This window comes from Streptococcus sp. AS20, from assembly GCF_000524255.1.
Classification (GTDB): domain Bacteria; phylum Bacillota; class Bacilli; order Lactobacillales; family Streptococcaceae; genus Streptococcus; species Streptococcus constellatus.
This window is the reverse complement of record NZ_JANS01000005.1, coordinates 57672-173014: the sequence shown is the minus strand read 5'-3', so window position 1 is coordinate 173014 and position 115343 is coordinate 57672. Positions and strand designations below refer to the sequence as shown.

Annotated in this window: 112 protein-coding genes, 2 pseudogenes and 1 other annotated feature (1 of these 115 only partly in view); of the genes and pseudogenes, 17 read left to right on the top strand and 97 right to left on the bottom strand. The window is 38.3% G+C overall.

Annotated elements, in window-relative coordinates:
• Positions 1-43 precede the first annotated feature (43 nt).
• Together ppdK and HMPREF1514_RS01815 are read left to right on the top strand one after the other, a co-directional pair.
• Positions 44-2653, top strand: a complete 2610-nt coding sequence (ppdK, locus tag HMPREF1514_RS01820) for a pyruvate, phosphate dikinase (RefSeq protein ID WP_037596885.1) — start codon at positions 44-46, stop codon at positions 2651-2653.
• A 201-nt stretch (positions 2654-2854) separates the two neighbouring features.
• Complete coding sequence (locus HMPREF1514_RS01815; RefSeq protein WP_037596884.1) at positions 2855-3277, top strand: DUF6556 family protein; 423 nt, start codon at positions 2855-2857, stop codon at positions 3275-3277.
• Between the two features lie 396 nt (positions 3278-3673).
• Here the strand turns inward: HMPREF1514_RS01815 and HMPREF1514_RS01810 are convergent, their stop codons facing one another.
• The 7 genes from HMPREF1514_RS01810 to lepA form a co-directional block, all read right to left on the bottom strand.
• Entirely contained in the window at positions 3674-4744 is a 1071-nt protein-coding gene (locus HMPREF1514_RS01810) for an ABC transporter substrate-binding protein (RefSeq protein WP_037596883.1), read from the bottom strand.
• The gene (locus HMPREF1514_RS01805) at positions 4741-5514 is read right to left on the bottom strand and encodes an ABC transporter permease (protein WP_003068790.1); all 774 of its coding nucleotides are present in this window, start codon (positions 5512-5514) and stop codon (positions 4741-4743) included. The genes HMPREF1514_RS01810 and HMPREF1514_RS01805 overlap by 4 nt, the downstream gene beginning before the upstream one ends.
• Positions 5511-6317, bottom strand: coding sequence for an ABC transporter permease (locus tag HMPREF1514_RS01800; protein WP_037596882.1), 807 nt, complete (start codon positions 6315-6317; stop codon positions 5511-5513). The genes HMPREF1514_RS01805 and HMPREF1514_RS01800 overlap by 4 nt, the downstream gene beginning before the upstream one ends.
• A complete protein-coding gene (locus HMPREF1514_RS01795) occupies positions 6298-7455 on the bottom strand; it encodes an ABC transporter ATP-binding protein (protein ID WP_003068788.1) in 1158 nt (385 codons plus the stop codon). Before HMPREF1514_RS01795 ends, HMPREF1514_RS01800 begins: the two co-directional genes overlap by 20 nt.
• Before the next feature lie 98 nt (positions 7456-7553).
• Positions 7554-8456, bottom strand: coding sequence for a UDP-N-acetylmuramate dehydrogenase (murB, locus tag HMPREF1514_RS01790; protein WP_037596881.1), 903 nt, complete (start codon positions 8454-8456; stop codon positions 7554-7556).
• Between the two features lie 247 nt (positions 8457-8703).
• Complete coding sequence (locus HMPREF1514_RS01785; RefSeq protein ID WP_003068786.1) at positions 8704-9333, bottom strand: hypothetical protein; 630 nt, start codon at positions 9331-9333, stop codon at positions 8704-8706.
• A 222-nt stretch (positions 9334-9555) separates the two neighbouring features.
• Positions 9556-11379 (bottom strand): translation elongation factor 4, encoded by a 1824-nt coding sequence (lepA, locus tag HMPREF1514_RS01780; protein ID WP_037596879.1) that lies wholly within the window; start codon positions 11377-11379, stop codon positions 9556-9558.
• 136 nt (positions 11380-11515) lie between these two features.
• Here lepA and HMPREF1514_RS01775 point away from each other — a divergent pair, with 136 nt between their 5' ends.
• Both HMPREF1514_RS01775 and pepT read left to right on the top strand, forming a co-directional pair.
• Entirely contained in the window at positions 11516-12331 is an 816-nt protein-coding gene (locus HMPREF1514_RS01775; protein ID WP_037596878.1) for a Cof-type HAD-IIB family hydrolase, read from the top strand.
• Positions 12332-12467: 136 nt separating this feature from the next.
• Positions 12468-13691, top strand: a complete 1224-nt coding sequence (gene pepT / locus HMPREF1514_RS01770; protein ID WP_037596876.1) for a peptidase T — start codon at positions 12468-12470, stop codon at positions 13689-13691.
• A 53-nt stretch (positions 13692-13744) separates the two neighbouring features.
• Here the strand turns inward: pepT and HMPREF1514_RS01765 are convergent, their stop codons facing one another.
• Both HMPREF1514_RS01765 and udk read right to left on the bottom strand, forming a co-directional pair.
• On the bottom strand, positions 13745-14425 hold the full coding sequence (locus tag HMPREF1514_RS01765; protein ID WP_225908990.1) for a YoaK family protein: 681 nt from the start codon (positions 14423-14425) through the stop codon (positions 13745-13747).
• 39 nt (positions 14426-14464) lie between these two features.
• On the bottom strand, positions 14465-15100 hold the full coding sequence (gene udk, locus HMPREF1514_RS01760) for a uridine kinase (RefSeq protein WP_003068781.1): 636 nt from the start codon (positions 15098-15100) through the stop codon (positions 14465-14467).
• 104 nt (positions 15101-15204) lie between these two features.
• On the opposite strand from udk, the gene HMPREF1514_RS01755 reads away from it, so the two are divergent.
• Entirely contained in the window at positions 15205-16194 is a 990-nt protein-coding gene (locus HMPREF1514_RS01755) for a Gfo/Idh/MocA family protein (protein WP_037596874.1), read from the top strand.
• Positions 16181-17266, top strand: coding sequence for a DEAD/DEAH box helicase (locus tag HMPREF1514_RS01750; protein WP_037596872.1), 1086 nt, complete (start codon positions 16181-16183; stop codon positions 17264-17266). Before HMPREF1514_RS01755 ends, HMPREF1514_RS01750 begins: the two co-directional genes overlap by 14 nt.
• Positions 17267-17742: 476 nt before the next feature.
• Here the strand turns inward: HMPREF1514_RS01750 and rplT are convergent, their stop codons facing one another.
• The 5 genes from rplT to HMPREF1514_RS01725 form a co-directional block, all read right to left on the bottom strand.
• Entirely contained in the window at positions 17743-18102 is a 360-nt protein-coding gene (gene rplT / locus HMPREF1514_RS01745; RefSeq protein WP_037596870.1) for a 50S ribosomal protein L20, read from the bottom strand.
• Positions 18103-18148: 46 nt separating this feature from the next.
• Positions 18149-18349, bottom strand: a complete 201-nt coding sequence (gene rpmI, locus HMPREF1514_RS01740) for a 50S ribosomal protein L35 (RefSeq protein ID WP_003025048.1) — start codon at positions 18347-18349, stop codon at positions 18149-18151.
• Positions 18350-18382: 33 nt separating this feature from the next.
• The gene (gene infC / locus HMPREF1514_RS01735; protein ID WP_003025051.1) at positions 18383-18913 is read right to left on the bottom strand and encodes a translation initiation factor IF-3; all 531 of its coding nucleotides are present in this window, start codon (positions 18911-18913) and stop codon (positions 18383-18385) included.
• 15 nt (positions 18914-18928) lie between these two features.
• Positions 18929-19058: a sequence feature (ribosomal protein L20 leader region), on the bottom strand.
• Between the two features lie 26 nt (positions 19059-19084).
• Positions 19085-19762 carry a (d)CMP kinase gene (gene cmk / locus HMPREF1514_RS01730; protein WP_006270676.1) on the bottom strand — a complete coding sequence of 226 codons (678 nt, stop codon included), beginning with the start codon at positions 19760-19762 and terminating at the stop codon, positions 19085-19087.
• A gap of 9 nt (positions 19763-19771) precedes the next feature.
• A complete protein-coding gene (locus HMPREF1514_RS01725) occupies positions 19772-20224 on the bottom strand; it encodes an SAG1386/EF1546 family surface-associated protein (RefSeq protein ID WP_037596867.1) in 453 nt (150 codons plus the stop codon).
• Between the two features lie 45 nt (positions 20225-20269).
• Here HMPREF1514_RS01725 and HMPREF1514_RS01720 point away from each other — a divergent pair, with 45 nt between their 5' ends.
• Positions 20270-20467 (top strand): ferredoxin, encoded by a 198-nt coding sequence (locus HMPREF1514_RS01720; RefSeq protein ID WP_006270679.1) that lies wholly within the window; start codon positions 20270-20272, stop codon positions 20465-20467.
• Here HMPREF1514_RS01720 and HMPREF1514_RS01715 read toward each other — a convergent pair.
• The 6 genes from HMPREF1514_RS01715 to cdaA all read right to left on the bottom strand — a co-directional run bounded on the left by HMPREF1514_RS01715 (position 20454) and on the right by cdaA (position 25958).
• The gene (locus HMPREF1514_RS01715) at positions 20454-20948 is read right to left on the bottom strand and encodes an EbsA family protein (protein ID WP_006270717.1); all 495 of its coding nucleotides are present in this window, start codon (positions 20946-20948) and stop codon (positions 20454-20456) included. The two genes, HMPREF1514_RS01720 and HMPREF1514_RS01715, sit on opposite strands and share 14 nt — an antisense overlap.
• A 187-nt stretch (positions 20949-21135) precedes the next feature.
• Positions 21136-22248 carry a glycerate kinase gene (locus tag HMPREF1514_RS01705; protein WP_037596862.1) on the bottom strand — a complete coding sequence of 371 codons (1113 nt, stop codon included), beginning with the start codon at positions 22246-22248 and terminating at the stop codon, positions 21136-21138.
• Positions 22249-22251: 3 nt separating this feature from the next.
• Positions 22252-22902 carry a phosphoserine phosphatase SerB gene (serB, locus tag HMPREF1514_RS01700; RefSeq protein WP_037596860.1) on the bottom strand — a complete coding sequence of 217 codons (651 nt, stop codon included), beginning with the start codon at positions 22900-22902 and terminating at the stop codon, positions 22252-22254.
• A gap of 106 nt (positions 22903-23008) precedes the next feature.
• Complete coding sequence (gene glmM / locus HMPREF1514_RS01695) at positions 23009-24361, bottom strand: phosphoglucosamine mutase (protein ID WP_037596857.1); 1353 nt, start codon at positions 24359-24361, stop codon at positions 23009-23011.
• 24 nt (positions 24362-24385) lie between these two features.
• Entirely contained in the window at positions 24386-25114 is a 729-nt protein-coding gene (locus HMPREF1514_RS01690; RefSeq protein WP_006267682.1) for a CdaR family protein, read from the bottom strand.
• Complete coding sequence (cdaA, locus tag HMPREF1514_RS01685) at positions 25101-25958, bottom strand: diadenylate cyclase CdaA (RefSeq protein WP_003068760.1); 858 nt, start codon at positions 25956-25958, stop codon at positions 25101-25103. The genes HMPREF1514_RS01690 and cdaA overlap by 14 nt, the downstream gene beginning before the upstream one ends.
• A 106-nt stretch (positions 25959-26064) precedes the next feature.
• Between cdaA and murT the strand changes: the two genes are divergently transcribed.
• From murT to HMPREF1514_RS01670, 3 genes are read left to right on the top strand one after another with little or no spacing between them, the layout of a single operon-like run.
• Positions 26065-27408 (top strand): lipid II isoglutaminyl synthase subunit MurT, encoded by a 1344-nt coding sequence (gene murT, locus HMPREF1514_RS01680; protein WP_037596856.1) that lies wholly within the window; start codon positions 26065-26067, stop codon positions 27406-27408.
• Positions 27408-28193: a lipid II isoglutaminyl synthase subunit GatD gene (gene gatD / locus HMPREF1514_RS01675; RefSeq protein ID WP_037596855.1), complete on the top strand. Its 786-nt coding sequence runs from the start codon at positions 27408-27410 to the stop codon at positions 28191-28193. Before murT ends, gatD begins: the two co-directional genes overlap by 1 nt.
• Positions 28194-28211: 18 nt before the next feature.
• A complete protein-coding gene (locus tag HMPREF1514_RS01670) occupies positions 28212-28469 on the top strand; it encodes a LapA family protein (RefSeq protein ID WP_006267878.1) in 258 nt (85 codons plus the stop codon).
• A 17-nt stretch (positions 28470-28486) separates the two neighbouring features.
• On the opposite strand, the pseudogene HMPREF1514_RS09615 reads toward HMPREF1514_RS01670, so the two are convergent.
• From HMPREF1514_RS09615 to HMPREF1514_RS01635, 8 genes and pseudogenes are all read right to left on the bottom strand, one after another.
• Positions 28487-28657 (bottom strand): annotated as a pseudogene (locus tag HMPREF1514_RS09615) (MFS transporter); the annotation flags it as partial.
• A gap of 499 nt (positions 28658-29156) precedes the next feature.
• The gene (locus HMPREF1514_RS01665; protein ID WP_037596854.1) at positions 29157-31052 is read right to left on the bottom strand and encodes an ABC-F family ATP-binding cassette domain-containing protein; all 1896 of its coding nucleotides are present in this window, start codon (positions 31050-31052) and stop codon (positions 29157-29159) included.
• Positions 31053-31125: 73 nt separating this feature from the next.
• Positions 31126-31491: a hypothetical protein gene (locus HMPREF1514_RS01660; RefSeq protein ID WP_037596853.1), complete on the bottom strand. Its 366-nt coding sequence runs from the start codon at positions 31489-31491 to the stop codon at positions 31126-31128.
• Position 31492: 1 nt separating this feature from the next.
• Complete coding sequence (locus tag HMPREF1514_RS01655; protein WP_037596852.1) at positions 31493-32197, bottom strand: matrixin family metalloprotease; 705 nt, start codon at positions 32195-32197, stop codon at positions 31493-31495.
• Between the two features lie 144 nt (positions 32198-32341).
• Complete coding sequence (locus tag HMPREF1514_RS01650) at positions 32342-33133, bottom strand: alpha/beta hydrolase (RefSeq protein WP_037596851.1); 792 nt, start codon at positions 33131-33133, stop codon at positions 32342-32344.
• A gap of 95 nt (positions 33134-33228) precedes the next feature.
• On the bottom strand, positions 33229-34890 hold the full coding sequence (locus HMPREF1514_RS01645; RefSeq protein WP_006270681.1) for a ribonuclease J: 1662 nt from the start codon (positions 34888-34890) through the stop codon (positions 33229-33231).
• A 697-nt stretch (positions 34891-35587) separates the two neighbouring features.
• The gene (locus tag HMPREF1514_RS01640) at positions 35588-36874 is read right to left on the bottom strand and encodes a peptidase U32 family protein (protein ID WP_037596849.1); all 1287 of its coding nucleotides are present in this window, start codon (positions 36872-36874) and stop codon (positions 35588-35590) included.
• Between the two features lie 128 nt (positions 36875-37002).
• Entirely contained in the window at positions 37003-37932 is a 930-nt protein-coding gene (locus HMPREF1514_RS01635) for a peptidase U32 family protein (protein WP_037597241.1), read from the bottom strand.
• 138 nt (positions 37933-38070) lie between these two features.
• On the opposite strand from HMPREF1514_RS01635, the gene HMPREF1514_RS01630 reads away from it, so the two are divergent.
• A complete protein-coding gene (locus HMPREF1514_RS01630; protein ID WP_037596847.1) occupies positions 38071-38358 on the top strand; it encodes a DUF3270 domain-containing protein in 288 nt (95 codons plus the stop codon).
• Between the two features lie 89 nt (positions 38359-38447).
• Here HMPREF1514_RS01630 and HMPREF1514_RS01625 read toward each other — a convergent pair whose 3' ends face one another.
• From HMPREF1514_RS01625 to HMPREF1514_RS01590, 8 genes are all read right to left on the bottom strand, one after another.
• Complete coding sequence (locus HMPREF1514_RS01625) at positions 38448-38921, bottom strand: YtxH domain-containing protein (protein WP_037596845.1); 474 nt, start codon at positions 38919-38921, stop codon at positions 38448-38450.
• Between the two features lie 15 nt (positions 38922-38936).
• The gene (locus tag HMPREF1514_RS01620) at positions 38937-39320 is read right to left on the bottom strand and encodes a DUF948 domain-containing protein (RefSeq protein WP_003072347.1); all 384 of its coding nucleotides are present in this window, start codon (positions 39318-39320) and stop codon (positions 38937-38939) included.
• Between the two features lie 17 nt (positions 39321-39337).
• Positions 39338-40111, bottom strand: coding sequence for a prolipoprotein diacylglyceryl transferase (lgt, locus tag HMPREF1514_RS01615; protein WP_006270687.1), 774 nt, complete (start codon positions 40109-40111; stop codon positions 39338-39340).
• Entirely contained in the window at positions 40104-41036 is a 933-nt protein-coding gene (gene hprK, locus HMPREF1514_RS01610) for an HPr(Ser) kinase/phosphatase (protein WP_003068730.1), read from the bottom strand. The genes lgt and hprK overlap by 8 nt, the downstream gene beginning before the upstream one ends.
• A 110-nt stretch (positions 41037-41146) precedes the next feature.
• Positions 41147-41668, bottom strand: a complete 522-nt coding sequence (locus HMPREF1514_RS01605; protein ID WP_037596843.1) for an NUDIX hydrolase — start codon at positions 41666-41668, stop codon at positions 41147-41149.
• Between the two features lie 49 nt (positions 41669-41717).
• A complete protein-coding gene (locus HMPREF1514_RS01600) occupies positions 41718-41990 on the bottom strand; it encodes a PspC domain-containing protein (protein WP_037591159.1) in 273 nt (90 codons plus the stop codon).
• A 104-nt stretch (positions 41991-42094) separates the two neighbouring features.
• Positions 42095-42544, bottom strand: a complete 450-nt coding sequence (locus HMPREF1514_RS01595) for a SprT family protein (protein ID WP_037596841.1) — start codon at positions 42542-42544, stop codon at positions 42095-42097.
• A complete protein-coding gene (locus HMPREF1514_RS01590; protein ID WP_037596839.1) occupies positions 42531-44660 on the bottom strand; it encodes a Tex family protein in 2130 nt (709 codons plus the stop codon). Before HMPREF1514_RS01590 ends, HMPREF1514_RS01595 begins: the two co-directional genes overlap by 14 nt.
• 119 nt (positions 44661-44779) lie before the next feature.
• Between HMPREF1514_RS01590 and HMPREF1514_RS09405 the strand changes: the two genes are divergently transcribed.
• From HMPREF1514_RS09405 to zwf, 5 genes are all read left to right on the top strand, one after another.
• Positions 44780-44920, top strand: a complete 141-nt coding sequence (locus HMPREF1514_RS09405; protein WP_102989260.1) for an SPJ_0845 family protein — start codon at positions 44780-44782, stop codon at positions 44918-44920.
• Complete coding sequence (locus HMPREF1514_RS01585) at positions 44917-45822, top strand: permease (protein ID WP_037596837.1); 906 nt, start codon at positions 44917-44919, stop codon at positions 45820-45822. Before HMPREF1514_RS09405 ends, HMPREF1514_RS01585 begins: the two co-directional genes overlap by 4 nt.
• Positions 45819-46634 carry a TIGR03943 family putative permease subunit gene (locus tag HMPREF1514_RS01580; protein ID WP_037596835.1) on the top strand — a complete coding sequence of 272 codons (816 nt, stop codon included), beginning with the start codon at positions 45819-45821 and terminating at the stop codon, positions 46632-46634. Before HMPREF1514_RS01585 ends, HMPREF1514_RS01580 begins: the two co-directional genes overlap by 4 nt.
• 114 nt (positions 46635-46748) lie before the next feature.
• Positions 46749-48113: an MFS transporter gene (locus HMPREF1514_RS01575; RefSeq protein ID WP_003068705.1), complete on the top strand. Its 1365-nt coding sequence runs from the start codon at positions 46749-46751 to the stop codon at positions 48111-48113.
• Positions 48114-48160: 47 nt separating this feature from the next.
• A complete protein-coding gene (gene zwf, locus HMPREF1514_RS01570; protein WP_037596833.1) occupies positions 48161-49648 on the top strand; it encodes a glucose-6-phosphate dehydrogenase in 1488 nt (495 codons plus the stop codon).
• A gap of 52 nt (positions 49649-49700) precedes the next feature.
• On the opposite strand, the gene ftsY is transcribed toward zwf, so the two are convergent.
• From ftsY to ccpA, 13 genes and pseudogenes are all read right to left on the bottom strand, one after another.
• Positions 49701-51200 (bottom strand): signal recognition particle-docking protein FtsY, encoded by a 1500-nt coding sequence (gene ftsY, locus HMPREF1514_RS01565; RefSeq protein WP_037596831.1) that lies wholly within the window; start codon positions 51198-51200, stop codon positions 49701-49703.
• Positions 51201-51212: 12 nt separating this feature from the next.
• Entirely contained in the window at positions 51213-52025 is an 813-nt protein-coding gene (locus HMPREF1514_RS01560) for a Cof-type HAD-IIB family hydrolase (protein WP_037596829.1), read from the bottom strand.
• Positions 52025-52819, bottom strand: coding sequence for a Cof-type HAD-IIB family hydrolase (locus HMPREF1514_RS01555; protein WP_003025135.1), 795 nt, complete (start codon positions 52817-52819; stop codon positions 52025-52027). Before HMPREF1514_RS01555 ends, HMPREF1514_RS01560 begins: the two co-directional genes overlap by 1 nt.
• 1 nt (position 52820) lies before the next feature.
• Positions 52821-56354: a chromosome segregation protein SMC gene (gene smc, locus HMPREF1514_RS01550; protein WP_037596827.1), complete on the bottom strand. Its 3534-nt coding sequence runs from the start codon at positions 56352-56354 to the stop codon at positions 52821-52823.
• Complete coding sequence (rnc, locus tag HMPREF1514_RS01545; RefSeq protein WP_003068697.1) at positions 56345-57043, bottom strand: ribonuclease III; 699 nt, start codon at positions 57041-57043, stop codon at positions 56345-56347. Before rnc ends, smc begins: the two co-directional genes overlap by 10 nt.
• Positions 57044-57178: 135 nt before the next feature.
• Positions 57179-57492: pseudogene (locus HMPREF1514_RS09090) on the bottom strand (YbaN family protein).
• Positions 57493-57525: 33 nt separating this feature from the next.
• Positions 57526-58329, bottom strand: a complete 804-nt coding sequence (locus HMPREF1514_RS01540) for an MBL fold metallo-hydrolase (protein WP_003068695.1) — start codon at positions 58327-58329, stop codon at positions 57526-57528.
• Position 58330: 1 nt separating this feature from the next.
• Positions 58331-59683, bottom strand: a complete 1353-nt coding sequence (vicK, locus tag HMPREF1514_RS01535; protein WP_037596825.1) for a cell wall metabolism sensor histidine kinase VicK — start codon at positions 59681-59683, stop codon at positions 58331-58333.
• Positions 59676-60377 carry a response regulator YycF gene (gene yycF, locus HMPREF1514_RS01530; RefSeq protein ID WP_003035055.1) on the bottom strand — a complete coding sequence of 234 codons (702 nt, stop codon included), beginning with the start codon at positions 60375-60377 and terminating at the stop codon, positions 59676-59678. Before yycF ends, vicK begins: the two co-directional genes overlap by 8 nt.
• Positions 60378-60677: 300 nt before the next feature.
• Positions 60678-61010 carry a hypothetical protein gene (locus HMPREF1514_RS01525; protein ID WP_037596822.1) on the bottom strand — a complete coding sequence of 111 codons (333 nt, stop codon included), beginning with the start codon at positions 61008-61010 and terminating at the stop codon, positions 60678-60680.
• A 26-nt stretch (positions 61011-61036) separates the two neighbouring features.
• A complete protein-coding gene (locus HMPREF1514_RS01520) occupies positions 61037-62350 on the bottom strand; it encodes a glycosyltransferase family 4 protein (RefSeq protein ID WP_006268747.1) in 1314 nt (437 codons plus the stop codon).
• A gap of 1 nt (position 62351) precedes the next feature.
• On the bottom strand, positions 62352-63350 hold the full coding sequence (locus HMPREF1514_RS01515; protein ID WP_003068685.1) for a glycosyltransferase family 4 protein: 999 nt from the start codon (positions 63348-63350) through the stop codon (positions 62352-62354).
• 91 nt (positions 63351-63441) lie between these two features.
• Complete coding sequence (gene ccpA, locus HMPREF1514_RS01510; protein ID WP_037596820.1) at positions 63442-64446, bottom strand: catabolite control protein A; 1005 nt, start codon at positions 64444-64446, stop codon at positions 63442-63444.
• Between the two features lie 264 nt (positions 64447-64710).
• Between ccpA and HMPREF1514_RS01505 the strand changes: the two genes are divergently transcribed.
• Positions 64711-65793, top strand: coding sequence for a M24 family metallopeptidase (locus HMPREF1514_RS01505; RefSeq protein ID WP_003068682.1), 1083 nt, complete (start codon positions 64711-64713; stop codon positions 65791-65793).
• 522 nt (positions 65794-66315) lie between these two features.
• On the opposite strand, the gene HMPREF1514_RS01500 is transcribed toward HMPREF1514_RS01505, so the two are convergent.
• The 48 genes from HMPREF1514_RS01500 to HMPREF1514_RS01260 all read right to left on the bottom strand — a co-directional run.
• The gene (locus HMPREF1514_RS01500; RefSeq protein ID WP_037596817.1) at positions 66316-66897 is read right to left on the bottom strand and encodes a class I SAM-dependent methyltransferase; all 582 of its coding nucleotides are present in this window, start codon (positions 66895-66897) and stop codon (positions 66316-66318) included.
• A gap of 259 nt (positions 66898-67156) precedes the next feature.
• The gene (gene galE / locus HMPREF1514_RS01495; protein WP_006270663.1) at positions 67157-68176 is read right to left on the bottom strand and encodes a UDP-glucose 4-epimerase GalE; all 1020 of its coding nucleotides are present in this window, start codon (positions 68174-68176) and stop codon (positions 67157-67159) included.
• A 34-nt stretch (positions 68177-68210) separates the two neighbouring features.
• A complete protein-coding gene (gene rfbB, locus HMPREF1514_RS01490) occupies positions 68211-69257 on the bottom strand; it encodes a dTDP-glucose 4,6-dehydratase (RefSeq protein ID WP_037596815.1) in 1047 nt (348 codons plus the stop codon).
• A gap of 31 nt (positions 69258-69288) precedes the next feature.
• Positions 69289-69882 (bottom strand): dTDP-4-dehydrorhamnose 3,5-epimerase family protein, encoded by a 594-nt coding sequence (locus HMPREF1514_RS01485; RefSeq protein WP_037596813.1) that lies wholly within the window; start codon positions 69880-69882, stop codon positions 69289-69291.
• A 3-nt stretch (positions 69883-69885) separates the two neighbouring features.
• On the bottom strand, positions 69886-70755 hold the full coding sequence (rfbA, locus tag HMPREF1514_RS01480; RefSeq protein WP_006268635.1) for a glucose-1-phosphate thymidylyltransferase RfbA: 870 nt from the start codon (positions 70753-70755) through the stop codon (positions 69886-69888).
• Between the two features lie 142 nt (positions 70756-70897).
• The gene (locus HMPREF1514_RS01475) at positions 70898-71368 is read right to left on the bottom strand and encodes an 8-oxo-dGTP diphosphatase (RefSeq protein WP_037596811.1); all 471 of its coding nucleotides are present in this window, start codon (positions 71366-71368) and stop codon (positions 70898-70900) included.
• Positions 71369-72466 (bottom strand): NAD(P)/FAD-dependent oxidoreductase, encoded by a 1098-nt coding sequence (locus HMPREF1514_RS01470; RefSeq protein WP_037596809.1) that lies wholly within the window; start codon positions 72464-72466, stop codon positions 71369-71371.
• Between the two features lie 12 nt (positions 72467-72478).
• Positions 72479-73276, bottom strand: a complete 798-nt coding sequence (locus HMPREF1514_RS01465; protein WP_037596807.1) for a Nif3-like dinuclear metal center hexameric protein — start codon at positions 73274-73276, stop codon at positions 72479-72481.
• Positions 73263-73952 carry a tRNA (adenine(22)-N(1))-methyltransferase gene (locus HMPREF1514_RS01460; RefSeq protein WP_037596805.1) on the bottom strand — a complete coding sequence of 230 codons (690 nt, stop codon included), beginning with the start codon at positions 73950-73952 and terminating at the stop codon, positions 73263-73265. Before HMPREF1514_RS01460 ends, HMPREF1514_RS01465 begins: the two co-directional genes overlap by 14 nt.
• Positions 73953-74294: 342 nt before the next feature.
• A complete protein-coding gene (locus HMPREF1514_RS01455; RefSeq protein ID WP_037596803.1) occupies positions 74295-76760 on the bottom strand; it encodes an LTA synthase family protein in 2466 nt (821 codons plus the stop codon).
• Positions 76760-78427 carry a rhamnan synthesis F family protein gene (locus tag HMPREF1514_RS01450; RefSeq protein WP_037596801.1) on the bottom strand — a complete coding sequence of 556 codons (1668 nt, stop codon included), beginning with the start codon at positions 78425-78427 and terminating at the stop codon, positions 76760-76762. Before HMPREF1514_RS01450 ends, HMPREF1514_RS01455 begins: the two co-directional genes overlap by 1 nt.
• A gap of 14 nt (positions 78428-78441) precedes the next feature.
• Positions 78442-79644 carry an ABC transporter ATP-binding protein gene (locus HMPREF1514_RS01445; protein ID WP_037596799.1) on the bottom strand — a complete coding sequence of 401 codons (1203 nt, stop codon included), beginning with the start codon at positions 79642-79644 and terminating at the stop codon, positions 78442-78444.
• On the bottom strand, positions 79644-80450 hold the full coding sequence (locus tag HMPREF1514_RS01440; RefSeq protein ID WP_037596797.1) for an ABC transporter permease: 807 nt from the start codon (positions 80448-80450) through the stop codon (positions 79644-79646). The genes HMPREF1514_RS01445 and HMPREF1514_RS01440 overlap by 1 nt, the downstream gene beginning before the upstream one ends.
• Before the next feature lie 2 nt (positions 80451-80452).
• Positions 80453-81388, bottom strand: coding sequence for a glycosyltransferase family 2 protein (locus HMPREF1514_RS01435; RefSeq protein ID WP_037596796.1), 936 nt, complete (start codon positions 81386-81388; stop codon positions 80453-80455).
• A complete protein-coding gene (gene cps2T, locus HMPREF1514_RS01430; protein ID WP_037596794.1) occupies positions 81385-82533 on the bottom strand; it encodes a beta 1-4 rhamnosyltransferase Cps2T in 1149 nt (382 codons plus the stop codon). Before cps2T ends, HMPREF1514_RS01435 begins: the two co-directional genes overlap by 4 nt.
• A 185-nt stretch (positions 82534-82718) precedes the next feature.
• The gene (locus HMPREF1514_RS01425; RefSeq protein ID WP_037596792.1) at positions 82719-83966 is read right to left on the bottom strand and encodes a glycosyltransferase family 4 protein; all 1248 of its coding nucleotides are present in this window, start codon (positions 83964-83966) and stop codon (positions 82719-82721) included.
• A gap of 3 nt (positions 83967-83969) precedes the next feature.
• A complete protein-coding gene (locus HMPREF1514_RS01420; RefSeq protein WP_037596790.1) occupies positions 83970-85277 on the bottom strand; it encodes a DUF2142 domain-containing protein in 1308 nt (435 codons plus the stop codon).
• On the bottom strand, positions 85249-88236 hold the full coding sequence (locus tag HMPREF1514_RS01415; protein ID WP_037596788.1) for a rhamnan synthesis F family protein: 2988 nt from the start codon (positions 88234-88236) through the stop codon (positions 85249-85251). The genes HMPREF1514_RS01420 and HMPREF1514_RS01415 overlap by 29 nt, the downstream gene beginning before the upstream one ends.
• 23 nt (positions 88237-88259) lie before the next feature.
• Positions 88260-89042 carry a glycosyltransferase family 2 protein gene (locus tag HMPREF1514_RS01410; protein WP_003068644.1) on the bottom strand — a complete coding sequence of 261 codons (783 nt, stop codon included), beginning with the start codon at positions 89040-89042 and terminating at the stop codon, positions 88260-88262.
• The gene (locus HMPREF1514_RS01405) at positions 89032-89391 is read right to left on the bottom strand and encodes a DUF2304 domain-containing protein (RefSeq protein ID WP_003027703.1); all 360 of its coding nucleotides are present in this window, start codon (positions 89389-89391) and stop codon (positions 89032-89034) included. Before HMPREF1514_RS01405 ends, HMPREF1514_RS01410 begins: the two co-directional genes overlap by 11 nt.
• Entirely contained in the window at positions 89391-90107 is a 717-nt protein-coding gene (locus HMPREF1514_RS01400; RefSeq protein ID WP_037596785.1) for a glycosyltransferase family 2 protein, read from the bottom strand. Before HMPREF1514_RS01400 ends, HMPREF1514_RS01405 begins: the two co-directional genes overlap by 1 nt.
• Positions 90108-91079 carry a glycosyltransferase family 2 protein gene (locus HMPREF1514_RS01395; protein ID WP_003068638.1) on the bottom strand — a complete coding sequence of 324 codons (972 nt, stop codon included), beginning with the start codon at positions 91077-91079 and terminating at the stop codon, positions 90108-90110. It abuts the gene before it with no gap.
• Positions 91080-91108: 29 nt separating this feature from the next.
• A complete protein-coding gene (locus tag HMPREF1514_RS01390; RefSeq protein WP_037591155.1) occupies positions 91109-92089 on the bottom strand; it encodes a glycosyltransferase family 2 protein in 981 nt (326 codons plus the stop codon).
• Positions 92089-93345, bottom strand: a complete 1257-nt coding sequence (locus HMPREF1514_RS01385) for an oligosaccharide flippase family protein (RefSeq protein WP_037596784.1) — start codon at positions 93343-93345, stop codon at positions 92089-92091. The genes HMPREF1514_RS01390 and HMPREF1514_RS01385 overlap by 1 nt, the downstream gene beginning before the upstream one ends.
• 621 nt (positions 93346-93966) lie before the next feature.
• Positions 93967-94818 carry a dTDP-4-dehydrorhamnose reductase gene (gene rfbD / locus HMPREF1514_RS01380; protein ID WP_003068630.1) on the bottom strand — a complete coding sequence of 284 codons (852 nt, stop codon included), beginning with the start codon at positions 94816-94818 and terminating at the stop codon, positions 93967-93969.
• Positions 94819-94892: 74 nt separating this feature from the next.
• Positions 94893-95819, bottom strand: coding sequence for a glycosyltransferase family 2 protein (locus tag HMPREF1514_RS01375; RefSeq protein ID WP_037596781.1), 927 nt, complete (start codon positions 95817-95819; stop codon positions 94893-94895).
• 346 nt (positions 95820-96165) lie between these two features.
• The gene (locus tag HMPREF1514_RS01370; RefSeq protein ID WP_037596779.1) at positions 96166-96651 is read right to left on the bottom strand and encodes an acyl-CoA thioesterase; all 486 of its coding nucleotides are present in this window, start codon (positions 96649-96651) and stop codon (positions 96166-96168) included.
• A 455-nt stretch (positions 96652-97106) separates the two neighbouring features.
• Complete coding sequence (locus HMPREF1514_RS01365) at positions 97107-97613, bottom strand: hypothetical protein (protein WP_037596776.1); 507 nt, start codon at positions 97611-97613, stop codon at positions 97107-97109.
• Between the two features lie 316 nt (positions 97614-97929).
• Positions 97930-98328 (bottom strand): hypothetical protein, encoded by a 399-nt coding sequence (locus HMPREF1514_RS01360; protein WP_051426765.1) that lies wholly within the window; start codon positions 98326-98328, stop codon positions 97930-97932.
• A gap of 12 nt (positions 98329-98340) precedes the next feature.
• Complete coding sequence (locus HMPREF1514_RS01355; protein ID WP_037596774.1) at positions 98341-99306, bottom strand: DUF4365 domain-containing protein; 966 nt, start codon at positions 99304-99306, stop codon at positions 98341-98343.
• 59 nt (positions 99307-99365) lie between these two features.
• Entirely contained in the window at positions 99366-99701 is a 336-nt protein-coding gene (locus HMPREF1514_RS01350; protein WP_156921857.1) for a hypothetical protein, read from the bottom strand.
• A gap of 12 nt (positions 99702-99713) precedes the next feature.
• On the bottom strand, positions 99714-100376 hold the full coding sequence (locus HMPREF1514_RS01345) for a DUF4417 domain-containing protein (protein ID WP_037596770.1): 663 nt from the start codon (positions 100374-100376) through the stop codon (positions 99714-99716).
• A 115-nt stretch (positions 100377-100491) separates the two neighbouring features.
• Entirely contained in the window at positions 100492-101022 is a 531-nt protein-coding gene (locus HMPREF1514_RS01340) for an ImmA/IrrE family metallo-endopeptidase (RefSeq protein WP_037596767.1), read from the bottom strand.
• On the bottom strand, positions 101012-101386 hold the full coding sequence (locus HMPREF1514_RS01335) for a helix-turn-helix domain-containing protein (RefSeq protein ID WP_037596765.1): 375 nt from the start codon (positions 101384-101386) through the stop codon (positions 101012-101014). Before HMPREF1514_RS01335 ends, HMPREF1514_RS01340 begins: the two co-directional genes overlap by 11 nt.
• A gap of 193 nt (positions 101387-101579) precedes the next feature.
• Positions 101580-102923 carry a recombinase family protein gene (locus HMPREF1514_RS01330; RefSeq protein WP_443030963.1) on the bottom strand — a complete coding sequence of 448 codons (1344 nt, stop codon included), beginning with the start codon at positions 102921-102923 and terminating at the stop codon, positions 101580-101582.
• Positions 102835-104058 carry a recombinase family protein gene (locus tag HMPREF1514_RS01325; protein WP_037596763.1) on the bottom strand — a complete coding sequence of 408 codons (1224 nt, stop codon included), beginning with the start codon at positions 104056-104058 and terminating at the stop codon, positions 102835-102837. Before HMPREF1514_RS01325 ends, HMPREF1514_RS01330 begins: the two co-directional genes overlap by 89 nt.
• 145 nt (positions 104059-104203) lie before the next feature.
• Positions 104204-105151 carry a LysM peptidoglycan-binding domain-containing protein gene (locus HMPREF1514_RS01320; RefSeq protein ID WP_037596760.1) on the bottom strand — a complete coding sequence of 316 codons (948 nt, stop codon included), beginning with the start codon at positions 105149-105151 and terminating at the stop codon, positions 104204-104206.
• A gap of 1 nt (position 105152) precedes the next feature.
• A complete protein-coding gene (locus HMPREF1514_RS01315) occupies positions 105153-105554 on the bottom strand; it encodes a phage holin family protein (protein ID WP_037596757.1) in 402 nt (133 codons plus the stop codon).
• Positions 105551-105892, bottom strand: a complete 342-nt coding sequence (locus HMPREF1514_RS01310) for a hypothetical protein (protein WP_037596755.1) — start codon at positions 105890-105892, stop codon at positions 105551-105553. The genes HMPREF1514_RS01315 and HMPREF1514_RS01310 overlap by 4 nt, the downstream gene beginning before the upstream one ends.
• Complete coding sequence (locus tag HMPREF1514_RS01305; RefSeq protein ID WP_037596754.1) at positions 105882-106103, bottom strand: hypothetical protein; 222 nt, start codon at positions 106101-106103, stop codon at positions 105882-105884. Before HMPREF1514_RS01305 ends, HMPREF1514_RS01310 begins: the two co-directional genes overlap by 11 nt.
• A 12-nt stretch (positions 106104-106115) precedes the next feature.
• The gene (locus tag HMPREF1514_RS01300; RefSeq protein ID WP_037596752.1) at positions 106116-109409 is read right to left on the bottom strand and encodes a phage tail spike protein; all 3294 of its coding nucleotides are present in this window, start codon (positions 109407-109409) and stop codon (positions 106116-106118) included.
• The gene (locus HMPREF1514_RS01295) at positions 109409-110137 is read right to left on the bottom strand and encodes a phage tail protein (protein ID WP_037596749.1); all 729 of its coding nucleotides are present in this window, start codon (positions 110135-110137) and stop codon (positions 109409-109411) included. Before HMPREF1514_RS01295 ends, HMPREF1514_RS01300 begins: the two co-directional genes overlap by 1 nt.
• The gene (locus HMPREF1514_RS01290) at positions 110134-113250 is read right to left on the bottom strand and encodes a phage tail tape measure protein (protein WP_037596747.1); all 3117 of its coding nucleotides are present in this window, start codon (positions 113248-113250) and stop codon (positions 110134-110136) included. Before HMPREF1514_RS01290 ends, HMPREF1514_RS01295 begins: the two co-directional genes overlap by 4 nt.
• Before the next feature lie 186 nt (positions 113251-113436).
• Complete coding sequence (locus HMPREF1514_RS01280) at positions 113437-113856, bottom strand: hypothetical protein (RefSeq protein WP_037596742.1); 420 nt, start codon at positions 113854-113856, stop codon at positions 113437-113439.
• A 2-nt stretch (positions 113857-113858) separates the two neighbouring features.
• Positions 113859-114437, bottom strand: a complete 579-nt coding sequence (locus HMPREF1514_RS01275) for a major tail protein (RefSeq protein WP_037596740.1) — start codon at positions 114435-114437, stop codon at positions 113859-113861.
• Between the two features lie 14 nt (positions 114438-114451).
• A complete protein-coding gene (locus HMPREF1514_RS01270; protein ID WP_037596739.1) occupies positions 114452-114769 on the bottom strand; it encodes a hypothetical protein in 318 nt (105 codons plus the stop codon).
• Entirely contained in the window at positions 114766-115134 is a 369-nt protein-coding gene (locus HMPREF1514_RS01265) for an HK97 gp10 family phage protein (RefSeq protein WP_037596736.1), read from the bottom strand. The genes HMPREF1514_RS01270 and HMPREF1514_RS01265 overlap by 4 nt, the downstream gene beginning before the upstream one ends.
• Positions 115121-115343, bottom strand: the 3' portion of a protein-coding gene (locus HMPREF1514_RS01260) for a head-tail adaptor protein (protein WP_037596734.1). Its footprint extends 122 nt past the window's final position; 223 of the gene's 345 nt are visible here — the last part of the coding sequence; its start codon lies beyond the right edge, outside the window; its stop codon occupies positions 115121-115123. Before HMPREF1514_RS01260 ends, HMPREF1514_RS01265 begins: the two co-directional genes overlap by 14 nt.

The window sequence follows — 115343 nt, the reverse complement described above, 5'->3', positions numbered from 1 at the left end:
CTGTCGTTTAATATGACGCATATTTAATCAATCGGAGGCAAAAATGGATAAATGGATTTATTTTTTTGATGAAGGACGTGCTAGTGATAAAGCCTTATTAGGTGGTAAAGGGGCTAATTTGGCAGAAATGACTCATTTAGGGCTCCCAGTGCCAGAAGGCTTTACCATTACAACTCAAAGTTGTCTACGTTATTTAGAAACTCCTTCTTTTTTTGAATCTATTTTAAAAGAGGAAGTTTTGAAAGCGATTACGAACTTAGAAAGCAAGACAAATAAATTTTTTATGGGCAATGAGTCCTCGCTACTACTAGTTTCCGTTCGTAGCGGTGCAAAAATTTCTATGCCTGGTATGATGGACACCATTCTCAATCTTGGTTTAAATGACTTACGTGTTCAGACTTTAGCGGACGTAACAAATGCTAATTTCGCTTATAATTGCTATCGCCGTTTGTTGCAGATGTTTGCAGATGTCGTCTACGGCATTCCCAAAGAGGAATTTGATCGATGCTTAGAAAAAACCGAAAAGCAATTGAATAAAACAATCAATGATTTTTCAAAAGAAGAGCACCAATCACTTATCCAACAATATAAAGAGATTTATCAAGAGCACTACCAAAATTTCCCACAGAGTCCCAAAGAGCAACTCTACGCTGCTATCAAGGCTGTGTTCAAATCATGGAACAATCCACGCGCTAAAGTTTACCGCGAATTGAATCAAATTCCTCACGATTTAGGAACGGCTGTCAATGTTCAAAGCATGGTGTTTGGAAATAGCGACCAAAAAAGCGGCACAGGCGTTGTTTTCACAAGAAATCCTGCCACTGGTGAACATCATCTGTTTGGGGAATTTCTACTCAATGCTCAAGGGGAAGATGTCGTAGCTGGTATTCGAACTCCAGAACCGATTGACTCTCTTAAACGAATCTTACCACAGGCCTATGAGGACTTTTGTAACTATGCCAAGATTCTTGAAAAACATTACAAAGATATGCAGGATATTGAATTTACCATTGAAAAGGAGAAATTGTACATCCTGCAAACTCGAAATGGGAAGCGTACTGCTAAAGCAAGCTTAAAAATCGCTTTGAATCTAGTCGATGAAAAAATGATTTCAAAAGAAGAAGCTCTCCTACGAGTCAGTCCTTCTGCTATTAACCAACTGATTCACCCTATTTTTGAAGAATCTGCTTTGAAATCAGCTCATTATTTGACTCAAGGACTTCCTGCTAGTCCAGGCGCAGCAACAGGAGAAATTGTCTTTACCGCCGAGCGGGCTAAAGAACTTCATGCACTAGGAAAAAACGTTATTTTGGTTCGCCAAGAAACTTCTCCCGAGGATATTGAAGGAATGGTGGTCAGTCAAGCAATTGTGACTAGTCATGGCGGAATGACTTCTCATGCTGCCGTTGTAGCACGTGGCATGGGCACTTGTTGTGTCGCAGGATGTGGCGAATTGTCTATCAATGAATACGATAAAACAATTGTATGCGACAAAGTGACTCTAAGAGAGGGAGACATCCTTTCTGTAGATGGCACTTCCGGCAAGCTCTACACGGGCAATATTCCAACTACTATGATTGACAATAACGACGAATTACAGTTGTTCCTTTCTTGGGCAGACGAAGTGGCTCAACTGAGCGTTCGTGCAAATGCAGAAACGATTCAAGACTTAAAAACAGCTATGCAATTTGGTGCCAAAGGAATTGGCCTTGCTCGTACAGAGCACATGTTCTTTGGTGAAAAACGAATTTTAGAAATGCGCAGATTGATTTTATCAAACAACGAAGTAGAAACAAATTCCGCTTTAAAGAAACTCTTGGCTTTCCAAGAAGAGGATTTCTATCAAATGTTTCAAACAATTCAGGATAAACCGATGATTGTCCGTTTATTGGATCCGCCTATGCATGAATTTTTACCAAAAAATAAACCAGAAATTGAGCAATTGGCTGAAAAACTACAAATCTCTGCTGAGACATTAACACAGAAAATTGCCTCCCTGCAAGAAACAAATCCAATGTTAGGACATCGTGGTTGTCGTTTAGGAATTACACAGCCTCAAATTTATAAAATGCAGGTAGAAGCTATTTTTAACAGTGCCATTAGACTGGCAAAAGAAGGCATGGTCATTAAGCCAGAAATCATGATTCCGCTGATTGCTGAAAAATCAGAACTCGTTTATCTCAAAAAGCTACTGGTTGAGTACATTGGAACTATCTTCAACAAGCATCATATTGAACCTTTCCCTTATGAAATTGGCACCATGATTGAACTGCCGCGCGCCTGCTTTATTGCAGACCAACTGGCTGAAGAAGCAGATTTCTTTAGTTTCGGTACCAATGACTTAACGCAAATGACCTATGGCTTTTCTCGTGATGATATTGGAAAATTTATCCAGCATTACAAAGACAAAGAAATTATGTCGTTTGACCCTTTCCAAACTATTGACCAGACTGGAGTTGGGGAACTCATGAAAATAGCCATTTCAAAGGCTCTCCAAGTGAATCCCAATCTTCCAATTGGAGTTTGTGGTGAAGTCGGAGGAGATCCTACTTCTATTCCTTTCTTCCAAGACATTGGCATTACTTATGTTTCTTGCTCCCCTTATCGTGTCCCTGCTGCACGATTAGCTGTTGCACAAGCAAATCTTTCCTAGTCCTTCCTTATAATCACACCGGCTCTTTTCATCTGTCAACAAGGGCAGACAAGAATTGAGCTGATTTTTTAGTCCTTATAGTAGAAAACCACATTCTCTTTCGATTAATTTACATGAAATTTTCAATGTTTTAAATTTTTTTAAGACAATTTTAAACAAAGAGGGTATAATGAAGATGAGAAAGGAGATTATCAACTGACAATGGAAAATTATTCTCGAAAAAATAAAACTTCAACTACTAAAGAAGAAAAAACACCTACTCGTCATCATATCAAAAAAGGTCTCTCAGCTTTTCAGAAGACCCTTGCTACGATCGGGAGTATCCTTGGGATTATCACTGCAACGATTACCATCATGACTTTCATGAATAACAATAAATCTGATAACAAAACAAAAACTAGTCAGACGACACAAACAACCATTATCAAAGAAATTCAGAAAGAAACAACAACTGAGACCCCTAGCTCTAACAACACAACTGCTACTAGTCAAGGCGAAACAGAAACAAGTAGCGCTAGCTCTAACACTACGCAGTCTAGCAATACATCAAGCGATACTAGCTCTAGCCAAACAAGCAGCGACAGTGCTGATAAGGATACAACATCATCAAGCTCTAGCAATTAAAAAATAACGGAAGCAAGATTACTCATCAGACCAATGTCCGAGAGTTGTTCAACTTCCGTTTTTTATATTTAATTTTACACTCAATGAAAATCACAAAACAAACTAAGACAAGTCGTAGATAAATCGAAAGTTCCCGTGGAGCTTTTGAGATTGGAGATGAAACGTCCATGAGGATGTGTCAACAGTACGGCTTTGAGTAGCGGATAGAACTTGCGAAGTAAGTATCAAGACGATTCGCTTGTCTATCTTGAAAGAGTACTTCTGACGAAAACTTCGTTTTTTATCGCCACCTTTCACAATCCTCTAGATTGTTACGCTGCATTCACTTTATCTGCAACCTTTCATAGTTCTCGGGCTGTCAAAGCTAACGAAGTTTGAAAAGATTTTTGCAGAGTATCATTTCCGATACATTTTCACCTGAAGATATAAATCATTGTAAATTCCCAACCATTTCGCCCCTAATTGCCGATAGACTTCCAAATGCTTCATCGTTTCTTCATCTGGATAAAAGGCTCTATCTTCCTGCACTTCTTTAGGAAGCATTGCTTTGGCTAGTACATTCGGGGTAGAATAACCAACATACAAAGCATTTTTATAGGCATTTTCAGGTTTTAACATAAAGTTAATGAATTGATAGGCAGCCTTTTTATTTTTGACCGTCTTAGGAATGACAATATTATCAAACCAAAGATTGCTAGCTTCTGGCGGTACGACATAACGCAATTTCGGATTTTTATCCAGCATCTGCCGCGCCTCTCCAGAGAAACTAACACCAATAGCAGCATTATTTTGAATCATATAGCCTTTCATCTCATCAGCAACAATAGCTTTGATATTCGGTGTTAACGTATAGAGCTTATCAACCGCCTCTTGCAATTGCTTGGTATTCTTTGAATTTAAGCTATATCCTAATGCATTCAATCCAACGCCCATTACTTCACGCGCTCCATCAATCATCATGATAGAGTTTTTATACTCAGATCGCCACAAGTCACTCCAATGCTTAGGTGCTGTTTTGACCAATTCCGTGTTGTAAACAATGCCTAGCGTTCCCCAAAAGTATGGAATAGAGTATTGATTGCGGGGATCAAATGATTGATTTAAAAATCGTTTTCCAATATTTTCTAAGCCTTTAATCTGAGAATGATCCAACTTTTCTAGTAAGTGTTCCGACATCATTTTTGAAATCATGTATTCACTGGGAATGGCAATATCATAGGTTGTCCCGCCCTGCTTAATCTTCGTGTACATGGATTCGTTAGAATCAAAGGTTTCATATTGAACTTGGATACCGGTTTCTTTTGTAAATTTCGTCAATAATTCTGGATCAATGTAATCTCCCCAATTGTAGATGACTAATTTGTCACCAGAACCGATTTTTGTCCGACTTTCAATGTGATGGCTCAAGCCCCAGAGGATAAGGATAATAGCAACAATGCCCATTAAAAATGAATAAAGCTTTTTCATGCCGCATCCTCCTTCTCACGAGAAATAAAATAATAACCAATCACCAAAAGAATACTGAAAAGAAATACCAAAGCAGAGAGAGCATTGATTTCTAGAGAAATTCCTTGACGAGCACGCGAGTAAATCTCAACCGACAAGGTTGAAAAACCATTTCCTGTCACAAAGAACGTCACAGCAAAGTCATCTAGAGAGTAGGTGAAAGCCATAAAGTAACCGGCAATGATAGCTGGCGTCAGATAAGGCAGCATGATTTCCTTGAGCATCTGAACTTGGCTTGCTCCTAAATCATAGGCTGCCTTAATCATGTCATCATTCATCTCTTTTAACCGTGGCAATATCATCAAGACTACGATAGGAATTGAAAAAGCAATATGACTGGCTAAGACTGATAGAAAACCTAATTGAAATTTGACGGTTGTAAATAAAATCAAGAAACTCGCACCAATCATAACATCTGGTGCTACCATTAAAATATTATTGACCGACAAAAAGGCTTCTTGATATTTTTTTCTTGCCTGATAAATATAAATAGCACCAAACGTTCCGATTGCTGTGGCAATCAAAGAAGACAAAAAAGCCAGAAAAAAGGTTTGTGCCAAAATTAGCATCAAGCGAGTATCACTAAACATATTTTGAAAATGCGCTAGACTAAAACCTGTGAACTTGTTCATATCGTCACCAGCATTAAAGGCATAGCCAATCAAATAAAAAATCGGCAAATAAAGAATTAAGAAGACGACTGTTAAATAAATACTAGCAGTTTTTTTCATCGTTCTCTCCTTTCTTTTGTTGCCCACATAATGATAAGCATGGCTACAATCAAAACAACACCAATGGTTGAGCCCATGCCCCAATTTTGTGTAGTCAAAAAATGCTGCTCAATAGCTGTACCTAGCGTAATAACGCGATTACCACCAATCAAACGCGTCAGCATAAAAAGACTGAGGCTGGGAATAAAGACAGACTGCACACCACTTCTCACACCATTCATAGATAAAGGAAAAACGACACGACAAAAGGTTTCCCAACGGTTGGCACCAAGATCATAGCTGGCATTGATCAGATTTTGATCCATATCCTCTAAAACATTAAAAATCGGCAATATCATAAAGGGTAGCTCAATATAACTAGCAACAAAAATAAAAGAAAAGTCTGTGAACAAAATTTGCTGAGAACCAATCCCGATAAAACTTAAAAACTGATTGACTGAACCATTTTGTCCAAAAATCCCGATAAAAGCGTAAGCTTTGAGAAGTAGATTGACCCATGTCGGCAAAATAATGAGCATCAACCAAAGCTGTTTATGCTTTAATTGTGTCAACAAAAACGCAGTAGGGTAACTAATTACCAAGGTAACAACTGTGATAATTCCTGCATACAAGACCGAATTCAAACTCATTTTAAGATAGGTTAGATTTTGCGAAGCGAAGTAGGTCTTATAATTTTCAAGAGTAAAGTGACCTTCAATATTGAAAAACGACTGCCAAACAATCATGGCAACAGGCGCTAATACAAACAATAGAATCCAAAGAATATAAGGAGCAACAAAAAGATCAGAGGTTGTTTTCTTCATCGCGCTCCTCCTCAATAGCATTGATTAAGCCTGCTTCCTGCTCTTCCATCTCGACATATTCTTCAATCCGAGCATCAAACTCTTCTTCTGTTTCATTGAGCCGCATAATATGAATATCTTCCGGTTCAAAATCTAGCCCGATTTCCTCTCCGACAATGGCCTTGCGAGTCGAATGAATCATCCACTCATTACCCAAGTCATCATAAGCGATGATTTCATAATGCACTCCACGGAAGAGCTGGGTGTCAACCTTAACTTGAAGTTTTCCTTCTTCCGGGAGCGTAATTTGTAAATCTTCTGGACGAATAACCACTTCCACCTGCTCATTAGGACGCATCCCTCCATCCACTGCTTCGAATTGCTTGCCATTGAACTCAACCAGATAGTCTTCAATCATCTTTCCTGGAAGAATATTAGATTCGCCGATAAAGGTCGCTACAAAATGATTGATAGGTTCGTCATATATATCAACAGGTGTTCCCGACTGGACAATCTCTCCCTCATTCATAACAAAAATCCAGTCACTCATGGCCAGAGCTTCTTCTTGGTCGTGGGTGACAAAAACAAAAGTAATCCCTAGACGCTGCTGCAATTCACGTAATTCATACTGCATGTCTGTTCGCAACTTCAAATCCAGTGCAGATAAAGGCTCGTCCAGCAAAACAACTCGCGGTTCATTGACAATAGCACGCGCAATAGCCACTCGTTGGCGTTGTCCACCGGACAATTTGCGAATAGAGCGTTTCTCAAAACCATCCAAACGCACCATTTTCAGGACTTCTGCAACCCGTCGCTCTATTTCTTGTTTTTCAACTTTACGCAAACGCAACGGAAATGCCACATTTTCAAAAACAGTCATGTGCGGAAAAAGGGCATAGGACTGAAACACCGTATGCACATCACGTTTGTTGGTCGGAATATCGTTGATTCGGACGCCGTCAAGAAAAACATCACCGCTGGACGCATCCAACAAGCCAGCGATGATATTTAGAATGGTTGATTTTCCTGATCCAGAAGCACCTAAAAGAGTGTAAAACTTCCCTTCTTCTAATTCAAAATTGATATCTTTTAAGACGACTGTATTATTATCTTCAAAAACTTTTGATACGTTTTTAAATTCAATGATTGGTTTGTTCAATTGCCATAAATTCCTTCTTTTTCATAGATTGACAAATTTAAGTCTTGTCCTGACTGATTTTCTTGGAAAATGTTATTAAATTGTACTAAACTATACGTTTATTTCTCACCGATTATTCGAACTTCTCTCTCCAAAGTCACACCTGAATGAGCTTTCACTGTTTCAATCACATGTGTAATCAAATTTTCATAATCAGCAGCAGTTCCGTTATCAACATTAACCATAAAGCCAGCATGCTTTGTCGAAACTTCCACCCCACCAATGCGATAACCTTTTAAATTTGCCTCGCTAATCAATTGCCCTGCAAAATGTCCCACCGGACGTTTAAAAACAGAGCCACAAGAAGGGTACTCTAAAGGCTGCTTTAATTGACGAAGATGTGTCAAACGTTCCATTTCTTGACGAATCACACGGTGCATACCTGGTGCTAAGGCAAACTTGGCAGAAATCACCACATCACCTGTCTGTTGAACATATGAACGGCGATAACCAAATTTCATATCTTGTGCACTGATATTTTTGATTTCTCCATCACGTGTCAGCACCTTACAAGAAAGTAAAATATGGGCAATTTCGCCTCCATAGGCTCCGGCATTCATAAAGACAGCACCGCCAATACTCCCCGGAATCCCACAGGCAAACTCAAAACCTGTCAGACTGTGATAAAGCGCAACATGGGTCGTCTCAATCAGATTGGCACCTGCTTCTGCTTCAATGGTGTAGCCATCCACTGCAACACCATTTAATTTATCAAACATAATCACAAAACCACGAATACCACCATCACGAACGATGATATTACTAGCATTTCCTAGTACCATCCAAGGAATCTGCTCCCGATTAGCAAATTTTACCACTCGTGCCAATTCATAACGATTTCGCGGAAAAACCAGATAATCGGCAGCTCCACCTACTTTTGTGTAAGTATATTGTTTTAAAGGTTCATCAAAACGGATATCAATTCCGTTCAATTCAGATTTTAACGTTTCTAAAGTTGACATTTTCATTTCTCTCTTAAACAAAATTCAATCTATTATATCAAATTTAGGACATATTTACGATAGAATAAAGAAAAATATTTCCCTTACAAATCCGAAAAATGCTTGTACGATCTTATTCGTGATTTATATGAGCTATGAAAAAAGAGCGGGGAAGCTGTCATTGCATAGAAACCAACTTCTTCTCACTCTTTTCAATTTAAGTTTAAATATCACATTCTCTCAGGTCTTAAAGTTCTCTTTAAACTTTCTATTTACGTAAACTCCATGTCTTTTCAATATAAGGAGGAAGCTTTATTAGAGTTTCTCGATTGCCTTCAAGTGCAATAAGATAAACTTTCTCGTCCTTTTTGAAAATCCAACTAACCAGATACTGCCCTGATTTCATGATGACATTTACTTGATAGGCTTCGTTACCTGCAACCGCTCCTTTTGAGCCCCAAACTCTATTTACATTTTTATTGTTTTGCCAATTATAATAAATACGATTGGCAATTGTCTGAGCTGTAAACTCTTCTCTTTCTTGAATCTTAGCTTTTTCTTTCGTGTAAGCATTCATAGTTACAATATTGTAGCCAGAACCATCCGTATATTGAATACTGTCGCCACCATCGACATCCCTAAATTTCAACCAATTTTTTGGAATGTCAATATAGCCATAATCATCCGAGCCTACACGTTGTGTTTCTTCCGTCTTCACATCGTTTTTCTTAGTAGCTGACGAACTCAAACTACCATTTGCTTTTTCCGATACTTTGCTTGAAGACGAAATTTGGCTTGATGATTTTGATTTGCTGTTTCCACTTGAATTACATGCTCCAAGACCAACACTAACTAAAATGACTAAAAATAAAAGAAGATATTTCTTTTTATGATTCATAACGACATCTCCTCCTTGCTTTATTTTAGCATATTTTTTAGTAGCAGGAAAGCGTTATTTGTATTATTTAAAATGGAGTGAAGCAGAATTAAAGATTTACAAATCTTTAATTCTGCTTCACTCCTGAAAGACTCAAACTACCACTGTTCTTTTCATTTCTTACACAGCCAACTTTAAATCCGAAAACTTTTGTATCAGCTTCTTACGCACTTTGTTAGAAAATTATTCATCATCCATGCTGAGAACGCTGAGGAAGGCTTCTTGTGGAACTTCGACAGATCCGATAGCTTTCATCCGTTTTTTACCGGCTTTTTGTTTTTCTAGGAGTTTGCGCTTCCGGGAAACGTCACCACCATAACACTTGGCCAAGACATTTTTACGCAGAGCCTTGATGTCTGTCCGAGCCACGATTTTCTGTCCGATAGCGGCTTGAATTGGCACTTCAAATTGCTGGCGTGGGATAATTTTCTTTAATTTTTCGACAATCAATTTCCCGCGTTCATAAGCAAATTCCTTGTGAACAATAAAGCTGAGAGCATCAACCTTGTCACCATTGAGGAGAATATCCATCTTGACAAGATTAGACTTACGATATTCTGAAATTTCATAGTCAAAACTAGCATAGCCACGAGTAGAGGACTTGAGCTTGTCAAAGAAGTCAAAGACGATTTCCGCCAGTGGGATTTGATAGATGACATTGACCCGATTTTCATCAATATAGTCCATAGTAACAAAATCACCACGCTTGCGCTGAGCCAACTCCATCACCGCTCCAACAAACTCCTGCGGCACCATAATCTGCGCCTTGACATAAGGCTCTTCAATGGAATCAATCTTAGTCGGGTCCGGAAACTCGCTCGGATTGGACACATCAAGCGAGGCACCATCTGTCATATTGACCTTATAGATAACAGACGGCGCTGTCATAATCAGATCAATATTAAACTCGCGCTCCAAGCGCTCCTGAATGACATCCATGTGTAGCAAGCCTAAGAATCCACAACGGAAACCAAAACCTAGTGCTTGAGATGTCTCTGGTTCAAATTGTAGACTAGCATCATTTAGCTGGAGTTTTTCCAAAGCCTCACGCAGGTCATTGTACTTATTGGACTCAATTGGGTAGAGGCCAGCAAAAACCATCGGGTTCATCTGCTTGTAGCCATGCAGAGGTTCTGCGGCTGGATTGTCCGCTAAGGTCACCGTGTCTCCGACCCGAGTATCTTGAACAGTCTTAATCGAAGCTGCAATATAACCAACATCCCCTGTCGCTAGGAAATCACGGCCAATAGCCTTAGGCGTAAAGATGCCGACCTCAGTCACGTCAAAGGTCTTGCCATTGCTCATAAGCTGAATGGTATCTCCTGGCTTGACCACACCGTCCATAACCCGCACTTGCAGGATTACTCCACGATAGGCATCGTAAACCGAATCAAAAATGAGAGCCTTGAGCGGCGCTGCCACATTGCCTGTCGGTGCAGGAACTTTCTCCACGATTTGCTCCAAGATTTCTTCAATCCCGATACCAGCTTTAGCCGAAGCCAACACAGCTTCGCTTGCATCCAAACCAATGACATCTTCAATCTCTGTTCGAACTCGCTCTGGATCAGCAGCTGGAAGGTCAATTTTATTGATAACTGGTAAGATTTCCAAATCATTATCTAAGGCAAGATAAACATTGGCTAAAGTTTGTGCTTCAATACCTTGTGCTGCATCGACCACCAGAATAGCCCCTTCACAGGCTGCCAACGATCGCGATACTTCATAAGTAAAGTCCACATGCCCTGGTGTATCAATCAAATGAAAAATATAAGTTTCACCGTTCTTAGCTCTATAATTGAGTTCAATCGCATTGAGCTTAATAGTAATGCCCCGCTCCCTTTCCAAATCCATACTATCTAAAAGTTGAGCTTGCATTTCCCGGCTGGATACAGTATCCGTCGCTTCCAAAATTCGATCTGCCAAGGTTGACTTACCGTGGTCAATGTGAGCAATGATGGAGAAATTCCGAATTCGCTCCTGCCGCTTTTTTAATTCATCTACATTCATTTTTCTCTTCCTTTTCGGGTAGTCTATTTATTATAACATAAGAAAGGTGACTTTTACCAGTCTTGAAAAGGCATGCCATATTCCATTTCATTTGTGCTATAATAAAAATAAATACATTTACAGAAACGAGAATGCTATGATTAAACTAATCGCATTAGACATGGACGGTACGCTTTTAAATAGTCAAAAAGAAATTCCCCAAGCACATATTCAAGCCATTCATCAAGCTGTCGAACATGGAGTAAAGCTGGTTCTTTGTACAGGCCGCCCTCTAGTCGGAGTGAAACCTTATTATGAACAATTAGGACTGAGTGGAGATAATGAATATGTCATTATCAATAACGGCTGCTCCACTCATCAAACAAAGGATTGGAAGCTTGTTGATTGGAAAGAGCTAAGTTCGGAGGATATGCTTTATCTGGATAGAATCGCCAAGCAAACTCCTGCCCAACTAACTCTTTTTGATGAAGAACGCTATTTAGTAGTTGACGAAGAGCCAACCGACCTAGTCACCTATGACGCTAGCCTTGTCTTTACAACCCCAACAGAAATCAGTCTCGAAGAAGCTATCAGCGGTAAAAATATTATATTTCAAGCTATGTTTTTAGCCCAGCCTGATGAGTTAGATACCTTTGAAAAACAATTTGGTTCGCAGATTTCTCAACGTTTCAGCGGTGTTCGCTCACAACCGGTCATTTACGAAGCCATGCCAAAGGGCACTACTAAAGCAACAGCTCTTAAGCAATTAGCTCAACATTTAGAGATTAAACCTCAAGAAATTATGGCACTTGGTGATGCTAACAACGACATTGAAATGATCCAATTTGCAGGTCTTGGCGTGGCTATGGGCAATTCTAGCGACTATGTTAAAAAACTAGCCAATTATGTGACAGATACCAATGATGAGAACGGTGTCGCCACAGCTATTGAAAAGTTTATTTTTAATAACTGATAGAATGAATCATGAGCTTCCTTTCAAGTTCATGATTTTTATTAAAATATATTGTCATCCGACTTTCATTATTCGTACATAGCCTTCCCTCCCAAAATATGATACACTAGTTACATCTATGCAAAAAGGAGAACTTATGAAATACCCTAATCTTTTAAACCGTTTTCTGACTTATGTTAAAGTCAATACACGCTCAGACGAGACCTCCACTACTACTCCCAGCACCAAAAGTCAGGTGGACTTTGCGACTAATATCCTCATCCCTGAGATGAAGCGGGTCGGCTTGGAAAATGTTTACTACTTACCTAACGGCTACGCCATCGGTACTCTTCCTGCAAATGACCCAAGTTTCACGCGCAAAATCGGTCTTATTTCTCACATGGACACCGCAGATTTCAACGCAGAAGGTGTCAATCCACAAATTATTGAAAATTATGATGGTGAAGTGATTCCGCTTGGGCAGTCTGGTTTTAATCTTGACCCTGCTGATTTTGCTAGTTTGAAAAAATACAAAGGACAAACCTTGATTACAACCGATGGAACGACTCTTCTTGGATCTGATGATAAATCAGGTATTGCTGAAATTATGACAGCAATTGAATATCTAGCAGGTCACCCAGAAATCAAACACGGCGAAATTCGAGTTGGTTTTGGTCCAGATGAAGAAATTGGTGTCGGAGCTGACAAGTTTGATGCGATAGATTTCGATGTAGATTTCGCTTATACGGTTGACGGTGGACCTCTCGGAGAACTTCAATTTGAAACTTTCTCTGCAGCTAGTGCAGAAATCACTTTCCAAGGACGCAATGTCCATCCAGGGACAGCAAAAGGACAAATGATCAATGCTCTGCAATTAGCTATTGACTTTCATAATCAATTACCAAATGGTGACCGCCCTGAGCTAACAGATGGCTACGAGGGCTTCTACCATCTTATGAATGTAGAAGGAACTGTTGAGAATGCAAAAGCAAGTTATATCATTCGTGACTTTGATGCAGTAACCTTTGAAAAACGCAAAGAATTCATGCGCTCCATTACTAATAAGATGAATGAAAAACATGGTGAACGGGTTCATTTAGAACTGAAAGATCAATACTACAATATGCGCCAAGTCATTGAAAAAGACATGACACCTATCAATATTGCAAAGGCTGTTATGGAAAAACTTGACATCAAACCGATTATCGAGCCTATTCGTGGCGGAACAGACGGCTCAAAGATTTCCTTTATGGGTATTCCGACACCAAATATCTTTGCCGGCGGCGAAAACATGCATGGACGCTTTGAATACGTCAGTCTGCAAACAATGGAACGTGCCGTTGATACTATTATTGGTATTGTTTCCTACAGAGACGAGTAGCTCCCAGTCAAATAGAAAAAACTTTAGCTCTCATTATGTAGAGCTAAAGTTTTTTATCTTCTGCGAATGTATTGCACCATTCTAAAGTTCAAAAATGCTAGCAAAATAATAGCCACGAACCAGATTGTTTTCAACAAATAAAATTGTATCAAATAAGTAGAAATAATCGCTCCTATCACAAAACTTCCTAATAAAGCCACGAAGAAAATGCCTTCCGTTAAGCAAGTTTTTTCTTTTGTACGCACATAAGTACCAAAAGCTACCATTGTTTTTTTGATATTGCCCGTCATAAAGGAATTATTGTAGACAATGCCATCCACTTCACCAAAAGCCGTTGCCACCAACCCCATACAAAAACCAATCGGCGGAACAATGAAAAGATTAGACACGGTTGCTGGTAGAAATCCTGTAAGCCCACAAAACAAAATCAGTGGGAGAATGCTGGACAAGCGCCATAAAGAATTTTCAAAGCTATTTTTGAAAATGGTTAACACAAAAATGCCTAACATAAAAGCCAGCATCGTTGCCAACTTCACTTCTATTTCTCCTGTCTCATGATGAATCAATTCAACTGACAAGAACACAACGTTTCCTGTTTGACCCGCAACCAATGTCCCGCCTCTTTCAATAAATGTATAAGCGTCAATAAATCCCGCACAAAAAGTCAGCAGACAGGCAAAAAATTTCGAGCGCGAATGAAACTTCCTTTTCCTTTTTATACTTTTTATCATCATTACCTAAAAAGTCTAGCACTTCCTCACTAGACTTCCTTTCTATGACTCTCTTGCTTCCTGCAAGATTTTTTCAATTTTCGTTGTAATCAGATCAATCGCCACTGTGTTAGAAGCTCCTTCTGGAATAATTACATCCGCATAGCGCTTGGTAGGCTCGATAAATTGATGATACATAGGCTTTACCACACCTAAATATTGCTCAATGACACTATCTAAACTACGACCACGTTCATCCATATCTCGCTTAATCCTGCGAATGATCCGAACATCATCATCTGTATCCACAAAAATCTTAATGTCCATTAAATCACGTAAGCGTTTGTCCTCTAAAACCAGAATCCCTTCTACAATGAAGACATCTTGCGGATCTTGACGATACGTTCTATCACTACGCGTATGAGCTGTATAATCATAAGTCGGAATATCTACTGGACGCCCTGCCAACAACTCCTTGATTTGCGCAATCATCAAATCTGTATCAAAAGCAAAAGGATGGTCATAGTTGGTCTTGATTCGTTCTTCAAATGTCAAATGAGATTGGTCCTTATAATAAGAATCATGCTCAATCATAGCAATCTTTTCATTTGGAAAATTTGATAGAATAGCTCTCGAAACACTCGTCTTACCACCACCAGATCCACCAGTCACGCCAATAATAATCGGTCTATTTTGCATTATTCACTCCATTTTTTATCATCTTATCTATTTTACAACAAATCATGATATAATGAAAGAGGTAAATCAAAATAAATGACAAAATAAAAAATAAGGAGAAAACGATGTTAAAACTCGGAACGATTGGAACTGGAGACATTGTTCACCAATTTGTCAAGGCCGCTCATTCGACAAAAGACTATCAACTGACTGCGGTATATTCACGGACGATACATGCTGCTCAAGCATTTGCCAGTTATTACGAAAATGTAGATTGCTACACAGATATGGCTAATTTTTTAACTAATGATATAGACATTGTCTATATTGCAAGCCCTAATTCTCTGCATTTCCCACAAGCAAAAGCTGCTATTTTAGCAAGCAAACATGTAATTGTAGAAAAACCTGCTGTTTCACGCCCAGAAGAATGGGCTGAATTGGTAACATTAGCTCAAGAACAGCATGTATACATTTTTGAAGCAGCTCGTAACTATCATGAGCAATCATTTGATGTCATTTCAGATTTTCTCAAAAACAAAACGATTCTTGGGGCACATTTCACCTATGCGAAGTATTCTTCCAAAATGCCAGCTCTGTTAGCTGGACAAGAGCCAAACGTCTTTTCTGCTAAGTTTTCAGGCGGTGCTCTAATGGACTTAGGCATTTATCCTGTCTATGCAGCCATACGACTTTTTGGAGTACCAGAAAATGCCTGTTACACCGCTCAGCAATTACCAAATACTGTCGATCTAAATGGAGTAGGAAGCTTAATCTATCCAGAATTTCAAGTGACTATCCAAACCGGAAAAAATATCAATAGTTTTTTCCCTGCTGAAATTTATACAACAGACGGTACACTGACCTTAAATTCGATTGAATTCATTACTTCGGCTGTTTTTCAAGATTTAAATAAAGAGAAAAAGACTCTTGAAATTGTGCGCTCTTCTCACACCATGGCAGAAGAAGCCAAACGATTCGCTCAAGTATTGAGCGGTGAGATAAAACAAGAAATTTACCAAAACTGGCTAGACGTTGCTGCTGCCGTGCATAAAACTCTGTTTAGCATGCGACAAGATGCCGGTATTAGATTTGAGGCTGATCATGACAACAACTAATTTCCCTCAAAGTTGGCAAGACCAACTTACCAAACTTGGCTTTGAGTATTTAACTCCCATTCAAGAACAACTCTTTCAACCTATTACAGACGGTGAAAATGTCCTTGGGATAAGCCCTACCGGAACTGGAAAAACACTTGCCTATCTTTTTCCTAGTCTTCTAAAACTAAAGCCTAAGAAATTCCAGCAATTACTTATCTTGGCTCCCAATACTGAGCTAGCTGGACAAATTTTCGACGTCACCAAAACATGGGCTGAACTACTTGGCTTAACAGCTCAGCTCTTTCTATCTGGCTCCAGCCAAAAACGACAAATTGAACGGTTAAAAAAAGGCCCCGAAATTCTCATCGGGACGCCAGGACGCATTTTTGAATTGATTAAACTAAAAAAAATCAAAATGATGACTGTCGATACGATCATTCTGGATGAATTTGATCAATTGCTTAGTGATTCACAATATCACTTTGTTGACAAAATTATTCACTATGTACCTCGTGAACATCAATTGATTTATATGAGTGCTACTGCTAAATTTGAGCAGGATAAAATTGCTAAAAATACAATCCAAATCAAAACAGAAAATCAACAACTTGATAATATTCGTCATTTTTATATGCAAGTTAAACAGCGCGACAAAGTTGAATGCTTGCGAAAGCTAGCTCAAGTTTCAGAATTTCGTGCGCTTATCTTTTTCAATGCCCTCTCGGACTTAGGAAGTGCTGAGGAAAAGTTGCAATACTGTCATATTCAGGCTGTGTCCTTGGCTAGTGATGTCAACATAAAATTCCGCAAGATTTTCTTGGAGCAATTTAAAAACGACGAGCTTACACTCTTACTCGCCACTGACTTGGTAGCTAGAGGAATTGACATTGATTCTCTTGAGTGCGTCATCAACTATGATCTACCTCGCGACCTTGAAATCTATACACACCGTGCTGGACGGACTGGCCGTATGGGCAAAGAAGGCTATGTTATTACATTCATCACTCATCCAGAAGAATTAAAAACACTAAAAAAATATGCTCACGTTCAAGAAATTATCTTAAAAGATCGTGAACTTTATGTAAAATAGAAAACTGGTTTAAAACTAAAAAATATTAAATCTTTTAGTTCATTTGAACTGCACCCCAAAAGTTAATTTTTTATGTCTAACTTTTGGGGTGCAGTGTTCATTATCCCAGTTTTTTTATTATTTATAACATTAAAATATTTGAAAATTTTTAAATCAATCTACAATACTTATCAATGTTTTTAATAAATCACATCCTGTTTTTCCATTATCTAAACTCTCCTGCCAATCTCTTATCTGTTTTCGTTATCAGAATAGGTGACTAATACTTTTGACAATGTTACCCCTTGACGGCACCTAAACGAATCTACTGTTTATTAATTTCTTCATTCGTCTTTCCTTTCATAAGACCATCATGATTTTTTATTGCTCAATCTTTGGTTGATTCCATATATTATTTTTTCTCCATTATCAAATCTAATTTCCACACCACAACACTATATTAAAAAGCTGGGATAAATATCTCAGCTTTTTAATTATTATTTACCTAACTTTGCTTTAGCTGCATCTGCAAGCGCTGTGAAAGCTGCTACATCGTTAACTGCTAAATCAGCCAACATTTTACGGTTTACTTCGATTTCAGCTAATTTCAAACCATGCATCAATTGTGAATATGAAAGTCCGTTGAGACGAGCTGCCGCATTGATACGTGTAATCCACAATTTACGGAAATCGCGTTTCTTTTGACGACGGTCACGGTATGCATAGTAGTAAGAGTTCATTACTTGTTCTTTTGCTGTGCGGAACAAGATATGTTTTGCACCATAGTAACCTTTAGCTAATTTTAAAATACGTTTACGACGTTTGCGTGATACAACGCCACCTTTAACACGTGCCATTTATATTTCCTCCAATATTTCCTAGAATAATCTACTGCAAAATCTCTTATTTAAGACCTGTCAGCATTGCTTTGATACGTTTGAAATCTCCTGAATGCACCATTGCTGCTTTACGAAGATGACGACGTTGTTTTTTAGTTTTTCCGTGGAAACGGTGAGAAGTGTAAGCACGGAAACGTTTCAAGCCACCAGAACCTGTACGTTTGAAACGTTTAGCTGATGCGCGGTGTGTTTTTTGTTTTGGCATGATATTTTTCTCCTTTTTTTAACTTCTAACAGATTACTTTTTGTCAGGGATTGGCGCTAACTGCATGAACATTTGACGTCCATCCATCTTAGCTCTTTGTTCAATAATCGCAATATCCTGCGTTGCTTGAGCAAAGTCGGCTAATACTTTCGCTCCGATTTCTTTGTGAGTAATCATCCGCCCTTTAAAGCGAATAGAAACCTTCACTTTATTTCCTTTTTCAAGGAACTTGCGTGCATTACGAAGTTTTGTATCAAAGTCACCTTTGTCAATAGTTGGACTAAGACGAACTTCTTTCACAGTAACAACACTTTGTTTTTTGCGTTGCTCTTTTTGTTTTTTCTGATACTCAAACTTGAACTTTCCATAGTCCATAATTTTTGCAACAGGCGGTTTAGCTTGTGGTTGAATCAGAACAAGATCCACATTTGCATCGTCAGCAATCGCTTGCGCTTCGCTAAGTGGTTTAATGCCCAATTGCTCACCATCAAGACCGATCAAACGAACTTCACGTACACGAATTTCATCATTGATGAATAAGTCTTGTTTTGCTATGGTTTTCACCTCTTTTTTATTTTTAGAGAAAAACAAGAGCGGACTTGCTAACGCAAGTCCGCACTACATGATAGTATTTCATTCCTGAAACTTAATCCGTAGAGCCAGACAACGTTAGTCGCAAGGCGAGAAGTTCTCACTTCTGCTTTTCTCAACTTTTACATAATAACAAGTTTTGGTTTATTTGTCAAGGATTTTTTTAGCTTTTTCTTCGATAAAATTCACAACTTCCACAATTCCGACACCCGTCGTATCAAAATGAATAGCATCATCTGCCGGTTTTAAAGGAGAAACTGAACGGTGACTGTCCTTATAATCACGATCTGAAATTTCTTTTTGGAGGGTTTCCAAATCAGTTGGAATACCTTTTTCAAGATTTTCTTTATAGCGGCGTTGAGCTCTTTCCTCAACTGAGGCTACAAGAAAAATTTTTAACTCTGCATGAGGCAAAACAACTGTTCCAATGTCACGCCCATCCATAACAATACCACCTTGAGTGGCAATTTCTCGTTGTAAATCAACCAACTTTTCTCGTACTTCTGGAATTGCAGACACCCAAGAAACATTGTTAGTGACTTCATTTTCTCGAATCGGATGCGTCACATCTACATCTCCAACAAAAACGAGTTGCTCTCCATCTTTACCACGTCCAAAACTAACAGGATAAGTATCTAATAGCGCAACAATTTCAGACCACTTTTCCGCCGATAAATCATTTTGTAAAGCTAAGTAAGTCGCTGCACGATACATCGCACCTGTATCCAAGTAAGTGTAATCGAAATCTTTTGCAATAATTTTTGCAACTGTTGACTTTCCACTTGAAGCTGGACCATCAATAGCAATTTGAATCTGTTTCATTCGGCACTCCTATCGAATTTTTACTACATCACCTGGATTAGCGTACCACGCACCTGTTGTCATGTGAGATGGATTTAAACGCTCTAATTCCGCAATTGAAATCCCCGCACGCGCGGCAATGGCAGCTTCTCCTTCTCCAGCCTGAACGGTAATCGTTCCTTCAGATGATTGCGGCTGACTGCTATCACTTGCTGCTTTAGAAGAAGTGGGAGCACTAGAACTTTCACTTGATTTACTAGTAGTTTTTGCAGCATTATAAAAGCCCTCCGTTGCTGCCTTTTTACTACTTCCACCAGTAGATAAATAAATCATCATTCCTACCATTACAATCACTATAACGAAAAAAATAACAGCTAAAATCGTCAACACACGATTAGCTACTACACCGTTCGTTTTTTTGCTTCTCGCCAATTCTTTTTCTCCCTTGTCATAAATATCTTCTTCCCATGGTTCCTTTGCCATGACTTCCTCCTTGTATTTTTTCCAAATTCCGATTACAATATGAGTATGAAAGTTACACTCATTCCTGAACGATGCATTGCTTGTGGTCTTTGTCAAACCTATTCTGACCTATTTGATTACCATGATAATGGTATTGTCAAATTTTATCAAGATGATGAGCTTCTGGAAAAGGAAGTTCCCGAAACACCTGATATTATTGAAGCGATCAAAAACTGTCCTACAAAAGCTCTTATGAAAGAGTAGTCTTTTTAGGCTGAGCATAATATAGTTCAAAATAGTCTACATGGGTTAAATTATCCACTAATTCAACTTCCCCTTTAAAATGGTCATTCAAAGCCAAAGCATTTACAAAATACTTCTTAGGCCACTTGCGCATACAAAACGTACGGCCTTTTTCTTTGCCATCAAAGAAGAGAGTAATAGAGGTCTTTGTTACCTCTATCTTACGAATCGTTGAAATTTCTATCTTTGAAGGTGTAAATGGATTTGCTGTAGTAATCCTTAAAATCCCATCGTCATATATCGTAAAATATCGATGTATGCCAATTCCCAACAATACCATGAATAAAAAGAAAGAGAAAAGGACTAAAAACGGAACTTCTGAACTTTCAAACAAAAATGCAAAACCTATAAAAATCGGAATGACCGATAAAGACCAATAGATGATTAGAAGAGAAAGATCTGGTTGCCAATGATAACGCAACTGACCAAAAATCTTTATCATGCTTGCACCTCCTCTTCTACTAGTTTATCATAAAAAAAAGAAAAATGGGAGTGAGATTGGATAACAAAGAAAAAAATTAGGAAATCAAGATATCGTTCTATACAAACCTCTACTTTTGCAATAACTTTTATACTTTTCAAGCAAGTCATCTGCATCATCTTTCCGATTTTTAGAAAAAAATTAAATATCATATTTTCATTCTCAATAAATTTCCGATATTTTGTGCTGTTCGGACGAGGTTTTCTTCTGCCCTATCTAAAGTAATAACTAAAGGTTCGACTTGAGAAATGATTGGAAAAGCAGCCTGAATATTCTCTACTGGGAAATCCGGTAAATCATTCCTTAGACTACCACAAATAGCAATTACAGGAATATTGATTGGCGTTCTCTTTGCTACTCCAATAGGGGCTTTACCTGACAGACTTTGCTGATCCATTCGACCTTCACCCACAATCACTAAATCAGCCTTTTTGACACGATTATCAAAATCGAGCAAGTTGAGACAAGTATCAATCCCTGATACAATTTTTCCATGCGCAAATGTCACCAGCCCTGCTGCCATACCTCCTCCAGCACCGGCACCAGCCAATGAAAAGATTGTTGGATTCGCCTGTTTATAAAACGTTGCCATAGCTTGATCTACTTGAGAAAATAGCAAATCAGGCAAGCCTTTTTGACCCCCAAAAACGTATGTAGCTCCGTTTTCACCACAGAGAGGATTCATAACATCTGTCAGAATCTGAATATCCAAATTTCCTAAAATTGCAGGAACTTTATCTGCTGAAATGCGAGCCACACGGTCTAAAGACGAACCCTTTGCTTGGAGCAAGTGATTATCCTTATCAAAAAATTCATAGCCCAATCCAGCTGCCATTCCAATTCCACCATCATTGGTAGCCGAACCACCTACGCCAATATAAATTTGCCTCACACCTTCTTTGGCGAGATACAAAATTAACTCTCCTAACCCTCTGGTATCAAGAGTCAAAGGGTTTCTTTTTTCTAACGGGATATTCGCCAACCCAACCAAATCAGCCATTTCAAAGAGAGCCATATCGCCTTTTCGAGCATATTTCATCGTAACCGGCTCGCCGAATGGTCCGGTTACTGTCCTTTCATATTCGGATAATTTCATTGAGGCGGCTAAAGCAGCAACTGTTCCTTCACCACCATCTCCAATGGGTAGCAAGTCAAATGTTGCTTCCGGGAGCGCCTTGGAAAAACCTGCTTTTATAGCCTCTGCAACGCTTTGAGCTGATAAACTTTCTTTAAAAGAGTCCGGTGCAATTAAAATATGCATGACCTAGTCCTCACTTTCTATCTTTTCTAAAAGGCTTACAACTTGATATAAGTCAGCTTGATCGATTTGATAAGGTACTTGCTCTCTCACAATAGGCTTGGCATTAAAAGCAATCCCAATTCCTGCTGTTAATATCATTGGAAGGTCATTAGCACCATCTCCTACAGCAATGGTTTGAGCAAGAGTCAAGTTGTTTTCCTCTGCCCATTGCTTTAGCATTGCTTTTTTGACTTCTTTTGTGACAACTGTTCCTAAAACCCTACCTGTCAGCTGGCCATCTTTTACTTCCAAGTGATTAGCTTTTACATAATCTATGTCCAACTTCGATGCTAATTCATCTACTATTTCATGAAATCCACCTGATACAATACCAACCTTATAACCACGCTGATGCATTTCTTCTATCAACTGTCGAGCCCCTTTGGTAAAATGAATTTTCTTAGAAACTTGTTTAAAAATGGCCTCAGGGAGTCCTTTAAGCAGGATCACACGCTCTAGCAGAGCCGCTTCGAAATCATATTCTCCTTGCATGGCACATTTTGTAATAGCTGCAACCCGATCACCAACTCCTACTTCAGCCCCTAGTAAATCAATTACTTCTTCTTTCACCAAAGTACTATCCACATCCATTACCAATAATCCTGTGGCTCTCATATTATTCCCTCATACATTTTTGAATATATAAAAATTTGCTTGACAAAACAAACTACAATATAAAGTAAAAAATCTCTGCCTATATAATAAACAGAGATTTTTTACTTTATTCAATACCAATTTCAGCGCGTACAATATCTGCAATTGTATTAACGTAATAATCGACTTCCTTATGACTTGGTGCTTCCGCCATGACTCGTAAAAGAGGCTCTGTTCCGCTTGGACGAACAAGAATACGACCATTTCCAGCCATTTCTTCTTCCATTTTTTCAATCACAGCTTTAATAGCAGGAACTTCCACGGCCTTGTCCTTCATAGTATTTTCAACACGGATATTAACCAATTTTTGCGGATAAATAGTCACTTCTGAAGCTAATTCAGATAAAGTTTTACCTGTTTCTCTCATTACTTTTGTCAATTGAACGGCTGTCAGCTGACCGTCACCCGTCGTATTATAATCCATGATAATGACATGCCCTGACTGCTCACCACCAAGATTGTAACCCGATTTGCGCATTTCTTCTACGACATAACGGTCACCAACAGCTGTAATCACTTTATTAATACCTTCACGATCCAAAGCTTTATGGAAACCTAGGTTTGACATAACAGTTGTTACGATTGTATTTTGGGCTAGTAAACCTTTTCCAGAGAGATATTTCCCAATGATGTACATGATTTTATCACCATCAACAATCTCACCATTTTCATCTACCGCAATCAAGCGATCACTATCTCCATCAAATGCCAAACCAAGTGCTGAGCCTGATTCACGAACTGTTTCTTGCAATTTTTCAGGATGTGTAGAACCTACATTTAAATTGATATTCAACCCATCTGGATTTTCTCCGATGACTGTCAATCTAGCTCCCAAATCGGCAAACACCTGGCGAGCACTTGTTGAAGCGGCACCGTTCGCTGTATCCAGGGCAACTTTCATTCCGTCTAAATCAAGGCCAGTCGATACGAGATACTGCTGATATTTGCGTAGCCCTTCTGGATAATCCATCAGGGTCCCTAATCCTTCCGCACTTGGACGTGGTAAATTGTCTTCTTTAGCATCAAGAAGTGCTTCAATTTCTAACTCGCGATCATCATCTAGCTTATAACCATCTCCGCCGAAAAATTTAATACCGTTGTCAAGTGCAGGATTATGGCTAGCTGAAATCATGACCCCAGCACTTGCTTTTTCTGACTTCACTAGATAAGCCACACCTGGTGTTGCGATAACCCCAAGCTTGTAAACACGGATTCCAACCGATAAAAGTCCTGCTATTAATGCACTTTCCAGCATTTCTCCTGAAATACGTGTGTCACGTCCTACAAAGACGCGCGGCACATCTTTCTCATGTTGGCTCAATACATAGCCACCAAATCGCCCTAATTTAAACGCCAATTCTGGCGTTAATTCCACATTTGCTTCTCCACGAACTCCGTCCGTTCCGAAATATTTTCCCATTTTTTTAAAATCCTTTCAATACTTTTATTTGGATGAGCTCGTCGAACTTGAAGACGAGCTTGATGATTTTACTGTAATTTTTATCGTTGTCTCATAAGGGGTAATCACACTCGGCAATACTGTTCCGCTAGCATCAACCGCTTGCAAAGGCACAGTTCCGGTATAATTGTTCGAAATTTTTTCACTTGTGGGAAGAGCTGCTTCTACATGATCAACTTTTTCTAAAGTATCTTCATCACTTGTGACTGTTACTTTATTATCAGCAATACTTACCCGATCAACCGTTAAACCATCTGCCAACTGAGCAGAACTAATCGTTGTTTTAACTTCAAATGTTTTACTTGCCTTCTTACCGATCTTCACCGTAATCTTAGCCGGTGTAACAGTCGCAGTCAACCCACTTGGTAAATTTTTAATAGCTAAAGGTACCTCTCTTGTTCCTTCCGTAGCTTTTGTTAAATCCGCTACAACTTTAAACTTTCGAGTACTTTCTTGCATCTCACTAGCAAGTGTCACACGATTGGAACCCGTTAACACTACTGATACTTCGGACGCAAAACCACTAATAAAATACTTTTCACTATTGTATTTAATATCAATTGGGACACTAGGCAAGGCATTCGTGTACGTTTCAGACGTAGTTTGTCTAGCACTTGAGTTATTTTGGTAATTTGTCGTTGTTGCATAAATAAATAAAACAGCAGCAAAAAAGATGGAAGAAACGATATACCAAATCTGCTTACGATTTTTCATGTTTCCAACCTCCTAGCACACGATTTTTAAATGGTGATTTTGGTTGTTCATCTGAAATCAGCACTTTCCGCAATTCTGCTTCAAATTCTTCTAAGGTCAGATCGTGTTTAAAAACTCCGTTATGTGTGATTGAAATACCTCCCGTTTCCTCCGAAACTACAAAAGTAAGGGCATCTGACACTTCTGAAAGACCGATTGCAGCACGGTGGCGCGTTCCAAATTCCTTAGAAATTCCTGTGTTTTCTGTAAGCGGAAGATAAGCACAAGAAACGGCTATTTTATTATCTCTTACAATAACAGCTCCGTCATGCAACGGTGTATTCGGAATGAAAATATTGATTAACAACTCACCTGACACATCAGCATCCAAAGGAATCCCTGTTGCGATATATTCTTGCAAGGTTCTGCTTCCTTGGATAGCAACGAGAGCCCCAATTTTCCGAGGACTCATATAATTCACTGCTTTTACGAATGCTTGTACCATTTTTTCCTCTGAGCTAATCGGTGCTGTCGAAAACAAATCTGTTGCACGCCCCAGCCTTTCCAAACCTGTACGAATCTCAGGTGTAAAAATCACAACAGCCGCAATAACTCCATAGGTAATGACTTGATTGATTAACCAAGAAACCGTTGTTAAACCAATTGCATTGGCAAGAATCTGAGCCAGTACAAAAATCAAAACCCCTCGAACGAGAATCATAATCTTAGTGCCAGCGATTGCTTTTGTAAAATAAAATAAAATCCAAGCAACTAGTGCAATATCGATGATATTGATGACAATACTCCAAGGACTAGAAAATAAACTAGACCAATATTGGAGATTGGACAATTGCTGAAAATTCATTTCCAGTGTCCTCTCTTTCTCAACCTAAAAACATTCTTAATTATTATATCACTTTTCAAGATATTTTTCTGTAACCTTCTTTACTTTTTATGATAAAATATTTCTTATGAAGATAAATACATTATTTGGCAAACTTGCAGGGAAATCCTCCCACTTTGTTTTAAGTAAATTGGGGCGCGGATCGACCTTACCCGGAAAGCTTGCTCTAAAATTTGACAACGACATTTTAAATACACTAGCTCGTGATTACGAAGTGGTGGTGATTACAGGGACAAACGGTAAAACTCTGACCACTGCTCTTACAGTTGGAATCCTCAAAGAGGCTTTTGGCGAGGTTGTGACCAATCCCAGCGGAGCCAATATGATTAGTGGAATTGCGACAACTTTCTTGACTGCAAAAAAAAGGAAATCTGGCAAAAATATCGCTGTGCTGGAAATTGATGAAGCTAGCCTCTCCCACATCTGTGATTATATCAGACCGAGCCTTTTCGTCTTTACCAATATTTTCCGTGACCAGATGGACCGCTATGGTGAGATCTACACGACCTACCAGATGATTCTGGATGCAGCGGCCAAGATACCTGAAGCTACTGTACTGATGAATGGTGATAGCCCACTCTTTAACTCGGTCAGCTTGAAAAATCCTGTCCGCTACTATGGATTTGATACCAAAAAAGGGCAAGCTGAGTTAGCGCATTATAATACCGAGGGCATCCTCTGTCCCACGTGTCAGCATATTTTAAAATACAAGCTCAATACTTATGCCAATCTAGGCGATTATATTTGCGAGCACTGCGATTTTAAACGTCCTGAATTAGACTACAAACTGACCCAATTGACTAGCCTCCAACACAACAGTTCAGAATTTGTCATTGACGATCAAAGTTACCACATCAACATTGGTGGTCTTTACAATATCTACAACGCTTTAGCTGCAGTTTCTGTTGCTCAGTTCTTTGGAGTCGAATCGGCTACTATCAAGGCTGGTTTTGACAAAAGTAGAGCCGTTTTCGGACGTCAGGAAACTTTCAAGATTGGCGACAAAGAATGCACGCTAGTTCTGATTAAAAATCCCGTTGGAGCTACGCAAGCTCTAGAAATGATCAAGCTTGCTCCTTATTCATTCAGTCTGTCAGTTCTCCTCAACGCCAACTACGCAGACGGCATTGATACTAGCTGGATTTGGGACGCTGATTTTGAGAAAATTTTAGACATGGATATCTCGCATATCATTGCTGGTGGCGTTCGTCATTCTGAAATTGCTCGTCGCTTGCGAGTTACTGGTTATGATGCCAAGCGAATCAATGAAGTAGCTAATTTAAGTCAAGTCTTTGAAGAAATTAAACATCAGAAAACCAGACATGCCTATATCTTAGCAACCTACACCGCCATGTTAGAATTTCGTGAATTACTTGCTTCTCATCAGGTTGTCAGAAAGGAGATGAACTAATGGTTTATACATCCCTCACTTCTCCTGAAAATCGGGATTATACTTATTATTTAAAAATTGCCCATCTCTATGGCAATCTCATGAATACCTATGGTGATAATGGTAATATTCTCATGCTCAAATATGTAGCTGAAAAGCTAGGCGCTCGCGTTCAGATTGATATTGTATCACTTGAAGATGAGTTTGATAATGATTACTATGATTTGGCATTTTTCGGCGGAGGGCAAGATTACGAGCAGACCATTGTGGCACGAGACCTGCCAACAAAAAAAGAGAGTTTGGAAGAATTTATCAATCATGACGGCGTGGTGTTAGCTATCTGTGGTGGCTTTCAACTTCTAGGGCAATATTACATCGAAGCTTCTGGTCGGCGGATTGAAGGACTTGGAATTATGGGCCATTATACTCTCAATCAAAAAAATAACCGCTACATCGGCGACATTAAGATTCATAACGAAGAATTCAATGAGACCTACTACGGCTTTGAAAATCACCAAGGACGGACCTTCCTCTCCGATGATGAAAAACCACTGGGCAAAGTCGTCTATGGAAATGGCAACAATCAAGAAGACGGCAATGAGGGCGTGCACTACAAGAATGTCTTTGGCTCTTACTTCCACGGTCCTATCCTATCCCGCAATGCGAACTTAGCCTACCGTCTGGTGACCACCGCTCTGAAAAATAAGTATGGCTCAGATGTTGAACTAGCTGCTTATGAAGATATCCTATCCCAAGAAATCCCAGAAGAATACGAAGATATCAAGAGCAAGGCTGAGTTTGAATAGATAAACGGGAGAATTACTATGAAAGAAAAATTACACTATATCCTGCTTTTAATTACCATTCTATTGGTGGCCAGTATTTCCTTGGCCAATATGCAGAGTGTCAATGTTAGCTTTATCCTATTTAGCTTCAAACTGCCCTTAATCATATTGATTTTGGTCTCAGTGCTCCTAGGCTCTGTCACGACCTTTCTCATCAGCATGCTGAAAAATTTCTCACTGAAAAAAGAGCTTAAGAAAACCAAAGAAGCACTTAAAAATTCCCATACAGAAAACTAGGCTGGAATCACTCTAGCCTAGTTTTTTTCTATTTTCTTTTGATAAAGGTAGGAAAGCAAAGCCAATCCCATCACTCCAAAACCAATCAGGAGAAAGGAAAGGGTACGGACACTCGGCAGCAGCGTCATCAGAAAAGTCGCAGGAGGCATGAAAAGAATTGCTAGTGTGTAGATGGTTGAGAAAACTCGGCTAGTCGTTCTTTCAAAACCGCCTTCACCGCCCCTTGTTCGGATTTTATTTTCAGACGAGGCTCATTTCGTCAAAATCTTATAGGCCGAAAATCGGAAAAGGCAGATTCTGCTAAAAGAACTCGTCCGAAAATAGAAAGTTCGGGATTTGCTCTCAGACTAACCGTCCGAAAATCTGACAGAGTCATTTTGCCCCAAAATAGCTTTTCAGAAAATCTGACGGGCTGACTTTTCTTTAAAAGAACTTAGATTACATGAAGAATGCTTTCTTTTCCTCGAAAAAATCTCAAAACACATGTAAAAGTTCGTCTTTTGCTCTCAGGGAAACAATTCTTCATGAAGGATTTATCTTTTTGTCACAGAATCAGAGATTTCACATGTAAAAATTCGGTTTTTGCTCTTTTGGGACTGATTTCACATGTGAAATTAAGTATTTTGAGCTCTAAGAAGCTCATTTCCAACGAAAACTAGGCATTCTTACACAGGTTCTTTTTCCTTCTCACACCTTCTCCGCCAGTTCTTCCCACTCTAGCAGGACTTCTTCTTGGGCGGCGGTCAGCTGGTCAATTTGCTGCTGGCTCTCCATGAGTTCGCAGGCGTCGTTGGTGGCCTGCATAGCTTCCTGAAGCTGACTGATCTGGCTGTCCAAGTCTTCGATTTGCGCTTCCAATTGCTCTAAGCGGCGGGCCAGCCGGCGCTGTTCTTTCTGGTTTTCCTTTTGAAGCTGATAGTCATTGGCAGGGGCAGGTTTGTCAGGACTGACCTGCTCCGACTCCTCACGCAAGGCTTCCTGCTCTGCCTTTTTCTCCAGATAGTAGTCATAATCACCCAGATAAAGGGTGGAACCTGTCTCAGAGAGCTCAACAATCTGTGTGGCCACGCGATTGATAAAGTAACGGTCATGGCTGACAAAGAGCAGGGTTCCGTCAAAGTCAATTAGGGCATTTTCCAGCACTTCCTTGCTGTCAATGTCCAGGTGGTTAGTCGGCTCGTCTAGGATAAGAAAGTTGTTGTTTTCCATCGACAGCTTGGCTAGGAGCAGACGCGCCCGCTCTCCACCTGATAGCATGCCGACAGACTTCTTGACATCGTCTCCCGAAAAGAGGAAAGCGCCTAAGCGATTGCGAATTTCGACCTCTGGCGTCAGCTTGAAGTCATTCCATAGCTCGTCAAGAACCGTATTGCTGGGAGTCAGTTTGCTCTGGGTCTGGTCATAGTAGCCCACTTCCACATTAGCCCCCAGCTGCTCTTTGCCTCTGATGAAGGGCACTTGCCCGATTAGTGATTTAATCAGAGTCGTCTTTCCAATCCCATTTGGCCCGACAATAGCTACCGCATTAAACTTGCGAATGTCAAGGTTAATCGGCTCTGACAAGACTTCCTCGCCGTAGCCAATAGCTGCGTCTTCCAAGGTCAGCACAACATTTCCAGAAACCTTATCGGATTTGAAGGTCATATTAGCCGAGCGGCCACCGGTTTCCGGCCTGTCCAACCGCTCCATCTTTTCCAGCTGCTTGCGGCGGGACTGAGCCCGCTTGGTAGTGGAGCCTCGAACTAGATTGCGATTGACAAAGTCCTCCAGTGCAGCGATTTCTTTCTGTTGCTTTTCGTAGTTCTTGGCTTCAGTAGCCAGCTTCTGCTCTTTTTGGATCACGAAACTGGAGTAATTGCCCACATAGCGATCCAAGGAATGCTTGGTCAAGTCCAGCGTGATGATCGCAACCTTGTCTAGGAAATAGCGATCGTGGCTGACGATGATTAAGGCACCTTTATAATTTACCAAATAATTTTCTAGCCAGGCAATGGTCTCGATATCCAAGTGGTTGGTTGGTTCGTCCAGCACTAGCAGTTCTGGCTTCTCCAACAGCATCTTGGCCAGAGCCAGACGGGTGTTCTGCCCGCCTGACAGCTCAGAAATCTTCATCTGCCACATGGACTGGTCAAACTTGAAGCCATTCAAAATAGCTCGAATATCAGCTTCATAGGTAAAACCACCCTTTTGTCGAAATTCCTCTGACAGCTGGTCATACTGGGTCATGAGAGCCGTCAGCTCTTCCTCTGACAATTCTCCCATTTGCAGCTCCATCTGCCGCAACCTCTTCTCTTGCTGACGCAGACTATCAAAGACCAGCAGCATCTCGTCGTAGATAGTATTCTCCGACTCAAAGCGGCTGTCCTGAGCTAGATAGGACAGGGAAAGATCTCGTTTTTTATTAATCTGACCAGAAGTAGGCTCTTCCTCGCCCACCAAAATCTTGAGCAGGGTTGACTTCCCAGCTCCATTTTTACCGACGAGGGCAATCCTATCGCCCTCATCCACCTGCAGGTTAATATTGTCAAAAAGAAGCTCCCCTGCAAAAGAGCGCTCAATCTTGCTTGCTTGTAAAATAATCATAAACCTATTATAGCAAATTCATAGCTCAACTACCATTCTAGAAAGTAAAAATGCGGTCAAGATAAGCCGCATTTCATCTAAAAGTATGTAAAATTTCTTGATTTTGCATCACAAGGTAAACACCTAATAGAACAATCAAAACAAAAAGTACTAATTTGATGATTCCTTTTACAAAACGGATTATCCAAAGGATCATCATAGAACCAATCAACCACATAACGGCTGAATAATTGAAAAAGCCTTGAACTGCCTGACTGTTTTCGCCAAAAAAACTTTGGATAGGAGCTGGAATATGTTCTCGCCATGCAGCTGTCACTCCAATACGATTTGCAATATCAGAGCCACTTTTCCATAACCATGCAAAAATACTAGAATTAAAGAGAAACAAAAAAACTTGCTCTGGGAAATATCTAATGACTTTAAATATATTTTTTAACATTTTATGATTGATACAACTCCTTTACTGTTTGAACGTCCACTGCTTGAATACTATAAAATGAACCAGAGGATTGCATGACAGATTTTTCTTCATTGTGTTCCAATCCAATCGCATGTCCCAATTCATGTTCTGCTGTGTTTACGATTCGTTCATAAGAGTAGCCGTATTGACTGTTTAATAGATAATAACGATTTAGTCGAACAGTTACATTTGTAAAACGCTTGGTCAGCAAATTGGTTTTGGATTCTGCTTCGCCTGCCGCACTGACAGTGCTATTATTCATCTCTGTAGCTACAATATTGGCTTGATTTTTATCAGTTACAATCCGGAAAGTAAAGGCACCCGTTTGATTCCAAGCACGAATAGCTTCCTGATAAGCTGAGCGAAATGTTTCGTCTTGTGTCTCTATATAAACCGTAGCGCTTGCTTTATCCCACCGAACACCAGAGGCTTGATGAACATGATCGTCCGATAACCGCTTGGTTAGGTCTTTCACATTTTGCCTGACACCTAGCTGACTATCTTGTCCACTTACGTATCGATAAATTTGGTTCACATCTTGCTGAAGCCCTGTCGCAAAATTGCTTTTAGAAGGACTCACGATATACAATATTCCCACAAAAATAAGTGCTGTCGATGCAACTGTGTAAACCAATCGCCAGAGCAATCGGAATAACCTTGAAATCAATCGAAACAAAAATCTCATACTCTCCTCCTAATCTAAAAGATAAAAAGTAAGTATAATGAGATTCACTTAAAAAATTCTTAAAATAAACGGTTGTAAAAGAAATAACAAATCTCTAAAAATCATTCCCTGTCAGATATAAGAACCAAAGATACCACCACACACTTAGGATAGGCGTTCCTCTACTTCAAAACTAATTGGCAACCATTTAAGAAATTCTTCTAACTGCTTTTCCCAATAATACCACTCGTGCTTCCCTGGAGCATGACGATACGTAATATCTAACTCGCACTCGCGTAATTTTTTGACGGCTATTTCATTTGCTTGATAGAGAAAATCTTGCTCTCCACACCAAGTATAGAATTTAGTTCTTTTATCTGACTTCTTTGCCATCGTTGTTAAGAAATGCTGCTCAACACCAGCTGCTTTCAAATCACCAAACACACCTTGCCAATAGCTGAGGTTCCCACCAGGTAATTCTTCCATATCTATATCATCAAGACCTATCCCGATTGCCCCAGAAAATGATCCCGCATAAGAGAATCGATCCGTCATCAAAGCAATTTTATAAGCCCCGTAACCTCCCATAGATAAGCCAGCAATAAATGTTTTTTCACGTTTCCGGCTCATATTTGGAAAGAACCGTTGCATAATTTCAGGTAATTCTTTTGCTAATGCATCGTAATAGTTCAAACCATAAGCAGTATTAGTGTACCAGGCAAGATCTGTTGACGGCATAATGACAATTAAATTTGTATGGCGCAATAAACGCTCAATATTGGTCCGCTTTCGCCACGAATTTTCATTGCCGCCCATTCCATGCAAAAGGTAAAGAACGGGAATATCAGTGTCTGTCACCTGATTAGGAGCTACTGCATCTGCATCAGGATAGATGACATTAACACGACGCTCCATTTCTAGTACTGTTGAGTGATACTCTATTTCCAAAAATGCCATTTTATCTCCTTTTCCTATAAATGTAAGAAAGGGGCTGGAACATGTGTCCTGACCCCATTATTTTTTGCTATATAAAATGTACTAATTTAGCCAGCTTAACGTACTTCCATTACAACGGGTAAAATGGCTGGACGACGTTTGGTTTGCTCAAAGAGGTATTTCGCAAGACTGTCACGTACAGCCCCCTTCAATTCACCCCAGTCAAAATTATCTTTCGCAAGGTAATCTTCAACTGTATTATTGATTAAATCAGCACTTTCACGTAAAATATCACGACTTTTCTTGACATAAACAAATCCACGCGTGTGAACTTTTGCTTTTGAAATAATCTTCTTGTCACGACGGTTCACTGTAATAGCTACAATAAAGATACCATCTTCAGACAGAACTTTGCGGTCACGAAGAACGATATTCCCTACATCACCAATCGCATTTCCGTCAATCATGACATCGCCAGCAGGGACTGCACCAGCAAGTAAGAAATCTCCTTTTTCATATTCCATAATGCTACCGCGTTTTGGAATAAAAATGTTTTCTGGCAACATTCCAACAGCCATTGCAGCTTTAGCATGCGCTGCTAATTCACGATATTCTCCTTGAATTGGGAACAAGAATTTTGGTTGCAAGAGATTTAACATCAGTTGCAAATCGCGCTCATTTCCATGACCAGACACCCGCAAATCTTGCGTAATCAATTTAACAACACCACCAGCTTGATAAATCATATTTTCTACGCGCGCTACCAAGGCCTCTTTTGCGATAGACGGTGTTGTAACAATGTAAATCAAATCACCTTCTTTGATTTCTACATAGCGGTGACGACCAATAGACATTTTGCGCAAGCCATTGATAGGCTCACCCATTCGACCAGTTTCCAAAATGATCAATTCATGATCTTCAAATTTAGACATTTCTTTAGGTTTAATCAGCAAACGCTCATCTACAAGCGATAATTTCTTCAAGCGAATAGCCGTCCGAACGATATTTTCAATGTCAAACCCAGTCAGCACAACACGACGACCTGTCTTAGCAGCGGCTTCAAAAACCTGTTGAATACGCGAGAGATTACTTGCAACTGCTGCAACTATGACGCGTCCATTCCAATCACCAATCGTATCGGTGATTTCTTTGCCGACTTCACTTTCACTTGCCACTTGAATACTACTATCTGCATTTGCAGAATCACTAAGAAGAGCTAGAACGCCTTCTCGACCAATTTCTGCTAAACGCGCAAAATCTGTTGCATAAGACTGACTAGCCGTTTGGTCAAACTTAAAATCACCCGTATAAACAATATTTCCTTCAGACGTTTTTAAGACAATCCCTAGACTCTCTGGAATGGAGTGCGTTGTTTTAAAGAAAGATACAATGGTACCTCCAAAGTCAATCTCTGTATCTTCATCAATCACATGAAAATCATTGAATTTCTTAACCGTATCATTTCCTTTGACAAATAGCTTAGCCAGTTCAATCGTTAATTCCGATCCAAACACAGGTACCTTTGTTTCCGCCAACAAATAAGGCAGGGCACCAATCGCATCTGCATGTCCGTGTGTCAAAAAGACCCCTGCAATGCGGTCCTTATTTTCAAATAAATAGTCCATATTTGGAATGACAAAATCCACACCAAGCTGTTCATTTTCCGGATACTTTAGTCCGACATCAAGGATAAAAATAGATTCATCCACTTCAGCGATGTAAAGATTTTTTCCATTTTCACGTACACCGCCTAAAGCAATCAATTTAATATTGCTCATTGATTCTCCTTTTCATATTTTTCTTACTAACGGCCCTTGGCTTCCCAAGTCGAATTACAGTTTTGCAAGTATTTTGCATATTTTATTTATTATACTACTTTTCATGATTTTTTTCAAAGAGGAGAGCATACAAAAAAGCTCCTAGTTACTGTATTTCTACAGAAAGCTAGGAGCCGTCTCTATTTGCTAATAAGTGATAGATAGACTTTCAGAAAATAACTTTCTGAAAAGAGATTCTTATGATGATTCCATCGTTATTTTATTAAAGAATGATTTTCTTGTCCACAATATATCAAAAACAAGTTTATTCATCTAAAACAATAGTGGTTTTTTACCAAAGCGTGAAAATCATTAAAAAGCTTTTATCGACTACATCAAATAATATTCTTCTTTATTCTTTCACTGCGTTCTCGATACGCGATGCAGTTCTACAAACCACTACATGCTATCTTCAGAAATATTATCAAATACCTCCAATTAAGAAAAACAATTAGCAAATAGAAACTAATACATCATAAACGATTTAAAATGTGAACGTTCTGATACCCATTGGAATCAGTCCTTTCTTATCTTTCTTTAATTATATTGTACACCTTCTTTTTTAAAAAAGCAAGCGTTTACATTAAGATTTTTAAAATATTTTTCACAAATGAAAAGAGGTAGAAATATAATTCCAACCTCTTTTTCAAAGTGAATTTTATGCCCGAACCGTGACACTTGTTCCGTCCTCTTTGTAAAGATTTATCAGCCCCTCCTTACGACTACGTACCATGTCTCCTGGATAAACTGGATGTGGCAAGGAAATGGTCAACAATTCCATCGGATTAGGAGCTCGATCAATTTTATTTCCATCTGAATCGTGTAAATCTGTAATTACTGCATCAAAATGCCGGAAACCAGGACCATAAAATTCGACTAGGTCACCCTCATTGATGACATTTCGTTGTCGAATAGTCGCTGTTTGTGTGGCAGAGTCATAAGCCACCACTTCTGCTACAAATTTATATTGTGGAATTTTTCGTCGTGCTCCAAAAAGCTGTTCATTTTCAGTCGGTGTGTGATAATAAAATCCTGTCGCTAACTCACGCTGCGCTACTTTCCACATTTCATCTACTAAATCTTGCTTGATCGCTTCAAACTTTTCTGGACTTTCAAGATAAGCATCAACTGCAGCTTTATAACAATTTGAAACAGTGGATACATAGTGAATAGACTTCATACGCCCTTCAATTTTCAGGCTATCCACACCATTTTTAATCATATCAGGAATATGGTCAATCATAGACATATCGACAGCCGACATGGAAAATTCTTCTGGAATTTCCCCTTTTAAGCTTTTGCGCTCTTGTCCAAACGGCATATCATACAAATCATATTTCCAACGGCAAGACTGAGAACAGCCCCCACGATTGGCATCGCGCATGCTCATGTGATTTGACAAGGTACAACGTCCTGAGTAAGAAATGCACATAGCTCCATGAACAAAAGCTTCAATCTCAACATCAGTATGCTTGCGGATTTCTGCTAATTCTTCCATGGAAACTTCACGTGCCAAGACCACACGCGTTAAACCTAAATCTTTCCAAAATTCTAGCGTTTCATAGTTTGTCGCGCTAGCTTGTGTTGACAAGTGCACTTCCAAACCTGGCGCTTCTGTGCAAGCAATGGCAATCAAAGCTGGGTCTGACACGATAACGGCAGAAATTCCAATATCACGTAAAGTGCGGAACCATTCTCCAGCTCCTTCTTCATTTCCTTCATGTGTTACCATGTTCGCAGCTACATAGACTTTAGCGCCATGCTCGCGAGCAAATTGAACGCCCTCTTCCATTTCTTCAAATGTAAAGTTTCCTGCACGGCTACGCAAACCATAGGCTTGTCCGCCAATATAAACAGCATCCGCTCCATAACGAATGGCAACTTTCAGTTTTTCCAACGTTCCAGCAGGCGCCAGAACTTCTGGTCTTTTCAAAGTTTTTGTCATATTCTCTCTTTTCTAAATTCTAGTACTTAGCTTTTTCATTTTATAGTAAAAAGGGCTTGAAATCAAGCTAAAGATGATAGATTGTGAAAGATAAACAAGCAATCACAACTCGCAACCACCTGTCTTCTTTATTTCACCTGATCTGGATCATACTCATAAAATCCTGTATCTAGAAAACGATTCTTGGGATGCAATTGATGAACTTGCTCATCTAATAGGAAAGCCTGATCATGTGTCAATCGATTGGTTTCAATCAATTCACGCGCTTGCACGAAAAGTTTGGCAATTTCAACAAAATTGTGTCCCGGTGTATAAATCCCTTCAAGCTTCCAATGTGTGAAGCCATATTCTACCAATTCTCCAAGTTTCGTCATCATATCCAAATCATTATTCGCAAAAATATGCGTCCCATGATTGTCCTCAAAAATAGAATAATGGCTATCTGGGTCACTCGGCTCTGCAAGGAATAAATCACGCTCACGACTCTTTTCGTCATCAATATGAGTGAAATTGTAATAATTCTGCAAAAGCGGTCGCTTAGAATGATGAATGACGCTAGCACCATAGACTAGTATCTCAACAGGAATTTCTAACACTTCCTGCATTTTAAACAATTCTGCCGATGGAATTTCCCGTGCTAAAACCGCCTCAGAAGCGCCTGCTTTCTGTCCCCAGAAGTTCACCTGACGACTGCTGGCAACCATAGTCGAGGCATCATAAATCGTCTTAAACGGATAACCGTCACGTTTTAACACATAAAAAACACCAGCATCTCCCACAGTAATATAATCTGCCTGAATATCCACTAAAAAATCAAGAAAAGGCTTGATATGATTCATCATTTCCTGATGCATTAACGCATTGACAGCTACTGTCAGCTTTTTACCAGCTTTATGAACCAAATCTGCAATCCGGCGTAATTCCTCATAAGAAAAAGCATGGGGTAGACGAAGTCCATACTCTTTTTCACCAACATATATGCGATCTATACCTACTTCTAAAAGCTCTTTTACTTGTTCAATACTCTCAGCAGTTGCTGTAATGTTTATCTTTTCCATGTTAAAATTATACCACATTTTTGATTTCACTTCTATTTTTTAAATTGAAAAGCATTTTTAGCCGTTTTGTAATCGTTATGTAATATTTATCTAATTGAAATCATGGTAAAATAAGAGAGTACTGTAAGGAGAGAGAACATGACCGCAAGAAAATATCAGTCCTATCAAGAGGACTACACTTATCTAGAACAAGAACAATATCCCCTTTATCAAGATTATATTCCTGAAGCAAAAACGAATCCAAACCTGAAAGAATTGTTGTTTTTCGTGAATATTGCGACATTCTGTATCTTGACAGCTTTGTTTAGTTTTTTGTTTTTGTCAATTAAAGTAAATACATTTCTAGCCTTTACTTTGGCAATCGCTGTTAGCTTAGTGTGTATCAAAGTGCAGCAAACATTTATTCGTCGAAAAAGAAATAAATAGTTTTGGGATTGAAGTGCCTGCTTTTTCAAAGGCACTGTTTTTATTGTGATGCAAATCGATTCAGTTAAACAGATAAAAAAATTGAGGTATTAATCCTCAATTTTTTTATCTTCGTTTTCCATTTCTGTTTCCTCAGTTTCTGTCAAATCAATGACAATGTCCTCAGGAGAATCTTCTTTTTCTGCTGATTCTGGAGCAGTTTTTTTTAATTCTTCTGGTGAAATCCCTTCTGGCGCCATTTTTTCTCGCCATTCTTGAAATTTCTCTTGTGAAAATTCAACTACTTGTGTCGTCGCTTCTTTAACAGAGCCAAGAATTGTTTCACCTGTAATTTCTCCACTCTCGACCTTTTCTTTAGCTTGATTGACTGCTTCTACAGCCTGATTAGAGAAATGATTGACTTTTTGCACTACCTGATCTTTAAAATCGTCTGGATTTTCTTTAACTTCATTCATGAAATCTGAAACCTTAGCCGTCACTTCTTTTCCTTTTTTACTTGTGAGGAATACAGCTGCAGCTGCTCCAGAGAGTGTTCCTAAAAGGATTGATGAAAATTTACCCATAATAAACCTTCTTTCTTATTTTTTAAATAGTTTTGTAATCATCCGTAAGGCCGATAAAGTTGCACCAGCTTTCACTCCATTTTTACCTGCTGTAGCAGCTTTTTTACTCAAATGACGAGCAGAATCATTTAAATCTGAAACTGACTCTGACAAATCTGCAACTGCAGTGAAAAGTGGATCAATTGTTGTCATTTTCCCGTTAATATCATCTGCTAAAACATTCACTTTGGTTAACAATTCATTTGTCTGATAGAGTGTCACATTGACATCCGTTGTCAATACCTGAATTGTTTTTTCTGTTTCATCAACAACAGTTGAGATTTTCCTGACTAAGAAAATCGTGTAAACAATCAAAGTAATCAAAGCAAGGGCCACTAAACTATAAGCAATTTCAAGCATCTTTTTCTCCTAACTTTTTAATAATAAGGGGTATCTACTTTTTTTCTTTGGTAAATGATAAGAATAATTCCTGCAACCACTAGAACAGCAGACAACCATTGTGACACACGCAAGCCCGCAAACATGAGACTATCTGTTCGCATACCTTCAATCACCATGCGACCTATTCCGTACCAAATAAGATAAAATCCAGTCATTTCTCCACGTTTGAGGAAATTTTTCTTTCTTCTCGCAACCATCACTAAAGCAAATCCTAACAAATTCCAAACCGACTCATAAAGGAAAGTTGGTTGTCGATAATGCCCATCAATATACATTTGGTTGCGCATAAAACTTGGCAAGTAATCCAAACGTTTAACAATCGCTCCGTAAGCCTCTTGGTTGAAGAAATTGCCCCATCGCCCAAGACTTTGAGCAATCATTACACCTGGAACAGCAATATCTAAAAAGTCTAGTGTGTTAATGAATTTTTGTTGGGAGAAGAAATATAAGACAATCGCTCCAGTAATTAAACCACCATAAATAGCAATTCCCCCGTGCCAAATAGCAAAAATCTCAGCAGGATTTTTAGCATAATAGTTCCAGTCAAAAATGACATAGTAAATGCGAGCCCCAACGATCGACAGAGGAAATGCAACAAGAATAAAATCAAGAATGTCATCTGGAATAATCTTTTTCCTTGGTGCTTCTTTCATAGCTAGATAAACAGCTAAAATCAAACCTGTCACAATACAAATCGCATACCAACGAATACTAAAAGGCCCTATCTTAAATGCAATTGGATTAATCATGAGCCACCTCATTTTTACTAATAAGATTGGTTAAGCGTTCCTCAAATGTCTTCGTTGCATCAAAGCCCATTTCTTTTGCGCGGTAATTCATCGCTGCCGATTCAATCACTACCGAAATATTGCGACCCGTTTTCACAGGAATGCGGATTCTTGGAATAGCCACACCTGATACTTCAAACTCCTCACCATTGTTTCCCAAGCGGTCAAATGTTTTATTGACATCATAATTTTCCAGATAAACAGCCAACTGAACCTGTGATGAATCTTTTACAGCACTTGCCCCATAAAGGCTCATAACATCAATAATCCCAACGCCACGAATCTCAAGTAAATGGCGCAAAATTTCAGCTGGCTCACCCCAGAGAGTCATTTCATCTTTCGCGTAGATATCCACACGGTCATCTGCGACTAAACGATGCCCGCGTTTAACTAGCTCCAGTCCAGTTTCGCTTTTTCCAATTCCGCTATCACCTTGTATCAGAACACCCATGCCATAAATATCCATTAGAACGCCATGAATACTGGTTCGTTCAGCCAAACGTGAATCTAGATAGCTAGAAATTTCACCTGATAAACGACTCGTCGGTGTGCGGCTGCTGAGAACAACAATTTTATTTTCCTTTGCAGCCTTCAACATCTCATCAGGTACTTTCAGATCACGCGCCACAATCATAACAGTGTCTCGTTCAAACATTTTCCGTAAAACCTGATAGCGATTGTGAGAGGTCATCTTCATCAAGTAAGACCATTCTTTCATTCCCATTAGCTGGATACGTTCTGGTGTGTAATAGTCAAAATAGCCTGTCATTTCAAGTCCAGGACGAGAAATATCAGATGTTGTAATCTCTTTTTCCAACATTTTCTCATCACCATAAACCACATTTAATCTGACTTTTTTTAATAGATCTTTGATCCTTACAGCCATATTTTTCCCCTTTGATAATTTCTTTATCTATTATAGCAAATTTTCAGACTAAAAGAGAGTTTCATCTTTGATTTTGCAAAGAAAATGGATTCAAACATCTGTAGTACCCATCAATCCTCTGACTGAATCATTTGTTCTACAATTTGTTTTTGATTTTGAAATACAGGATACCGATCCATAAAATATCGAAGCTCACTAGACTTCAACCAGATGTGACCATCCGTTTCACTCTCTTGATACCTCACCGTTTTCTCTGCCACGATGGCCTCATAAAAATCAAAATGACAGCGATCGTTAGATGACGTCACTTTCTCAATCAGTTGTAGTTCTCTAGGAATTAGACCAGTTTCTTCCCGTAATTCACGATAGGCTGCGGTCATGCTATCTTCACCAGCCAGCACACTTCCTCCTGCACCAAACTCATAATAATTAGGATGAATCTCTTTTTTAGGACTGCGGTGCATCAGGAGAAATTCCCCATCTATATGACGAACAAAGACATTGACACAAAGATGGTACTTCCCTTCTGGAATCTCTTCTCCTCTGAGCAATTTATATCCAACTTTTTCCCGATACTCATCGTAAGCATCCCAATATTCCATCTCTTCTCCTTCAAAAATAAGAGAGTCCATTGCATGAACTCCTTTTTGCATCTATAAACAAGCTCTTATTCTATTATAATCACCAAAACCAACCATCTTCTTCTTTGATAGCTTCTGCTTCTTTGCGCTTACGAGGTCCTGTTCCATACATTTCTTCTTCCACATCTTCCTTGTAAGGCATCACAGCAGCTAAGATAATATAGATGATAATCCCTAAGCCAAAGTTAAAGATAGTAAATAAAACGAATAAAAAGCGAACAAGCCCAACGTCCAAACCAAATTTGTCAGACAAACCAGCCAAGACTCCTGATACAGCGCTATTTCGGCGTAATTTATAAAATTTTGTTTTCATCATCATTTAGCCTCTTTCATTGATACTAAATCTAGTGTAGCACATTTTAGTCATCACGCCATCCGTCCCTAGGCGGATTTCTGATTATTTCTCCAAAATAGTCATTAAGACTGCAACTGTCTGACAAAAATGAGTTTTCCTTGGCAACGGCCACAGCAATACTGCTCAGTATTGATCCGTCTTTTTCTATGGTACTGTGCATAACAATGCAGGCATTGGTAAATAAGAATTTTTGCAGTTGGTTGTCTTGATAAAGTTGGTGCGTAGCGCAAACCGTTCACAGCTTTCAATAATTGCTTAAAATCTCGATCCTTATGTCGATAGCCTTTCTTTTCAAAATAAAGATGATAGTGACAAAGTTCATGACGAACAATTTTTCGGAAGGTTTCTAGGCCAAACTGTTCATAGATTTTAGGGTTAAAATCGAGATGACCGTCTTTTGGAAAAAAGCGTCCGCCCGTTGAACGGAGACGCTTGTTCCAATCAGCTTCATGATGAAATTCCTTGCCAAAATCTTCCAAAGAAACTTGTCTAACATAGTTAGTTAGGTTCACGCGGTGCCACCAAGGAAAGATTGACCTTTTCTCTTTCTATATCCAATTTATCTACCCAAACGGTTACCAAGTCACCAACAGAAACAACTTGACTTGGATGTTTGACATAGCTGTTGCTGAGCTTCGAAATATGAATCAATCCATCTTCATGAATACCAATATCCACAAAAGCACCAAAATCAACGACATTACGTACAACTCCTTCTAATTTTTGTCCAATTTGTAAATCTCTTATATCAAGAACATCTTGACGAAGAACTGGTGCATCAAACGAATCGCGTAAATCTCGACCTGGCTTGAGCAAGTCTGCAATGATGTCTTTAAGTGTTGCTTCCCCTATTCCCAAGTCAGTAACTACCTTGGCTACATCCAATGACTGTAATTTTTCCTGACCATCTTGATTCAAGTCTTTAATTGCTAGCATTTGGAATAATTTCTCAACAGCTGGATAACTCTCTGGGTGAACACCTGTATTGTCTAAAATATTGTCACTTTCGGGAATCCGTAAGAAACCTGCTGCCTGTTCAAATGCTTTAGCACCCAAGCGAGGCACTTTTTTAATATCTTCACGCGAATGAATCATACCTTCTTCTTCACGATATTTGACAATATTTTCAGAAATCGTTTTGTTCAATCCTGCTACATGAGAGAGAAGAGAGGGACTTGCAGTATTGATATTAACGCCAACTTGATTGACAACGGTATCTACAACAAAATCCAAGCTTTCAGATAATTTCTTCTGACTAACATCATGCTGGTATTGCCCAACACCGATTGATTTTGGATCAATTTTAACCAACTCTGCAAGCGGATCCTGCAAACGCCGGGCAATCGAGATAGCCGAACGTTTCTCAACAGTCAAATCAGGAAATTCATGCCGCGCTAATTCGCTAGCTGAATAAACAGATGCACCACTTTCATTTACAATAACATAGCTGACATTGGGATGAGTTTTCAGCACTTCAGCAACAAATGCTTCACTTTCTCGACTGGCTGTTCCATTTCCAATAGCGATAATTTCAACGCCAAATTGTTCAATCAAGTCTGACAGTTCTCGCTTAGAAGCTTCAATTTGTGCTGCTTTTGCTGGTGGAACAGGATAGATAACCTGAGTTGTCAGCATTTTTCCAGTTGCATCTACGACTGCTAGCTTAGCTCCTGTCCGGAAAGCTGGGTCAAAACCGAGTACTACGCGCCCTTTGAGTGGCGCAATCAAGAGCAGATGACGAAGATTGTCTGAAAATAGCTGAATAGCACCGTCTTCCGCTGTTTCAGTTAATTCTGTTCGAATTCGACGTTCCATAGCTGGAATGATTTTCTTTTTCACTGCTTGCTGGATTGCTTCATGAATGTAGTTATTTTTAATCTTAAACCGCAATTCAAAAAAGCGGATGATTTTTTCTACATTATGTTCATAACTAACTTTAAGAACACCTAGCTTTTCACCCCGATTTAAAGCTAAGGTCCGATAACCTTGCATATCCGCAATTTTTTCAGAAAAATCATAATAAATTTGAAATACTTGCTTTTCGTCCAAATTTGCATCTTTCAAAGTTGAAACAATGCTTGAATTTTTCAGTATTTCATGATAAGTCCATGCACGCAGTTGGACATCTTCTGAAATGGCTTCCACCAAAATATCTACAGCCCCAGATAGAGCCGCTTCTGCCGTTGGAAATGCTTCACTAGTTAAACCAATGGCTTCTTCTTGAAGATTGCTAATATTTTGTAATATAAGCCGTGCCAAGGGGAAAAGTCCTGCTGCACGCGCAATCGTAGCCTTTGTCCGACGTTTTTCTTTGTAAGGAAGATAAAGTTCTTCCACATCAGCCAACTTTTCAGCTGCTTCAATAGCTGCACGTAATTTATCTGTCAGCTTTCCTTGCTCCTCGATCTTAGCTAACACTGTTTCTTTACGTTCTTTGAGATTTGTCAGGCTTTTATCCAAATCAAGAATTGCCTTGATCTCCACCTCATCCAAATTCCCCGTCATCTCTTTCCGATAACGAGCAATAAAAGGAATGGTATTGCCTTCAGCTGTCAATTCAAGAACTTTTTCAACTTGTTTTTGACTAACATTTAAACTTTGTGCGATTTCAATAATATTTGTTTCCATGAAAAATATTATATCATATTTCAAACTTTATTACATAGGGGAAAATAATTCACACAACTTTATTTCACCATAATCTTCAAAATGATAGTATAATAGTAAAAAAGAAAAAGGAGGCTGCTATGGCTATTAAATTTACGCGTTCAGATGATTTAGACAAAATGTTTGAAGAATTTGCAACGTTACCTAAAATTGAAAAAGTAGAATTTCCTGATGAAAAAGAAAAAAAGATGAAAAAAGAGCAAAAGGCTAAAAAGTCATGAACTTTTTCCATCAACTGCCGCCTAGTGTGCTGCAAGCCGGTGCGATTTTCCTCTCCATTATTATTGAAGCACTGCCTTTTGTGCTGATTGGGAGCATTATTTCAGGTTTTATAGAGGTTTATATCACACCAGACAAAGTTTATCGCTATCTGCCTAAAAATAAATGGGGTCGGATTTTCTTTGGTACATTTATTGGCTTTATTTTCCCTTCCTGCGAATGTGGAATTGTCCCCATTATCAATCGCTTTTTGGAAAAGAAAGTGCCAAGTTATACAGCCGTACCTTTTATGGTGACGGCGCCAGTTATCAATCCTATCGTTCTCTTTGCAACTTACTCTGCTTTTGGAAATTCCTTTAAAATGGCGTTACTCAGAGCTTTTGGATCTGTTGTTGTAGCAATTGTTCTAGGAATCTTCTTTGGCTTTCTCAATACTGCAAATATTCAAAAAGAAAATCGAATCATTCCGCATGAACATGATTTTTCTCATTTAAGTCAAAGCCAGAAAGTATTCCAAGTGTTTGTGCAATCTATTGACGAATTTTTCGATACAGGTCGTTACTTAGTCTTTGGCTGTCTCTTTGCCAGCATTGTCCAAGTCTATGTACCTACACGCATTCTGACTTCCATTAGTGCAACACCACTTATGGCTATTTTACTATTGATGGTGCTTGCATTTCTTCTCTCACTTTGCAGTGAAGCAGATGCCTTTATCGGAAGCTCACTCATTTCTAGTTTTGGCTTAGCACCAGTTCTCGCTTTCCTCGTCATTGGACCAATGCTAGATGTGAAAAATATCCTCATGATGAAAAATTACCTCAAAGGACGATTCATCTGGCAATTTATTGGAATTGTTAGTTTAGTTGTCGTCATTTATTCTTGGCTTGTGGGGGTAGTGCTATGATTCGTTTTCTAATTTTAGCTGGTTATTTTGAAATTACCATGTATTTGCAACTTTCTGGCAAGCTCAATCAATACATCAATATGCATTTTTCTTATTTGGCATATATTTCAATGGTTCTTTCTTTCGTGCTAGCCATTGTCCAGCTCATTGTCTGGATGAAAAAAATGAAAATACACAGCCATCTGACGAGTCGTTCAGCAAAATTTGCTAGTATTGCTTTTCTCATCGTACCGTTGCTGGTTGCTCTCTTCTTTCCAACAGTCAGTTTAGACTCTACGACCGTTTCTGCTAAAGGTTACCATTTCCCATTAGCTGACGGCAGTTCAAAAAACATTCAAGCTGATGAAGGCACTACCAATCAGTACCTAAAACCTGATACCAGCACTTATTTCACTAAAAGTGCTTATGAGAAAGAAATGCGAGCAGCCGCCAAAAAATATCTGAAAAAAGATACCATCTCTGTTACGAATGAAAATTACATGGAGGTCATGGAAGTTCTTTATGATTATCCAGATGAATTTGCTGGAAAACGACTAGAATTTACCGGTTTCGTCTATAATGATCCAAGCGATGCTAAAAGTCAATTTTTGTTCCGCTTTGGCATTATTCATTGTATCGCCGATTCAGGGGTTTATGGACTTCTGACAACTGGAAATACTGAGCATTTCGAAAATAACACCTGGATAAGAGCGAGCGGGAAAATTACGATTCGCTACCACAAACAGCTAGGCCAAAGTTTACCAATGCTTGAAATAGATAGTTTCAAGAAAGTTGAAAAGCCTAGCAATCCTTATGTCTATCGTGTCTTTTAACCCACATTGAATAAACAAAAGAAGACCTGAGAACTATTTCTCTAGGTCTCCTATTATGCTCTTTTGTGAGTAATTATGATAAAATAAGAGAGATTTATAATTTTAGGAGATACTATGTCAGAACACAACCAACCTGTTTCAAGAAAAACCTTGCTATCCATTTTTGCCACAGCACTAATTGCTTTTGCTGGAATTCTTTCTGAAACCAGTATGAATGTCACTTTTCCGCATCTTATGAAAGTGTTTCATACAGACCTTGGTACATTGCAATGGATTACGACAGGCTACTTGCTTGCTGTTTCCATTACGATTACACTCGGAGCCACACTAGCACACAACTGGTCTGAACGAAAAATTCTCTTCACCAGCCTAGTTACTTTTACGTTCGGAAATGGTGTGGCGATGCTTGCTCCTAATTTTGCCCTACTAATGCTAGGGCGGATTCTACAAGGCGCTGCCACTGGAATAGCCATACCGTTAATGTTTAACTTGATTGTAGAACGGATTCCACGCAGTCAAATTGGCTTTTATATGGGACTGACTGGGCTAGTGATCAGCCTAGCACCTGCAATTGGTCCAACTTACGGCGGCTTTATGATTGGCTTGTTTGATTGGCACATGATTTACACATTCATCATGCCAGTTTCGATCATCTCGTTCATTCTAGGATTTTTCTTTTTAGAAAATACCCCCAATAAACAAAAACGTCCTTTTGAGTGGATTTCTTTCTTGCTTCTTACACTTTCACTGACTTTTTCTATCATGATGATTTCTAGCTTAGAAGAAGGTAGTTTTAATTGGAGCTTCGTCATCATCTTTTTATTATCACTTCTACTTTTCATTTGGAGAAGTTTAACAGTGGAACATCCTTTTTTAGATATTCGTATTTTGAAAAATCCAGCTATTTTACTTGGAATTATTCCGTTCTTCCTTTACCAATTTTCAAATTTATCAGCCAATTTTCTGATTCCTAATTTCTTAGTTTTAGTAAAACACGAAGCTACCTCTGCTGCTGGTTTTGCACTGCTGCCCGGAACAATGTTGGGAGCTTTCTCAGCACCTTTTTTAGGAAAATTGTATGATAACAAAGGAGCAAAACTTTCCCTATATGGTGGGAATCTTCTCTTTTTCTTAGCTATTTCCGTTTTTGCATTCTTTACGGAATCCTTAACGCTACCACTGATTATTCTTACTTATATTTTCTTTACAATCGGGCGTAATATGGCATTCAATAACACTATGGCTCTATCTGTCTCACAGATTAGCCGTGAGAAATCACCAGATGCTACAGCACTCTTTCAAACGGCTCAAACATTTGCCGGTGCTTTGGGAACAGCTATCGCTGCTATAATCGTTAATCAATCTCCTAATACAACGACCGGTGTGCATCTTGTCTTTCTACTCCTTTTCTTCCTTGTTATCCTTATTTTTTATCTCTTTTACTCTTTATTTCGAGCTATCAAAACTCGGAAATTTTAATCAATTTATGATAAAATAAATAAAATATTAGAAAACAGGTGTTCAAAATGTCTTCAAAAGTGATTATTACAATTTTTGGTGCCAGTGGAGATTTAGCAAAAAGAAAACTTTATCCTTCTCTTTTTAGATTGTATAGATCTGGTAATTTGTCTAAACATTTTGCAGTTATCGGAACTGCTCGCAGACCTTGGAGCAAGGAATATTTTGAATCTGTCGTGGTTGAGTCTATTACAGACCTCGCAGACAGCCCTGAGCAAGCGCAAGACTTTGCTAGCCATTTCTATTACCAAAGTCACGATGTCCAAGATACCGAGCATTATATTGAATTAAGAAAACTACAAAATCATCTCAATGAGCACTATCAAGCAGAACACAATAAACTTTTCTTCCTATCTATGGCTCCTCAGTTTTTTGGGACGATTGCCAAACATCTCAAATCCGAGCAAATTGTAGATGGGAAAGGATTTGAACGCTTAATTGTAGAAAAACCCTTCGGCACAGATCTTGCCTCTGCTAGCAAACTAAACGATGATTTGTTAGCAACATTTGACGAAGAGCAGATTTTCCGTATTGACCATTATCTCGGCAAGGAAATGATTCAAAGTATTTTTGCCATTCGCTTTGCTAATCTTCTTTTTGAAAATGTCTGGAATCGTGATTATATTGACAATGTACAGATTACCTTTGCGGAAAAGTTAGGCGTGGAAGAGCGCGGTGGCTATTACGATCATTCAGGTGCCTTGCGTGATATGGTGCAAAATCATACGCTTCAACTCCTATCTTTACTTGCTATGGATAAGCCCAAAGCATTTACTAAAGATGACATTCGGGCTGAAAAAATTAAGGTTTTCAAGCACTTGCACAAATCTACCGATAATGACCTGAAAAAACTTTTCATTCGTGGTCAGTACACTTCTGGAAAAGTGGACGGAAAAAAATATATTTCCTATCGCAGTGAACCAAATGTTAAGCCAGAGTCTACCACTGAAACCTTTGTTTCTGGTGCGTTCTTTGTGGACAGCGATCGTTTCCGTGGTGTGCCATTCTTCTTTCGTACTGGAAAACGTCTCACTGCCAAAGGAACCCATGTCAACATTGTTTTCAAACAAATAGAATCTATTTTCGGCTCCTCGCTTCAACCAAATGTACTGACGATTTACATTCAGCCGACTGAAGGATTTTCACTTAGCATGAATGGCAAAGAAGTAGGCGAGCAATTTAACTTAGCTCCGCTGACACTTGATTATCGTACAGATGCAACCGCTTCTGGCGCATCACCAGAACCTTATGAGAAGCTCATCTACGATGTGCTAAACAATGACTCAACCAATTTCAGCCATTGGGACGAAGTACGTTCTAGCTGGGAATTGATTGATCGTATTGAATCCCTGTGGGCAAACAACGAAGTCCCTCTTCATCAGTACAAATCAGGTACTATGGGACCCAAAGCTAGCTTTGATCTCCTTAACCAATTTGAAGCTCATTGGAATTGGCAACCAGACGAAACCTATCGCAAAGAAGGACGATTGGGTTAACGTAAATATACGCAAAAGACTTGCAAAATGAATGAGTTGCAAGTCTTTTTTCTTATACCAATCCTTCCAAGAGCCCTTTCATAAAGTTTTCAGAGTTAAATACTCCAATATCGTCAATTTTTTCTCCGAATCCAATTAGTTTAACTGGAATATCAAGTTCTTGGCGGATTGCAAGAACGACACCACCACGCGCAGTTCCATCAATTTTTGTCAAAACAATCCCCGTTACTGGCGTAATCTTTGAAAATTCCTTCGCCTGAACAAGGGCATTTTGTCCCGTCGAAGCGTCCAGAGCTAAGAAAGTTTCATGCGGCGCAACAGGATCTACCCGTTTAATAATTCGTCCAATTTTTTCCAACTCTGCCATGAGATTATCTTTGTTTTGCAAACGTCCAGCTGTATCAATCATGAGAATATCTACATTTTCAGCCTTTGCTTGCTCCATGCCATCATAAACAACGCTGGCTGGATCACTCTTTTCTGGACCTGTCACAACAGGAACATCTACTCGACGTCCCCATTCCACCAGTTGAGCAACAGCTCCTGCACGGAAAGTGTCTGCTGCAACTAACATAACTTTCTTACCAGCTTGTTTATATTTATAAGCCAATTTCCCGATGGAGGTGGTCTTTCCAACTCCATTCACGCCTACAAAAAGCATAACTGTCAGACCGTCTTGTAAATTAATTTTTTCGTTAAATTGACCGTCTTTTTCATAGATGTCTACTAACTTTTCGATGATGACCCGACGAAGGGTATCTGGTTTTTTAGCATTTTCAAGGCGAGCTTCTTGGCGTAATTCCTCAGTCAGATTGGAGGCAACTTGCACCCCAACATCACTCGTAATCAAGAGTTCTTCTAACTCTTCAAAAAATTCCTCATCTACAGAACGGAAAGCTGCAAAAAAAGCATTAAGGCGGGCTCCAAATCCTGTCCGTGTCTTTTTGAGACTGCGGTCATACTTTTCCTGAACCGTTTCTTCCTGAATAGATGAATTTGCATCAACTGCTTCATTAGTTGATGCTAGGCTAGAAAAGTTTTCCGAGCTTGTTTCTGCACTTGCTGCATTCGCTTCGTCCAGTTGCCTCATCTTTTCTTGTTCTGCTTGTAGTCGTCTAGCTTCCACTAAACGAGCCTGTAAATCAGCAGCACCTGCTTGCTGGGTTGGAGTCTGAGAAAAAGATTTTTCTTTGTTTACGGGTTGTGAATCTGCCATTTCACTTTGCAAGGTATGGCTTTCTGGAACTTGTGAATCTCTTTCATCTGACTCTATCCTTGCTTCTGTCTCGGTCATTTCCGAATCTATTTCTTCTACTTTTTCTTGAATGGTTTCAAGACGCGTTTTATCCTCAGCAAGCCGTTCTTTTAGTTCTGTCTGGAGCTTTTGTTCATCTAGATTCTCAGATTGCGCATTCTCTACAGAATCCCTTTCTGCTATTTCTAGATTCTTTCCTTGATTATCCTCTGGTACTATTTCTACAGCTTCTTCAAGAATATTTTCAACTGGTTTATCTTCTTTTTGGCGACCAAAAAGGCGATTAAATAACCCCATCAGATTCCTCCTTTATTTCAGTACATATTTTTCTATAGCCCAAGCAACAGCATCTTCATCATTCGTCATCGGCGTCACCACATTGGCAACTTCTTTGACTGCTGCTACTGCATTTTGCATAGCTACACCAAGCCCTGCCCATTTTATCATAGATAAATCGTTAGCTTCATCTCCGCAAGTCATGACTTCACTTTGTTCAATTCCTAAATGACTAATCAATTTTTCTAAGCCATTTGCCTTATGAACATTCTTTGGAGACCATTCTAACAGCATATCGCGTGACTTAAAAATTTCATATTTGTCAAATAAGTCAGACGAAAATTGAGCAATACCACGATCAAGTAAATCTGGTGCATAAGCTGTCACACATTTATTATAAGTTTGTTGGCTAGATAAATCTACAAATGAAACAGACTCAAATGTTAAAGCAGGGTTACAAGTTTGATAAAGCGACTCATGATCTGACTGGATTTGGTAAACAGTCCCTTCACAAATCGCATCTAACGGCAAGCCCAACTTTTCTGTTTCCTCAAAAATACGGGTCACATCATCATAAGCAAAAACTGTTTTATCAAGAATTTCACCTGTGTTGCGTTGCACCAAACCACCATTAAAAGTAATGGTGTATTCATCCTCTTGATTAGCAACACCCAATTCGTTTAAGAAAAGTTCCATTGCTTTAAGAGGTCGACCAGTCGTTAAAACAACCTTGATTCCTTGTTCTTGTGCCAGTTTAAGAGTTGCTAAATTTCGAGCAGAAATTTTTTTGTCAGAATTTAGCAATGTTCCATCTAAGTCTAGAGCAATCAATTTTATATCTACCATTATAAGCCCTCCATATAAGTCATGACTGAATGCGCTGCATGGTGTCCGATGACCTCTTTGGCTACTTCCAAAATCTCTGGACGAGCATTTTCAGGGGCAATGGGATAACCAGAAACTTGCATCATGTGTAGGTCATTCAGATTATCTCCAAATGTCATGACCTGATCCATCTCAAGATTTAGCTTTTTCGCTAATTCAACAATAGCAACTCCTTTATCCACATAGTCTAGAACAATATCAATTGACTTATAGCCTGTTGTCATGGCTTTGACACCAGGAACGTGTTGATTAACCCAAGCTTCACCAGCAGCAACTGTTTCTTCAGAAAAGTTGGTGGTAAATTTGAAAATTTCATCTGTAATATCCTCCAAGCGAGCAACTTTTTGGATATTTTCATTATAATGAGTGCTGAAAGCTAAATAAGCTGGATCAACTGTCTCCAAGACATAACAACCTTTTTTCCCTGTCAGAAGCAATTCATTGATATTGATATATGGAGATGTTTTTAATTTCTCAAAAGCTGATAGATAAAAATCCTTAGACATTGTTGCTTCATAAAGATCTTTTCCACGAAATTCTACCAAACTACCATTCTCAGCAATGAAGATAATCTCATCTTGCACGTCCTCAAATAGCTTTTCTAATGACAGCAAACCGCGTCCACTGGCTACTGCAAAATAGATACTTTTTTCTTTAAAACGAAGCAATAAGTTCTTAAGTCGAACCATGTCAAACTGACCTTTGTCATCTAAAAAGGTGCCGTCCATATCTGTTGCAACTAATTTTATATTCATTTTACATACTTTCTAAATCTTTTAATTTAACGGAAACAATCTTTGACACACCAGATTCTTGCATGGTCACTCCATAGATAGAATCCGCTGCAGACATTGTTCCCTTACGATGGGTCACCACAATAAACTGGCTGTCTTTATCAAAACGATTGAGATAGTCTCCGAAACGTTTAACATTGGCTTCGTCAAGTGCAGCTTCCACCTCATCCAAAATGACAAATGGAATCGTTTTGACACGGATAATGGAGAAGAGTAATGCCAAAGCTGACAGAGCTTTTTCTCCTCCGCTCATCAGATTGAGCGACTGAATTTTCTTACCAGGTGGTTGTACTGAGATTTCTACCCCAGCGGTCAGAAGATCGCCTTCGGTCAAAATCAAATCAGCTGAACCACCGCCAAACATCTGTCTGAAAGTCACCTTGAAACTCTCACGAATTGCTTCAAAAGTTGTTTTGAAGCGTTCTTTTACTTCATCATTCATTTCTTCGATGGTATCCAAAAGCAGATTTTTCGCAGAGAGTACGTCATCTCTCTGAGTATTGAGGAAATGGAGGCGTTGACTGACTTCTTCAAATTGCTCTACCGCATCAAGATTGACTGGGCCCAGTGCCCGAATAGCTTTTTCTAAGTCCTTGACCTTGGTTTCAGAAACAGCTAGATTTTCTAGTGGGTGAGCCTGTTTGCTAGCTTCATCAAAAGACATTTGATAATCATCTGTCAAATTCGTCAGAAGACGACGAAGGACGTCTGCAACCTTATCTTTTTCAGCTTCTGTTTTGGCTTGTTTGCGAATTAAATCTTCATTTTGGTGGCGCACTTGTTCCAAATGACTCGTATTGTCTTCGGTTTGACCTTCCAAATCGTCCAACTCAAACTGATGACGAATGCTTGCTTGACTCAAAGCTGTCTTTTCTTGCATTGCCTTTGCTAACTGCTCTTCTAAGATAGCAATATCTACTTTTGCAACTGTCTCTTCCTTTTGCTCCATCAAGAATTGTAAAGTTGAAATCTCTTTATCCAATTCAGCTTGTTCATTAGATAAACGGGTGAGATCTGCCTGAACATAACGCTGATGACCTGTCACTTCCGTACGAGCCAAACGAAGCTCAGATAAGCATGCTGTTAATTTATCTAGACGCGCTTGAACAGCGTCTTTATCTGACTTAATCTGTTCAATTTCTGTTTCTGTTTCTGTTTTTTCCTGCTCAATCTCTGCAAGACGCCTGATTAGTGTTTCTTTTTGTTCTGCCATGTCAGGAAGCACCTCGCGAGATAGCTCGCGTTCTTGCAAAGTCAGAAGCTCAGATAAGTCTTCAACTTGTTTGTGTGTTTGCTCATAGGCAAATTGAGCCTTTTGTTCGGCTAACCGTGCTTCCTCGCCATCTGTTTTTATTTCTTCCAAAAGATTCGTGGATTGAATTGACAGCGTGTGCAAATCTTCCACTCTCTTCTCTTGTTCTGCTAAGATCACATTCTTCTCAGAAAGTTCCTTTTGCAAAGCTTCCAATTCTGGCTTGATGAAAATCGTATTGTTATTCCGATGAGCACCACCCGCATAAGAACCACCTGTCCGCAACTCTGTTCCATCCAGCGTGACAATTCGTACTTGATAACGAACTTTGCGAGCAGCTGCTCTGGCATTTTCTACCGTATCAAAAATCGCTGTCGTTCCCAGCAAGTTTTGGAAAATATGCTCTAAACTCATATCATAACGCACCAAAGATGAAGCTAGACCAAGAAAACCAGTGCTCTTTTCAATGATCGCTCGATAATGATCTGGCAAATGGCGTGCTTTAATCGTTGTTAATGGCAAAAAAGTCGCCCGTCCTGTTCGATTGCGCTTCAAGAATTCTATTGCCTGTGTCGCTGCCGGCTCATCTTCAACGATGATATGCTGGCTACTTGCTCCAAGCGCAATTTCAAGTGCCGTTTGATAATGTGGGTCAAAGCTCAATTTCTCGCTGACAGCCCCAATAATTCCACCTAATCGATCTGCTTCTTGCAGCACACTTTTTACCCCAGCATAGAAATGACTGTGATTTTTTAAAATAGCTTCTAAACTACCAATGCGTGCCTTTTTATTCTTTACATCATCCATCATATCAAACATTGCTGCTTGATTTTGCTGATAATCTTCTTTCACACTTTGAACTCGCTTAAGCTGTTCCTGGTAATCTACCAACAACTGTTGAACCGACTGTCGAGCTGTTTCCAAATCTTCTAGCTGGTTCTGTTCGTTTGCTTGTGTGTTTTTTAAATTTTCTTGTAACTTGGCAAACTCTGCTTGCTTGCTTTCAGATAATTGCAATTCATTGGCTAAACGGCTTTCCAAAGCAGTTAAGTCATTTGACAAGTCTGCTTCTTCTTGCATCAATTGGACAAATTTACCACGTAATTTTTCAATCATCTGGTCAGGATCATCCGAAAATGTCTCAATTTCAGATTCTAATTTATGAATAGCCTGTTGATTTTGCTCTAATTCTTTCGAAAAATCGATCAGTTGCTCATTTTTTTCCTGCCATTCTTTTTGAGCCACAGCTCGTTTTTCTTCTAGTCCCTGTAAACGTTCTTCATTTTCTTTCCGACTGCTGGCAGCTTGACTAGACTCCAATTTTGAAACTTCAATTTGACGTTCTAAATCACTGATTAAACGTGTTAATTCCAATAGACTTGCTTGATCATCTGCCATTTGTTTTTGCAAAGCATGTCGTTTTTCTTTTAGAAGAGCATTTTCTTGCTCCAGCTGATCTCGCTTATTGTAATAAGCAGATAAATCCTGCTGAATGCTTGCTAGCTGTCCCTCCGTTGTATTCAGCCGCATTTTATTTTCGACAATCTGGGCAATCAATACATCCAAATAAAGAGTCCGCCGTTCTTCGTCTAATTTCAAAAATTGCTTAGCTACCGTAGCTTGCTTTTCAAGCGGCTTTACTTGACTATCTAGCTCAAAAATAATGTCTTCCAAACGATTCAAATTATCCTGTGTTTGAGTTAGCTTGCTTTCAGTTTCCTTACGGCGGGTCTTATATTTCAACACTCCAGCTGCTTCTTCAAAAATAGCACGGCGCTCTTCTGGCTTACTGTTGAAAATCTCTTCTACCTTTCCTTGAGAGATAATAGAAAAACTATCTCGTCCAAGTCCAGTATCCATAAACAAGTCATGAATATCTCGCAAGCGCACTTTTTTGCCATCAATTTTATATTCACTGTCTCCACTGCGATAAATATGGCGTTCTACACGAATCTCATCTGCAGCCTGCTGGATGAAACGATCTTTATTATCCAATACGACCACAACTGAAGCATAATTTAACGGCTTTCTGCTCTCCGTACCCGCAAAAATAACATCTGGCATTTTGCCACCACGAAGGCTTTTAACACTAGATTCTCCCAGCGCCCAACGCAGGCTTTCTGTGATATTAGACTTTCCTGATCCATTTGGCCCAACGACAGCAGTCACTCCTGGGTCAAAAACGACTTTAGTCTTATCTGCAAAAGATTTGAAACCTTGAATTTCAATTTCTTTTAAATACATGAATAATTTTCCTTTTCAAACGCATTTTTTGCAGCTTCCTGCTCTGCTAATTTCTTAGAGCGACCTTGCCCTTGCCCAACCACTCTGCCATCTACTGACACAGATACATCAAATTCTTTAGCATGAGCTGGACCAGACTCAGAGATAACTTGATAGACAATATCAACATCACCATTGACTTGGAGCAGTTCTTGTAGCTTGGTCTTGTAATCAATCACCTGCTCAAAGTCTCCTGCTTCCACCTTTGGAATCATGATTTGATAAAGGAATTTCTTAACGGCTTCCACATCCTTATCTAACAGAAGGGCACCTAAAAAGGCCTCAAATAAATCGCCGAGAATGGTATCACGATTGCGACCACCTGATTTTTCTTCGCCACGACCCAATTTGATAAATTGATCAAACTGACAATCTCGACTAAAGCCAGCTAAACTTTCTTCACGCACAATCGTCGAGCGGAGTTTTGATAAGTCTCCTTCTGGTTTCTTCGGATATTTTTTATACAGATATTCTGAAATCAATAATTGCAGAACAGCGTCTCCTAAAAATTCCAAGCGCTCATTATGTGAAATGTTTAAGAGGCGGTGCTCGTTAGCATAGCTAGTATGAGTAAAAGCTGTTTCCAACAACCTCTCATTTTGGAAGACAATTCCAAATTGCTTACTCAAAACTTTATGTAAATCTCTCATTTTTTCTCCTTTCAAGAAGAACTTTTTTCTTTTAAAACGAAAACAAATTCTCTATTATTATATCAAAAAAATCCTTGATACTCCAACGATACCAAGAATTTGATAGCAAAAGTTCACTAGAGATGAAATGAATTTTCATTCCTTATCTGGAATAACTTTGAATAAATAGTAAGTTATAAAAAGAGTGAGTCCCACCAAAGCAAGTTTGACTCAAATAATTAGTGCAAAGAAGATTGAAATTCCCATTAGAATATAAATAAAAATGAGAATTCTTTTTTCTGCGCATAAGCAATAACTCCTGTTTCACGAAAGTCTGCTACATAGATTTGATACAACTTAGTGTGGTACAACCATTGTTCAAACCGCTTAGAACTGCGTGAAAAACAAACAACAGACAGCAGTAAAAGGAGAGCTTCAACAAGAGCAGCCCCCAAAGCAGTGAAAGCAATGAAATGATTAAATAAAAATTCACATTGACTCTCCTAAATATCAGTCAATGGAGTTGCCGTATCTGGTGAGGTATCATAAATGTGAAAATCATGCTCAACTGCCAAATCAGCCTGTGCCAATTGATTGACCATTGTAATATGAGCCAATTCTTTAGTATTATTTTCCTTGCTGAGATGTCCTAGATAGATTTTCTTTGTCCGTATCCCTAGAGTGCGAATCATAGTTTCAGCACCATCATCATTCGACAAATGCCCTTGATCAGACAAAATTCGCTGCTTTAAACTCCAAGGATAAGTACCACTGCGCAGGGTTTCAATATCATGATTGGATTCAATCAAATAGCCATCTGCATTTTCAATGATTCCTGCCATCCGATCGCTGACATAACCAGTATCCGTCAGCAAAACAAAACTTTTGTCATCTTTCATCAATCGATAGAATTGTGGTGCAACCGCATCATGACTGACTCCAAAACTTTCAATATCAATATCACCAAATGTTTTCGTTTTTCCCATTTCAAAAATATGCTTCTGACTGACATCAATCTTTCCAAGTGCTGTTTCCATAGCATTCCAAGTATCTTGATTAGCATAAATATCTAAATGATATTTCCGTGCTAAAACACCCACACCATGAATATGGTCTTTATGTTCATGCGTCACCAAAATAGCATCCAAATCCTCTGGCTTACGATCAATTTCACTCAGCAAACTGGTAATTTTCTTTCCAGATAAGCCGGCGTCAATCAGCAACTTCTTCTTTGGGGTTTCTAAATAGAAACAATTGCCAGTAGAACCTGACGCTAAAATACTGTACTTAAATCCCTTCTCGTTCATGCTACCCTTCTAATTCATCTTCTTCCCAATCATCATCTTTGACAGCTTCCTTATCATAAGGCAGGACAATAGTAAAGGTTGAGCCTTTGCCATACTCGCTCTTTGCCCAGATAAATCCGTGATGTTGCTTAATAATTTCCTTAGCAATAGCTAAACCTAATCCGGATCCACCTTGTGCACGACTTCTTGCTTTGTCTACACGATAGAAGCGGTCAAAAATTTTCGGTAAATCTTTTTTGGGAATTCCTAAGCCCTCATCTGATATAGACAAAATCATTTGGGTCTCGGTTGTTTTCATACTCACTGTGATCTTACCGCCGTCAGGAGAATATTTAATAGCATTATTGATGATATTATCAATAACCTGTGTCATCTTATCCGTATCAATTTCAACCCAGATGGAGTTAATGGGGTAATCACGAATGATTTCATATTTTTTATCATCATTCTGACTTCTGATTTTGTCAAAACGATTTAAAATAAACGTGATAAAAGCTGTAAAATTCGTCAGCTCAATATCCAAATGACTGGTAGCATTGTCAATACGTGACAAACTCAGCAAGTCTGAAACCATTCGCATCATCCGATTGGTTTCATCTAACGAAACCTTAATAAAATCTGGTGCGACTGGTTCTGACAAGGCACCTTCATCTAATGCTTCCAGATAAGACTTGACACTAGTCAAGGGAGTACGCAATTCATGACTAACATTGGAAACAAATAGTCTCCGCTCACGCTCCTCTTTCTCCTGCTCCGTTGTATCGTGCAGCACAGCAACCAGCCCTGAAATAAAGCCTGATTCTCGACGAATCAAGGCAAATCGGACACGTAAACTTAAAAACTCTCCATTTTCATCCTGCGAATCAATGGTCAACACTGGAACTTTCGTAATCAAGTCTCGTAAATCATATTCGTCTTCAACATCCAACAATTTTAAGATATTCATCTTTCGTGCTTCAGACTCTTTGACTCCCAATTGCTTGGTCGCCATATCATTAATCATAATAATCTGCCCACGACGATTGGTCGCAAGAACACCATCTGTCATATAGGACAAAATACTAGACAAGCGTTTGGTTTCTTGCTCTAAATTTTCATGCGTTAGGCGAATTACCTCAGATAAGTCATTGATACTATTTGTAATATCAGTAATTTCCGGACCACCTTGCATATCTAAAACTTCTGAATAATCTCCCGCGATTAAATCCTTCACTTTTTGATTCAATCGGCGAATACGAATATTATCACGTCTGTTTTCCAAGGAGAGCAGCGTAATGACCAAAATAAATCCTAAAATAAGTAAGACAAAAACAAAATCCCTTGATACAACAAATTGTCTAATATTATCAATCATTGTTTCTCATATAATATCCAACACCGCGCCGTGTTAAAATATACTCTGGTCGGCTAGGAATATCCTCAATCTTCTCTCTCAAACGGCGAATTGTCACATCAACAGTCCGAACATCTCCAAAATAATCATATCCCCACACCGTTTCTAGTAGATGTTCACGCGTCATTACTTGCCCGATATGCGTGGCCAAATGGTGTAGCAATTCAAACTCACGGTGTGTTAAATCCAATTCTTCACCATGCTTTTTCACGACAAAAGCATCGGTCAAAATCTGCAAATCTCCAATCACAATTTCTGTCGGAGCAGCTTCTGCTTCTTGATTTTCAATTGTCAAATCTGTGCGACGCAAAATAGCTTTGACACGCGCCTGTAACTCACGATTAGAAAACGGCTTTGTCATATAGTCATCTGCTCCGATTTCAAGACCAATGACTTTATCAAATTCACTGTCTTTGGCAGAAAGAACGATGATGGGAACATTGCTCGTTTTCCGAATCGTTCGCGCCACCTCTAAGCCGTCCAATTCAGGCAACATCAAGTCCAAAATCAAAATATCTGGACGTTCTGCTTCAAACATCTCTAATGCTTCACGACCATTGAAGGCTGTCACTACTTCATAACCTTCTTTTACCATGTTAAATTTTATAATATCTGAGATTGGTTTCTCATCATCTACAACTAATATTTTTTTCATTTTATTCACCTTTTTCTATCTTTTCATTATACCAAAATTTCCTTAAAATTTACCAATTCAACCCATAAAACAGTATTTCTTTACTTTACAATTTTAGAACAAATATGTTAAAAATATAACACATTCTCTTCGATAGGGTGTTCTTTTGAATATCAAAAAAGGTCAAGACAAAAGTCTTAGACCATTCATTAAATTTTTATGAAAAGATTCCAAGACACGCTGCAATGATCTTAACTTTTCACTGCTACTGTAGTAACTTCCTAAAGGAGCAAATGTCCAACTGCTTAGTGATCATTTATCTCACTTTCTCCAGCGAAATACTCCATAACCCAGCAGCATCCCCACTAATAAACATATAAAATAAGCCACATGATATAGTAAAATCCATTCACCAAAGGTCAAAATAGTCACAAAGAACATCAACGTCGCTAAAAGCACGAAACGACGAGAAAAACCGTACAAACCTGCATAAATAGCTGCCACAAAGAATGTTGCCAGTGGTGAATAAACAAGAAGATTATTCACCACCAAACTCTTTCGTAACAATTCGTCCATCGGTATCATCTGAACAATGACATCAAATAATAAATAAAAAAAGAGTAATATAGCTAAGAAAGGAAGAGCACGCCGCATTTTCTTACCTCACTGGTCTAGAAGTTTTATTTTAGGTATTTCTGTATATTTTTGATTTGTCGTTTTGAGGCTTTAAATATTCGCGCTGAACCGTTTACAGGAAGAGCAATTGCTTTTTGTGGCAAATGCATAACTGATTGTGCCAACCTCCTGCTGGCTGAAACTTCTGGATACAAGTCATTGTTGAAATCTTTTGAAATAGTCAAATCTAGATAAAATTCATAGACACGACGTCCAAAGTTTTCAGCAGAGATTTCATATAATTTTGCAGCAAAATTCTTTTCATCTAAATCCGGTGTTGCAATAACAGCTTCCAAAATTGCTCCCGCCAAATCACGTTCTTCATAATAAAGCGTTCCAAACATTTTATTGTTGATAACATTGTCTAGATAAGGATTACCATGAGCAATAATCGGAGTGCCACTGGCTAGACTTTCTAAATAAGTCAAACCCTGCGTCTCACTAGTTGAAGCTGAAATAAAGAAGTCCGCCGCTTTATAATACAAGGCTGTCTCACTGGGGGCAATCATACCTGTAAAAATAACTACATCTATAATGTTCAACCGTTTGGCTTGTGCTTTTAAGTCAGACAAATAAGGTCCATCTCCTGCCACTACCAATTTCACATCTGGATTTTCTTCCAAAACAGCCGGCAGAGCAGCTAAAATTGCCTGAATATTCTTTTCATAAGAAACACGCGACAGACTGAGAAGCATGGTTTCATCTTTAGCAATCCCTAATTTGTCTCGCAAATCTGCAATATTTTCAGAAGTAATTTCTGGACGTTCAAATTTAGCCAACTCAATTCCAGTCGGAATAACCCGTTTTTCTACTTTTACTTTGTATTTCATGAGCAAGTCATAAACAATTTCGCTCGGACAAATCACACCATCCAAATCACTCATAAATCCGCGAACAATGTATTTGACCATGCTAGGACGAATAACCATGCCTTTAGCAATATAGCGTACATAATCCTCATACTGTGTATGATAAGTATGAACAACTGGAATTCGCAACTCTTTCGCAATCCAAACACCTAATAGACCTAAAGAAAATTCAGTCTGAGTATGAATAATATCCAATTGATATTGACGTGCAATTTCTAAGGCTGTTGAAAAACCACGATAGGCAATCCGACGATCTTTAAAAGCAAAAAATGGCACACTCGGAATTCGAATAATTTGCCAATCTTCATAGCGATTGACATCCTTATCTGTCGTTGTAAAAATAAAAACAGTATGTCCAAGCTTTTCTAATTCTGTTTTCAAAGTACGAATACTCGTTGCCACTCCAGAAACTTGAGGAAAATAGGTATCCGTAAAAAGACCAATTCGCATGCTACATCTCCAATACTTCTTGATAAGCATCCACAAGTTTATAAGCCACATCATCAATTGAACGACTCTGCGCCACCTTATAGCCAGCTTCTCGCTTATCTACTTTACCATCCAAAATCTTTTGGATAGAGTCTACAAATTCATCTACATTATGCCCCAATTCAGCTGATTGCTCATCAATCCAGCCCTCATATACGGGAATATCTCGCAAAACCACGTGTTGATGACTAGCCAACGCTTCCAACACAACGATTCCTTCCGTCTCTTCATAGCTAGGGAAAAAGAAGAGACTACTGCCGCTCATAGCTCCTTCAAAAACAGCCCCCTTGAAATAACCTGGAAATTCAACATTTTTAGGATGATTAAACAGTACAAGATTTCTGATTTTCCGTGGAATGATCCACTTGTTAATACTTCCCAGCCAAATAAAGCGAACGTCTGGCATTCTGCGTGCTACTTCTACAAAGTCTTCAATCCCTTTGCGTCTGAAATAAAGCCCTGCACAGACGACAACCTTACCACCTTCTTGAATATTAAAATGCTTTCTAAATACCATCTCTTTATGAGGATCTTTTTTATATTTATTGAGATCAATCCCATTAGAAACAGCCACAATTGGTGTTGTCACGCCATAAGCCTGGATTAACTTTTTGGAATACTCCGACGGTGTAATGATAAAATCTGCCATTTGATACATATGTGCTAGATACTTACCAAAAGCAGAAGCAAAAAGATTCGACCCAATAAATGAATTGCGAAAATCCTCCTTAGTCGAATGCCCATGCATAATCACTTTTTTTCCTTGCTTTTTAGCTTTATGCAAAAGTCGCAAACTCCTAGGTCCATAGGTATTGATATGCACCACATCATAATCTCCCGAAGGGTCTGTCGTGTAGGGAATCCCAGCCAAGTCTAGAGCTTTCATCTGATGTTGCAAAGCTCGACCAATACCCGACTTTTCCAAAACGGCCTTGCCTTCTAAATAAAGTAATACTTTCATGTCTTCTATTATACCCAAAAGATGGAAAAAATTAAACCAAGAAGGTCAATGCATTATAAAAGCAAAAGAAAAAGACCTTGCGGTCTCTCCCTTACTTCCTTGTTGAACGGCGCTCAATAAGACCATGAGCTAACACCACTTCACGTTCTTCCAACTCTTCCTTGTGCATAATCTTAGTCAACATGCGCATACTAATCGCACCAAGATCGTACAAAGGTTGTCCAATTGTCGTCAAATTCGGACGAGTAAAACGTGCTACCTGCGAATCATCACTAGTAATGATTTCAAAATCTTCTGGTATATTTACATCTTTGTCTGATAAGCCATTTAACAATCCAGCTGCCAGTTCATCGCCAGTCACAAAGGCCGCTGTCGCTTTAGAAGCAATGACACGCTCTGCCAATTGATAGCCATCCTCATAGCTGTATTTAGACTCAAAGACAAGCCCTTCACTATAAGAAAGTTTTGCTTTTTTCAACGCTTCTTTGTAACCAATCAAACGAATCTTACCATTTATATCATCTACCAAAGGTCCACTCACAAAAGCAATTTTTTTATTGTTTTTAGTGAGGTGCTCTACTGCATCCATAGTTGCTTGTTTGTAATCAATATTAACACTTGGCAACTGATGTTCCACGTCAACCGTTCCTGCAAGTACAACCGGCGTCCTTGAACGAGAAAACTCAGAACGAATCTTTTCTGTTAGATGATATCCCATAAAGATAATGCCGTCCACTTGTTTTGAGAACAAGGTATTGACAACAGAAACTTCCTTGTCATCATCCTCATCACTATTTGCCAAAACAATATTATATTTATACATCTCTGCGATGTCATCAATTCCTTTCGCAAGCGTTGCAAAATAACTGCTTGTAATGTTTGGAATGACAACTCCTACTGTTGTCGTTTTCTTACTGGCAAGTCCACGAGCAACTGCATTTGGTCGATAGTCAAGGCGGTCAATGACTTCCAAGACCTTTTTTCTTGTATTTTCCTTTACATTTTTATTGCCGTTTACGACACGGCTAACGGTCGCCATTGAAACTCCCGCTTCACGGGCGACATCATAAATCGTTACAGTATCGTCTGTGTTCATAAATTATCCTTTCTATTATTGAAAATATCGTTTTCACATTCCTACCAAAATCATTTTATCACTTATTGGAAACACTTTCAAGCATTTTGATAACTTTTTGAAAAATCTTGTTCTTTCGGTAACTTCTTAGCAATTTTATCCATTATTTTACAAGAAAAATTTACTTAATTGATAAAATCTCTGAAGTATTAAAAAAGTTATCATTCTACCCTTGCTTTTTGCTCTATTTTTTGCAAAAATAGAGCATAGAAAGAAGGTAATAGAATGACAAAAATAAATCAAATTATTTCTTATCTGGAAACAGAAAAAGCAGACGTTGCTGTCGTTTCTGATCCTGTCACGATCAATTATTTAACAGGATTTTATAGCGACCCTCATGAACGCCAAATGTTTCTTTTTATTTTCACAAATCATGAACCGCTGCTCTTTGTTCCTGCTCTTGAGGTAGAACGAGCTAGTGCGATTGTTAATTTTAAGGTTGTCGGTTATGTTGACTCGGAAAACCCTTGGAAAAAAATCAAAGCAGCCTTGCCAGCGGGCAGTTTCCGAAACACTGCTGTTGAATTTGATAACTTGATTTTGACCAAATACAATGGATTACACACCGTTTTCGAACAAGCTGAATTTACCAATTTAACGCCTTACATCAATCGTATGCGCCTCATCAAATCCGCCGACGAAATTAAGAAAATGTTTGTCGCAGGAGAATACGCGGATAAAGCTGTCAGCATTGGTTTTGATACTATTTCTCTCGATAAGACAGAAACAGATATCATTGCTCAAATTGATTTCGGTATCAAGCAACTTGGCTATGAGATGAGTTTCGAAACGATGGTTTTGACAGGCAATAATGCTGCTAATCCGCATGGCATTCCAGGTGCTAACAAAGTAGAAAACAATGCACTTCTTCTGTTTGACTTGGGTTGTATGGTCAACGGTTATGCCAGCGATATGACACGAACAGTTGCTGTTGGGAAACCAGATCAATTTAAAAAGGAGATTTACAATCTAACACTTGAAGCTCAACGGGCTGCTCTAGACTTTATCAAACCAGGTGTAACCGCTCATGAAGTCGATCGTGCTGCTCGCACGGTCATTGAAAAAGCCGGTTATGGAGAATATTTCAATCATCGTTTGGGGCATGGTATCGGTATGAGTGTTCACGAATTTCCATCTATCATGGAAGGTAACGACATGGTTATCGAAGAAGGTATGTGCTTCTCTGTCGAACCAGGAATTTACATTCCAGAAAAAGTCGGTGTCCGTATCGAAGACTGTGGTCATGTCACAAAAAATGGCTTTGAAGTCTTTACAAGCACAAGCAAAGATTTACTCTATTTTGATTAAATGCTAAAATTAGGCTTGGTATAATAAAGTAACTACAAATTAAGTGGAAACGCAGAAATATTTTACCACGAAAAATGTTCAATAAAGCTTGCAATCTAACGGTTATTGACCTTATCTTAGAAGAAGTTTGACCTGTACAAACACCCTTGGGTGTTCATCCGACCAGCTTATATCGTTAAGCTCAAGAATATAAGAAATATAGAGAAAGTGCGTTCCCAAATTATGGGAGCGCACTTTGTTCTGCTCAATATGAAATTAAATAACTTGAAAACTCAAAAAATAAAGATGTACTATTCTAGTAGAATGCTTCCAGTTTAATGAAAAAGTGTCAGTCTGATATGCGTCGAAAAAATCTTGTGACAATACCTTCATAAACCCATAAATCCTTTATATATTGATACTTATTATAATATAAACAACTGATAGGGGCAGTAACTACTGTAAAATCCGAGAATATTTTTCACACTGAACTTATAAAGTAAAAGAAAATCAAAGTCTACAAAAAAAGATTTTTGTTCAATTCTATATTTTTTGTGCTAATGTCAAGAAAAGCTCCGCATAATTTCCTAAAAAGAGTTTATCTGCACTATAAATAATCTGAGATTGGACTGATGAGAAACCGCTTTGAGACAGTTTTCCTTCCAAATCAACAAGATGAAAACCATGATGATTTGTATCTGTTTTGACAAAATCAGCAATAAAAAGTTGTCCGTCATCAGCAAGATGATTTCTAAACACATTCAAAGTTTCTTCAATATTTGACATATGATGAAGAACACGACTGACTAAAATGATGTCAAACAATTGATTTAATGGAGTTGACAGTAAATCCTGCCGCAATAAATGAACGTTATTAATGGCTTGCTTCTTTACTTTTAGATGAGCCTGCTCAAGCATTTTGTCAGAAATATCAACAAGCATGACTGACTTGGATTGAGTTGCCAATGGCAGGCTCACCAATCCGGTACCACCGCCAAAATCTAAAATATGCTTGTCAGAAAAATCTACAACTTGCTTTTCCAACTCTTGACGAATGAGATTGGCAATAAATCTATTTTGGGGAGAATCAAATGATTCTGCTTTATGATTAAAATTATGTTCCATACTTTTAGTTTAACAGAAAGTAAGTCATTCTTCCAGAAAAATGCTTAACTGGTTTTCTAATTTCTTAGTAAATTCATTTTGAAATTACTATCAGCTTATCATTCATACAAGCTTCCTAAAAAAAATAGCAAGCTCTTTCCCAAATCTCAAAGCAATAGGTTGAGCAATCAGCTACTATGCGTCAGGCTTATTTCTATTAAAAAGCGAGGTTGAGAAACCATTATCCCGACCTCGCTTACTAGTTGAAATATCCTTTTATTTAGTCATCAAACCCATTTGGATGTTTGCTTTGCCAATGCCAAGCGTCTTGGCACATACGCGTAATATCAAATTGTGCTTCCCAACCTAATTCCTCTTTTGCTTTTGTAGAGTCAGCATAACAAATGGCAATATCGCCAGGACGACGGTCAACAATTTTATAAGGAATTGGCTTACCTACTGCTTTTTCCATATTCTGAATGATTTCTAATACAGAATATCCTTTACCAGTTCCAAGATTGTAGATATTCATTCCTGCATCTCCTTCAAGTTTTGAAAGAGCTGCGACATGTCCTTTTGCTAAATCCACCACGTGAATATAATCACGCACACCGGTACCGTCAACTGTTGGATAGTCATTACCAAATACTTGAACTTCTTTTAATTTTCCAACTGCAACCTGTGTCACGTATGGCAAAAGATTATTTGGAATGCCATTTGGGTTTTCGCCCAGATCACCGCTTTCATGCGCACCAATTGGGTTGAAGTAACGAAGCAAAACAATATTCCAGTTTGAATCAGCTTTGTAAATATCTGTCAGCATTTCCTCAATCATTAGTTTTGTACGTCCGTAAGGATTCGTGACTGAAAGCGGGAAATCTTCCAAGATTGGAACAGTCTGCGGATCACCATAAACTGTTGCAGAAGAGCTAAAAATAATATTTTTGCACTTAACTTCTTCCATGACACGCAACAATGTCAATGTTCCTGTAATGTTGTTTTCGTAATATGTTAGCGGAATCTGTGTTGATTCACCGACTGCTTTCAAGGCTGCAAAATGAATAACTCCTGTCGGTTGTTCGTCTTTAAAAATTTCAAGTAAAGCCTTCTTGTCACGAATGTCTACTTGGTAAAATGGAACTTTTTGACCAACAATTCGTTCTACAACTTCTACACTTTTTTTACTGCTGTTCACTAGATTATCAACAATAACAACTTCGTGTCCAGCATTAACTAACTCAATAACGGTGTGAGTTCCGATAAATCCCGCTCCACCTGTTACTAAAATTTTATGTTTCATGATTCTCCTTTAAAGACAAAGCTTCAATACTAGGTTATTTCAACACTTTTTGAGTCTTAGCATAGTTAGCTTCGACAGCTTCTTTTTCAGCTTTCCACCAATCTTGGTGGTCTGTATACCATTTTATAGTTTCTTTCAAACCAGCTTCAAAGTTAGTAAATTCAGGTTTCCAGCCAAGTTCATTACGCAACTTACTAGCATCAATAGCATAGCGCAAATCGTGTCCAGCACGGTCTGTTACACGATCGTAAGCATCAGCCGGTTGTCCCATTTCTTTGAGAATGAGCTCTAGCACTTCTTTGTTGTTCTTCTCACCATCTGCACCGATTAAGTAGGTTTCACCGATACGGCCTTTTGTCAAAATAGTCCAAACCCCTGATGAGTGATCATTCGTGTGAATCCAATCACGCACGTTCTTACCTTCGCCATAAAGTTTTGGACGAATACCTGAGAGGATATTGGTTATTTGGCGCGGAATAAATTTTTCGATGTGTTGATATGGTCCATAGTTATTTGAACAATTAGAAATAGTTGCCTTGACACCGAAAGAGCGTACCCAAGCTTTGACAATCAAGTCAGAAGCTGCCTTGGTTGACGAATAAGGTGAACTTGGATTGTACTTCGTTTCTGGTGTGAATTTTTCACCCAGTCCTTCACCGTGACCTGGAAGATCTTCACGAAGAGGAAGGTCTCCGTAAACTTCGTCAGTCGACACATGGTGGAAACGAATGTCGTATTTACGAGCTGCTTCTAAGAGTGTGTATGTGCCTACAAAGTTGGTGAAGATAAATGGGGATGGATCTTTGAGAGAATTGTCATTATGACTTTCGGCTGCATAGTGAACAATTGCATCCGCATTCTTAACTACTTGATCAACAATTGCTGCATCTGCAATATCTCCCACAACTAACTCCACGCGATCACCTAGAATTTCTTCAATGTTAGCTCGATTACCAGCATAAGTTAGCTTATCCAGAACCGTGATATGCACATCTGGAAAGTTATTATAGACATAATGGACAAAGTTAGAGCCGATGAATCCTGCTCCACCTGTCACTACAATATTTTTATATTCAGTCATGAAAAGATTTTCTCCTATTTTTCTGAGGGCATTATAACATATCTTTGGTCAAAGGCTTAACATCCTTAAGCATTGGATGATTCTTATCTGCTTCAGAGACTTCTGCTTGGTCAAGATTTTCCCATTTAATTTCAAGAATAGGGTCAGCATAGTTGACAAAGGCATACTTAGGCTTCAATTCCAATGCCCAGTAATCATTGACCAAATAACTATAAGAAACCGTATCTGACAATACTTGGAAGCCATTTGCTACACCGCGAGGAACGAAAATTCCCTTGCTGGCATCAATGACCGTTTGGTAGGTATTTCCGAATGTCTCTCCTTCACGCAAATCAACCCAAGAACCAAGAACTTTACCGCCATCTGCGACAGAAATATACTTATCCCAAGGTTCTGCATGAAGACCACGGAGAACATTTTTACGAGAAAAACTGACATTGTTTTGCAATTTCCCTTCTGCAAAAAAGCTTTCTGGAAAACCAAGTGGCACCATTTTTTCTTTTTGAAAGTTTTCTTTGAACCAGCCACGGTTGTCCCCATGAACTGGAATGTCAAATTCCAGCATGCCAGGAATAGCTTCAATCTTATGGGCTGCTAATTTTTTTTCAAAAAATTGTTCAGACATGTCTTATTCTTCTCCAATCAAACGCAATAAGTAATGACCGTATTCGTTCTTTTTAAGCGATTGTGCCAAATCATGCACTTGTTCTTTGGTAATATACCCCATACGGTAGGCAATTTCTTCTAAGTTTGCTACTTGAACATTTTGCATACGTTGGACGGTTTCAATATATTGAGCAGCTTCTAACAAGCTCTCGTGTGTACCAGTGTCTAACCAAGCAAAACCTCGTCCCATCAGCTCAACAGACAAATCACCGCGGTCTAAGTAAGCCTTATTGACATCAGTGATTTCCAGCTCTCCACGTGGGCTAGGTTTGATATTTTTAGCAATTTCTACTACGTCATTGTCATAGAAATAAAGTCCTGTAACTGCGTAGTTAGAACGGGGTTGTTCTGGTTTTTCTTCGATAGAGATCGCATTCATATTTTCATCAAATTCAACCACACCGAAACGTTCTGGATCTTTCACTTGATAACCAAAAACAGTAGCTCCCTTTCCTTTAGAAGCAGCTTTTTGCAACATTTTGCTAAGGCCTGGACCATGATAAATATTATCACCTAAAATCAAAGCCACATGGTCATCGCCGATAAAGTCAGCACCGATAATAAAGGCTTGAGCCAAGCCATCTGGACTTGGTTGCTCAGCATAAGAAAGTCTGATACCAAACTCCGATCCATCACCCAACAAGTCCTCAAAGCGAGGGAGATCTGTCGGTGTTGAGATAATCAAGATGTCCTTGATACCAGCCAGCATGAGGGTTGATAGCGGATAATAAATCATGGGTTTATCATAAACCGGCATGAGTTGTTTAGATGCAGCTCTAGTCAAAGGATACAAACGTGTACCAGAGCCGCCTGCAAGAATAATACCTTTCATAATGAGTTTCCTCTCTTAATGTATTCTCTTTATTTTACCATTTTTGAAAGCGGATGTCACTTTTTACTTAAAAACTAAAATTTGAAAGCACACTCCTGTAAGAGTTTCTTGGATTTACATTTAACCTAAAATCATTGCTAACTCAGTCATACAATATCGTCTTGGTTTCTTTGATACAATGATGCTCTTCATCCCAATAGTGAATACACTCAAAGGATCCTTTGCGCCAGTACAAAGAAAGCCTATCCCTGATATCATCCTGCATAGATATTGAATCCAGTTCATCAATTGACCACCATTTTGGCTGACCTTCTCGTGATTTTGTTAGTAGTTCTCCTTCAAAATTCTCACATAGAAAATCATAATAGACATAACGCTCTGCTTTTGTCGGATTGGTAAAACCTGAAATGCCTTTAAGCTGTAAATTCAAAGCTATCAATCCTGTTTCCTCTTTCAACTCTCGCACAGCTGCTTCAAAAAAAGATTCTGGAAACTCAACTTTCCCACCTGGTTGAATCCAGCCTTTAAAATCATCATGCTGGCGGTTAAGCAAAAGAACTTTGTCCCCTTTTTTCACACAAATATTAACCCAATTTAAAATTTTTTCTGTCATCTATTTCTCTGTCTTAATGTATCTTTCAATAGGATAATCCGCTGGATTTAAGCTACCGCTTTTTCCCTGAACCATCTGAGCTAAATGATAACCGATAAGAGGACCTGTCGTCAAACCAGAAGAGCCTAAACCACTGGCTGCAAATACTTGCGAAAGATCTGGCATCTGACCAAAAAAGGGAGAAAAGTCACTGGTATAGGCTCGAATTCCGACCCGTTCGCTCACCACTTTTGCCTGAGACAAGCTAGGAAAATAGTAGAGAGCTTCCTGCTCCATTTCATCCAGCATAGCCTGATCTACTTTGAGGTCATAGCCCATTTCATTTTCGTGCGTAGCTCCCATACTAATTTTGCCATTTTGAAAAGGAATAATATCTAGCTCTCCTTCTGGCATGACAACTGGATAATCATTTGTCATCAGACCAGTCTGATAATCTCGTAATTGCCCTTTTTGTGGACGAATATCCACTTGATAACCTAGTGGTTTCAACAGCTCAGGCAACCACGCTCCTGTTGCCAATATAACTTGATCAAAACAAGAACGATTAACCCAGCAAGCATCATCTCGAATGTCCAAACTTACTTTCTTTTGAATTACTTCTGCACCACTAGCCGCAAGCAGAATCTGAGTCAATAAAGAACCTTCCACGCGTGCTCCTCCAGAAGCATAGAGCAGCCGGTCAAAACCTTGAAGCCCCGGAAAGTACTCCGTTGCTTCCGCTCGTGAAAATAACTGCAAGTTACCAATTAGTTGCGACTCATGCCGCCGTTGGTTTGCTAACTCATAGAGCGTCTCCAGACTCTTCTCTTTTTTCTTCAATAAAAAGACGCCAGTTTGCTGATAAAACTTCGTTGCAAAACCGTCCTTCTGTAAATCAGCTATCAAATCCAGATAAAAATCTGCTCCCAGTCGTGCCATACGATACCACGCTTTATTACGCCGTTTGGAAAACCATGGGCTGATAATACCAGCTGCTGCCTTGGTTGCCTGACCTATTCCATGATCAAAAATGGTCACCTGAAAGATAGAATTTTTCGATAGATAATAAGCAGCAGTCGATCCGACAATCCCTGCTCCGATAATCGCTACTTTTTTCATACAATTTCCTACTTAGATATGTTTAAACGGATTTGTAGAAACCTGACTGGCTAAAAATTCAACTTCCCAGCCCTCTTCTACTTTCCAGTCTTGAAACTTTTTAACTAATTTTTCCACAAAGAGCACTTCTATATGGTGGCCCGGATCCAAAGCTAAAAGACCATCGCTTAACATATCTTGTGCTGTATGGTAGTAAATATCGCCCGTAATATAAACTTGTGCTCCCTTAGCAAATGCCTCTTTGTACAAGGATTGACCACTGCCACCACAGATCGCTACTTTCTCAATCATTCTCTCCAGATCCACAACCGAATAAGTCACCAAACGCAGGCTATCCAAATCAAAAACTTCCTTAATCTTGATTGCAAATTCTCCGAAAGTCTGAGGTGCGATTTTACCAATACGACCAATACCGTGCCCGGGAGCCGTTTCGCTGAGATAATCCGTATCGGTGATTTCCAGTAGATCACAGAACCAGTCATTAAGACCATCATCTACAATATCAATATTGGTATGGCTGACATAAACTGCAATATCATACTTAATCAGATCGATGTAAATCTGATTCTGAGATCGCTCCGCCACCAAATCTTTAATAGGACGAAAAATTGGAGCATGCTTAACCAAAATCAAATCCACTTCCTTTTCAATCGCCTCTGCAACTGTCTGCTCGCGGATATCCAATGCCACCAGCACCCGCTTAACTTCCTTATTCAGAGTTCCAATTTGCAATCCTCGAACATCTCCCTCCTCGGATAAGTCCTGAGGGCAGTAAGCTTCATAACGATTAATAAAATCACTCGCCAGCATGGAGCACCTCCTTGATTTGGTTGATTTTTTGGGACATAGCAGAGCGTTCTGCCAGATTTTTCATCGGAATTTTAGCCAGAGCTTTTTCTAGCTTATCTGCTTCCCGCTGCCATCTATCTTGAAAAATAGCCGACTGCTTTCTCATCAGATATGGTCCAAAACGTTCTTGATCAGCATTCAACACTTGCTTCCCCTGCTCAGCTATTATGATCTCGTAGAATTTCCCATTTTCTTCCACAAGAGTCTCCTCAATAATTTGAAAATCATGACCACACAACCACCTGCGAAGTTCATCTTCCCGATTGTTAGGCTGAAGAATCAGACGCTTAACAGATGCCAATTTCGCGCTGCCATTGGCTAAAATATCTGCTATCAATCGTCCTCCCATCCCTGCAATGATAATAACATCAATCTGATCTTTTTCATCAAAAGCTGCCAGACCATTTGCCAAGCGGACAGAAATTTTATCGGACAATTCATTGTCCGACACATTGGCAACTGCAGATTGATAAGGCCCATCAACAACTTCGCCAGCAATAGCCGACACAATTCGTCTCTGCTGCATTAAATAAATAGGCAAATAAGCATGATCACTCCCTACATCCAAAATTTTAGCACCCAGTGGAACAAAACTAGCCACTTTCCCCAATCGCTTTGAGATATTCTTTACTTGCATAACAACTCATTTCTAACATAATTGTTTTATTTTAGTATATCATTTTTAAAGAACTAAAAAAAGAACTTACCCCAAGGAATCAATCATCCACTTGTCAAGCCAAACGGAAGAAACTTTGTGATTATGTCCACCTTGCAGTACAGAGAAAACACCTATTCAAATTAGATATTGTCTGAATTCATATAACTATGACAGACCATAAAAAATTAAAGACTTGACCTCTATGTGCATAGGAGTCAAGTCTTATTAACTAGTATAATTTTCGTCTATTTTAGATGGAGATTGATAATGGTTGGCTTTTTCCAACCAATGATGTAATTCCAAAACCACATATTACAACTTTTATTCACTACGTACTTTGAAAAAATTCTTTGACAAATAGCCTTTGCCAGCCACCATATCATACTGAATTAGTTTTAGGTCTGTTGCAATTTGCTGCCCTTCTACATCTAAATCTTTTTTATCAACACTAGCCTTGTGCAAAACTTCTGTTAATAAAGCATAATAAGGGGACACTTTTGAATTCGTCTGTTCTAAAAGCAGCGCTGTGAAATCACTCGAATTTACAACAGGATAGTTTAACTTAGGAGTATCGTAATTACTCCAGACAAAATAATCTGTTAAATATTGACTATCTGGGTTATTTTTGAAAGCTGACTGTGGATAAAGCCCTGGTAAATGATCTCCGTAAAAAACAACTGTAATCTTTTTGTTTATTTTTGAAAGTTGAGCCAAAAAGTCTTTTGTAGCAATGTCTGTGTGATGCAACATCCTAACATAGTTGGACAAAGTTTGATTGTCAGCATCAGAAAAACCAGCATAATTAGCAGATATAGTCACAGGATTGGGCTCTGTCCAAGGCATATGATTTTGCATTGTCATGACAGAAAAGAACTGACTTTGGTTTTCCTTCAAATTCTTTAAGACTTGGTCATATGTTGTTTTATCACTATAATTGCCGCCAATGTTCTCCCCCTTCAACCCTTTGGTTCCATAATGGATAAATTTATTAAATCCTAAATCATTATAGATAATATTTCTGGAATAGTTACTTGGCGAAGCTAAGTGGATAACTGTACGATTCTTTCGATTATAAAAATCACTGATTGATGGAAATTTGTTCATTCCAGGCACTACTTCTGTGTAAATGACGGAAATTGACGGAGAGAGGTTGTAGAAGGGAAGCCCTGTCAGTGTTTGAAATTCCATATTGGCAGTACCGCCGCCATAGCCATCTGATTTCATTAAGCCACTTGTAGTTTGATTTTTAATTTCTTGAATATTGGGAATTGGATTTTCTGACATTGTAACCCCTTCAACACGAGCAGGATCAGAAAAACTTTCACTCAGGAGATAGATTACTGTCTGGTTTTCAATTTTCTCAATTCTGGATTGATTATAATTTGCAGCAATCTGCTTATATTTTTCCTCTAAATTTTTAATTGTTTTTTTGGAATATTGTTTAGGACGTGTCATAGTAGTATCTGACAACTGAGCAAACCACACAAATGCTAAAGAACGGATTTGCGAATTGACAGTATTTCCAAACCATGTTAAATCATGATAATTGTTTAAGATAGAGACTACTGGGATATTTTCAGTAATTTTCCCATCCTTTTTAGAAGAAAACACCTGAAACAGCCCTAAGTAAAAAATAATTGGCAAGACAAGCAAAATCATACGATATTTTGTGCTTAGAATCATTTTATTTGGTAGAATCTTTTTTCTAAAAATCCAATAAAGAAATCCGAGAAGCAACAAAGCCAGAATAACATAAATAATATAATGACCATTAAGAAAATCAAGTAATATTTTTGGATTTCGTAGCCACACGAGGTCACTCGGTAAAATCGGTTCCTGGCGGTATTGAAATTTTAAAGAACTAGCAATGGAACTCCCTACTCCTACTGTTAAAATGAGCATAGTCGGTAGAAGAAATCTATTAAAAATCACATATAGCCAAACGAAAGTTATAAAAAAGATAATAATTTGAAACAGACTAGCTCCTGCAAATAAGCGAAGGTCTAAAACCGATATATCCCCTCTAATACTATTTTGTATTGTATAGTTAAATATCATAGCAAAAACGGCGCTAAATAGAACAGTAACGGAAACACTGTTTTTATTTTTGTAGAGATCTCTCATTCCTTTTACTGCTAAAAAACTAAGCACAGAACCAATCGCAAATATCAAGAATATTAGACTAGTGAGCGAAAAAACAAATAATTCATTTATCTGAAGTTTCTCTTCATAAAATTTACTTAAAAATCCTGTCTTTGTAATAACATTCAAAAATTTATTATCAGAAAAGACAAGGGATAACAAGAATTGAGCTAAAAGTAAATCTTCTATCCTGTTTGAATTGCTTTCATCAATGTGTAATCCTTCAAAAGTAGTCCATCTCTTTAATTTAAAAACCAATTTATACAGAACAACCATGACGGTAATTACAAATAATACTGGTAAAAAATATAGCTGTAAAAAATGATTTTGAAATATTTTTTCAACTTTAAATGACGGATCATTAACATTTCTAGTCACTTGCAGTAAATAAGAAAAACTAGTGTATAAAAAATAAATAATAATAGCCCAACTTATCAGTTTCTTATACAACAAATTAGAAATAAGAAAACTAATACCAAATAATAAAAGACTAGATAGTAAAATTTCTACTCCTAAAAAAGGATAAGTCATTATATTAGTATGACTGCTTAATGCCATACTAATATTCACAATAGTCACATCAAGCATCAAAAAGCTAATCAGAATAAAACTAATTTGCTCAAAATTTTTTCGTAAAAATTTCATTATACTTCCTTACCAATGAATCTAGCAAGTCGTTTTACAATACTTTTTCTATCTTTTAAAGTTTCTTGCTGTTTCACTAATTGATTATTTAAATATTGCAAATCTAATAATGATGGATATGACTGTGATAAAGGCATGATTTGAAAATCATAATTTTTGTCCCAAACAACATACACCAGTAAATTTTCTAAAATAGTTGATTTCTCCTGAAGCGAATAACAACTCAAGTTCTCCAAACGCATTTTAAAGAAAGGCTCTAAGGCTTCATACTTAAACCACATAAAGCCACCGTAGACTCTCGTCAGAGTTGCTGTATCAGTAAATGTAAATGATTTGCGACAAGATAATGTTTTCCAGATTTTCCCCATCTCTTCTTTAAGAGGCTCCTGATAAAATAAACCATTTCGGACTATGCTTGGAAGGTCAGGTAGGATAAGACCCAAATCAGAACAATGTTTCAAAGCATGGAGACTATTGCTGGAATTTTCAATCATCATATCCAATAATTCGCTTCGCATCCACTCATCCAAATCAACCGTTTCAGTAACCAAAGTATGAGTAGATAGATGACCAATATATTGGTATGCTTTTAATTGTTCAGCTTGAGCAAACATGGCTAATAAAGGGTGCTGCTCTTGCGTTAATACTATTTGACTTTTGCCAGAAATCCCATTTACATCATAACTGAGTTGCTTAGCTATCTTTTGATCAGGTGTTGTTAGTAAATACTCAAATTGAGGAAATAGATTCACAAATTTAGGGATAAATTGCTCAAAAATTGTCAAATTTGTCACATGAATATGTAGTACAACATCTTTAGGAATAGAAATTGCTTCCTTAGGCTGTCTAAGAAGCTTCCCTTTTAAAAGATAAGGAGCATCTGGAAAAAAATATTCACGCATATGCTCAATGATCAACGAAACAGGATAAGAAGAAGTTGCTTTTATCTTCTCTAAAAGATAGGCAACTAAAAATGGATTGCCATCAATAGCTTTTACTTTTAAAAAGGGAACTTTCTTTTCAAGAATAGTTTGTGGTTTATAATAAGAAAAGTCAGGATGCACCAGCCCTCCTGCTTCTTCTCGGCGAGTATCATAGAATGTCTGATAATAAAAGCCTTCTTTTTGAAAATACATCGTAAACTGTGTCTCGTATTGATCTATAACACTCTGAACATCTGTAAATTCTTGTATTTGTGACCAAAACCTTTGAAAAACCTCTGTTTCAAGCATAGACTGTTTAAACGATACAAAATAACTTTGTAAGTGCTCTTTAAAATATTTTGTCTTTCGGAAATTCGTCATTCCCCAGAAATCAACTATCTGATTTGCTTCCATATCTTCATATATTTTTTGCAAATCCCATAGGGGACCAAAACAAGTATCATTCATAATGGTAAGAGAATCATAGCCTTGTATTTTGTCAAAGCCAATGAACTGCATCCCATCACGCCAAGCTGCAAAATCAAATCCGGTATTGTCTCGCTCAATCACGATATCAATATTTAATTCTTTTTGCAACTTAGTCTTGTCATCTTTTTCTAAAGGGCTATTTGAAATAAAGACAACCGTAGAAAATAACGGTTTTATCTGTTTTAATTGGTAAAATACATGATCACTCACTTGATGTAGTTTGTTAAAATGAGTATACAGTAGTATTCGCTCCATAGAATCACCTTATTCTATTGTGAAATTATCCAACTTCCATTCCGCTGGATCAAGCCAGTCGCAGAGTCTTTTGCTGATATGTCATCATCAGAAATATCTTTACGATTGATAAGGATAATGGGAGTATTCTTTGAATTGGCAAAAGCAAGGATTTGATCATGATGGTCTCGGACTGATACTTGCAATTTAAGCTTGATATCATTTACTTCAGCAAGTGAACAAGTATATACAAATCTCTTCTCGCCTTTTCCATTTGTCATATCATCAAAAGAATTATCATTGTAAATCCAAATACTGCGGTCAATATCAGTCAAAGAAAAAGCGATATAAGTCGGAATATCTTGTTTTACCTGATACGAAATTTCAAATTTGATTTCTTGATTCGGAGTTATTTGTGCAGGAGTCAAGAGTTCAACCTTTAAATCAGAGATAGCTTCATGCTCTGCAGTAAAGTCGTCATTTAAGGCTTTTTTCTGGCTGGCATTATCAAGACTATACTGGTTTGCAACATCATCCGGTGCACCGACCACTTTGATTAGCCCGTCTTCAATCAAAACTGCTTTATTGCAATATTTTTTCACTGCATTCATGTCATGGGTTACTAGGATAGTGGTTTTTCCAGATTTTTTGCGTTCCATAAAATAATCATTGCACTTGCGTTGAAAAGCTTCATCACCCACTGCTAACACTTCATCAAGAATGAGAATATCTCCCTGAGCTTTAATAGCAACCGAAAAAGCTAAACGGACTTGCATTCCGCTAGAATAATTTTTCAGTTTCTGATTCATGAATTCTTCAAGTTCTGCAAATTCAACAATATCATCATACATAGTGTCTATCTCTTCGGTAGAAAATCCAAGCATGGCACCATTCATATAGACATTTTCTCTACCTGTTAGCTCAGGATTGAAACCAACTCCTAGCTCAATAAAGGAAACTAGCTTTCCATCAATAGTCACCGTTCCCTTCTCAGGAACATAAATCTCTGAAATAATTTTCAAAAGCGTCGACTTACCAGAACCATTTCGACCAACAATCCCAAAGAAATCACCTTTTTCAACTTCAAAGGAAATATCTTTTAACACATGTTGCTCTTTATAACCCTTGATTCCTTTAAAACGATTGACCAAACTAGTCCTTAAACTTTGAGTTGCTTCTGTTGGCAAACGAAAAAATTTACTAACATGATCAATTTTTACTGCAATATTATTCGACATTATAAAATCTCCGCAAACCTCTTAGCATTTTTATTAAAAATATATAGACCAAAGACAAAAATTAAAACTGGCAACACATAAGGAAACGCTGCAATCCAAGGGGTGTTAATCAAATCCCAACCTCTCATACTTCCAGAATAAACCACAAAATGTCGCAAATCCTGAATAATCTGTGCCAAAGGATTGAGCATCATCAATTTAGCGATAGTTACTTGTCCACGCTGAAGAATAAATGTTAAAGAGTAAATAATAGGCGTTGCGTACATACCAGCCTGCAATACAACTTCCCAAATCGGACCAATATCCCGATATTTAACAAATAGAGTAGATAACGCCAAAGAAACTCCTGTAGCCATTAAAATCAATTCCACAAACAAAGGAATAACAATCAACCAACCTGCATTTATAGAAACTCCATTAATCAGAGCAAATACAAAGACTACTAAAATATTTATTGCATAGTTAATAGCTGCACCGGCAATGGCTGAAAAAACGATAATTGATTTAGAGAAATTTAATTTTCTCAGCAAATCTCCACGTGAAACAATCGATAGCATTCCCATATTGGTAGCTTCTGTAAAGAAACTCCAAGTTACCATTCCTAGCAACAATCCTACTGCATAATGGGGAGTTCCATCGTCAAATTTCAAAAATCGAACAAATACTAAATACATAATTGTAAATAGCATAAAAGGTTTCAAAATGGACCATAAATGCCCAATCAAACTTCCTTGATACCGTAATTTAAAATCTGTTTTAATCATCTCGCGTAAGAGAATCATATTTTTTCGACTAAATAAGTCCATTATTACTCCTTATAAGCAAATTTTGTGAGAATCAAAGTGGTGAAGACAAAAGTATGGAAAGCACGATTTTTTCGGAAGCCATATTTCCGTAGACGCTTATATCGTTCTGTCAAAGGTACTTCCATAATCGTTACAAAATTTTCTATAATTTCTTTATTAGCAGGGCTCAATGATAACTCCAATAAGTTTTTTGCTTGTTTTTGACTCGCTTGGATGAGATTCCAATATTTTGCAAAGAGGATATGCGGGCGAATCCAATTTTGCATTCTTTTTCTGAGTGTTCTTGCACCTAAAACATTATTTGAATGTTGCCGATACAATTCACTTGGTCGATCTATATAGACTAAGTGGCCAAAGGCTGCTGCCAGCAAAGCCAAATACCAGTCGTGCATGAGTAAGTCATACTCCTCCTGCCCAGTCCATAAGTCAGCCAGAGCTTGATTAATCATGGAAACACCACCAGTCACCGTATTTTCTGTTATTTCCTGAAGCAATTCTGTATTTGCATGATCCGACTGTGTTCGAATCATACTTTCATGTACGACATTTAACTCTTGATCAACAACTTTTAAATCCGTGTAAACCAATAAAGGCTGATTATCATCATATTTAATCGCTTCTTCTAGCTGCATTTCTACTTTCTCAGGCAACCAAACATCATCCTGGTCACTAAAAAAGTAGACATCTGACATTTGATGTTTCAAAAGATGAAAGAAACTTTTGATAACACCAAGATTTTCAACGCTATCAGGATTGACAAAATGAATGCGATTATCTTTTTGACAAAAATCTTGAATAATCTCACGCGTCCTGTCCTTAGATCCGTCATCTCGAATTAACAGCTGCCAGTCTGTATAGGTCTGTTGCCTAATGCTCTCAATTTGTTCTGCTAAAAACCGCTCACCATTGTAGGTGGACATGAGAATCGTCACTTTCATGATAAAAATAATTCCTCGTATTCACCCACAATTTTTTCCCAGGTGTAGTTTTCTTTCATATTTTCTTTGGCAGCTTGACCTTGGTCTGAAAAGTCGGACTGTTTATCTACCTGATGAAGGAGATCAACTAGGCTATCTTCTTTCTTATCCCAGTAAAGAACTGTTTCTTTTGCCACTTGTTGATTAAAGTCAACACCCAGCACTAAATTCAAATCTGTCTGAGCTAGCGCCTCTAACAGTCCAGGATTGGTTCCTCCGACTTCGTGACCATGAATATAAGCAAAAGCTTGATTGCGAATATACTTCAATAAATCTTGATCATAAATGGTTCCAACAAACTTAATTCGTTCATCTTGGTCAAAATTTGTTTTTTGTCGTAGTTCTTCAAAATAAGCACTGCCTTGATGATTGCAGACAATCAATAAATCTCGTTGCGTCTGTGACTTCATAAACTCACGAATGATAATTTCATAGTTATTTTCTGGAACAAAACGTCCAACAATCAAATAATAGCTTTTTTCCTTACTTGCCCATGTGTCAAAAAAGTGTCGGACTTTTTCATCTTGAACAGTTAAAGACGACAAGCGCAAATCTGTTCCATAAGCGATAAAAGTCGTTTTAGACCATGGATAGGACTTTTTGATATAGGTTTCAATTCCTTGATTGTCCGAAATGACTAAATCGGCATGTTTAGTCATCATTTTCTCAGAATATTTAAGATAATTTTGAACGGACTTGGACCACTTAGTTCGTTTCCATTCAAGTCCATCAGGATTGATATACAAGACACCACCAGCATGATGAATTTTTCGAGCAAAAGGTGCGATAAAAGCTCCAATTGTATTCCCTAAAATATAAAAAATCGGTTGATCAATTTTTTGATTTTTCACTAACTTCAAAGCATAGTTAATTGCCATCATATCATAGGCAATAACGCGAGCTGGACCAAGTTTTGGTGCTTTAATCGTAAAACAATCTACGCCTTTGTAATCAAAATGATGATAAGCTTCATCATCTGATAAACAAGCCACATGATACTGAATCTGTGATGAAATTTGATGTTCAACCAAATTTTCTACAAAAGTCTCAAATCCACCGTACTTTGCAGGAAGACCACGACTTCCAATAATGAATACATGTTGCATGATTTTCCTCATTTCAAGATTTTGCAATCTAATCTATTATATCACTTTATAAATCGTTTGTGTAATACAATAAATAAAAAGGCGGTTAAAACAGCCAATAGTATGAACTAGAATACTGATTTATCCGTCTTTTTCTGATGCGATACCAAAAAACTCAAACAGAATGATTTTATCATCCTGACCCTCTACTCTTTTAGGATTAAACACAATTTTTTCTTTAATTTTTTCAAAAAAGAACTTGTAGGATAAGCAGAAACAGATGACTCAAATAAAAATTTCAGGTGATACAAGGAATTTCCATCAGTAAATGTCAGGTTTTCAATCCGGTCCAATATCTCATGATAAACTTCCTGAACAGTATAAAGGCTGCGAATCTTTTCTAGATTAGCTAAAGAATTTTCTTTTAACTGTTCAAATGAATCCAAAGCTTCTTTTATTCGCTCAGTGAGAATTTCCACATTTCCCGATGGATATAGCTGCCCTTCTTCAAAAATTTCATAAGCCGACAAATGACCCAAATTATCCGAGATAATGACTGGAATTCCGTTCATGATAGCTTCAATATAAACCAAACCAAAAGTTTCCATAGCTGAAGGGAAGACAGCAAGATCTGCTGCTGTCACTTCTTCCCAAGGCTGGTCTCTATGACCTAAAAAATGAATATTTTTAAGGTTCTTTTCTGCTATGTAAGTCTCACATTTTTTCTTATATTCTTCATCCCAAGCACCAATAAAAATCAACTCTGGACTAGGATGAGGTAACTTACCATAAGCTTTAATCAATTCTAATTGGTTTTTCCGTTCAGTTAAGCGACCAACGGACACAATGCGACGTTTTGCTGCAGCTTTTCCCTTAATTCCAGTAGGAACAATTTGTGTAAAAGGCGCAAAAGATAAGATACTCTGCTTGGGTAGCAATTCTTTCAGCTGCTTTTTTAGAGCGCCTCTTACAGCAAAAATTTCCTGTGAGTAATCAGTTATGAAAGTTAATTTTTCTTTATAATAGCCAAACTCTCCATTAGGAAACTCATGAATCAGCCAAAAATGCGGAATATTCTCACAGGCTGCTGCAACTGCTCCTTGAAACATATTAACTGTATTCGTAATGACCAATTCAATTTGTTTGTCTATAATGATTTTCCTAAGTGCAGCAATATTTTCCTGATAGGATATAACTCTTTCGTTATGAGTTCCTGCTAAACCACCCGGTGCATCTTCCCACCACCACTTAACAGATGGCAAAGCTAGTGTTTCGATACCTTTTTTAGCAAGTTTTGCCATATAATCCTGCTGAACTGACACATGGTAGTCGGGAATAGCATTGATGACGGTATGGCCCGTTTGCACTAGATATTCCATCAAATGAACAATTGATATTTCTGCACCATTGTCTAGTGTTCCTGTTGGGGAAATAAATAATATAGTTTTTTTCATAGCTTATCCTAATAAATTCCAATAAAATGGTACCATTAAATACAGAGAAATCAAGAAGTTGACAATCAAGGTACCAACCATTAGTCTATTAACTTTTTCTTCCTTTATCTCCAATACACCAAAGTTTGCGACTATTGGTAGTAGCAAAATGAGAAAAGGCGTGAAATAGCGACCTTGAGCCCCTACTGACACTGGTGCATTTTTACCAAGGACAATCGGTGTCCACTGTAGATACATAATAGAGATAACAGCAATAACCTGCACTACAAAAAGATAACAAGACATAATAGTGTAGCTCCGACTCATAAAATCCTTTTGGGATTGCAAGAAAATGATGACAAGTACTGCAACATCAATAAAAATTAACCAGAGAGGTAATTGGATGGTGAAATTTCCCAAGAACCCAAATATTCCAATCGTCAAAATTGTATTCAAATCACCATTTAGACGCTGTTTAAAGAGAGTATTAAGCAAAACCCGACCGTAATGCATCAATCCGCCTTGATTGCGAAAAGCCAGATGAAGTGCTAAGAAAAATGCAATAAATCCCAATATATAGAAAACATAGCGATAACGATCAACAAAATTTTTTGTTGCTAAAAAACCTCTATTTAGAGCTGATAAAAAACCTTCAAATTCAAAATCAATAAACGGCAATAATCCCAGCAAAAGTAAATTATTAGGCTTGGTTATAAAGAGTCCAATTGAAATAAAGAACAATTCAAGCAAATTCTTATTTGTAAATTTCTTTTTATAAGCAATATTAGTGAAAAAGCCAATTACCAGCATAATCTCCAAGTAATTCATCACATCATAAGACAGTGAAGCAGCTTGCTGAACCATAATAGGCAAAAGGGAAATAAAAAGCAGAGCTTTCTTACCATATTTAAAATACTTAATAAGAAAGTAAATTCCTATAATGTAAGCCAAAGCATTAAAAAGACGTCCCATCATGACAATTACACCAACAGAGGGATAAAGGAAACTTCCAAGAGTCATTCCAATTAACTGAGGAAGAAAAGAGAGGGATTTTAGAGTGAATCTAAAAGAAAATGTTTCTTTTGATAAAGCAATTTTTTTAGTAAATAATTGTTTGTAGTCCTTAGGAGAAACATCTGGTGTAGCAGGAATCTTCTCCATCCATTTATAAGTTTCGGATGTGGGTTTATGAAAAACTTCCCAAGTCATGCGAGCATGATTACTTTCATCAGGTACACGATTGATTGGCTGGACAATCATAAACGTCAGGATAAAAATACTCGCTAATATCAAGAAGATTGTTTCAACTTTTATTGTTTTTATTCTTTTCAAAATATGTCACCATTTCATCTTTGTTATCTAAACTGCAATTTTCTAAAACAAAATGATAGGCATTTTCTGCCAATTTCTGCCGCAGTTCAGCTGAAAAAATCAAGCTGTCTAGCTTCTCTTTCCATTCGTCCTCTTTGGCTAAAAGCCCCGTCTGACCATCTATCACCATATCTGCAAAAGCACCTATATCACTAGCAATTGTAGGAACTTTAACCATTGCTGCTTCTAACCATTTGATCTCAGATTTAGCACGGTTGAAAATTGAATCTACCAGAGGTGCCAAATTAATGTCTACCTGACTAATCAACTGTGGTAAAGTCTTCCAATCAACATAATCATGAACAATAATCTGTTGCTCATAAACTTTCATATCTGTCGGAATATCTAGATGTCCTACAATATGAAGTTCGATAAACGGATACGCTTCTAGCAGCTTTTTAAGAGCCGGCTTTATCAATTCAAAGTTCTCGTTATGACTAATTGACCCTGAGAAATAGCCAATCTTAACTTGTTGGCTTTGCTGATTGTAATCCTTGATAAAACATGAGCTAACTTCCATCAATTCACTCGAAGCTAAATTTCTATTTAACAAAACTGTATCCTGATACTTGAGTAATTCTTCTTTCAGTTGATTGGTTGAAGTAATGGCTCCATCACAAGCCGCCAACATTTTTCCATAATTTCTAACTCCGGCATCATAATTGCCTTTTTCTTTTTCAGACAAGCCCTGTGTATAACTTAATTGATCTGTGTAAACTGTATCAAACACCAAGTCATCAATATCAAAATATACTGGCTTATTTTCACTCTTAGCCAAATCACATAGAAGCTGTAATTGGATAGACCAAGAAGCACGATAAATAATGATATGACTAGCATATTGAGCTTGCGAAACCTGAAACTCAGAGGCATTTACTACCTTAACAGCAAAACCGTTTTTTCTAAGCTGTTCAGCCTTATTCAAAACACGATAGCGGGTACATTGAGGAATGATATTTTCTACTCCATCAATGATTAAGATGTACTGATTTCTTGGAATTTCTTTAAATTTTTTAATTATATTTTCAAGAATGTCGACAGGGTAATCTGTCTTCTCTTGAATATACCCTAACAAATCACCTATTTCAGATTCTCTTTCCAATCCTTGCCATAGAAACTGCTGATCGTCATAATTTCGTAAAGCAGTGTATTTAACTAGAGGACTTCCAGCTTCTAACATTTTTAAGGGGTGAATATACATAGCTGAATCTTTATTTTCATGAACGAGTGCATCATAACGATAGCCCAGGTCTGCAAAATGTTTGGTAAAAATTGTTTCATGTTTTCCAATGGCCTCATCACGCGAATCAGTATCGGTCAATTGTTCCCAATAATTATAGAAAGCTTCTGACCGAAGTAGCAAAGGCTCAATGACAAGAAAATATGATTGTAAATGTTCAGGGATATAACCATACTTATTAAATCCTGTAATATCTTCTTGTGTTTCTCCATAAGAAATGCCCCAGAAATCAAGATTTTTTTCAATCATAGATTGAAAGACTGCTGTTAAATCTCTCATTGGACCAATATTAGTATCATTCACTAGCATTAACTGAGAATATTGTTGCAACTTATCCTTTCCAAGAGACAAAATTCCCTCACGAAAAGCTGCTGTATCATAGCCAATATTATCTCTTGTTAACACTTGACCATATTTCTCTAAAATTTTTATATCTTCTGCAAGCAGCCCCCCATTCACTACAATTAAAGTCTCATCAGCTAAAACCGCTAATTTCTCTAAAAAGAGGATTTTATATTGCTGTAAACGTCTTTCAGATTCAAAAATAACATAAATGAGCACTTTTTTTCCATTTAAATTTGCAATCTGCTTACGTTGAGAATTGCGCAATAGTTGATAATAATATGTCTTAGGAGATTTTGCCTTTCTTTTCAGTCGAATTAGCTGCTGTTTCATCAGACTAAGAACACCTTTTATGTTTCTAGGGTTCCGAATAATCTGCCCCATATATTTTATAGGTGTAATCATTGCATTTCCTAAACGATAAGAAATAGAGTGCCGAATCTCAAACTGTTCTTCAATCGCTTCATCTCGCTGATGTTTAATCTTTTTGACACTTATTTTCAAAGTTTCGATAGTTCCTTTTGAAGTGCTTAATTCTCCTTTTAATTCAGAAACATAGTCAGCTACCTTGGCAGTATGCTGGATTAAATCATCCAGCCGTCCTTCTAAAGTAAAGATATTGTCGCTCAGAGCCTGATAAACTTCCTGAGGTATTTTATCTAGATATTTTTTTAAAACATAAAGATAAACGTCAAAATAATACTTGGTAGAATTTCTCTGAGACATGGAGCTTTCAAGAACTCGATAATTTAATTTCGTATCTTGAACATAGATTGGAACAGCTTGTCTGTTGATAATTAAATTAAGCCAAAAATCATAATCCTCTAGCTTCTTATAGTTGAGTTCCACATCATAAACTACACCTTTAACTATTTCTGTTCGAACCAAGGAACAACTATCGATATAACTTCTCTCCAAAAAAGAGGATAAATCAAAGGGCTGTCCCTTTAAATATATTTTTTCTCTTTCTGGGTCATATAAATCGCTATAGGCGATGTCCGCGCCTGCTTGACAGAGCTTTTGATGGCATTTCTCAATATAAGCTTCATCTAAAAAGTTATCACTATCCACAAAAAGAAAAAATTCTCCATTAATCAGACCTAAGCCTTTATTGCGGGTCATGACCAAACCCATATTCTCATGGCTTTTAAATTGTGTTGGAAAAGGAGAATCTACCAGAGTTTCTTGAATAATCTGAGCAGACTTATCTGTAGAGCCATCATTTAAAACAAAAAGTTCAATATTTCTGTAGCTCTGCTTAAAAATACTGCGCAAGCATTGCTCAATATAGTCTTCATGGTTGTAGCATGTCACAACGACAGATATTAAATCTTTCATACACTTTCCTTATCATATCAAGTCTAGTCATTAGAATTAGAATCTTGACTTTTTATATAGGCACGATTAATCAGCTTGGCTATCCATTTAGGCCAAAAGAGCTGATACATATATAAATCTTCTTTGGTTCGAGTATTGTCTGAAATGGTTTTGGTCGTCTCTGACTCCTCATGAATCCGGTGACACATAAGTTTTTCAGAGATAAAAGCAAATCGCCCCTTGTATTCACTAATCTTGTACCAGGCATACCAATCTAGACTGACCCGCATCTTTTCATCAAAGCGAAACTCCTTGATCCGAGCCAGATTATAGGTAACAGCTGGACATGAGATAGGATTTCCTAAAGCTAATACTCGATTTCTCCAGAAATGGCTAGCTGGCATTATATTCAATACTTTGAGCATAAATGTCTTGATTTTCAGATTTTTATTAGCTAAAATTTTGACACCATTTTTTTCTTCAAAGTAATCTGTATAAGCAATCAAAACATCTTTAGATTGCTCTATTTTTTGCAACACAGCTTCTAAGTAAGTCGGCTCATAATAGTCATCTTGATGAGCAATAGTTGCATACTGGCTATCGACGAATGAAAGTGCATTGTTCCAATCTTTGCCAATCCCTCCACCCTCTTTAGTATAAAAAGGAATCTCGTATGTTTGGCAAAGTTGCCTGATTGAATCAAGAGGGGTCGAACTATAGCAAATAATCTTCGATCTTATTGTCTGAGCCCTCAGAGATAAAATACAAGCTTCTAAAAACTCACTTTCTCCATAAGCACAAATGACCCAAGTATGGTTATTTTTCATCTTTTTCGCTTTCTAATTCAGAAATTTTTTGCTTTGTAATTGATAATTCTTGCACCAACTGCTTGATTTGCTCCTTTTGTTTAGAAATAGCAATTGTATGAAAAAATACGATAATCAACAAGAAAAAAACTGCCAGAGAAAGCAAAAAATTTGAGGTCAATTCAAAACCTAAAAGTTGAGCAAAATAAACTGGAATGAAATCAAAAATTGAAATAATAATCAATACAAAACCAATCACAATCCACATAAAGGCTTGCTCAAACAATATGTTATTCCTATTGATATTTCTAAACACAAAATATAAAAATAAAACAGAAGCAACCAGCATAGCAATAGACAAAATAGACATTATTCACTCTCTTTCATAAAAGCAGCAATCAAAATAGATGAACAAACTTCAATCATATACCGAATTGATTTGATAGGCGTTATGGAAGAAACTCCGCCAGAACGCTCAAACATATTTGCCGGAGCTTCTACTACTCTATATTTTCGTTTTAAAATATGAACGACAGACTCTGGTTCTGGATATTTAATAGGATAGCGCATCGCAAACTGTCGAATAATCTTATGATTGCCCAAGCGATAACCAGATGTGGTATCTAAAATTCTTTTTCCAGTTGTACATTTAATAAAAGCAGAAATAATCGTAATACCAAATCGACGCATAAAAGTCGTCTGAAATTCTGATGCTTTATTTCCAACAAAACGTGACCCAATTACTAAATCCGCTTCATTCTTACAAATAGGCTCCAATAAAGATGCCAAAGAACTGATATCATGCTGTCCATCCCCGTCAAACTGAACTGCAACATCATAGCCATGCTCTAAAGCATACTTATAACCTGTCTGAACGGCTCCACCAATTCCAAGATTCATCACAAGATGAACTGCATTCAGCCCATTTTCATCAAGAATCTCTTTGGTGTGATCTGTCGAACCGTCGTTTATGACGACATAATCCAATTCAAAATCAACTTTTTTCCGATGTTCGACAATGCTTAAAACGGTATTTAAAATACTTTCCTCTTCATTATAAGCAGGAATAATCATTAAAACTTTCAATTACGTTTTCTTTCCTTTACAGTAGATTTTTGAAAATAGTGGCATCAGTCTCAAAGATTCTAAGCTTCTAAAAAGCAAGATGAATATAATTATCTGAAATCTCTCACCATGAACCTTATTAGACAGAGGTGATAGATTAGAATCCACTTGCTCTTGTCCAATCCATTCTTTTATCATCCTATACTGATTCATAAACTCAGAACTTGATGCAGAACGGCCTGAAAACAACAAATACCAAATATAATAACGTTTAATAAAGTACCTCAAATAAATCGAATCACCAGCGACTTCTTTCAATTGTGATAAAAAGTAAACTATATCAATCTTAGGATTAAATCCTCTTTGAGACGTATTTGAAATGCTAGACTCATTAAAAAACCAATTATAACCATTATAATCAATAATTTTGATTTTATCTGTTTTATTATAGGCATTTAAACTAAAGACAACATCTTCACCGATTGGATAGTCAAAAAATTGAATTTGATTTTCTTTCAAGAAAGATGTTCGATAAATGCGAGCCCAAGGAGCTACCACAATATATTTCGACCAATCTGTGTCAATCAAATCTTGTTGAAAAATAATTTTATATTCTTGGTTGACACGTCTATAACCACCAAGTACAATGTCCATTTCCTCTTTGGAGATGGATTCATAAAATACTTGCAGATAATCACTGTTTACATAATCATCATTATCAATAAAAACAATATAATCCCCTTTAGCTAAGAGAATCCCTCTATTTCTTGTTTTTGCCACACCTTCATTTTCCTTATCAATCACTCGAACGAATGGATAATGATTGGCATAGGTTTGAAGCACCTTTAAAGAATTATCAGTCGATCCGTCATTCAATAATATGATTTCAAAATTCTTAAAAGTTTGTTCTAAAAGCGAATCTAGGCATTTTCTAATGCCTTTTTCCGCATTATAAACGGGAATAATAACTGAAACTGCTAGATTATTAGACATTTATACTTCCCTTACTTTCATTCACTTAATTAACTCTTTTTATAATATCCTATCAAACGTGGAAAAAGTTTGATTGATATGCTAAGTCCCATAATCTTCGTAAAAATACCAACCATTTTGAATGTCCTATTGTTTATTTTTTTAGAAAATTTTAATAGATATTGATATTTTTTCAGTAAACTTCCAATATCTTTATTGTGAAGATACTGATTAACAAAAGGCAATATTGAAATATAAGATATTGTGAAATAAACCTCAAGTGCAGTCTTAAGATTTTGATTATATGTTTCAATACCTTTTAATCCAATGTCAATGCTTTTTAAAATATCATAGACATTCTTCTCTTTCACTATATTAGTAATACTCCCATCTCGGTTTTGTCTATACATGTAATTATCCGAATTAAGAATAGAAAAACTACCTGCCATTTTCAAAAGATTTGCACAATAAAGACAATCTTCTGACAAAAACCCTACAGGGAAGCCCAATCCTTGATTAAATAACTCTTTCTTTACACACTTATTCCACGCAGGAGCAGTCAAAACTTCTTTTGATACTAAATCCAAGACATGATCACTGAAAAGTCCAAAAGAAGGAACAGTTTCAAAACCAACCTGAATGATATCATCTATATCATAGAATTTATTATACGAAAAGATTACTATATCGCTCTTGTTTTGTTCAATATTATCACTCAACTTTTTGAGAAAATGATTGTCACTCCAAAAGTCATCACCGTCAACAAACAACAAGTAGTCTCCCACAGCATTTTGAATACCTGTATTTCTAGCTGCAGACAGGCCTCCATTCTTTTGATGAATAACTCTAACAACATCATATTTATCAGATAAAGCATCACTGAGTGGGCCCGTAGCCTCATCCGTTGAACCGTCATTAATAATTAATACCTCAAACTGCGACATAGGGAAATTTTGCTTTGCTAAGCTTCCAACACATTCATTTAAATAGTTTGCCACATTATAAGCCGCGACTATAATTGAAAATTTCATCATTTGTTTTTCTTTCTAAACCATGTATAGGGATTTGTTACAAAATATATAATCAAGGATACACTTAGCCACGCTACCATTGAAAAAAGGAATGATAAAGCGGCTCCAAAAACCTCGTAGTTCATAACCAACGGTCTTGCAGTCAACACAGATACTAGATATCCCGTTAAAAAAGAGATAGTCAAATAATGTTGTTTACGAAAAACAGTTAGAATATTATCACACACTGTAGAAAAAGTACTTGCTACCCCTCCAAATAACAAAATCAAAAAACTAGAATGATAATGCTTTAAGTCAGTACCATAAACAATATCTAAAATAGGTATCGCTAAAAATGTTCCTAATAAAAAGATAGATACACTCGTTAACCATAACGTTTTAAACAGATTGTTTTTATAAGTTATAAAATGACTTATTTTCTTTTCTTCTCGAAAAATTGCAAGCTGGGTAATCATTGGCCTCAAGAATACAATCATAAGATTCATGGAAAATATCGGGGTGAAGAGAACACTGAAATCCCTTTGCACACCTGCTCCAATAAAGCCTTTATTAAAGATATCATTCAAAGCATATTTAGGCTGATTATAAATAGAAACCAGTAAAAAGGCGTTGATAAAAAGCGGAAAACAGTCTTTTAAAATACTAAAAATATCTTTCACATTTACTTTAAAAAAATTAATTTTATGAAATGCTTTTGATTGTGGGTAATCAAATAATCCGATACAGAAAAAAGCAATAATTATTTGAATAATCACCGACAATAGTAGATTTCTTGAAATAATCAAACTTATAAAGAATCCAAGGGTTGATAGACTATTTCTGATAAATAAGGACTTACCTGCAATATCAAGTCGTTCTCTTTGTTGAAACAATCCCTGAAAGACATCCGACAATGCTTCGCTAACGCGAAAGAAAGATACTCCAAAAATAATATCCATATTGTTATGTGTTGAAGGGGTCACGATAATATAGCCAATAAGAATTAGCACCATCAAAATATTAGATAAAATTCTTGTTACAAGATAAGCATCAAAAGAATACTTTTCTTGAATATCAGTCGCTTGAAAATCTCTCACCTGAAAACTAGCAACAATTACTAATAAATTGGCAATCGCATAAGCGAAACTGTATAAATCAGCTGATTCACTTGACAATACACGGGTAACAACAACTAAAAGAATGACCGAAACGACAGCTGATGACAGGCTGCCAAATATATTCCAAAAGAATATTTTTTGCTGGGTTGTTTCTTTCAAATTCTAACTCTCTCCCACATTATAGTTTCTTAATTATACCATTTTCTAGGAGATTTGTGTATAAGGAAAAACAATCAATGGATTACCTCTATTTTTGAATTCTATAATCTCTGTTACGAATAAATTAAATGAAGGTACTCGTATGCAAGTTGAAGTATCTAGCCCCCAATTCCCCACATTACTAAAACTTATCCTATCCAAATGACTCACCTGATTTAGTATAAAATCACCCAAAAACTGATTGGAAGGATTCATATAACAAGCATCGCAAAATAGTTAACTGTCCCGGTATAAAATGTTACTTGGAAATTCAAAAAGTTTCAATTAACCTACTTCTCTGATTTAACCTTGATTATTGAGTAGGGAGTTGCTCAGTTTTAAGAAAGCCAGAATGAGCTTCGTTCCACAAGATTTCTTCTGGAAAACTCTTATCCATCTTTGACGTTAGAACATCAAATAACACTTCATACGTTATCTCAAAAAGTAAAATATAAAATTAAAGTCATTACCACAAATTTTAACTTCATATCTTCATTACTCTAAAGATCAAAAAAAGAGAAGATGAAAATAATCCTCTCCAAAAATCGGCTAACACCAATCACTACAATTGATAAAAATATGCTATTTCTTCCCTTGTTTATAAAATTCCTTGAGGGCATCTTGCCAAGTTGGAATGACAAAGCCGGTTGCCTTAGCTTTAGCTAGGCTCATAGTAGAATTGAATGGTCGCTTCGCTTTCGCTGGAAATTTACTAGAATCTACTGGTAAAACTTCAACATCTGTATCTTTTAAAATTTCTACTGCAAAATCATACCAAGTCGTATCTTCTATAGCATCATTTGACAAATGGTAATAACCAAATTCTTTTTGATTTTCTGCTAAGTAAGTCATAAATTCAGCCAACGTTCGCGTCCAAGTTGGACGACCATGCTGGTCATTAACAACCGTCAGGGTTTTATGTGTTTTGGCTAAATTCTGCATGGTAAAAACGAAGTTCTTTCCATAATTTCCAAAAACCCAAGCTGTGCGGATAATGTAGAAACGGCTAGAATATTTTTCAACCAACTCCTCTCCCATACGCTTCGTGCGACCATATTCTGTTTGAGGATCTGGTCGATCATCTACTTCCCATTCTTGCCCAACTGGCTTATCTCCAGCAAAGACATAGTCTGTAGAGATGTAAACAAGTGTTGCTCCATGGGCTTCTGCCGCTCTTGCGACATTCTCTGTCCCGGTCACATTGATGACATAGTCCAGTTCTTTACCTTCGTCTTCTGCTGCGTCTACAGCTGTATAGGCAGCGCAGTGATAAACCAAACTTGGCTTCACTTCTGCAAAAACCTTCTCTACCATTTCAGCATTGGTAATATCCATTTCTGTCACGTCAACTGCCACATACTCTTCATTGCGTTCATCTAAAAGATAACGAAGTTCTGTCCCAAGTTGTCCGTTAGCTCCTGTAATTAAAATCATCTGAAATTCCTTTCTGAACAATAAACATTCAATGAATTTATTATATCAAAAAAAGCAGAAAAAATCTGCTTTTTCTACTCGCTCTTTTCTTTAATAACATAAATTGGCCTTTTTTTGGTTTCCATAAAAATTTTCCCAATATACTTACCAAGAATGCCAATTGTCAACAACTGAAAACCACCTAGAAAAAGAATAATCGAAACCATAGAAGGCCAGCCAGCTGTAGGATCCCCAAAAATCAAGGTACGAATAATGACAATAATGATAAGGAAAAATGCCAATAAGCAGGCAACAATACCTCCCCAAAAAGCTATTGTCAAAGGAGCATCTGAAAAGTTTATAATCCCTTCTAGAGAATAATTCAATAATTGCCAGAAATTCCAACTGGTTTTTCCTGCAACTCGCTCCACGTTCTTATATTCCAAATATTTTGTTTTAAATCCAACCCAAGCAAAAATCCCTTTGGAAAAACGATTATACTCAGAAACCTCTAAAACAGCATCTACCATCTGTCGACGCATGAGACGGAAATCACGCGCTCCATCTACCATCTCAACTTGGCTAATTTTATTAATCAATTTATAAAACATCTTCGCAAAAAAACTACGAATCAGAGGTTCTCCCTCGCGTGTTGTACGACGCGTTCCTACGCAATCCAATTCAGCATTTTCATCTAGCATATTTTTCATTTGAATCAATAATGCAGGTGGGTCTTGCAAATCCGCATCCATGACAGTCACTAAATCACCAGTTGCATATTTGAGACCTGCATACAGAGCTGCTTCTTTCCCAAAATTTCTCGAAAAAGAAAGATAACGAACACTATTATTTTTCTCACTGAGCTCTCGTAAAATAGATAAAGTTCTATCTTTTGAGCCGTCATTGACAAAGATATATTCAAAATGATCATTTATCTGAGATTTAATTTTTTCCATTTCCGCATAAAACAACGGAAGCGACTCTTCCTCATTAAAACAAGGAATGATGATTGAGATTGTCATTTTTCGCCCTTTCTTAAGATTTACCTTTTAAAATTAAAACCCATAACAATCGCATTATACTACATCTACGCTCCATTTTCTACTATTTCCACAAAAGAAACAAGAAATTCTCAATTCTATAAATCAAGATACTTTTATTTTATACCAAAAATTCCGCATTAGAAAAACAAATTTTACATAGACCAAATACTGGTTAAATATTTTTGTAATGAAATCCATAGTTTCTAAAGCTTTGTTGTCATTTCTTCATCGTTTTAACTGAGATGTTTACTATTAATTTAATATTAAAGAGATTTTTTAAATAATCAAAATAATCCCTTGGTGTAATGAACCAAGGGAAAATCCGTTACATATTATCTTTCACTGCTACTGCTACCATTTTTGCTTTGGCACGTACCTGATTCACTACTGTCATCTCCATTGTCACAATGACTTTTCTTTCACCCAATTCTTCAAGTCGAGAGACAACCGTAATTGCCTCATCAATAGGTGTTGGACTTTTATAATCTACTTCCAATCGAGCTGTAATAAATCGTCCAATCACCGTTTCTTCTGTTAAATCTAACCCCTTATTTTGATGGGCAAACCAAGCTGCTGAAGCGGTACCGTGACAATCAAAAATCATGGCAATCATGCCACCAAATAGATTAGCTGGAACACCACCAGTATACTGGCGAGCTGGTGTTATCTTACTAATACAACTTGTTCCATCAAGACTAGGATAAGTTTTTAAATGCAAGCCTGACTCATTCTTAGGACCACACCCCCAACAATGTTGGAATCGATCGCCATAAGTATCTTGAATGGCAATGTTTTTTGTTTCTAAAGTCATTTAATCTCCTTTTTAAATTGAATTTTTAAACGCTTTCAAAGCTATTATATCAATCTTTTTATGAAGAGTAAATACGAAATAGATTCAAAATATTTTAATCGTTCGTCTAAGCAAAATTTATAGAAAAGTTGCGTGAGAAATGCTCAGCTTGAAAATATTCAGTTCGTTTAGTCTGAATGAGAGTGCTAAAAATTTAGACTTGACAAAGAGGAGAATGTTTCCTATATATGCTTGACGATTATCTATGCTGAGAAATAAAATTGATTGATTTGCCCTTGGAATTCAACAGATTTAAATCAGGTAAATGTTACACCTACTCAAAAATACTTTTTATTCATTTAAATATCTTTCTAAGATATCTGTTTTCTGTTTTTGAATTTCTACAATCTTACTTTCTTCAATCACAATCAAATCTTCTAATTTTTCTATTTGTTTTATTGCTTCATTCTGATGTTCTATATTACAATTTTTGCTAAGAAGAGATTGACGAGTTTATCGAAGGCATTTTCACGTCCGCCAACATTATACTTACGAAGAATTGTTGCAAATTGATTATATTTTTTTTGAACTTCATCGTGAGCGATTTCTTTTAAATCAGCAATTGAAGATTTCGCTTGTCCAATTTCAAAAGGCTTAATGTTAGCTTCTAATACTCCATTTGTAACATAATCTTGTTGATAGATATCACGCCAAATTTCGAATTTGTCATTTCCTCCTTTAGCATCATTATATGATTTTGGATTATCTAGAGTTGAAAGAAAATCGGTATTATCAATCAAATGAATTGCATGATACATCCGTTTAATCTCACCAGCTTCAATTTGAGAAGCATATAAAACTAGAGCTCTTGCCTTATTTTCTTGTTTTTCATATGAGAAAAGTTGACCACCATCAACTTCTGTATTTTTCCACTCTTTATCAAATTCATTTCCAAAAGTCTTAGCTTCAAGGTGTACCTTCATTATCTTCAACTGTTATATCAGCATTCCCAGATTTCGTATTACGTCCTAATTCCCAAAATTAAAATATAATCTACATATCAATACAATACTTCAATAAAAACTTCTTATCTGAAGTCTTATCTTATCTCAGAACAGACCATTTCCTTACACTTCGCCGATAGATCATCTCGTATAAGCAGTGATACTACCTCCACATGTTTTGATGGTTACTACCTATACTATGAAACGAAATAAAGGCTGTCTGATTAACTGAATTAAACAATTAAACGTAACAAGCCTTTATGGTTACTCATTATATATTATGTCCTTCTCTAATCTAGAAACATCCTCCCATGGTAAGAATAATTTGTGTGTGTTTGAAACCTGTATTTTTACTACTACATTCCATAATAATGTAATAGTCATCATCACCTTCTGCTTTTACGACGAGCCCCATTGAGTATGGCGTTTTCCAAAGAGGTTCTACTCCATAGAACTTTGCTACAAACTTATTTGTTGGATTTGGTGTTTCCATACTAAAGCCATTCTCAAATAGCCAAGCATGCCAATTTTTAAATGCTGGTGGAAAACCAAACATATGAACTGCTTGCATTGTCGATATTGCAAATTCCATTTCATCTTCCAAATTAATAACATACTTCTCAGTAGGATTTAGTCTATATCCATCTATAGTTTTTTCCGATTTCATACCACTATTAAGTTTAAGCTTTTTCATGATAATGCTCCTTTATTTATCTTTTGATTCTGGTCTTGCTTTGGTGTATGGTCTGGTTTCAGATATAAATTGCTCTACCTCTAAGAACGATTTTCCCAATTCATTCAAACTGAGAACCAACATATACTCTGCAACTTCACCAGCATGGTCAACGTAGCGCATAGGGTGTAATTTTTGGCGGAATTGCTCAAATGTGTCTCCTACAACGATCCAATCATCCATTTCATTATCATACCAACAATGAAGTTGTTGCCATAATTCAGAATCACTTTCTTCAAAAAATTCTTCATCAACAGAAAAATTAGCCCAAGGGAATAGCTTAGGAAAAACTTCTTCATAAGGAGTAAAAGGAAACCAGTACGGGTACAAATACTCCTTGGTTTCATCTCCATCATTAACAATTAACTTGGTCTCACCTTTTCCACTTGATTTGTTAACCCACTCCGTTGAATGTAGTTTAACTTCTCCACCACTCTCAATAATTTCCATAAATTTTTTCTGAGATAACAGAAAATTATAATTCTGCAGATGTTGTGGCAAATTTGTATAAGAAAGAATTTTTCTATTCGAGGAGTCGTCCAAAAAAATCTGACTACAAGGCACTTTAACATAGTAACCTTTTCCTTCACCATTTCGAGTTTTTTGAATCGTTTCAGTATTAAGCTTTCCCCAAATACACATCTCATCAGTAGGATTATAAAGGACTAGAATACAGGGTAAAGAATTCATTGTCCAATAGTTATACTGTCTCTCATTAATATCTCTAAAGATAATACAGCCATCTTTTTTCTCCTTAAACCAACTTTCACCAGATTTGATTTGCAAAGCAAGAAGCTGTTTAGGTTTTCCTTCTTCTATAAGCTCCATATGCGCATCAATACCTATATCATTTATAGGTTGCTCTCGGAATAACCAATTATTCCGTTCCGCAATTTTGCCACACTCATATATACCAATTCGCTCTGTTGAATTTGCCATAAATAGCTCCCTTTAATTATATCACTATGATTTTTATATACATGTTTAAATTTCACATACTACTCAAAATACTTTTTAAATTCAGAATGACTAATGTGATGCAAAAGTAATCTCGGTACCGAAATGATAACTAAGACCTTATTTTCTCGAGTAAAAAACTTCACTTTGTATGTATCATTGCTATCTTTTGATAGAACTATCCCAACCAGACCTTTATTATATCCATTATAATCAGCAATAAGCTCAACAAAAAAGCCATCAGTCTCGGTACTAGGATTCGTGTGATTAATTAACTCAAAAATAGGAAACCCACCTAGATTATCAAATCGTTTTAAGTCTAATTCCTCAGCGCCAGTAGTCTTACCAAATCCTCCATGATATCCCGTCCCCATCATGCACCTCCTTGATTATAAACTATTATAAACCAATGAAGTGTAACTTGGATAATGAACAATATTTATCCCCTGAATACGATACCAATCGAATACATCATCTGGTAAAGCACCGTAAACAAGAATTGTAATAGGCCGGAGCTTTTCTACAACATAATCAAGCCCATTGATAAAATGCCTCTTATCATCTAAATCTTTCATCTGACCATGTGAACCTACAGCAATCACATTATTTTTTGATACGCCCAGACAAGCAATATCATACGTTCTAGCATCTCCCCAACGAATGTTAGGAATGACAGAGATCCCTAACGATTGTAACCAGGAACCAATAGCACGACTTCTGTATATGTTATTTACTTGCACATTATACGGCATATCTCTAAATAAACTGAAATCTGGAAGAATTATCCCTTTAAACTTAAAAAACGTTTCTAAATGGAGCTTTGGATTTCTCCAAATCTTTTCGAATTTATAATCATCCTCATAAAAGCATAACCATGAAAGTTCTTTCTCAATTTGATGTCGTTTTGAAAAAAGTACCATTTTTTCCGGCAATGTACCACTGTAGGGGTTAATGATTGGAATTTCTTCTTTTCCAGCATAGTTAGCATTCTCAACTAAGAATGCATTAAAAACATCTTTGCAGCCTTTTCGGCTGCTTTGAATTTTCACCATATAGTAAAACCTTTCTATTGAAATATCAAGGCGACTATGGTAAACTAATACTGTGTATGTCGGTTTACCCAGCCGCTCTAACCAGCCTTGAGTCCCCACTCAAAGGCTTTTTCTTTTACCATCCTTCTTTCTCATATTGGCCGAGTTGAATTCTAGCCATTGCATGAGTGACCTTACATTGTTTCACCACCTCCTCAACAGACATATTTTTAACCAATCTTTTTGGAACTAATAACTCCCCTGCAAAACAATTCGCCTGCCACTCAGGATCTTCATAAACTTTTCTGTTTTTCATTTCTTCAACAGTGCGACAAAAAACTATCTCCTCTTGACGATGTTTAAAAAAGTGAAGGAGTTCATGAGCAATTGTGGATCTAGAAAAACCATCATCTTTACAAGCTTTATCATATATATCTTCACGAATCCGGATTAGATTTTCACCTTGAAGAGTTTCCCCATAATTATCTGGCATATCTTCAATTGAAATAACTTCATAATTATAATAACCTGCCTCCGCTAATAATTCAAAAATCTCAACAATTGGATATGCAAGTTCATCATACAATTTTGTCTTTTTGCGAAAATAATCAGCAAAATTTCGAATCTCTAATCTTGAACATGGAGATACTTTATAATTATAGGTCATTAACTCCCTCCTGAGTCTTACTAAAAAAATTGGCTAATTTTGATAAATCTTGTGTGTCAAATTTCTCAAGACTTCTAGCAAAAGCAAAAGCTGTATCCTTTTGAGCTTCAGATAGTGTTTCTAGGTTTATTTCTATTAATTGTTGACTGTCTTGTTGACTACGTCTTAATTCCTCTAATTGTTCGCCATTTAGTTCATACTCAGTTGCTAATTTGGTTTCCCATGTTTTAGGGATTTTCTTTTTACCATTCTCTACAGCTGATAAAAAAGCCGAGCTTACACCTAGTTTTTCCGCCATTATTTTGAGGGTTTGACCTTGATCTATTCTCAATTTTCTTAGAAATTTACCATACTCCGTTATCATATTCAGTTTCCTCCATTTATCTTTCATATTAATTATAAACCATTTCAAATAATTTGTCAACCTTTTGGGTTGATTTATTTTCTGATCGCGGTTAATATGTGACGGACTGAAAATATTTCTATTAATTGAAGTAGTAAGGCAAAATTAACGCAAAAAAGACCCTAGTTAGAAAACTTACTTTCTAACTAGGGTCTTATAAATCAACCTCTGTTCCTTCTAAAAATCTAACGGTTATCTGTCCATCCTCCGAAATCAAAATACTATCTAGTACCTGACACATCTCAAAGGAATCATATTCCCAACAATCCTTGTTTATCAATTTAGCCAGCAACACACTGTAATGCTTTTCTAATAACCGGTTTTCTTCCAAAATTTTATTCCACTTTCCATGCAACAAATCCACATTCTCACTCAGTAATTTTACTGCCATTACTACGGCTTTCTCTAGTGTTCCCTCATCGATATGGTTATTCTGACAACCAATCAGCCCCTTTACCTTATAGCGGTTGTTACACTGCCAAACTTTACGTTTGCCACGACTTGTCGTCCAATTCTTACGTCCAAAAGCTGAACCGCATTCTGCACAGAACACCTTGGAAGTGAAGGGGTTATCCTTATTTTGCATGATATAAAAATTCAGTTGATGTTCTTCACGAAATGCTTTCCTCCTTGCTAATTCCAGCTGCACTAGTTCCCATGTCTCCTTATCAATAATAGCTTCATGGCTATCTTCTACATAGTATTGGTTGACTTGACCATCATTAGCACTACGCTTTTTGGTCAAAAAATTTACAGTAAAGGTCTTCTGTAATAAGGCATTTCCCTTGTACTTTTCATTCTGAAGCATCTTTTGAATGGCACTTGGATACCAATTGGCTTTTCCAGTCCAACCGGGTATGTCATTTTCATTTAAATACTTAGCTATTGACTCAGGGCTAAATCCCTCTAGAAATTTCTGGTAAATAAATTTAACTGTTTCTGCTTGCTCAGGATTGATGATTAATTTACCATTCTCATCCTTATCATATCCCATAAACTTAGTGGTGTTCACACGAACCTCCCCTCGCTCAAACTTCTTGCGGATTCCCCAGGTCGCATTTTCTGAAATGGATCGTGATTCATCTTGAGCCAGAGAGGACAAAATCGTCAAGAGCACCTCCCCCTTGGCATCAAGACTGTCAATATTCTCTTTTTCAAAAGTGACCCCAATCCCCAGTTCCTTTAACTCCCGCACATATTTCAAACAGTCGAGCGTGTTCCTAGAAAAGCGGCTAATGGACTTGACAATGATGCGATCGATCTTCCCTTGCCGGCAATCTGAAATCAGGTGATTGAACTCGGTACGTCTCTTAGTGTTGGTTCCTGAAATCCCCTCGTCCGCATAGATGCCTACCAGCTCATACAAAGGATTCTGATTAATATATTCTCGATAATACCGAACCTGATTCTCATAACTTGATAGCTGTTCGTCTTGGTCGGTAGACACCCGACAATAAGCCGCCATTCGGATTTTCTGGACATGCTTCTCTGTTTCCACTTGAATCGTTTTCTTTGCTGGAATAACAGTAATGTTTTTTGCCATTGATGATTTCCTCCTTTACAATGGTCGGTTTTGTCACTTGCCAATCTTGAACAACACTATCAGGCACACGCATGCCGATACAGGCTTCTTTCCCCTCTCGGATATACTTGCTACAAACCCAGACAACCCTGCTCTTATAATACTTTTGGCGCTTTAAAGTAGATCCACAATGTTCACACTTCAAGAGTCCACTCAAGGGATAGCGCTGCAGGCAATTAGCCGTGGCATGCTTTTCTTGGAACTGCTGAAGACGCTTCTGGACCGCATCCCAATCATCTCGAGAGACAATAGCTTCATGGTTATCCCGAATCAGATACTGCTGCACCTGCCCTTTGTTCAGGCGCTGCTTTTTGTTAATCTCCGCAAAGTAATATTTCTGCAGGAGCGCATCGCCCTTGTACTTCTCATTTTTTAGAATATTGAGTACCGTTGTCGAGTGCCATTGCTTCTGATCCACCGTTGGAACCTTCTCTTTGTTAAAAAGTTTTGCGATGGTGTGCCCACCCATCCCCGATAGATAAAGGGAAAAGATGCGTTTGACAATCTGAGCCTCTTTAGGATTGATGACCAACTCTCCGTCCGGGTCTTTGTCATAGCCTAGAAAGCGTTTGGTGTTGATTACGAGCTCCCCTCGTTGGAACTTCTTTTGAAAGGCCCAGCGTTGGTTCTCACTCATGTTCCTTAGTTCTTCTTCTGCGTAGCTGGCCAGAACCGTAAGCATGACTTCTCCTTCACTCGATAAGGTATGGAGCTGCTGCTCCTCAAAGAAGATATCCACTTGAATGGCTTTTAGATACCGGCTCACTTCCAGTAACAGCTCGGTGTTTCTCGCAAAGCGGGAGATCGACTTGGTATGAATCATATCAATATTTCCTGCCTTACAATCCGCGATCATCTGCCGAAAGCCTGGTCGATTCACCCGATTTCCAGAAATCCCCTGATCATAATAAATGCCAACAAAATCAATATCCGGCTGCTGGCTATAATAGTGAGCATAGTAAGCTTGTTGATTCTCTAAAGAATCCTGTTGCTTTTCTGTCATGGTTGAAACCCGCGCATAAGCACAAACTCGCTTCTTCTTTTGTTTCATAAACTGCTCCTTTCCACTTACTATCTATCACTCTAAAGCCCGATATTATCAAGTATTCAGCCCACTGATTCAACCTTATTTTTGTTCAACTGCTGTCTATGTAAAAAAGAGCCAAGACAAGCAAGCTTGTCTCAGCTCATTCTCCTTAATCAATCCGGAGGACCTGGCCTGGGTAGATCAAATCCGGGTTTTCAATCCCATTGATTTCCGCCAAGTGTTGATAGCTCGTCCCATACAAAGCCGCAATACCAGACAAGGTATCTCCACTTTCTACTGTATAGGTCCGTTCGCTCGTTCCAGCTCCACTTCCAGTTACCTGCAGGACTTGCCCTGGATAAATCAAATCCGGATTGGCAATCCCATTGATAGCAGCCAGCTCCTGGTAGCTCGTGCCATAAAAAGCCGCAATACCCGATAAAGTATCCCCTGCCTGCACTGTATAGGTGGAGGAAGAAGGTGCTGCCGGTGCTGGAGTAACAGCTGGTCGAGGTTCTGGAGCTTGACCGGTATAAACAGAACGCAGATCCCGATACATATAGTTGGAATCCACTCGTCCACCAATACCTCCGACCAAACCATCACTGGTAAACTGCCAAATATCAGTTGGTACCACACAAGCATCCACCTGCCACTGGGCCACCCAGTTGGTATAGCGACTCAAGTCGCCCATGTTTTGGAACCAATACAAGCTAGCATAGACACCCGCCCAGTAGCCTGCTGCTTCGACATGGTCACAAAACAGCCGACAAATTTCTGTAGAAGTCTCCCAAGAGACACCACCATTGTTGGCTTTCCAACCATCCGCATCTTCCATATCAATGTAAAGAGGCATGCTGGGATGGAACTGTCCTGTAAAGTTCAAAAAGGCATTGACTTCTGCCTGAGCTTCACTAAGGTTACGAGCATAGCTATAATGGTAAAAGCCATAAGGAATACCAACCCGCTCACATTCAGAAGCGTTTCGTCGTGCCCGTAAATCCTCCGCAAAACTGCCCCAGGACGAGCGAATAATGACAAAGTCAACATTGTTTTTCAACTGATCAAAATCAATAAAACCATTGTGTTCACTGATATCTACTCCAAATAATGCCATCTTATTTTTCCTCCGATTTTAATTGTTTCAAGGTCTGCTTGAGTTTATCAGGAACCGGCAGACCAATCCGAGCCGCATTTTCAATGATGCTGAGGCCTTCATTAGACAGGTAATAGAAAATAACTGCTGTGCGGATAATACCACCCTGTTTTAAGATATGGGTATCAATAATCTGCCCCATGGCAACCAGCATCAAAATGACAACCTTTTTAAAGAGTCCTCGAAAGCCCACTTCACTGGAGAGTTTCTTTTCAACAACGGCTGCCATCAGCCCACTGATATAATCAATTGTGATAAAGACAATCAATGCAAAAATAAAACCATCCCAATCGCCAAAGACACTTCCAATCAGTCCGCCTACCGTAGTAAACAGGACTTTATTCGCAAAAACTAACTGCTTCATGATTCATTCTCCTTTCTATGCGGTTCACTCCAGTCTGGATTTCCTTTCTCATCAAATTGCATGATATAGAAATTCTTGTGGAATAACTCAGACAGATTCATGGTAGGGACTGTCGCTCCCCACTGAGTCAATGCACCTACCGTTTCAACTTCTATGAATTGCCGACGGCCTCCTTTAATAACCGGACGCTTTTGAACTTCCCGATACATATAAAAATCCTCGCCCTCACTCTTGCAGCGAATGAATTCTCCATTCTCCCGCATATAGGTGAGCGCTGCAGCCAAATCAAAGGGTTCTGTGATTTGGCTGAGGTCAGGCAATAATTCCTTATTCTCCATCCTTTTTACCTCCATCTGTTTCTTCTGGAGCTGTCACTTCATCAAGTGCTGTTTCCAATTCTTCCTTTTCCTTTTGGAGGGCTTGATAGGCCTCCTCTTTCTGAGTCAATTGAATGGCTAAGAGGTTCTTTGACGTTACCTCATCTGCCAATTTTCTGGTAAGCTCTTCAATGGTTAAACGAAGAGCCTGATTGATTTCTTCTGGTTTCATTTGTTCCCTTTCTTATAAACGTCCCACTAAGCTTCTGGTATCCCACCAAGCTGGATGCCCTTCTCCTTGATTCGCTCGATACTCATAGAGTGCTCCAATGCTATTAGACATACGTTGTAATACCTCGTGAAGTGAGACATAGTTACCGCTTGTATCTAAATAGAGCCAAACATCACCCACATTAATCGTGGAATCTCTCCTATCCTGTTTTCTGCTCGGTCGCAGTTGAAGTTTTCCTGTTGTTGTCATAACCCATCCATCTTTGTTATCATAGGCCGAACTGGCAAAAGACAATTCATCTCCAACCACATCAAGTGAATCTACATTAGTTCCATTCCAAGCACGGATTCCAACAAAACCACCATCATTCGAGCTTTCACTTCCCCACCGGTTCGAGCCAATAACGGTTACACCTGCTCTTCCCTTACCATCGACATTTCCTGTCGCAAACTTAATGAACTGGGTTGGATAACCAGCTAGAACTCGTTTCAAGGCAGCTTGGTCTGTATAATACAAAATTTGACCCGCATTGAGACTGATTTCCATAGCTCGGTTAATGGCTGTTAGGATACCACCTGATATCTTGTTCGCAGATAAAGTTACAGACTGCACCTGGCTGATGAAGGCATGCTTTGAGAAAAGTTTCCTCAAGTAAGCTTCGGTCGCAGATAACTTGTTAAACAAGGCATCATCTACTTTCAGTTTCTCAGCCGTTACTGCTTCTGCACTTAAGATTGCGGTGGTGACTGATCCCGATTCAAAGTTGGCTGTCTTTAACTTATCCACCATGGCAGACTTAATCACAGCATGGTCAATCCACGTTTCACCAGTAATATGAGTAAGTCGTCCATGAATCCAATTCCGACCGTCTGCTAGAAGATTAATACTGTTTAAAACTCTACCACTAGAAGTTAAATGCTGAACCGACCAACTGTTTGCGAGCTGAGTTTGAACAGTGGAAACTCTCTGGGTCAAATCCGTCACCTTGGTCACATAGGAAGAATCTGTCAGGACAATCTGGGCCAAGTTATGTTTGACACTGTCTTCCTTTGAGCCAATGAGCCGTGAGTACAGATTAACTGTTTCCTTAACCTTTTGAAAGTCACTGCTGCTGGTTTTGCCATTGACTGCCTGTATGATTTCTGAAAAACGTCCCTCCACTGTTTGAGAATAGGAGGCAATCTTGGTTTCTGTGTACTGCCGGTCATCCTCTGGAGCTGGACTCGGTGTCGTCGCAATTGTCCCATCTTCCAATTGTGGATCTCGAATATAAAGAACATCACCAACAAGCCAGCCATTTGAATAACAGACCCAGGACCAATATCTCTCAAACTTAACGGTAAAAGAGTGAACAAACCGATGCCATTCAGTTTGAAGTGTCACGGTCGAAACACCACCTGTCTCAAAACCAAACCGAACAACTACCGACCGACTCGCTTTCATGTCGGCCGCATAAACCATCTTCTTCCCTTGCCATTCAGCCCCCCTTAAATCAAAAATGGGCTTATGAAAGCCACCATTTCCTGCTTTGGTACAAGTAGCTTTGAGATAGTATCCACTTTTGGCATTCGTATCTGGTACCCGTTCAAATTTCCATTCTGATACATTAGACGAGAGGGGTAACCGACCATCAAAATCATAATGACGGATGTAGTTGCGCCCACCAATTTGCAAACTCTCAAAGCGACGATTTAAGCCTTTCACATCTTCTGAATAGGAGGCTTTTGCGACATAGTCCTTGGCTACTTGCTCTCGGACAGTTCTGGCCTGATTGGCTGTTTCCGTCCGTACATACTGCTCCAGTCGTTCCCGCCGTTCACCATCTTTTGAAACATACTCCTGAACCTGTTGGAGAGTTGTTTCAAGACCGGATAGAGTTTGCTTGACTTCTATCTTACTGACAAAAGTGCCCATTCTCTGAAGAGTTTCTGTTTGAAAAACTTTCAATTCTGCTATTGTTCGATTCGTTACTTCTTGGACTTTGTTCAGAGCTTGCTGAGTAGCTCCTGCCTTCCCTAAGGCTTCTTCTGACTTTTTGGAAATCGCTTGAAGCGTGGATTCTGTCGTTTTCGTAAAAGCAGTAAACGAATTCTGAATCTGTTCACGAGTCTGAGCTGCAATTTCCTCTGCCTTTGCTTTTGCCTTTTCAATGCCATCTAATACCATACTCTCTTGCTTCTCAAAAGCAGCTTCAAAGGCCCGATTGGCATTTTCCAAGGCTCGTTCAATCATCAACTCTTGACTGCCTAGGGCAAGATTCAAAATGGAATGTGCTGCAGCTGTTAAATTTGAAGAAGTATTATGGCTACCTTCTTTTGCCTTATCGTCAAAGGTCAATGAGATATATTCTTTAGTCAGCGCATCATATTCATAAGCCACAGCCTGCTTTAACAAATCCACATAATGCTTTCTGCTCTTTAGAGTAACCCAGTCACCCAAATGAACCGTTTGACCATCTAACTCATAGGCTTCTATCACAATGGCATCCTGCTCTCGGTCAATCTTATCATGATAAAATTTACTCTCACCCCATTTTTGCAATTCCTCAATGGTTTTTAGATTGTTATTTGTAAACTCTTTTTCATTGATATAGGGATAAGCAGTAAGCAAAGGACTGTCAACGGTCACGGTTAACGTTTTCTCTTCTTTAGCTCCTTCTGGCTTAAAGGTTGAATGAACATAGATACGGGTCACAACATTCTGGGAGCTTCTATTCCGTTTGTAGGATTTCAGGTTCTGATGAGTCGTAATAATGACACCACGATTTTGTCCTCGATGCTCTTGAATAGAGAAGGAAAAATTATCTCGAGTCAGTTCCCCTTCCCAGGTTCCGACAATGGAATGAGCACCATCCAGCAAGACGTTATAAAGCGTAGTTGTCTCAGTCGTATTAAAATCCCTGCGCTTGGCAATATCACTGGTGAAAGAAAAAGGCCCAAGACTTGTCTTGGCTGCTTGGACCATATTAGATAAGGCCGTCATACAGCCGACTTGAGAATTTCCGATTGGCTTAATGGAATGCTTCAGAATGTCATCCGTGATGTGATAGCACAGTACCTCCATGTGGTCATCCATCTCAACTGGTTTCTTAATACGAAAAAGTTGTTCTCCCAATTCAGGGACTGGAGCCTTAATCAGTTTATCTACTTTCAATAGCCGATAAAGATGGCTGTCCGTTATAGGATACCTGAGGGTTAAGGTGAAATCTCCATTCAACGTTTCCTTTACCCTAGCAGATACCGCTTCATAAAGAGGGATACCGTTCCATTTAACGGTCTGTACTTCCTTATCCAATAAATAAAGCATTAAGCCCACCCCCAGACAATCTCAAAACGAATGGACTGAATCCCAGACTCCAATACGACGCCCACTGTTTTATCTTTTGAAGGGTCAATCATCAAAAAATCACCAGACCACTTGATTCTTTTCCCTGATGAGGTTCTAAAACTTGGTTTGTCAGGGTTGTTATCCATCACCAGTGTTTCACCAGACTCTATTTTCTCCAAACGAATAACCTGACTACCAATCGTAAAACTGGTTTCAGTTGAGGTATTTCCCACTATTGTTAATTTGGGAAAAGACAAAGCCGACCCCTTCGTTCGCAGAACACCATTTTGAGTGAACGACTGACTATCTGTATCTTTAAAGAACTTTGTGGGATGGCATTGGAAAGTCGCTTCCATCTCATAGACCTCATGCTTGTCCTTTGTGACTTTTGAAACAAGGACCTTATAGCACCAGAGTCGGACTGTCTTCAACTGCTCACACTCCAACCAAAACTGTTCTTTAGAAAAGAGTGTCAAAAACTGAAAGAGTTGTTCTTCACTTGGTTTGATTACATAAATTTTAAAAGGTAACTCCATTACATTACGGTGCTTATTAGTTTCCATTACAGCACCGCTGATTCCTCTATGTTCGAGGAGCTGTGTTTTACTATCCTTCATGACAATCGGTGGGCTGTTTTCTACAATCACCTTAAAGGGAAAAGAAAAAGTATGAACTCCATCAATCACTAATTCATTGTGTCGAATCATGTTCCCAATCCTTTCAATTGTTTTTGTCTGGCTAGTTCATCTGCCAGCCTTCCTGCCACATGTTCTGCCAAGCGCTCTAAGTCCGCTTCTTCCCTAATTACAACATCTGAAATTGTAATGGTAATCTGTGGCAGAGCATCCAAGGTAGAGGCAATCCCTCGGCCAATCTGACCCAATGTTTCTCTGTTTAAGGGAAGCACTGCTTCTCTGCCTGCCTCCCCTCCTGCTAAAAGGTTCGTACCATTTAAGCCAAAAATGGTTGGCTTGGTTAATATCCCACCCTTGGCATACCATTCAATCCCAATCCGTGGAATATCACCTTTTAGCCAATCAAGCGGGTTGGCAGATCCACTGACACTAAAATGAGGTAAGGGAATATGCGGCCAAGAAATATGAAAATTAAAGAGATTCTTTATAGCATCAATGGCAGAGGAGACAGCATTCTTAGCTCCGTCAATTGCTCCAGAAATGGCATTTTTGATGCCATCCCAAATATTTCGAACGGTTGAGAAGATGCTGTTTAGGACATTTGAGATGGTCTGCAAGATACCATTCCAGATATTGGATAGTGTGTTTGCAATCCCCTGAACAATCCCCGTTACCGTAGATTGAATCGCATTCCAAATGGATGAAAATAAAGAAGAAAGAGCGGACAATATATTTGAAACACTGTCCTTGATACCGTTCCAGATATTCACTATAAATTGCCAAATAGCATTAAGGATTGTGCCAATAATGGTCTGAATTCCTTCCCAGACAGTCGACACAATTTGCTTAATCGTTTCCCAGGCACCTGACCAGTCGCCAGTGATCACCTGCATAACCAATGTGATAATGCTAAGAATGACATTTAGGACCGTTTCTATTACCGTCTTGATAACATCCCAGGCTGTTGTGACAACGAGCTTAATATTCTCCCAAACGGCTGTTAGATAAGGCCCGATTAAATCCATAATGGTGGTAATCACTGTCGAAATGGCATTCCAGACTGTTGTTGCAGCATCTTGAATCAACTGGTGATTTTCCTGCCACCAAGAAACCAAGGTTCCCCAAATTTCCATCACAAAGTCCACGACTTGCTGGACGATGAAAGAAATAGCTGAATAGATGGCATTCCAAGCTTCAGTAACAGCCGCTCTGAAAGCTTCATTATGTTCCCACAGTTCCTTAATACCAATGACCAATAAAGCCACTGCTGCTATCACCGCAAGAATAATCCCTACAATAGGGGTAGCCGCAGCTAACATCCCTCCAATTGTAGTTCCAAGAGCTAAAGCTGCAGCTTGTAAAGCAAGGATAATCGGAAGCAGAATTCCTGCTACAGTCACCAGGCCACCCACAACCAGAATGAACTCCCGCACAGGTTCCGGAAGATTCACGAACCATTCCGCAACACTTTTCAAAAGCGGAACAAGTTGTTGAAGAATCGGAGCTAGAGTTTCTGCAATCGCTCCTCCGACTTCGGCCATAGCCTCTTTAGCCGCATTTTGAGCTAAGGTGAACTGATCGATAGGGTCAAGTGTTGCTTCATAGGTAGAAGCGACCACCCCTTTCGCTTTTTCTGCGGTTCCGGCTAAATCGTCAAAAGATAGAGCTCCCCGCTTAATGGCATCGACCATCCGTGGAGCAGCTTTAGTACCAAAGATACTGGATGCAAGCGTTAAGGCTTCCGTTTCACTAGTGCTGTTTCGGATTTGTTCGACCGTTTCTCTTAAGCCTTCACTCAGTGTCTTGCCCTTAGCCGCATAGTTGACTGCTGCTTTGGAGAGGGAAGAAAGAGCAGCCGAAGAATCGACCCCACTTTTTTCAAACTGCCCCATAAGAGCCACACCCTCATCAAATGAAAGTCCTAAAGCCTTAATTTGTGGAGCACCTTGGATGGCTTTGGTCATCAAATCCTGAACGCTGACACCAGTCGCCTGTGCCGTATAAGTGATGGTATCTAAGACCCGATTTAAATCACTCGTCTCAAGTCCATATGCTTCAATGGCTTGTTTTGCGGAAATGGCTGATTCCGTCACGTCCGAACCATTGATTTCCGCATACTTAATCAAAGTCGCAGAAGCGTCCTTTAAGGCATAACCAGTCAACCCAAACTGGGTATTAAGCTCACCAACAGCACTGCCCACTGTTTGAAAGTCCGTTGGAATTTCAGTCGCAAGACCTTTTGCAATATCCGTCATCTCATCCAGCGCTTTTCCACTGGCACCGGTTTTGGTGACGATGATATCCATCCCTTCGTCCACTTCCCGAAAAGCTTCCAGTGTTGCTTTTCCGAAGTCAATCAGCTTCTGACTGATTTCGCTCAGTTTTTCACTGAAGCTGACTAGAATCTCAGACCTTAGTAGATTGTTAGTTTCCGCTAAGCTGTGGTTGGCATTATCACTTGCCCCACTCATGCTACCCATCTCATTTTGCAAATGATGATAAGCCGTCTTGGTTTCATTGAGAGATTTCTCTAGCTTATTGGCTTCAACTGAGTTCTCACCGTATTCAGCCTTGGTCAACTCTAACTGCCGTTCTAAATTGGCAATCTGTTTCTCGACAATCTCTGACTGAGCCGCAATCTTTTTCTGAGCAAGGGCCAGTTTTTCAGATTCACTGGCATTACGACCTAGCTGACTTTCTTGCAACTTAAAGGAGGAAGCGACTTTCTCACTCTCTGAAACTAGTTGATTTTGTTCAGCTCCTAAAGCAGCTAGTTTACTTTTGTTGCTGGTGACACTGGAGCCATTTTGCTCCAAAGCTCGGTTGACACCCTCTAGCTTATTCTCATAGCTTTTGAGAGTGTTCTGAGTGATTTCGACTTCCCTTTGAAATGCTCGGTACTGATCAGCTCCGATTTTGCCACTTTGAAACTGAGCTTCTACTTGAGATTGGGCTTGACGTAATGTTTCTAACTTCTCTTTGGTTGTTTGAACTTGCTTGGCTAAAACCTCTTGTTTCTGAGTTAAGAGAGTGACATTGCCTGTATCAAATTTTAGTGCCTTATCAATTTGTTTCAGCTCTCGGCTTGCTTCTAAGGCTTCGTGATTCAATCCTTTTAGAGCTTTTTGTAAGGGCTGCGTATCGCCACCAATTTCAATTGTGATTCCTTTAATGGTTCCAGCCATACCCTACCTCCTTACCGCTACATCAAAAGTTATCAAAGTCTGTCTGGGTGGCTTTCCTGCTTCGACTTTCTTCTTTAGTACGCACTTCCACATAGTCTGTCTGATAATCCAGCGCCATGCCAATCGTTATCTCTTTTAAATCTGACATGGATAGTCCTGTCTCTTTACAACAGTGAAGATAGGATTCTACCGTGAAGGTTTCGCTGCTCGCTTCTTCCGACGCATCGACTTTTTTCTGGTTGTCATCCCTTGATTTAACAATTCCATCAGAACCGGTCCTACTGTTTGAAGCGGAAATTCTTCTAAGCCCATAAAGAACTCTTCAAAAGGTTCAATTGATGGGTTAGCTGATTTGGCAAAAACCCAAAAGAGCCGGTGGAAAAATGTCATATCAAAATCCGCTAACATGCTCATATCCACATCAGATGCAGATAAAGTTTCGCCTTCTTCTAGCTGTTCAGCTTTTTTTAGAATCGACTCCGCCTGCAACATTTGAAACAGGTCCTGGAAATAATCTTTCCCAAATTCTTTTTTATAGGCAATTGGTGTGTAAGCATTGGTCGCAAGCTCAATTTTCTTACCTGATAACTGAATCATTTTTCGCATGATTAACCTCCCGGTTTCACAGTTGGCTCATAGACTTTTGTAAACCAAGTCTTTTTGACATCTTCTGGGGTATCCTCTGTGGTCCTGCGACGGACGATTTTATCCAGCGGCCGAGGACTGGCTTTGAATTTCAATTCTACTTCGTTGATGTCTGAACCACTCTTTGTTTTAGAAGCAACGGTTGGCCTGCTTGCATAACAATAATAGAGCACATGGAGCGTTTCTTTCTTATCCCCTTCAAAGCGAAACATTAAAGCAAAGTTTTTCTTTTCGCTGCTTGCAATTTCTGAGATGACTTTACTCTGGGCATCGATAGTTTCTCCCAACACTCGAGTCAAAAATTCCTGTGTCAAAAGAGCCAGTTTCAGAGTTCCTTCATAGCCATCATTTGATTCTGTCGTATAAAAATTGATGTTGTCTGCTTTATATGAACCAGAATCCCCTTGTGGCTCCAAGGTCAGCTCTGCGGCACCCCTAAGTCGCTCCACTGTTCCGTAGGTCAGCGACCCATCATCTCCTTCTTTGGTCACTTCTGCCCAATGGACATCCTGCAAACCAAAGGTGACTTTATTTTTCTCCATCGGATTTTTCCTTTCTATTGACTTAAATGATAAATAACCTGATACAGCTTTTCTGTATCCAGATAGGTTTCTTCCTTGTCAAAAAAGAGAGAATGACTGTCGAGTGCCGCTTCTATTTTCTCTTCTAAACCAAGGTCTTTTTTCTCGGTATAAAGCTCCAGTCTGACTTGACTTCCTTTGTGATAAGCCAGATTATCTGCTCCATAATTCTGAGAAGCAGGAAACCAGTACACCAAAAAGGGAGGAGCTGGACTATGCCCCTCCTCAAAATGGTGGTAAGCACAGGACAAACCTAGACTGCTTAAAAATGGAAACCACTCATCTTTTTTCATAACTTCTCCTTCAAGCGCTCTTCAAATTGGCGAATCATCTTTTCTTCAACAGGAGTAATATGCCGAATTCCTTCAACCCTGCCACCGCCTCGTTTGGCATGACCATTTTCAAGGAGGTGTGTCAGTCCTGGTGTTCGATTATAAATCGTTTTTGTCAAAGCTAGATTCGTTTCTTTAGTCGCAGTAGAGGTCCACCCTCGAGCATATTTTCCCCGATTTTTTGGAGAATGTTGCTTTAACTTATTGACGGCTTCCTGCGTACTGTCTTCCACCACTGCTTTCACTGTTTCAGTAGACCTTTCAACATAATCTTCTAACTCCTTTTGAACAGCTAGAGCTAGGTCAGACGGGTCAATTGTTGGCATATTGTACCTCCTCTGTCGCATCTATCAGGATTATCTTCTGAGGATAAGTCAACGAATCAATGGCCTTGATATTATAAACCTTATTCTCAAAGCGAAGACGAGTGGTTTTACTATCCAACTCTTGAATAGCCGGGTCATAGCGCAGCGTAAAGCGTAACTGATGAATATTCTTGACCATTACTGTTGCAGTGCCTTCCGTTTCAAGAAGT

Bases quoted from the DNA above. Each gene is read 5' to 3' on its own strand.
- ppdK (WP_037596885.1), top strand. From the start codon at position 44: ATGGATAAATGGATTTATTTTTTTGATGAAGGACGTGCTAGTGATAAA.
- HMPREF1514_RS01815 (WP_037596884.1), top strand. From the start codon at position 2,855: ATGGAAAATTATTCTCGAAAAAATAAAACTTCAACTACTAAAGAAGAA.
- HMPREF1514_RS01810 (WP_037596883.1), bottom strand. From the start codon at position 4,744: ATGAAAAAGCTTTATTCATTTTTAATGGGCATTGTTGCTATTATCCTT.
- HMPREF1514_RS01805 (WP_003068790.1), bottom strand. From the start codon at position 5,514: ATGAAAAAAACTGCTAGTATTTATTTAACAGTCGTCTTCTTAATTCTT.
- HMPREF1514_RS01800 (WP_037596882.1), bottom strand. From the start codon at position 6,317: ATGAAGAAAACAACCTCTGATCTTTTTGTTGCTCCTTATATTCTTTGG.
- murB (WP_037596881.1), bottom strand. From the start codon at position 8,456: ATGTCAACTTTAGAAACGTTAAAATCTGAATTGAACGGAATTGATATC.
- HMPREF1514_RS01785 (WP_003068786.1), bottom strand. From the start codon at position 9,333: ATGAATCATAAAAAGAAATATCTTCTTTTATTTTTAGTCATTTTAGTT.
- lepA (WP_037596879.1), bottom strand. From the start codon at position 11,379: ATGAATGTAGATGAATTAAAAAAGCGGCAGGAGCGAATTCGGAATTTC.
- HMPREF1514_RS01775 (WP_037596878.1), top strand. From the start codon at position 11,516: ATGATTAAACTAATCGCATTAGACATGGACGGTACGCTTTTAAATAGT.
- pepT (WP_037596876.1), top strand. From the start codon at position 12,468: ATGAAATACCCTAATCTTTTAAACCGTTTTCTGACTTATGTTAAAGTC.
- HMPREF1514_RS01765 (WP_225908990.1), bottom strand. From the start codon at position 14,425: ATGATGATAAAAAGTATAAAAAGGAAAAGGAAGTTTCATTCGCGCTCG.
- udk (WP_003068781.1), bottom strand. From the start codon at position 15,100: ATGCAAAATAGACCGATTATTATTGGCGTGACTGGTGGATCTGGTGGT.
- HMPREF1514_RS01755 (WP_037596874.1), top strand. From the start codon at position 15,205: ATGTTAAAACTCGGAACGATTGGAACTGGAGACATTGTTCACCAATTT.
- HMPREF1514_RS01750 (WP_037596872.1), top strand. From the start codon at position 16,181: ATGACAACAACTAATTTCCCTCAAAGTTGGCAAGACCAACTTACCAAA.
- rplT (WP_037596870.1), bottom strand. From the start codon at position 18,102: ATGGCACGTGTTAAAGGTGGCGTTGTATCACGCAAACGTCGTAAACGT.
- rpmI (WP_003025048.1), bottom strand. From the start codon at position 18,349: ATGCCAAAACAAAAAACACACCGCGCATCAGCTAAACGTTTCAAACGT.
- cmk (WP_006270676.1), bottom strand. From the start codon at position 19,762: ATGAAACAGATTCAAATTGCTATTGATGGTCCAGCTTCAAGTGGAAAG.
- HMPREF1514_RS01725 (WP_037596867.1), bottom strand. From the start codon at position 20,224: ATGGCAAAGGAACCATGGGAAGAAGATATTTATGACAAGGGAGAAAAA.
- HMPREF1514_RS01720 (WP_006270679.1), top strand. From the start codon at position 20,270: ATGAAAGTTACACTCATTCCTGAACGATGCATTGCTTGTGGTCTTTGT.
- HMPREF1514_RS01715 (WP_006270717.1), bottom strand. From the start codon at position 20,948: ATGATAAAGATTTTTGGTCAGTTGCGTTATCATTGGCAACCAGATCTT.
- HMPREF1514_RS01705 (WP_037596862.1), bottom strand. From the start codon at position 22,248: ATGCATATTTTAATTGCACCGGACTCTTTTAAAGAAAGTTTATCAGCT.
- serB (WP_037596860.1), bottom strand. From the start codon at position 22,902: ATGAGAGCCACAGGATTATTGGTAATGGATGTGGATAGTACTTTGGTG.
- glmM (WP_037596857.1), bottom strand. From the start codon at position 24,361: ATGGGAAAATATTTCGGAACGGACGGAGTTCGTGGAGAAGCAAATGTG.
- HMPREF1514_RS01690 (WP_006267682.1), bottom strand. From the start codon at position 25,114: ATGAAAAATCGTAAGCAGATTTGGTATATCGTTTCTTCCATCTTTTTT.
- cdaA (WP_003068760.1), bottom strand. From the start codon at position 25,958: ATGAATTTTCAGCAATTGTCCAATCTCCAATATTGGTCTAGTTTATTT.
- murT (WP_037596856.1), top strand. From the start codon at position 26,065: ATGAAGATAAATACATTATTTGGCAAACTTGCAGGGAAATCCTCCCAC.
- gatD (WP_037596855.1), top strand. From the start codon at position 27,408: ATGGTTTATACATCCCTCACTTCTCCTGAAAATCGGGATTATACTTAT.
- HMPREF1514_RS01670 (WP_006267878.1), top strand. From the start codon at position 28,212: ATGAAAGAAAAATTACACTATATCCTGCTTTTAATTACCATTCTATTG.
- HMPREF1514_RS01665 (WP_037596854.1), bottom strand. From the start codon at position 31,052: ATGATTATTTTACAAGCAAGCAAGATTGAGCGCTCTTTTGCAGGGGAG.
- HMPREF1514_RS01660 (WP_037596853.1), bottom strand. From the start codon at position 31,491: ATGTTAAAAAATATATTTAAAGTCATTAGATATTTCCCAGAGCAAGTT.
- HMPREF1514_RS01655 (WP_037596852.1), bottom strand. From the start codon at position 32,197: ATGAGATTTTTGTTTCGATTGATTTCAAGGTTATTCCGATTGCTCTGG.
- HMPREF1514_RS01650 (WP_037596851.1), bottom strand. From the start codon at position 33,133: ATGGCATTTTTGGAAATAGAGTATCACTCAACAGTACTAGAAATGGAG.
- HMPREF1514_RS01645 (WP_006270681.1), bottom strand. From the start codon at position 34,890: ATGAGCAATATTAAATTGATTGCTTTAGGCGGTGTACGTGAAAATGGA.
- HMPREF1514_RS01640 (WP_037596849.1), bottom strand. From the start codon at position 36,874: ATGACAAAAACTTTGAAAAGACCAGAAGTTCTGGCGCCTGCTGGAACG.
- HMPREF1514_RS01635 (WP_037597241.1), bottom strand. From the start codon at position 37,932: ATGGAAAAGATAAACATTACAGCAACTGCTGAGAGTATTGAACAAGTA.
- HMPREF1514_RS01630 (WP_037596847.1), top strand. From the start codon at position 38,071: ATGACCGCAAGAAAATATCAGTCCTATCAAGAGGACTACACTTATCTA.
- HMPREF1514_RS01625 (WP_037596845.1), bottom strand. From the start codon at position 38,921: ATGGGTAAATTTTCATCAATCCTTTTAGGAACACTCTCTGGAGCAGCT.
- HMPREF1514_RS01620 (WP_003072347.1), bottom strand. From the start codon at position 39,320: ATGCTTGAAATTGCTTATAGTTTAGTGGCCCTTGCTTTGATTACTTTG.
- lgt (WP_006270687.1), bottom strand. From the start codon at position 40,111: ATGATTAATCCAATTGCATTTAAGATAGGGCCTTTTAGTATTCGTTGG.
- hprK (WP_003068730.1), bottom strand. From the start codon at position 41,036: ATGGCTGTAAGGATCAAAGATCTATTAAAAAAAGTCAGATTAAATGTG.
- HMPREF1514_RS01605 (WP_037596843.1), bottom strand. From the start codon at position 41,668: ATGGACTCTCTTATTTTTGAAGGAGAAGAGATGGAATATTGGGATGCT.
- HMPREF1514_RS01600 (WP_037591159.1), bottom strand. From the start codon at position 41,990: ATGAAAACAAAATTTTATAAATTACGCCGAAATAGCGCTGTATCAGGA.
- HMPREF1514_RS01590 (WP_037596839.1), bottom strand. From the start codon at position 44,660: ATGGAAACAAATATTATTGAAATCGCACAAAGTTTAAATGTTAGTCAA.
- HMPREF1514_RS09405 (WP_102989260.1), top strand. From the start codon at position 44,780: ATGGCTATTAAATTTACGCGTTCAGATGATTTAGACAAAATGTTTGAA.
- HMPREF1514_RS01585 (WP_037596837.1), top strand. From the start codon at position 44,917: ATGAACTTTTTCCATCAACTGCCGCCTAGTGTGCTGCAAGCCGGTGCG.
- HMPREF1514_RS01580 (WP_037596835.1), top strand. From the start codon at position 45,819: ATGATTCGTTTTCTAATTTTAGCTGGTTATTTTGAAATTACCATGTAT.
- HMPREF1514_RS01575 (WP_003068705.1), top strand. From the start codon at position 46,749: ATGTCAGAACACAACCAACCTGTTTCAAGAAAAACCTTGCTATCCATT.
- zwf (WP_037596833.1), top strand. From the start codon at position 48,161: ATGTCTTCAAAAGTGATTATTACAATTTTTGGTGCCAGTGGAGATTTA.
- ftsY (WP_037596831.1), bottom strand. From the start codon at position 51,200: ATGGGGTTATTTAATCGCCTTTTTGGTCGCCAAAAAGAAGATAAACCA.
- HMPREF1514_RS01560 (WP_037596829.1), bottom strand. From the start codon at position 52,025: ATGGTAGATATAAAATTGATTGCTCTAGACTTAGATGGAACATTGCTA.
- HMPREF1514_RS01555 (WP_003025135.1), bottom strand. From the start codon at position 52,819: ATGAATATAAAATTAGTTGCAACAGATATGGACGGCACCTTTTTAGAT.
- smc (WP_037596827.1), bottom strand. From the start codon at position 56,354: ATGTATTTAAAAGAAATTGAAATTCAAGGTTTCAAATCTTTTGCAGAT.
- rnc (WP_003068697.1), bottom strand. From the start codon at position 57,043: ATGAGAGATTTACATAAAGTTTTGAGTAAGCAATTTGGAATTGTCTTC.
- HMPREF1514_RS01540 (WP_003068695.1), bottom strand. From the start codon at position 58,329: ATGAACGAGAAGGGATTTAAGTACAGTATTTTAGCGTCAGGTTCTACT.
- vicK (WP_037596825.1), bottom strand. From the start codon at position 59,683: ATGATTGATAATATTAGACAATTTGTTGTATCAAGGGATTTTGTTTTT.
- yycF (WP_003035055.1), bottom strand. From the start codon at position 60,377: ATGAAAAAAATATTAGTTGTAGATGATGAGAAACCAATCTCAGATATT.
- HMPREF1514_RS01525 (WP_037596822.1), bottom strand. From the start codon at position 61,010: ATGCGGCGTGCTCTTCCTTTCTTAGCTATATTACTCTTTTTTTATTTA.
- HMPREF1514_RS01520 (WP_006268747.1), bottom strand. From the start codon at position 62,350: ATGCGAATTGGTCTTTTTACGGATACCTATTTTCCTCAAGTTTCTGGA.
- HMPREF1514_RS01515 (WP_003068685.1), bottom strand. From the start codon at position 63,350: ATGAAAGTATTACTTTATTTAGAAGGCAAGGCCGTTTTGGAAAAGTCG.
- ccpA (WP_037596820.1), bottom strand. From the start codon at position 64,446: ATGAACACAGACGATACTGTAACGATTTATGATGTCGCCCGTGAAGCG.
- HMPREF1514_RS01505 (WP_003068682.1), top strand. From the start codon at position 64,711: ATGACAAAAATAAATCAAATTATTTCTTATCTGGAAACAGAAAAAGCA.
- HMPREF1514_RS01500 (WP_037596817.1), bottom strand. From the start codon at position 66,897: ATGGAACATAATTTTAATCATAAAGCAGAATCATTTGATTCTCCCCAA.
- galE (WP_006270663.1), bottom strand. From the start codon at position 68,176: ATGAAACATAAAATTTTAGTAACAGGTGGAGCGGGATTTATCGGAACT.
- rfbB (WP_037596815.1), bottom strand. From the start codon at position 69,257: ATGACTGAATATAAAAATATTGTAGTGACAGGTGGAGCAGGATTCATC.
- HMPREF1514_RS01485 (WP_037596813.1), bottom strand. From the start codon at position 69,882: ATGTCTGAACAATTTTTTGAAAAAAAATTAGCAGCCCATAAGATTGAA.
- rfbA (WP_006268635.1), bottom strand. From the start codon at position 70,755: ATGAAAGGTATTATTCTTGCAGGCGGCTCTGGTACACGTTTGTATCCT.
- HMPREF1514_RS01475 (WP_037596811.1), bottom strand. From the start codon at position 71,368: ATGACAGAAAAAATTTTAAATTGGGTTAATATTTGTGTGAAAAAAGGG.
- HMPREF1514_RS01470 (WP_037596809.1), bottom strand. From the start codon at position 72,466: ATGAAAAAAGTAGCGATTATCGGAGCAGGGATTGTCGGATCGACTGCT.
- HMPREF1514_RS01465 (WP_037596807.1), bottom strand. From the start codon at position 73,276: ATGCTGGCGAGTGATTTTATTAATCGTTATGAAGCTTACTGCCCTCAG.
- HMPREF1514_RS01460 (WP_037596805.1), bottom strand. From the start codon at position 73,952: ATGCAAGTAAAGAATATCTCAAAGCGATTGGGGAAAGTGGCTAGTTTT.
- HMPREF1514_RS01455 (WP_037596803.1), bottom strand. From the start codon at position 76,760: ATGAAATTTTTACGAAAAAATTTTGAGCAAATTAGTTTTATTCTGATT.
- HMPREF1514_RS01450 (WP_037596801.1), bottom strand. From the start codon at position 78,427: ATGGAGCGAATACTACTGTATACTCATTTTAACAAACTACATCAAGTG.
- HMPREF1514_RS01445 (WP_037596799.1), bottom strand. From the start codon at position 79,644: ATGTCGAATAATATTGCAGTAAAAATTGATCATGTTAGTAAATTTTTT.
- HMPREF1514_RS01440 (WP_037596797.1), bottom strand. From the start codon at position 80,450: ATGGACTTATTTAGTCGAAAAAATATGATTCTCTTACGCGAGATGATT.
- HMPREF1514_RS01435 (WP_037596796.1), bottom strand. From the start codon at position 81,388: ATGAAAGTGACGATTCTCATGTCCACCTACAATGGTGAGCGGTTTTTA.
- cps2T (WP_037596794.1), bottom strand. From the start codon at position 82,533: ATGCAACATGTATTCATTATTGGAAGTCGTGGTCTTCCTGCAAAGTAC.
- HMPREF1514_RS01425 (WP_037596792.1), bottom strand. From the start codon at position 83,966: ATGAAAAAAACTATATTATTTATTTCCCCAACAGGAACACTAGACAAT.
- HMPREF1514_RS01415 (WP_037596788.1), bottom strand. From the start codon at position 88,236: ATGAAAGATTTAATATCTGTCGTTGTGACATGCTACAACCATGAAGAC.
- HMPREF1514_RS01410 (WP_003068644.1), bottom strand. From the start codon at position 89,042: ATGAAAAATAACCATACTTGGGTCATTTGTGCTTATGGAGAAAGTGAG.
- HMPREF1514_RS01405 (WP_003027703.1), bottom strand. From the start codon at position 89,391: ATGTCTATTTTGTCTATTGCTATGCTGGTTGCTTCTGTTTTATTTTTA.
- HMPREF1514_RS01395 (WP_003068638.1), bottom strand. From the start codon at position 91,079: ATGTCTAATAATCTAGCAGTTTCAGTTATTATTCCCGTTTATAATGCG.
- HMPREF1514_RS01390 (WP_037591155.1), bottom strand. From the start codon at position 92,089: ATGAAATTTTCAATTATAGTCGCGGCTTATAATGTGGCAAACTATTTA.
- rfbD (WP_003068630.1), bottom strand. From the start codon at position 94,818: ATGATTTTAATTACAGGAGCTAACGGACAACTTGGGACAGAACTTCGT.
- HMPREF1514_RS01375 (WP_037596781.1), bottom strand. From the start codon at position 95,819: ATGACAATCTCAATCATCATTCCTTGTTTTAATGAGGAAGAGTCGCTT.
- HMPREF1514_RS01370 (WP_037596779.1), bottom strand. From the start codon at position 96,651: ATGACTTTAGAAACAAAAAACATTGCCATTCAAGATACTTATGGCGAT.
- HMPREF1514_RS01365 (WP_037596776.1), bottom strand. From the start codon at position 97,613: ATGAAGGTACACCTTGAAGCTAAGACTTTTGGAAATGAATTTGATAAA.
- HMPREF1514_RS01360 (WP_051426765.1), bottom strand. From the start codon at position 98,328: ATGAAAAAGCTTAAACTTAATAGTGGTATGAAATCGGAAAAAACTATA.
- HMPREF1514_RS01355 (WP_037596774.1), bottom strand. From the start codon at position 99,306: ATGGCAAATTCAACAGAGCGAATTGGTATATATGAGTGTGGCAAAATT.
- HMPREF1514_RS01350 (WP_156921857.1), bottom strand. From the start codon at position 99,701: ATGATGGGGACGGGATATCATGGAGGATTTGGTAAGACTACTGGCGCT.
- HMPREF1514_RS01345 (WP_037596770.1), bottom strand. From the start codon at position 100,376: ATGGTGAAAATTCAAAGCAGCCGAAAAGGCTGCAAAGATGTTTTTAAT.
- HMPREF1514_RS01340 (WP_037596767.1), bottom strand. From the start codon at position 101,022: ATGACCTATAATTATAAAGTATCTCCATGTTCAAGATTAGAGATTCGA.
- HMPREF1514_RS01335 (WP_037596765.1), bottom strand. From the start codon at position 101,386: ATGATAACGGAGTATGGTAAATTTCTAAGAAAATTGAGAATAGATCAA.
- HMPREF1514_RS01325 (WP_037596763.1), bottom strand. From the start codon at position 104,058: ATGAAACAAAAGAAGAAGCGAGTTTGTGCTTATGCGCGGGTTTCAACC.
- HMPREF1514_RS01320 (WP_037596760.1), bottom strand. From the start codon at position 105,151: ATGGCATTATTTGGAGTAGATATCAGTGAACACAATGGTTTTATTGAT.
- HMPREF1514_RS01315 (WP_037596757.1), bottom strand. From the start codon at position 105,554: ATGAAGCAGTTAGTTTTTGCGAATAAAGTCCTGTTTACTACGGTAGGC.
- HMPREF1514_RS01310 (WP_037596755.1), bottom strand. From the start codon at position 105,892: ATGGAGAATAAGGAATTATTGCCTGACCTCAGCCAAATCACAGAACCC.
- HMPREF1514_RS01305 (WP_037596754.1), bottom strand. From the start codon at position 106,103: ATGAAACCAGAAGAAATCAATCAGGCTCTTCGTTTAACCATTGAAGAG.
- HMPREF1514_RS01300 (WP_037596752.1), bottom strand. From the start codon at position 109,409: ATGCTTTATTTATTGGATAAGGAAGTACAGACCGTTAAATGGAACGGT.
- HMPREF1514_RS01295 (WP_037596749.1), bottom strand. From the start codon at position 110,137: ATGATTCGACACAATGAATTAGTGATTGATGGAGTTCATACTTTTTCT.
- HMPREF1514_RS01290 (WP_037596747.1), bottom strand. From the start codon at position 113,250: ATGGCTGGAACCATTAAAGGAATCACAATTGAAATTGGTGGCGATACG.
- HMPREF1514_RS01280 (WP_037596742.1), bottom strand. From the start codon at position 113,856: ATGCGAAAAATGATTCAGTTATCAGGTAAGAAAATTGAGCTTGCGACC.
- HMPREF1514_RS01275 (WP_037596740.1), bottom strand. From the start codon at position 114,437: ATGGAGAAAAATAAAGTCACCTTTGGTTTGCAGGATGTCCATTGGGCA.
- HMPREF1514_RS01270 (WP_037596739.1), bottom strand. From the start codon at position 114,769: ATGAAAAAAGATGAGTGGTTTCCATTTTTAAGCAGTCTAGGTTTGTCC.
- HMPREF1514_RS01265 (WP_037596736.1), bottom strand. From the start codon at position 115,134: ATGCCAACAATTGACCCGTCTGACCTAGCTCTAGCTGTTCAAAAGGAG.